Annotated in this window: 104 protein-coding genes, 1 tRNA gene and 1 riboswitch; of the genes, 41 read left to right on the forward strand and 64 right to left on the reverse strand. The window is 63.8% G+C overall.

What is annotated here, in order from left to right; genetic code table 11:
- The first annotated feature begins 317 nt into the window (after positions 1-317).
- The 4 genes from NCS28_RS01655 (at position 318) to NCS28_RS01670 (ending at position 4,014) form a co-directional block, all read left to right on the forward strand.
- On the forward strand, positions 318-800 hold the full coding sequence (locus NCS28_RS01655) for an NUDIX hydrolase (protein ID WP_250512156.1): 483 nt from the start codon (positions 318-320) through the stop codon (positions 798-800).
- 7 nt (positions 801-807) lie between these two features.
- Positions 808-1,938 carry a tRNA 2-thiouridine(34) synthase MnmA gene (gene mnmA, locus NCS28_RS01660; RefSeq protein WP_250512157.1) on the forward strand — a complete coding sequence of 377 codons (1,131 nt, stop codon included), beginning with the start codon at positions 808-810 and terminating at the stop codon, positions 1,936-1,938.
- Positions 1,939-2,069: 131 nt separating this feature from the next.
- Positions 2,070-2,627 (forward strand): TetR/AcrR family transcriptional regulator, encoded by a 558-nt coding sequence (locus tag NCS28_RS01665; protein ID WP_250512158.1) that lies wholly within the window; start codon positions 2,070-2,072, stop codon positions 2,625-2,627.
- A gap of 316 nt (positions 2,628-2,943) precedes the next feature.
- Positions 2,944-4,014, forward strand: a complete 1,071-nt coding sequence (locus NCS28_RS01670; RefSeq protein ID WP_250512159.1) for an alpha/beta hydrolase — start codon at positions 2,944-2,946, stop codon at positions 4,012-4,014.
- Between the two features lie 44 nt (positions 4,015-4,058).
- Here NCS28_RS01670 and NCS28_RS01675 read toward each other — a convergent pair whose 3' ends face one another.
- The 6 genes from NCS28_RS01675 to NCS28_RS01700 all read right to left on the reverse strand — a co-directional run bounded on the left by NCS28_RS01675 (position 4,059) and on the right by NCS28_RS01700 (position 8,889).
- A complete protein-coding gene (locus tag NCS28_RS01675; RefSeq protein WP_250512160.1) occupies positions 4,059-4,670 on the reverse strand; it encodes a glutathione S-transferase family protein in 612 nt (203 codons plus the stop codon).
- A 147-nt stretch (positions 4,671-4,817) separates the two neighbouring features.
- Complete coding sequence (locus tag NCS28_RS01680; protein WP_250512161.1) at positions 4,818-5,519, reverse strand: PqiC family protein; 702 nt, start codon at positions 5,517-5,519, stop codon at positions 4,818-4,820.
- Positions 5,516-7,189, reverse strand: coding sequence for a PqiB family protein (locus tag NCS28_RS01685; protein ID WP_250512162.1), 1,674 nt, complete (start codon positions 7,187-7,189; stop codon positions 5,516-5,518). The genes NCS28_RS01680 and NCS28_RS01685 overlap by 4 nt, the downstream gene beginning before the upstream one ends.
- The gene (locus NCS28_RS01690; RefSeq protein WP_250512163.1) at positions 7,182-7,862 is read right to left on the reverse strand and encodes a paraquat-inducible protein A; all 681 of its coding nucleotides are present in this window, start codon (positions 7,860-7,862) and stop codon (positions 7,182-7,184) included. The genes NCS28_RS01685 and NCS28_RS01690 overlap by 8 nt, the downstream gene beginning before the upstream one ends.
- The gene (locus NCS28_RS01695; RefSeq protein WP_250512164.1) at positions 7,859-8,539 is read right to left on the reverse strand and encodes a paraquat-inducible protein A; all 681 of its coding nucleotides are present in this window, start codon (positions 8,537-8,539) and stop codon (positions 7,859-7,861) included. The genes NCS28_RS01690 and NCS28_RS01695 overlap by 4 nt, the downstream gene beginning before the upstream one ends.
- 176 nt (positions 8,540-8,715) lie before the next feature.
- The gene (locus NCS28_RS01700; RefSeq protein WP_250512165.1) at positions 8,716-8,889 is read right to left on the reverse strand and encodes a hypothetical protein; all 174 of its coding nucleotides are present in this window, start codon (positions 8,887-8,889) and stop codon (positions 8,716-8,718) included.
- Positions 8,890-8,999: 110 nt separating this feature from the next.
- On the opposite strand from NCS28_RS01700, the gene NCS28_RS01705 reads away from it, so the two are divergent.
- From NCS28_RS01705 to NCS28_RS01715, 3 genes are all read left to right on the forward strand, one after another.
- Positions 9,000-9,569 (forward strand): cytochrome b, encoded by a 570-nt coding sequence (locus tag NCS28_RS01705; RefSeq protein WP_250512166.1) that lies wholly within the window; start codon positions 9,000-9,002, stop codon positions 9,567-9,569.
- A 116-nt stretch (positions 9,570-9,685) separates the two neighbouring features.
- Positions 9,686-10,243, forward strand: coding sequence for a YceI family protein (locus NCS28_RS01710; protein WP_250512167.1), 558 nt, complete (start codon positions 9,686-9,688; stop codon positions 10,241-10,243).
- 56 nt (positions 10,244-10,299) lie between these two features.
- Positions 10,300-10,878 carry a YceI family protein gene (locus NCS28_RS01715; protein ID WP_187607512.1) on the forward strand — a complete coding sequence of 193 codons (579 nt, stop codon included), beginning with the start codon at positions 10,300-10,302 and terminating at the stop codon, positions 10,876-10,878.
- Positions 10,879-10,956: 78 nt separating this feature from the next.
- Here the strand turns inward: NCS28_RS01715 and secF are convergent, their stop codons facing one another.
- From secF to queA, 5 genes are all read right to left on the reverse strand, one after another.
- A complete protein-coding gene (gene secF, locus NCS28_RS01720) occupies positions 10,957-11,907 on the reverse strand; it encodes a protein translocase subunit SecF (protein WP_250512168.1) in 951 nt (316 codons plus the stop codon).
- Positions 11,908-11,933: 26 nt separating this feature from the next.
- Positions 11,934-14,000: a protein translocase subunit SecD gene (gene secD, locus NCS28_RS01725; RefSeq protein ID WP_250512169.1), complete on the reverse strand. Its 2,067-nt coding sequence runs from the start codon at positions 13,998-14,000 to the stop codon at positions 11,934-11,936.
- 140 nt (positions 14,001-14,140) lie between these two features.
- Positions 14,141-14,470, reverse strand: a complete 330-nt coding sequence (gene yajC, locus NCS28_RS01730) for a preprotein translocase subunit YajC (protein ID WP_061117791.1) — start codon at positions 14,468-14,470, stop codon at positions 14,141-14,143.
- Positions 14,471-14,679: 209 nt separating this feature from the next.
- Positions 14,680-15,840, reverse strand: coding sequence for a tRNA guanosine(34) transglycosylase Tgt (gene tgt / locus NCS28_RS01735; protein WP_250512170.1), 1,161 nt, complete (start codon positions 15,838-15,840; stop codon positions 14,680-14,682).
- Positions 15,841-15,886: 46 nt separating this feature from the next.
- Positions 15,887-16,933, reverse strand: a complete 1,047-nt coding sequence (gene queA, locus NCS28_RS01740) for a tRNA preQ1(34) S-adenosylmethionine ribosyltransferase-isomerase QueA (RefSeq protein ID WP_250512171.1) — start codon at positions 16,931-16,933, stop codon at positions 15,887-15,889.
- 85 nt (positions 16,934-17,018) lie between these two features.
- Here queA and recG point away from each other — a divergent pair, with 85 nt between their 5' ends.
- The 7 genes from recG (at position 17,019) to NCS28_RS01775 (ending at position 25,450) form a co-directional block, all read left to right on the forward strand.
- On the forward strand, positions 17,019-19,208 hold the full coding sequence (gene recG, locus NCS28_RS01745) for an ATP-dependent DNA helicase RecG (protein ID WP_250512172.1): 2,190 nt from the start codon (positions 17,019-17,021) through the stop codon (positions 19,206-19,208).
- Between the two features lie 130 nt (positions 19,209-19,338).
- Positions 19,339-20,298: a hydrogen peroxide-inducible genes activator gene (locus NCS28_RS01750; protein WP_187607518.1), complete on the forward strand. Its 960-nt coding sequence runs from the start codon at positions 19,339-19,341 to the stop codon at positions 20,296-20,298.
- A gap of 319 nt (positions 20,299-20,617) precedes the next feature.
- Positions 20,618-22,090, forward strand: a complete 1,473-nt coding sequence (locus tag NCS28_RS01755; RefSeq protein WP_250512173.1) for a catalase — start codon at positions 20,618-20,620, stop codon at positions 22,088-22,090.
- Between the two features lie 32 nt (positions 22,091-22,122).
- On the forward strand, positions 22,123-22,275 hold the full coding sequence (locus tag NCS28_RS01760) for a hypothetical protein (RefSeq protein WP_250512174.1): 153 nt from the start codon (positions 22,123-22,125) through the stop codon (positions 22,273-22,275).
- Between the two features lie 144 nt (positions 22,276-22,419).
- A complete protein-coding gene (locus NCS28_RS01765) occupies positions 22,420-22,908 on the forward strand; it encodes a Dps family protein (protein WP_106854747.1) in 489 nt (162 codons plus the stop codon).
- A 118-nt stretch (positions 22,909-23,026) separates the two neighbouring features.
- Positions 23,027-23,887 (forward strand): 4-hydroxybenzoate octaprenyltransferase, encoded by an 861-nt coding sequence (gene ubiA, locus NCS28_RS01770; RefSeq protein ID WP_250512175.1) that lies wholly within the window; start codon positions 23,027-23,029, stop codon positions 23,885-23,887.
- A gap of 318 nt (positions 23,888-24,205) precedes the next feature.
- Positions 24,206-25,450 carry a class I SAM-dependent methyltransferase gene (locus tag NCS28_RS01775; RefSeq protein WP_250512176.1) on the forward strand — a complete coding sequence of 415 codons (1,245 nt, stop codon included), beginning with the start codon at positions 24,206-24,208 and terminating at the stop codon, positions 25,448-25,450.
- A gap of 53 nt (positions 25,451-25,503) precedes the next feature.
- On the opposite strand, the gene proC is transcribed toward NCS28_RS01775, so the two are convergent.
- The 6 genes from proC to NCS28_RS01805 form a co-directional block, all read right to left on the reverse strand.
- Positions 25,504-26,316, reverse strand: a complete 813-nt coding sequence (gene proC, locus NCS28_RS01780) for a pyrroline-5-carboxylate reductase (protein WP_250512177.1) — start codon at positions 26,314-26,316, stop codon at positions 25,504-25,506.
- 14 nt (positions 26,317-26,330) lie between these two features.
- Complete coding sequence (locus NCS28_RS01785) at positions 26,331-27,026, reverse strand: YggS family pyridoxal phosphate-dependent enzyme (RefSeq protein ID WP_250512178.1); 696 nt, start codon at positions 27,024-27,026, stop codon at positions 26,331-26,333.
- 44 nt (positions 27,027-27,070) lie between these two features.
- Complete coding sequence (gene glcF, locus NCS28_RS01790; RefSeq protein ID WP_250512179.1) at positions 27,071-28,297, reverse strand: glycolate oxidase subunit GlcF; 1,227 nt, start codon at positions 28,295-28,297, stop codon at positions 27,071-27,073.
- Between the two features lie 8 nt (positions 28,298-28,305).
- On the reverse strand, positions 28,306-29,394 hold the full coding sequence (glcE, locus tag NCS28_RS01795; protein WP_250512180.1) for a glycolate oxidase subunit GlcE: 1,089 nt from the start codon (positions 29,392-29,394) through the stop codon (positions 28,306-28,308).
- 143 nt (positions 29,395-29,537) lie between these two features.
- Positions 29,538-31,082, reverse strand: coding sequence for an FAD-linked oxidase C-terminal domain-containing protein (locus NCS28_RS01800; RefSeq protein ID WP_502801135.1), 1,545 nt, complete (start codon positions 31,080-31,082; stop codon positions 29,538-29,540).
- Positions 31,083-31,146: 64 nt separating this feature from the next.
- Positions 31,147-32,565, reverse strand: coding sequence for an FAD-binding oxidoreductase (locus tag NCS28_RS01805; protein WP_250512181.1), 1,419 nt, complete (start codon positions 32,563-32,565; stop codon positions 31,147-31,149).
- 249 nt (positions 32,566-32,814) lie between these two features.
- Here NCS28_RS01805 and NCS28_RS01810 point away from each other — a divergent pair, with 249 nt between their 5' ends.
- Positions 32,815-33,372 carry a cob(I)yrinic acid a,c-diamide adenosyltransferase gene (locus NCS28_RS01810; protein WP_250512182.1) on the forward strand — a complete coding sequence of 186 codons (558 nt, stop codon included), beginning with the start codon at positions 32,815-32,817 and terminating at the stop codon, positions 33,370-33,372.
- A 473-nt stretch (positions 33,373-33,845) separates the two neighbouring features.
- Here NCS28_RS01810 and aroG read toward each other — a convergent pair whose 3' ends face one another.
- The 4 genes from aroG to NCS28_RS01830 form a co-directional block, all read right to left on the reverse strand.
- Complete coding sequence (gene aroG, locus NCS28_RS01815) at positions 33,846-34,919, reverse strand: 3-deoxy-7-phosphoheptulonate synthase AroG (RefSeq protein WP_250512183.1); 1,074 nt, start codon at positions 34,917-34,919, stop codon at positions 33,846-33,848.
- Between the two features lie 328 nt (positions 34,920-35,247).
- Entirely contained in the window at positions 35,248-36,714 is a 1,467-nt protein-coding gene (gene tldD, locus NCS28_RS01820; protein ID WP_250512184.1) for a metalloprotease TldD, read from the reverse strand.
- Between the two features lie 148 nt (positions 36,715-36,862).
- Positions 36,863-37,693: a carbon-nitrogen hydrolase family protein gene (locus NCS28_RS01825; protein ID WP_250512185.1), complete on the reverse strand. Its 831-nt coding sequence runs from the start codon at positions 37,691-37,693 to the stop codon at positions 36,863-36,865.
- Between the two features lie 75 nt (positions 37,694-37,768).
- The gene (locus tag NCS28_RS01830; RefSeq protein ID WP_250512186.1) at positions 37,769-42,058 is read right to left on the reverse strand and encodes a YhdP family protein; all 4,290 of its coding nucleotides are present in this window, start codon (positions 42,056-42,058) and stop codon (positions 37,769-37,771) included.
- A gap of 183 nt (positions 42,059-42,241) precedes the next feature.
- On the opposite strand from NCS28_RS01830, the gene glnE reads away from it, so the two are divergent.
- Positions 42,242-45,034 carry a bifunctional [glutamate--ammonia ligase]-adenylyl-L-tyrosine phosphorylase/[glutamate--ammonia-ligase] adenylyltransferase gene (gene glnE / locus NCS28_RS01835; RefSeq protein ID WP_250512187.1) on the forward strand — a complete coding sequence of 931 codons (2,793 nt, stop codon included), beginning with the start codon at positions 42,242-42,244 and terminating at the stop codon, positions 45,032-45,034.
- Between the two features lie 7 nt (positions 45,035-45,041).
- On the opposite strand, the gene recN is transcribed toward glnE, so the two are convergent.
- Both recN and NCS28_RS01845 read right to left on the reverse strand, forming a co-directional pair.
- A complete protein-coding gene (recN, locus tag NCS28_RS01840; protein WP_250512188.1) occupies positions 45,042-46,694 on the reverse strand; it encodes a DNA repair protein RecN in 1,653 nt (550 codons plus the stop codon).
- A gap of 34 nt (positions 46,695-46,728) precedes the next feature.
- Positions 46,729-47,625 carry an NAD kinase gene (locus NCS28_RS01845; RefSeq protein ID WP_250512189.1) on the reverse strand — a complete coding sequence of 299 codons (897 nt, stop codon included), beginning with the start codon at positions 47,623-47,625 and terminating at the stop codon, positions 46,729-46,731.
- Positions 47,626-47,810: 185 nt separating this feature from the next.
- Between NCS28_RS01845 and hrcA the strand changes: the two genes are divergently transcribed.
- The 3 genes from hrcA (at position 47,811) to NCS28_RS01860 (ending at position 50,448) form a co-directional block, all read left to right on the forward strand.
- Entirely contained in the window at positions 47,811-48,827 is a 1,017-nt protein-coding gene (gene hrcA / locus NCS28_RS01850; protein ID WP_250512190.1) for a heat-inducible transcriptional repressor HrcA, read from the forward strand.
- A gap of 120 nt (positions 48,828-48,947) precedes the next feature.
- Positions 48,948-50,015, forward strand: coding sequence for a ferrochelatase (gene hemH / locus NCS28_RS01855; RefSeq protein ID WP_250512191.1), 1,068 nt, complete (start codon positions 48,948-48,950; stop codon positions 50,013-50,015).
- Between the two features lie 25 nt (positions 50,016-50,040).
- Positions 50,041-50,448, forward strand: a complete 408-nt coding sequence (locus NCS28_RS01860; protein ID WP_250512192.1) for an RNA-binding S4 domain-containing protein — start codon at positions 50,041-50,043, stop codon at positions 50,446-50,448.
- Here the strand turns inward: NCS28_RS01860 and NCS28_RS01865 are convergent.
- Positions 50,420-50,581: a hypothetical protein gene (locus NCS28_RS01865; protein WP_181291003.1), complete on the reverse strand. Its 162-nt coding sequence runs from the start codon at positions 50,579-50,581 to the stop codon at positions 50,420-50,422. The genes NCS28_RS01860 and NCS28_RS01865 overlap by 29 nt on opposite strands.
- A 360-nt stretch (positions 50,582-50,941) precedes the next feature.
- Here NCS28_RS01865 and grpE point away from each other — a divergent pair, with 360 nt between their 5' ends.
- The 4 genes from grpE (at position 50,942) to pabB (ending at position 56,944) form a co-directional block, all read left to right on the forward strand.
- Positions 50,942-51,535: a nucleotide exchange factor GrpE gene (gene grpE, locus NCS28_RS01870; RefSeq protein ID WP_250512193.1), complete on the forward strand. Its 594-nt coding sequence runs from the start codon at positions 50,942-50,944 to the stop codon at positions 51,533-51,535.
- A 262-nt stretch (positions 51,536-51,797) separates the two neighbouring features.
- On the forward strand, positions 51,798-53,747 hold the full coding sequence (dnaK, locus tag NCS28_RS01875; protein ID WP_250512194.1) for a molecular chaperone DnaK: 1,950 nt from the start codon (positions 51,798-51,800) through the stop codon (positions 53,745-53,747).
- A gap of 235 nt (positions 53,748-53,982) precedes the next feature.
- On the forward strand, positions 53,983-55,119 hold the full coding sequence (gene dnaJ / locus NCS28_RS01880; RefSeq protein WP_035497750.1) for a molecular chaperone DnaJ: 1,137 nt from the start codon (positions 53,983-53,985) through the stop codon (positions 55,117-55,119).
- 37 nt (positions 55,120-55,156) lie between these two features.
- Positions 55,157-56,944 (forward strand): aminodeoxychorismate synthase component I, encoded by a 1,788-nt coding sequence (gene pabB / locus NCS28_RS01885; RefSeq protein ID WP_250512195.1) that lies wholly within the window; start codon positions 55,157-55,159, stop codon positions 56,942-56,944.
- 10 nt (positions 56,945-56,954) lie between these two features.
- Here the strand turns inward: pabB and dgoD are convergent, their stop codons facing one another.
- Positions 56,955-58,103 (reverse strand): galactonate dehydratase, encoded by a 1,149-nt coding sequence (gene dgoD / locus NCS28_RS01890; RefSeq protein WP_250512196.1) that lies wholly within the window; start codon positions 58,101-58,103, stop codon positions 56,955-56,957.
- A 181-nt stretch (positions 58,104-58,284) separates the two neighbouring features.
- Between dgoD and NCS28_RS01895 the strand changes: the two genes are divergently transcribed.
- A complete protein-coding gene (locus tag NCS28_RS01895) occupies positions 58,285-58,920 on the forward strand; it encodes a FadR/GntR family transcriptional regulator (protein ID WP_250512197.1) in 636 nt (211 codons plus the stop codon).
- Here the strand turns inward: NCS28_RS01895 and NCS28_RS01900 are convergent.
- Positions 58,917-59,777, reverse strand: a complete 861-nt coding sequence (locus tag NCS28_RS01900; RefSeq protein WP_250512198.1) for an MBL fold metallo-hydrolase — start codon at positions 59,775-59,777, stop codon at positions 58,917-58,919. The two genes, NCS28_RS01895 and NCS28_RS01900, sit on opposite strands and share 4 nt — an antisense overlap.
- 161 nt (positions 59,778-59,938) lie before the next feature.
- Between NCS28_RS01900 and NCS28_RS01905 the strand changes: the two genes are divergently transcribed.
- Positions 59,939-60,952, forward strand: a complete 1,014-nt coding sequence (locus tag NCS28_RS01905; protein ID WP_250512199.1) for a DedA family protein/thiosulfate sulfurtransferase GlpE — start codon at positions 59,939-59,941, stop codon at positions 60,950-60,952.
- A gap of 1 nt (position 60,953) precedes the next feature.
- On the opposite strand, the gene NCS28_RS01910 is transcribed toward NCS28_RS01905, so the two are convergent.
- From NCS28_RS01910 to NCS28_RS01975, 14 genes are all read right to left on the reverse strand, one after another.
- Entirely contained in the window at positions 60,954-61,883 is a 930-nt protein-coding gene (locus NCS28_RS01910) for a DMT family transporter (RefSeq protein WP_250512200.1), read from the reverse strand.
- 148 nt (positions 61,884-62,031) lie between these two features.
- On the reverse strand, positions 62,032-62,418 hold the full coding sequence (gene gloA / locus NCS28_RS01915; RefSeq protein WP_238209787.1) for a lactoylglutathione lyase: 387 nt from the start codon (positions 62,416-62,418) through the stop codon (positions 62,032-62,034).
- An 82-nt stretch (positions 62,419-62,500) separates the two neighbouring features.
- A complete protein-coding gene (locus NCS28_RS01920; protein ID WP_250513030.1) occupies positions 62,501-63,421 on the reverse strand; it encodes a M48 family metallopeptidase in 921 nt (306 codons plus the stop codon).
- Positions 63,422-63,503: 82 nt separating this feature from the next.
- Positions 63,504-64,277 (reverse strand): lysophospholipid acyltransferase family protein, encoded by a 774-nt coding sequence (locus NCS28_RS01925; protein ID WP_250512201.1) that lies wholly within the window; start codon positions 64,275-64,277, stop codon positions 63,504-63,506.
- Between the two features lie 12 nt (positions 64,278-64,289).
- Entirely contained in the window at positions 64,290-64,859 is a 570-nt protein-coding gene (gmhB, locus tag NCS28_RS01930; protein ID WP_250512202.1) for a D-glycero-beta-D-manno-heptose 1,7-bisphosphate 7-phosphatase, read from the reverse strand.
- Between the two features lie 9 nt (positions 64,860-64,868).
- On the reverse strand, positions 64,869-66,968 hold the full coding sequence (gene glyS / locus NCS28_RS01935; RefSeq protein ID WP_250512203.1) for a glycine--tRNA ligase subunit beta: 2,100 nt from the start codon (positions 66,966-66,968) through the stop codon (positions 64,869-64,871).
- A 17-nt stretch (positions 66,969-66,985) separates the two neighbouring features.
- Entirely contained in the window at positions 66,986-68,014 is a 1,029-nt protein-coding gene (glyQ, locus tag NCS28_RS01940; RefSeq protein ID WP_250512204.1) for a glycine--tRNA ligase subunit alpha, read from the reverse strand.
- 195 nt (positions 68,015-68,209) lie between these two features.
- The gene (gene lnt, locus NCS28_RS01945) at positions 68,210-69,877 is read right to left on the reverse strand and encodes an apolipoprotein N-acyltransferase (protein ID WP_250512205.1); all 1,668 of its coding nucleotides are present in this window, start codon (positions 69,875-69,877) and stop codon (positions 68,210-68,212) included.
- A gap of 78 nt (positions 69,878-69,955) precedes the next feature.
- Positions 69,956-70,861: a CorC family transporter gene (locus NCS28_RS01950; RefSeq protein WP_250512206.1), complete on the reverse strand. Its 906-nt coding sequence runs from the start codon at positions 70,859-70,861 to the stop codon at positions 69,956-69,958.
- A 201-nt stretch (positions 70,862-71,062) separates the two neighbouring features.
- Positions 71,063-71,755 carry a gamma-glutamylcyclotransferase gene (locus NCS28_RS01955; RefSeq protein ID WP_250512207.1) on the reverse strand — a complete coding sequence of 231 codons (693 nt, stop codon included), beginning with the start codon at positions 71,753-71,755 and terminating at the stop codon, positions 71,063-71,065.
- A gap of 35 nt (positions 71,756-71,790) precedes the next feature.
- Positions 71,791-72,255: an rRNA maturation RNase YbeY gene (gene ybeY / locus NCS28_RS01960; RefSeq protein WP_250512208.1), complete on the reverse strand. Its 465-nt coding sequence runs from the start codon at positions 72,253-72,255 to the stop codon at positions 71,791-71,793.
- Positions 72,252-73,370: a PhoH family protein gene (locus tag NCS28_RS01965; RefSeq protein WP_250512209.1), complete on the reverse strand. Its 1,119-nt coding sequence runs from the start codon at positions 73,368-73,370 to the stop codon at positions 72,252-72,254. Before NCS28_RS01965 ends, ybeY begins: the two co-directional genes overlap by 4 nt.
- Positions 73,371-73,391: 21 nt before the next feature.
- On the reverse strand, positions 73,392-74,753 hold the full coding sequence (miaB, locus tag NCS28_RS01970; protein WP_250512210.1) for a tRNA (N6-isopentenyl adenosine(37)-C2)-methylthiotransferase MiaB: 1,362 nt from the start codon (positions 74,751-74,753) through the stop codon (positions 73,392-73,394).
- 113 nt (positions 74,754-74,866) lie between these two features.
- Entirely contained in the window at positions 74,867-75,838 is a 972-nt protein-coding gene (locus NCS28_RS01975; RefSeq protein WP_250513031.1) for a LysR family transcriptional regulator, read from the reverse strand.
- Between the two features lie 111 nt (positions 75,839-75,949).
- On the opposite strand from NCS28_RS01975, the gene NCS28_RS01980 reads away from it, so the two are divergent.
- The 3 genes from NCS28_RS01980 to NCS28_RS01990 are packed head-to-tail and all read left to right on the forward strand — an operon-like array spanning position 75,950 to position 78,248.
- On the forward strand, positions 75,950-76,333 hold the full coding sequence (locus NCS28_RS01980) for a VOC family protein (RefSeq protein ID WP_250512211.1): 384 nt from the start codon (positions 75,950-75,952) through the stop codon (positions 76,331-76,333).
- A gap of 12 nt (positions 76,334-76,345) precedes the next feature.
- On the forward strand, positions 76,346-77,524 hold the full coding sequence (locus NCS28_RS01985; protein WP_250512212.1) for an MFS transporter: 1,179 nt from the start codon (positions 76,346-76,348) through the stop codon (positions 77,522-77,524).
- A 37-nt stretch (positions 77,525-77,561) separates the two neighbouring features.
- Positions 77,562-78,248, forward strand: coding sequence for an HAD family hydrolase (locus NCS28_RS01990; RefSeq protein ID WP_250512213.1), 687 nt, complete (start codon positions 77,562-77,564; stop codon positions 78,246-78,248).
- 12 nt (positions 78,249-78,260) lie between these two features.
- On the opposite strand, the gene ribB is transcribed toward NCS28_RS01990, so the two are convergent.
- Positions 78,261-78,995: a 3,4-dihydroxy-2-butanone-4-phosphate synthase gene (gene ribB, locus NCS28_RS01995; RefSeq protein WP_250512214.1), complete on the reverse strand. Its 735-nt coding sequence runs from the start codon at positions 78,993-78,995 to the stop codon at positions 78,261-78,263.
- Positions 78,996-79,147: 152 nt separating this feature from the next.
- Positions 79,148-79,311: riboswitch (FMN riboswitch) on the reverse strand.
- A 112-nt stretch (positions 79,312-79,423) separates the two neighbouring features.
- Positions 79,424-80,920 carry a glycerol kinase GlpK gene (glpK, locus tag NCS28_RS02000; RefSeq protein WP_250512215.1) on the reverse strand — a complete coding sequence of 499 codons (1,497 nt, stop codon included), beginning with the start codon at positions 80,918-80,920 and terminating at the stop codon, positions 79,424-79,426.
- 223 nt (positions 80,921-81,143) lie between these two features.
- Here glpK and NCS28_RS02005 point away from each other — a divergent pair, with 223 nt between their 5' ends.
- On the forward strand, positions 81,144-81,527 hold the full coding sequence (locus tag NCS28_RS02005; protein WP_250513032.1) for a hypothetical protein: 384 nt from the start codon (positions 81,144-81,146) through the stop codon (positions 81,525-81,527).
- A gap of 80 nt (positions 81,528-81,607) precedes the next feature.
- Here the strand turns inward: NCS28_RS02005 and NCS28_RS02010 are convergent, their stop codons facing one another.
- Positions 81,608-81,805 (reverse strand): hypothetical protein, encoded by a 198-nt coding sequence (locus tag NCS28_RS02010; RefSeq protein ID WP_250513033.1) that lies wholly within the window; start codon positions 81,803-81,805, stop codon positions 81,608-81,610.
- A 441-nt stretch (positions 81,806-82,246) separates the two neighbouring features.
- Between NCS28_RS02010 and ggt the strand changes: the two genes are divergently transcribed.
- The 4 genes from ggt to NCS28_RS02030 all read left to right on the forward strand — a co-directional run bounded on the left by ggt (position 82,247) and on the right by NCS28_RS02030 (position 87,070).
- Positions 82,247-83,884 (forward strand): gamma-glutamyltransferase, encoded by a 1,638-nt coding sequence (ggt, locus tag NCS28_RS02015; RefSeq protein WP_250512216.1) that lies wholly within the window; start codon positions 82,247-82,249, stop codon positions 83,882-83,884.
- A 135-nt stretch (positions 83,885-84,019) separates the two neighbouring features.
- A complete protein-coding gene (locus NCS28_RS02020; protein ID WP_250512217.1) occupies positions 84,020-85,372 on the forward strand; it encodes an MFS transporter in 1,353 nt (450 codons plus the stop codon).
- A 322-nt stretch (positions 85,373-85,694) separates the two neighbouring features.
- Positions 85,695-86,519, forward strand: coding sequence for a ferritin-like domain-containing protein (locus NCS28_RS02025; protein WP_250512218.1), 825 nt, complete (start codon positions 85,695-85,697; stop codon positions 86,517-86,519).
- Positions 86,520-86,557: 38 nt separating this feature from the next.
- Positions 86,558-87,070, forward strand: a complete 513-nt coding sequence (locus tag NCS28_RS02030) for a hypothetical protein (protein ID WP_250512219.1) — start codon at positions 86,558-86,560, stop codon at positions 87,068-87,070.
- Positions 87,071-87,148: 78 nt separating this feature from the next.
- On the opposite strand, the gene NCS28_RS02035 is transcribed toward NCS28_RS02030, so the two are convergent.
- The 4 genes from NCS28_RS02035 to NCS28_RS02050 all read right to left on the reverse strand — a co-directional run bounded on the left by NCS28_RS02035 (position 87,149) and on the right by NCS28_RS02050 (position 91,717).
- Positions 87,149-88,693, reverse strand: a complete 1,545-nt coding sequence (locus NCS28_RS02035; RefSeq protein ID WP_250512220.1) for a DEAD/DEAH box helicase — start codon at positions 88,691-88,693, stop codon at positions 87,149-87,151.
- A gap of 238 nt (positions 88,694-88,931) precedes the next feature.
- Positions 88,932-89,552 carry a PAQR family membrane homeostasis protein TrhA gene (trhA, locus tag NCS28_RS02040; protein ID WP_250512221.1) on the reverse strand — a complete coding sequence of 207 codons (621 nt, stop codon included), beginning with the start codon at positions 89,550-89,552 and terminating at the stop codon, positions 88,932-88,934.
- Positions 89,553-89,650: 98 nt separating this feature from the next.
- Positions 89,651-90,949 carry a c-type cytochrome gene (locus tag NCS28_RS02045; protein ID WP_250512222.1) on the reverse strand — a complete coding sequence of 433 codons (1,299 nt, stop codon included), beginning with the start codon at positions 90,947-90,949 and terminating at the stop codon, positions 89,651-89,653.
- Between the two features lie 21 nt (positions 90,950-90,970).
- On the reverse strand, positions 90,971-91,717 hold the full coding sequence (locus tag NCS28_RS02050) for a c-type cytochrome (protein ID WP_250512223.1): 747 nt from the start codon (positions 91,715-91,717) through the stop codon (positions 90,971-90,973).
- A 442-nt stretch (positions 91,718-92,159) separates the two neighbouring features.
- Between NCS28_RS02050 and NCS28_RS02055 the strand changes: the two genes are divergently transcribed.
- Positions 92,160-93,098, forward strand: coding sequence for a CopD family protein (locus tag NCS28_RS02055; RefSeq protein WP_250512224.1), 939 nt, complete (start codon positions 92,160-92,162; stop codon positions 93,096-93,098).
- A gap of 10 nt (positions 93,099-93,108) precedes the next feature.
- Here NCS28_RS02055 and NCS28_RS02060 read toward each other — a convergent pair whose 3' ends face one another.
- The 7 genes from NCS28_RS02060 to hda form a co-directional block, all read right to left on the reverse strand.
- Entirely contained in the window at positions 93,109-93,408 is a 300-nt protein-coding gene (locus NCS28_RS02060) for a hypothetical protein (RefSeq protein WP_250512225.1), read from the reverse strand.
- Between the two features lie 98 nt (positions 93,409-93,506).
- Positions 93,507-94,322, reverse strand: a complete 816-nt coding sequence (gene panB, locus NCS28_RS02065; protein ID WP_250512226.1) for a 3-methyl-2-oxobutanoate hydroxymethyltransferase — start codon at positions 94,320-94,322, stop codon at positions 93,507-93,509.
- 49 nt (positions 94,323-94,371) lie between these two features.
- A complete protein-coding gene (locus tag NCS28_RS02070; RefSeq protein ID WP_250512227.1) occupies positions 94,372-95,052 on the reverse strand; it encodes a deoxynucleoside kinase in 681 nt (226 codons plus the stop codon).
- A complete protein-coding gene (gene folK, locus NCS28_RS02075) occupies positions 95,049-95,606 on the reverse strand; it encodes a 2-amino-4-hydroxy-6-hydroxymethyldihydropteridine diphosphokinase (protein WP_250512228.1) in 558 nt (185 codons plus the stop codon). Before folK ends, NCS28_RS02070 begins: the two co-directional genes overlap by 4 nt.
- A 78-nt stretch (positions 95,607-95,684) precedes the next feature.
- Complete coding sequence (gene pcnB, locus NCS28_RS02080) at positions 95,685-97,262, reverse strand: polynucleotide adenylyltransferase PcnB (protein WP_250512229.1); 1,578 nt, start codon at positions 97,260-97,262, stop codon at positions 95,685-95,687.
- A complete protein-coding gene (locus NCS28_RS02085) occupies positions 97,255-97,941 on the reverse strand; it encodes a histidinol-phosphatase (RefSeq protein ID WP_250512230.1) in 687 nt (228 codons plus the stop codon). Before NCS28_RS02085 ends, pcnB begins: the two co-directional genes overlap by 8 nt.
- Before the next feature lie 11 nt (positions 97,942-97,952).
- Positions 97,953-98,756: a DnaA regulatory inactivator Hda gene (gene hda / locus NCS28_RS02090; protein ID WP_250512231.1), complete on the reverse strand. Its 804-nt coding sequence runs from the start codon at positions 98,754-98,756 to the stop codon at positions 97,953-97,955.
- Between the two features lie 250 nt (positions 98,757-99,006).
- On the opposite strand from hda, the gene purM reads away from it, so the two are divergent.
- Positions 99,007-100,062: a phosphoribosylformylglycinamidine cyclo-ligase gene (purM, locus tag NCS28_RS02095; RefSeq protein ID WP_250512232.1), complete on the forward strand. Its 1,056-nt coding sequence runs from the start codon at positions 99,007-99,009 to the stop codon at positions 100,060-100,062.
- Positions 100,063-100,123: 61 nt separating this feature from the next.
- Here purM and miaA read toward each other — a convergent pair whose 3' ends face one another.
- Together miaA and mutL are read right to left on the reverse strand one after the other, a co-directional pair.
- Positions 100,124-101,071: a tRNA (adenosine(37)-N6)-dimethylallyltransferase MiaA gene (gene miaA / locus NCS28_RS02100; protein ID WP_250512233.1), complete on the reverse strand. Its 948-nt coding sequence runs from the start codon at positions 101,069-101,071 to the stop codon at positions 100,124-100,126.
- Entirely contained in the window at positions 101,068-103,020 is a 1,953-nt protein-coding gene (gene mutL, locus NCS28_RS02105) for a DNA mismatch repair endonuclease MutL (RefSeq protein WP_250512234.1), read from the reverse strand. Before mutL ends, miaA begins: the two co-directional genes overlap by 4 nt.
- Before the next feature lie 202 nt (positions 103,021-103,222).
- On the opposite strand from mutL, the gene NCS28_RS02110 reads away from it, so the two are divergent.
- Complete coding sequence (locus NCS28_RS02110; protein ID WP_250512235.1) at positions 103,223-103,882, forward strand: DedA family protein; 660 nt, start codon at positions 103,223-103,225, stop codon at positions 103,880-103,882.
- Between the two features lie 60 nt (positions 103,883-103,942).
- Here the strand turns inward: NCS28_RS02110 and NCS28_RS02115 are convergent, their stop codons facing one another.
- A complete protein-coding gene (locus tag NCS28_RS02115) occupies positions 103,943-104,194 on the reverse strand; it encodes a GlsB/YeaQ/YmgE family stress response membrane protein (RefSeq protein ID WP_250513034.1) in 252 nt (83 codons plus the stop codon).
- A gap of 505 nt (positions 104,195-104,699) precedes the next feature.
- On the opposite strand from NCS28_RS02115, the gene NCS28_RS02120 reads away from it, so the two are divergent.
- The 3 genes from NCS28_RS02120 to NCS28_RS02130 are packed head-to-tail and all read left to right on the forward strand — an operon-like array spanning position 104,700 to position 106,611.
- Positions 104,700-105,617 carry a peptidoglycan DD-metalloendopeptidase family protein gene (locus NCS28_RS02120; protein WP_250512236.1) on the forward strand — a complete coding sequence of 306 codons (918 nt, stop codon included), beginning with the start codon at positions 104,700-104,702 and terminating at the stop codon, positions 105,615-105,617.
- Positions 105,618-105,642: 25 nt separating this feature from the next.
- Positions 105,643-106,206: an outer membrane protein assembly factor BamE domain-containing protein gene (gene bamE, locus NCS28_RS02125; RefSeq protein ID WP_250512237.1), complete on the forward strand. Its 564-nt coding sequence runs from the start codon at positions 105,643-105,645 to the stop codon at positions 106,204-106,206.
- 18 nt (positions 106,207-106,224) lie between these two features.
- Positions 106,225-106,611 (forward strand): hypothetical protein, encoded by a 387-nt coding sequence (locus tag NCS28_RS02130; protein ID WP_250512238.1) that lies wholly within the window; start codon positions 106,225-106,227, stop codon positions 106,609-106,611.
- A 368-nt stretch (positions 106,612-106,979) separates the two neighbouring features.
- Here the strand turns inward: NCS28_RS02130 and NCS28_RS02135 are convergent, their stop codons facing one another.
- Positions 106,980-107,471 (reverse strand): hypothetical protein, encoded by a 492-nt coding sequence (locus NCS28_RS02135; protein WP_502801136.1) that lies wholly within the window; start codon positions 107,469-107,471, stop codon positions 106,980-106,982.
- On the opposite strand from NCS28_RS02135, the gene NCS28_RS33160 reads away from it, so the two are divergent.
- Positions 107,449-107,583, forward strand: coding sequence for a hypothetical protein (locus tag NCS28_RS33160; RefSeq protein WP_284504733.1), 135 nt, complete (start codon positions 107,449-107,451; stop codon positions 107,581-107,583). The genes NCS28_RS02135 and NCS28_RS33160 overlap by 23 nt on opposite strands.
- A gap of 28 nt (positions 107,584-107,611) precedes the next feature.
- Here the strand turns inward: NCS28_RS33160 and NCS28_RS02140 are convergent, their stop codons facing one another.
- Positions 107,612-108,280 (reverse strand): glycine zipper 2TM domain-containing protein, encoded by a 669-nt coding sequence (locus NCS28_RS02140; protein ID WP_250512240.1) that lies wholly within the window; start codon positions 108,278-108,280, stop codon positions 107,612-107,614.
- A 188-nt stretch (positions 108,281-108,468) separates the two neighbouring features.
- On the opposite strand from NCS28_RS02140, the gene NCS28_RS33165 reads away from it, so the two are divergent.
- Positions 108,469-108,987, forward strand: coding sequence for a transporter substrate-binding domain-containing protein (locus NCS28_RS33165; protein ID WP_502801137.1), 519 nt, complete (start codon positions 108,469-108,471; stop codon positions 108,985-108,987).
- Here the strand turns inward: NCS28_RS33165 and NCS28_RS02150 are convergent.
- The 5 genes from NCS28_RS02150 to NCS28_RS02170 form a co-directional block, all read right to left on the reverse strand.
- A complete protein-coding gene (locus tag NCS28_RS02150) occupies positions 108,909-109,463 on the reverse strand; it encodes a carboxymuconolactone decarboxylase family protein (protein WP_250512241.1) in 555 nt (184 codons plus the stop codon). The two genes, NCS28_RS33165 and NCS28_RS02150, sit on opposite strands and share 79 nt — an antisense overlap.
- Positions 109,464-109,482: 19 nt before the next feature.
- Entirely contained in the window at positions 109,483-110,814 is a 1,332-nt protein-coding gene (locus tag NCS28_RS02155; RefSeq protein WP_250512242.1) for an aspartate aminotransferase family protein, read from the reverse strand.
- Positions 110,815-110,920: 106 nt separating this feature from the next.
- Positions 110,921-111,781, reverse strand: coding sequence for a MurR/RpiR family transcriptional regulator (locus NCS28_RS02160; protein ID WP_250512243.1), 861 nt, complete (start codon positions 111,779-111,781; stop codon positions 110,921-110,923).
- 117 nt (positions 111,782-111,898) lie between these two features.
- Positions 111,899-111,975 (reverse strand) — tRNA-Met (locus tag NCS28_RS02165).
- Between the two features lie 103 nt (positions 111,976-112,078).
- Complete coding sequence (locus tag NCS28_RS02170) at positions 112,079-113,737, reverse strand: MFS transporter (protein ID WP_250512244.1); 1,659 nt, start codon at positions 113,735-113,737, stop codon at positions 112,079-112,081.
- Positions 113,738-113,861: the final 124 nt, after the last annotated feature.

Raw genomic sequence — 113,861 nt, forward strand, 5'->3', positions numbered from 1 at the left:
TGTCCTTGCGTGACGAGCTTCTTGACCGTCTCGGGCGTGGCGGCGACGCGCGCCTCGTTCGCCCGCGTTTCAGCAGGCACTCCGATGTGCATCTTCAAATCCTCCTGTCTGGGTTGCCATCGTCGCCCGGGGAAGGGTTAGGAAGGCTTAAGGCTCAGTTGTTATTTCAAATGCTGGAACCGACCGCTATCGCAACTGTAACCGAAGAATACGCGCGCAAGAATCCGATCCGGCACTCGTTTAGCCCGGCCAGCGTCAGCGCTTACCCTTAGGACGGGGCGCGCGGGATCGTCGCCGGGACGGTAAAATATCTCACCATGAAATCAGATACTTGGGCCCCCCACGTTACGGTGGCGGCGATCGTCGAGCGAGACGGTCGCTTTCTCGTCATCGAAGAACACACGTCGGCAGGGCTGCGAATCAACCAACCGGCCGGTCACCTCGAAGCGGGCGAAACGCTCGTCGAAGCGGTGATCCGCGAGACGCTCGAAGAAACGGCGCATCGATTCGAGCCCGAGGCGCTCGTCGGCGCGTACATGACGCACTTCGCGCGGCCGGGGCGCGACGTCACGTATCTGCGGTTCACGTTCTGCGGCAAGTCGTTGGGCGAAGAGGCCGAGCGTTCTCTCGATGACGGCATCGTGCGCGCGATGTGGCTCACCGCCGACGAGTTGCGAGCGTCTATCGAGCGGCACCGGACGCCGCTCGTGATGAAGTGTGTCGACGATTACTTAACCGGGCGGCGCGTGCCGCTCGATTTCATTCATACGCATTCGGTCGCGCCGGTGGTGCGGGCGTGATATCCCTATGAGCAAGCGAAGAGTGGTAGTGGGCATGTCGGGCGGCGTGGATTCGTCCGTGACGGCATGGCTTCTGAAAGAACAAGGCTACGATGTCGTCGGCCTCTTCATGAAGAACTGGGAAGACGATGACGACGGCGAATACTGCTCGACCCGGCAGGACTGGATCGACGTGGTATCGGTCGCGGATCTGATCGGCATCGATGTCGAGGCGGTCAACTTCGCCGCCGAATACAAGGACCGCGTGTTCGCGGAGTTTCTGCGCGAGTATTCGGCGGGCCGCACGCCCAACCCGGACGTGCTCTGCAACGCCGAAATCAAGTTCAAGGCGTTTCTCGATCACGCCATGTCGCTCGGCGCGGAAACCATCGCAACGGGCCATTACGCGCGCGTGCGCGAGCAAAACGGTCTGTTCCAGTTGCTCAAGGCCACGGATTCGACCAAGGATCAGTCGTATTTCCTGCATCGGCTGAATCAGGCGCAATTGTCGAAGACGCTGTTCCCGCTCGGCGAAATGCCGAAGACGAAAGTGCGCGAGATCGCCGCGCAGATCGGCCTGCCGAACGCGAAGAAAAAGGATTCGACAGGCATCTGCTTCATCGGCGAAAGGCCGTTCCGCGAATTCCTCAACCGCTATTTGCCGACGAAGCCCGGGCCGATGAAGACGGCCGAAGGCAAGGTCGTCGGCGAGCATATCGGGCTCGCGTTCTATACGTTCGGGCAGCGCAAGGGCATCGGCATCGGCGGCGCGAAGGACGGCAGCGGCGAGCCGTGGTTCGTCGCCGGCAAGGACATGGCGACGAATACGCTCTACGTGGTGCAGGGCCACGACCATCCGTGGCTTTTGTCGCCGACGCTCGTTGCGGGCAACACGAGCTGGGTCGCGGGCTTTGCGCCTGAAGAGGGCGTGGCGTGCGGCGCCAAGACGCGCTATCGGCAGCACGACGCGGCGTGCCGCTTCGCGAACGCGGACGACGGCCGCTTCGCGCTTCATTTCGACGACGCGCAGTGGGCCGTCACGCCGGGCCAATCCGCCGTGCTGTATCAGGACGACGTGTGTCTGGGCGGCGGCATCATCGAGCACGCGGTGACGGAGCAGGGGACGACGCAAACGGCGGTGCTTTCGGTCGCGCGTTAGCAACGAGCCCTGGCTTCGGTCAGGGCTTCGTGCGCTTCTATCGGTCCGATAAAAACTATTTTGATACAAGCGCTTGACGGTCTATCTAGTGATAGATAAATTACGCACATCGAACGCAGGGGCAATGACACATGGACAAAAACACGGTACGCGAAGCGCTGCTCGATCACGCTCAGACCTTGTTGATGACGCGCGGCTACAACGGATTCAGCTATCGCGACTTGTCCGGACTGGTCGGCGTGAAGACCTCGAGCATCCACTATTACTTTCCGACGAAGGAAGATCTCGCGCTCGAAGCCGTGAACGCATACAGCGCGGACGTGATGTCGTCGATCTACGCCATCGACAGTTCCGCCCCCGCCGACAAGAAACTCGATCGATATACGAAGCTCTTTGGGCGGATCATCGGCGGCGGCAATCAGATTTGCCTATGCGGCATGCTCGCGTCGGATATCGAATCGCTGCCGGAGCAGGTTCGTCACGCGGTGCAGTCGTTCTACAAGGCGAACGAGAACTGGCTGGCCAAAGTGCTCGCCGAGGGCGAAGCGCAGGACACGCTCGATGCCGGTGGAAAACCCGAGGCTGCGGCGCGCACCTTGTACGCCGCATTCCAGGGAAGCCTGCTCGCATGCCGCCTGTTCCAGACACGAACGCGGCTCGAAGAAGTCGCGGACGCATTCCGGCGGTAGATAAGCCTGTGGATAACCTTGTGAAGAACTTATGAATTAACGAATAGTTATCTATCGTCGAGTAGATAGATTTTGGTGGATTAAGGGAGTTTTCTGAGCGCCGCACCGTTTTCGTCCATTGGCATGGCGAGAGGGTGAGCGTTTCGGGAAGAAAGCGCCTGCATCGGACGTCCAATGTGCCTGCTGCAAATCAATATCTATCTAGTAGTAGATGTAATCACGCAGTCAGAGTTGCTTTTGTTTCACCACTCGCTCCTCTGTTGCCGCGACCACCGGCGCAGCGGCTCAACCGAATCGAAGAAGAAGGAAGTGCATCATGAAGAAGCTCAAAGCCGCCCTCATCGCCACCGCCGTTGCAACCGCCGTGTTGGCGCAATCCGCCGCGCATGCGCAATCCGCCGCGCATGCGCAATCCGCCGCGCATGCGCAATCCGCCGCGCCTGTCCTCGAACCGGCGACCCAGCACTTCATCGAAGCCCTCGCCGCGAGCAACGCGCCGCCGATCTACACGCTGTCGCCCGCCGACGCGCGCAACGTGCTCGCCGCCGCGCAAGCCCAGCCGGTGAAGAAACAGGCGGCGAAGATCGAGGATCGCGTGATCGGAGCCGGACCGACGGGCAAAATCGCGCTGCGCATCGTGCGGCCCGAGCACGCGAGCGGCCCGCTGCCGGTGATCATGTATTTCCACGGCGGCGGCTGGGTGCTCGGCGACAAGAACACGCACGACCGGCTCGTGCGGGAAATCGCGAACGGCGCGCAGGCCGAAGTCGTGTTCGTCGACTACGACCGCTCGCCGGAAACGAAGTACCCGGTGCCGATAGAAGAGGCTTATGCGGCGACGCGTTACGTGGCAGAGCACGCTCGCGAATTCAACGTCGATGCATCGCGCATGGCCGTCGCGGGCGATAGCGTCGGCGGAAACATGGCCGCGGCCGTCACGCTGCTTGCGAAGGAACGCGGCGGCCCGAAGCTGCGCGCGCAGGTTCTGTTTTATCCGGTGACCGACGCGAATTTCGACGACGGCTCGTACACGCAGTTCGCGAACGGCCCGTGGCTCACCCGCGACGCGATGAAATGGTTCTGGGACGCTTACGCGCCGAACGTCGCGGACCGCGAGAAGATCACGGCATCGCCGTTGCGCGCGAGCATCGATCAATTGAAGGGATTGCCGCGCGCGCTCGTCATCACCGACGAAAACGATGTGCTGCGGGACGAAGGCGAAGCCTATGCGCGCAAGCTGACGCAGGCGGGCGTGCCGGTGACGTCGGCGCGCTACAACGGCACCATCCACGACTTCGTGATGCTCAACGCGCTGGCGGATACGCCCGCGACGCGCGCCGCGATCGCCCAGGCAAACGCGACACTGAAAGCCGCGCTGAAGAAGTAAAGCGGGAACGCTCCCGCCGCGCGCGGGAGCGTTCGTCGCGAGGATCAGACCGGCGCGGTATCCACGAACGACGGGCGCTGCGAGATGCGCGCGTAGTACTTGTCGAGATTCGGATGCGCGTCGCGCCAGTTCACATCGGGCATGCGGAAGTCGAGATAACCGAGCGCGCAGCCGCACGCGATATCCGCGAGCGTGAAGCGGTTCGCCGAGCACCATTGCTTCGAGCCGATACCGCGCGCCATCGCGCGCAGGCCGTCCTCGATCTTGTGACGCTGGCGCGTCGTCCACTTTTCGCTGCGATGCGCTTCTTCGCGCAGCACGCCTTCGAGGCGAATCAGCACGGCGGCATCGAGCATGCCGTCGGCGAGCGCTTCCCAGCAACGCACTTCGGTGCGCTCGCGGCGCTCCTGCGGCAGCAGCTTGCCGACAGGCGTGAGCGTGTCCACGTACTCGCAGATGACGCGCGAATCGAACACCGCTTCGCCGTCGTCCAGAATGAGACACGGCACCTTGCCGAGCGGGTTGAAATCGTGGATCTTCGAATCGGATGCCCAGACGTCTTCGAGCACCAGTTCGCAGTCGATCTTCTTCTCCGCCATGACGATCCGCACTTTGCGGACGAACGGGCTGGGATGCGAACCGATCAGTTTCATCATCTAATTTTCAGGGTTGATTCGGAATGCGGGCGACGACGATCTTAACCGGGCGCGCACGAACCATCGGCAAATTAGAGATAGCTTCCATCGTCAATGTCGTCTGCCGGCAACATGAAGTGCGCCAGCCCGACGCCGGCGCGGCGTGGTTCACTGCGCGCTGGCAGTCGTCGCGGTGCTCGTCGTCGGACACGGCAGAACCGGCGCGGGCGCGGGCTTCGCGTTCGCAGCGCTCCTGCCCTTCGCGGATGTGGCCGGCGCGCTCGTCGTCGTGGGAAGCGCGCTCAGGCTGCGCACGCCCGCGGAGATCGCGGAGGCAAGCGCATCGACCGCCTTGCGATGACCGTCGACGAGCGCGTCGTAACCCGTGTCCACGCGTTCCTGCGCGACGGTCCGGCACGTCAGCACCGTATCCGATCCGGCGGCGCGCACGCTCCACACGGCGTCGATCACGGCCTGCGAGCCCGGCCACGATTCGAAGCGCCGCACGTTCACCTTCACGCGATACACCGGCACCGACTCCGGATGCGGCGTGCCGTAGACATCGATCGCGCCGAGCTGCTGCGTGAGATCGGCGGACAGCGCGCGCCGCACTTCGTCGCCGGGCAGCGACGCCCAGCGTTCCTCTTCGAGCACGCGCACCTGCGCGGGACTCGTCTGCACCACCAACTGATTCTTCGCGACCTGCTGCGGCACGTCGACCGGCGCAAGCTCGAAATAGAACGACGCCTGCGCGGTCGGCACCGGACGCGCGTCGCCGCCGCCGAGCGTGTAGAAACGGCTCGTCGGCGAAGCGCAGGCGGCGAGCATCGCCGACGCGCTCAGGGTCAACATCAACGAGCCGAACTTCATGGTTTGTCTCCCGATTTCCCGCGCACGAGCGATTCCGGATGGCGCTCCAGATAATCCGCGAGCGAGTTGAGCGATTGCAGCGTGCGCGTGAGTTCCTGCAGCGCCTGATGCACGTCCGACTGAAGCGGCGAGTCCGATTGCAGCGTCGACTGAGCCTGGCCGAACGTCTTCTTCGCCTCCGAGAGCGTGTCGCGCATTTCCGGCAGGACTTCCTTGTCCATCCGGTCGAAGAGCGCGTTCGCGTTCTTGAGCGACCCGTTCAGATTGGTGCCGATTTCATCGAACGGAATCTTGTCGATCTTGCGCGCAATGTCCGCGATCTGCAGTTGCAGTTCGTCGAGCGTGTTCGGCACGGTCGGCAGTTCGAGCGGATCGTTGCTGGCGTTGACCTTCGCGGGCGCGGCCTTCGGGAAGAAGTCGAGCGCGACGTACAACTGGCTCGTCAGCAGGTTGCCGGTGCGCAACTGTCCGCGCAGGCCGCGATTCACGAGCAGTTGCAGCATGTCCTGACTCGCCGTCGAACCTTGCTCCGGGAGCGCCTGCTTCGCGCGCCGGCCGAGACGATCGGGATAGAGATCGATCGTGACCGGCATCATGAACGAATGCGACTTCGGATCGTATCGCACGCCGATGCCCGTGACTTGCCCGAGCACGATGCCGCGGAAATCGACCGGCGCGCCGACCGACAGCCCGCGCAACGATTGATTGAAGTTCATCACGACATGCACGGCCTGGCCATCGGGATCGCGCATCGCGTCGGCCTGATCGCCGGCGAGGCGGAAGGTCGCGTTGTTTTGCGCCTGCGGCCCGGACTGCTGGTTCACCGGCGTCTGGAACGCGATGCCGCCCAGCACGACCGTTGCGAGCGATTGCGTGTTGAGCGTGAAGCCGCTCGAATCGAGCCGCAGATCGACGCCGCTCGCATGCCACCAGCGCGAGTTGGTACCGACGTACTGATCGTAGGGCGCGGTGACGAACACTTGCAGCGTGACGCCGGTGCCGTCCTTGTCGAGCGAGAACGCGACGACCTGCCCGACCTGCACGCGCCGGTAGTAGACCGGCGAGCCGATATCGAGCGAGCCGAGCGACTCGCCGTGCAGCGTGAACGTGTGGCCCTTCTGGTCGCCCGTGACGGCGGGCGGCGTCTCCAGACCGACGAAGTACGTCTGGTCCTCGGTCGACTTGCCCGCATCGACGCCTATATACGCGCCCGACAGAAGCGTCGACAGCCCCGTCACGCCGCTTGCCGCGACGCGCGGGCGCACGACCCAGAAGCGCGTGTCCTTTACCGCGAAATCGGTGGCTTCCTTGGTGAGTTGCACATCGACGAGCACGCGCGAATGATCCTTCGACAGCGTGATGGTCTTGACCGTGCCGATATCGACGTCCTTGAACTTGACCTTCGTCTTGCCCGGCTCGAGGCCTTCCGCACTCACGAAGCTGATGGTCACCGTCGGTCCGCGGCTCGACACCGTCTTCACGACGAGAATCACGCCGATCAGCGCCGCCACGAGCGGAATGACCCACACGAGCGACGGCAGCCAGCGGCTGCGCGGCTCGATCACCGGCTCGGGCAGATTCGGCGGCAGGCCGCCGCCTTTGCCTTTTTCGCCGTTGCCGGCGGGCGGCGCGGGCTGCTTCGGGTCGTTCGGACCTTGGGCACTAGTCATATTTCTTTCCTGACGGTTCGATGTTGTCCCACATGAGGCGCGGGTCGAATTGCATGGACGCGATCATCGTCAGCACGACGACCGACGCGAACGCGAGCGCGCCCGGACCCGGCGTGATGACCGCGAGCGACTTGAAGCGCACGAGCGCGATGGTGAGCGTAATCACGAAGACATCGAGCATCGACCAGCGGCCGATACCTTCGACGATGCGAAAGAGCGTCGTGCGCTGACGCGGCCGCCAGGTCGAGCGCCGCTGCACGCTGATGGTGAGAAAGGCGAGCGTGAAAAGCTTGAGCATCGGCACGAGAATGCTGGCGACGAAAATCACCGCGGCGAGCGGATAGTCGCCGTCGTTCCAGAAGAGCGCGACGCCGCTCATGATGGTGTCGTCCTCGGAGCCGAGAATCGACGACGTGTGCATGATCGGAAAGAGATTCGCCGGGATATAGAGGATCGCCGCGCTGATGAGCAGCGCCCACGTGCGCGCGATGCTGTCCGGATGGCGCCGGTGCACGACCGCGTCGCAGCGCGTGCAGCGTTGCTTCTCGACGGTGTACGCGAGCGGCTGGACAAGCCCGCATGCATGACACGCCACGACGTTCGCGCGCGACGCGGTGGTGTAGTACGTCTCGCTCGCTTGCTCGCCCGTGCCGGGATCGATCGGATCGTTCACGATTTCTGCCTCGCTTCGGAGGGAATGCGCTTGCGGCCGTACATCGGCTTCGTCTCGCCGCGCGGGCCGAGCGTGCTCGCGATATCCCACAGCGCGCGCGGATCGAAGCTCACGACGACCGCGAACATGAGCGTCAGCGCGCCGAACGCGAAGAGCGCCGCTTCGGGAATCACGCGCGCGATGCTGACCATCTTCACGAGCGTGACGAGCACGCCGAGCATGAACACTTCGATCATTCCCCACGGACGCACGAACTGAATACCGCGCAAGAACGCGTTGAAGCCCGGCGGAATATAGCCCGAGCGCAGCGGGAGCAGCACGTAGAGCAGCGCGAGCAACTCGCACAGCGGAAACAGGATGGTCGAGCAGAAGACGAGCACCGCCATGATCTCCATCTGCTCGTTCCACAGCGCGACGATCGCGCCGATGAGCGTGGTCTGAGATGTGAGACCGTTCGCATCCAGCTCGACGATGGGAAAGCCCTGCGCGATCACGAACGTGACGAGCGCGGCAAGCGTCATCGCGCAGATCTTGTCGAGGTTCGACGAGATGCTCCGATAGAGCAGCGAGCCGCAGCGCGGACATTTCGCCGAAGTGCGCCGAGGGAGCGCACGTTTATGGAAGAGCGCGTCGCATTCGTGACACGCAATCAGGTCATGCGGTTCGTTCGCGTTCATGGTCGAGGCCCGAGACTTGTCGAGCGAATTTGTCGGGCGCCGCGAGGACCGGCACCGTCCGAGCTTAGCAAGCAATAGGCCAGCACAAAAAGTAACAGCATGGTATCAAATGGCGAGTCGCTGGCGGATCGGGCAGGATGCTTCGCGCGGGCGGAATGAAACCGTGAGCCTGTTCGTTAATACATCGATGCCGGAATCAGTCGCTTGCCGCGCCGCTTCTTCGCGACTTCGTCGACCGTTGCACGCGTGGAATAGTTCGTTGCATGGGCGGCACGCAACGGCACGGCCACATGGTTCGAACGCTCGCAAACCCGCGCCGCCACTGGCGCTGCGGTTTCGGCGCGGGCCATTTTGCGCGCGCTGGCAATTCGTTATCGTTGAGGTAGCATGGCGGCCTTGAAGACTTGTCGTCGGCCGACGACAAGGCCGCGCTACATCGAACACATGAGGTGAAAGCAAAATGGAAAGCACCGCTCGCATCGCGGCGACGCCGCCGGCGCAACGCTACAGCGCCACGGCGATCGGCCTGCATTGGCTGATCGCGTTGTTGATCGTGTGCGGCTTCTGGCTCGGCTGGATCATGACCGACATTCCGGGCATCACGCCGACGAAGCTCAAATACTTCTCGTGGCACAAGTGGATCGGCGTGACGGTGTTCGCGCTCGCGCTGTTGCGCCTCGTCTGGCGCGCGACGCATCAGGCGCCGGCAATGCCCGACGGCATGCCGCGCTGGCAGCAGGGCGCGGCGCATCTCACGCATGTCCTGCTCTATCTGCTGATGATCGTGATTCCCGCGTCGGGATATCTCTACAGCTCGGCGGCGGGCATTCAGGTGGTCTATCTCGGCGTGCTGCCGCTGCCCACGATCATCGGCCCGGACAAGGCGCTGAAGGCGACGCTGCGCATCGTGCATATCGCGTTGAACTACACGTTGCTGTTCTTCGTCGCGATGCACGTTCTCGCTGCGCTCAAGCACCATTTCGTCGATCGCGACGGCTTGCTCGGGCGCATGCTGCCATTCCTTCGATAAGCGCATCGGATTATTTCCTCGCCGTTGGCAGGGCGTTTCCCGGCGGCTGATTGTTATCGCGTTCTTATGATTTCCAATACCGGTTTGTTCGATCGAACCGTTTGAATAGGGCACACATGAAAGTGAAACTCAATCGTTGGATGCTGGCTACGGCGGCGTCGCTCGCGCTGGTCGCGGGTGCAGAGGCGCAGGTGGACGTGAGCAAGAGCACGGTGATCGCCACCTCGAAGCAGATGAACGTCCCCACCGACGGCAAGTTCAACAAGTTCAGCGCGCAGATCGCATTCGATCCGGCGAAGCCGACCGCGGGCACGGCGAACATCACGATCGACACCGGCAGCTACGACCTCGGCGACGACGACTACAACAAGCAGGTCCGCGGCGCGGAATGGTTCGATGCCGCCAAGTTTCCGACCGCGACCTTCGTCTCCAGCGCGATCGCGCCGGCCGGCGGCAACAAGTACAACGTGACCGGCAAGATCACGATCAAGGGCAAGTCGCAGACGGTCACGGTTCCTGTGACGGTCACGCAGCAGGGCGCGACGGAAACCTTCGACGGCGCGCTGCCGATCAAGCGCACCCAGTTCGATGTCGGGACGGGGGAATGGAAAGACACGTCGATCGTCGCGGATGACGTCGTCATCAAGTTTCACATCGTTGCCGCGAAGAAGTGAGCGGCGGTTTTGTCACACACGCATATTCAGCGTACTTGTTTAGTCAGGAGAAGAACTTGAAAAAGCTTTCGATCATCGCCGCGGGCGCGGTTGCACTGGGTCTGTCGTTCGGCGCGATGGCTGCCGACACGTACAAGCTCGACCCGAATCACACGTATCCGAGCTTCGAAGCCGATCACTTCGGCGGCGTGTCGACGTGGCGCGGCAAGTTCAACAAGAGCAGCGGCGAAGTCACGCTGGATCGCGCGGCGAAGACCGGCACGGTGAACGTGACGATCGACCTGTCGTCGGTCAACACGGGCAATCCGAAGCTGGACGAGCATCTGCAGAAGGCCGAGTTCTTCGATGTCGCGAAGTATCCGACGGCCGAGTACAAGGGTACGTCGATCAAGTTCGACGGCGACCAGCCCTCGGAAGTGATCGGCACGCTGACGATGCACGGCGTGACGAAGCCGATCAACCTGAAGGTCGAGAGCTTCAAGTGCTTCGTGAACCCGATGATGAAGAAGGAAGTGTGCGGCGTGGAAGCGACGACGACCTTCGATCGCGGCGACTTCGGAATGGATTACGGCAAGTCGTATGGATTCAGCCTGAAGACGGTGCTGCATATTCAGGCCGAAGGCGTGAAGCAGTAAGTTCGACGCCTCGATGCAAAAGCGGCCGGTCTGCGAAGACCGGCCGCTTTTTTTACGCCCCTGCGGAGTGCGCGAGCCTCAAACCTGCGCCCCGGCGTTCGGATCGTTCGGATCGAACTTGTCCTTCTTGTCCTTCACGAGATCTTCGCGCTTCACGCCGAACCACATCGCGAGCGCCGCCGCGACGAACACCGACGAATAGATACCGAACAGAATACCTACGGTGAGCGCCAGCGCGAAATAATGCAGCGTCGGGCCGCCGAAGAAGAACATCGACAGCACCATCATTTCCGTACAGCCGTGGGTGATGATGGTTCGCGACATCGTGCTCGTGATCGCGTGATCGATCACTTCCTTCACCGTCATTTTGCGCTGCTTGCGGAAGGTTTCGCGAATCCGGTCGAAGATAACGACCGACTCGTTCACCGAGTAGCCGAGCACCGCGAGAATCGCCGCCAGCACCGACAGCGAGAACTCCCACTGGAAGTAAGCGAAGAAGCCGAGAATGATCACCACGTCGTGCAAGTTCGCGATGATGCCCGCCACCGCGTACTTCCATTCGAAGCGGAACGACAGATAAATCACGATGCCGATGACCACGCACGCGAGCGCGAGCAGGCCGTTCGTCACCAGTTCCTTGCCGACCTGCGGACCGACGAACTCGACGCGTTGCAGCTTCACTTCGGCGTTGTCGGCCTTGAGCGCGGTCATCACCTGATCGCTCTGCTGCGCGGACGTCAGGCCCTGCTTGAGCGGCAGACGAATCAGCACGTCCTGCGACGTACCGAAGTTCTGCACCTGCGCGTCGGGGTAGCCGAGCCTTGCCATCGAACCGCGCACCGGTTCGAGCTGCGCGGCTTGCGGATACTGCACCTCGACGACCGTGCCGCCGGTGAACTCCACCGACAGATGCAAGCCGCGATGCACGAGAAAAAATACGGCCACGAGAAACGTCACGAACGAAATCACGTTGAAGATCAACGCGCGTTCCATGAACGGCAAGTCGCGGCGGATGCGGAAGAATTCCATTGTCTATCTCTCCGGACTCAGCGGAATCAGCGGGACTCGCCCGGTTTCTGTTGATCGATGCCGGGGCCCGAACGACGGCGCACCGTCGGCTTGCCCGCGCGCGCTTGCGCCTGAGGCGCCGGGCGCGGCGCGGCCACCGCCGCTTTCGTCTTGCCCTTCGCGGTCTTCACGATTTCGTCGACAGGCGATTCGTCGCCGCGCTGCGCCGCGAGATACGCCGCCGCGGCCGCCTCGGCGTTCGCGCCTTGCGGACGCCACACCTGACCGATCGCGAGCGACTTCAGCTTCTTCTTGCCGCCGTACCACAGGTTCACGAGGCCGCGCGAGAAGAACACCGCCGAGAACATCGACGTGAGAATGCCGATACAGTGCACGACCGCAAAGCCGCGCACCGGGCCCGAACCGAACGCGAGCAGCGCGAGACCGGCGATCAGCGTGGTGACGTTCGAATCGAGAATCGTCGCCCAGGCGTGCTTGAAGCCTTCCTGAATCGCGGTCTGCGGCGGTGCGCCGTTACGCAGTTCCTCGCGGATACGTTCGTTGATCAGCACGTTCGCATCGATCGCCATACCTAGCGCGAGCGCGATAGCCGCAATACCCGGCAAGGTCAGCGTCGCCTGCAGGAGCGAGAGCACGGCGACCAGCAACAGCAGGTTGACCGAGAGCGCCAGCATCGAAAACACGCCGAACAGCAGGTAGTACGCGACCATGAAGACGGCGATGGCGGCAAAACCGTAGGTCACCGAATCGAAGCCCTTCTTGATGTTGTCCGCGCCGAGGCTCGGGCCGACCGTGCGTTCCTCGATGATATCCATCGGCGCCGCGAGCGAACCGGCGCGCAAGAGCAGCGCGAGGTCGGTGGCGGCTTGCGGCGTCGGCTGGCCGGTGATCGAGAAGCGGTCGCCGAGTTCCGACTGGATCGTCGCGACCGTCAGCACTTCGCCTTTGCCCTTTTCGAACAGGACCATGGCCATCGGCTTGCCGATGTTGTCGCGCGACACCGCCGACACCGCGCGGCCGCCGGCCGAGTCCAGACGGATGTTGACCGACGGGCGCTGATGTTCGTCGAAGCCCGCCGATGCGTCGATGATGCGGTCGCCGGTGAAGATCACCTGCTTGCGCAAGAGCACGATGCGGTCGCCCTGCTTGAACGCTTCGTCGCCGGGCGGCACTGCGTCGTTCGGGCCGATGTAGGTGTTGACCGGATCTGCCAGGCGTGCTTCGAGCGTCGCCGTGCGGCCGATGATGTCCTTTGCCTTCGCGGTGTCCTGCACGCCCGGCAGCTCGACCACGATGCGGTCCGAGCCCTGCTGCTGGATCACCGGCTCCGCGACGCCGAGTTCGTTCACGCGGTTATGCAGCGTCGTGATGTTCTGCTTGAGCGCGCTGTCCTCGACGGTCTTCTGCGCGGCCGGCGAGAACGTGCCGACCACCTGGAAGCCGTCGCCGCCCTGGCGCGTCACCCATTGCAGTTCGGACACGCCCGTCTGGAGCTGCGTGCGCGCGCTGTCGGCGCTCGCCTGATCCGAGAAGTTCACGACGACCGATTGCCCGATGCGGTTCACGCCGCCATCGCGGATATTGCGATCGCGCAGATAGGTGCGCGCGTCGGCGGCGTCGGAATCGAGCTTCTTGTTGAGCGCGCCGGCCATGTCGACCTGCAGCAGGAAGTGCACGCCGCCGCGCAGATCCAGACCGAGGTACATCGGCAGCGCATGCAGGGCCGTCAGCCAGCGCGGCGAGGCGCTCTGCAGGTTCAGCGCGACGATGTACTGCGGATCGGTCGGATCGGAATTCAGCGTCTTCGAGAGCAGATCCTTCGCGTGCAACTGCGTGTCGGTGTCCTTCAGGCGCACACGGATGTTCGCATTAAGCTGCGAGTTGTCGAAGGTGACTTCGTCGGCCTTGATGTTGCTCGCGGCGAGCGCGGCTTCGACGTTCGCAAGCGTCGAGGAATCGAGCTTGACCGTCGCCTTGCCGCTCGACACCTGAACTGCGGGCGCCTCGCCGAAGAAGTTGGGGAGCGTGTACACGAGACCGATGACGAGCGCCACCAGCATCACGACATACTTCCAGAGGGGATAACGATTCATGGGAGTGGCCGACCGGAAAGTTGGCTTCGGAGGAGAGGGCGTCCGGCGTTATGCGCGATGAGCCGGGTGTGAGACTCGGACTCTGAGACTCGGACGGCTCGGTGAGCGAGGCCGCGCCGGACGCGGTGGAACGAGTGGCCTTACAGCGACTTGATCGTGCCTTTCGGGAGAATGGTAGTCACAGCAGCTTTCTGGATGGTGATTTCCGTGCCTTCGGCGATTTCCACGCCCACGTACGCATCCGTGACCTTCGTGATCTTGCCGACGATACCGCCGTTGGTCACCACTTCGTCGCCCTTGGCCATGGCGGCGAGCATGTTGCGATGCTCCTTCTGACGCTTCATCTGCGGACGGATCATGATGAAGTACAGCACCGCGAACATCAGGATCAGCGGCAGGAAGCTCATCAGGCTCGATTCCGCGCCACCCGCGGTCACGCCTTGTGCAAAGGCATTGGAAATGAACGACACGTTGGTCTCTCCGTTTAAAACGTCACAAATACGTTCGAAAAACTCGAATGGAAATTAGCCCGCTATTCTACCACTCGCCCATGCCGCGAGACTCCGGGAATGCGCTTTGTCATCAAGCCGTTACGACTCGGATTCCCGGACTTTCAGAGCATTTGCGCAAGTGGCGGAAAGGCGATTGTAATACTGGCCGCGCCATTTTGAGACACGGGTCAATCGACGCCGCGCGCGCGATTCTCCGCAAAAGTCCGGCGGAACGCATCGAACGTGTGATTTTCGATCGATTCGCGCACTTCGCCGATCAGTTGCAGGTAGTAGTGCAGGTTGTGAATCGTGTTCAGCTGCGCGCCGAGAATTTCGCCGACGCGGTGCAGATGGTGCAGATAGCCGCGCGTGAAGTTCTGGCACGTATAGCAGGCGCAGCTTGCGTCGAGCGGCTTCATGGAATTCTTGTGCGTCGCGTTCTTGATCTTGAGATCGCCGAAACGCGTGAAGAGCCAGCCGTTGCGCGCGTTGCGGGTGGGCATCACGCAGTCGAACATGTCGACGCCCGCGGCCACGCCCGCGACAAGATCTTCCGGCGTGCCGACGCCCATCAGGTAATGCGGCTTGTCGGCGGGCAGCTTCGGGCCGATGTGATTCAGCACGCGCATCATGTCTTCCTTCGGTTCGCCGACCGAAAGACCGCCGATCGCGAGGCCGTGAAAGCCGATGTCGGAAAGACCCGCGAGCGATTCATCGCGCAGATCCTCGAACATGCCGCCCTGCACGATGCCGAAGAGCGCGTTCGGGTTGCCGAGCCGGCTGAATTCGTCGACGGAGCGCTTCGCCCAGCGCATCGACATGCGCATGGAATCCGCGGCGTCCTTGTGCGAGGTCGGAATGCCGTTGGTCGAGTAGGGCGTGCATTCGTCGAACTGCATGACGATGTCGGAGTTCAGCACCTTTTGAATCTGCATCGACACTTCCGGTGAGAGGAAGAGCCGGTCGCCGTTGATCGGCGACGCGAACGTGACGCCTTCTTCGGTGATCTTGCGCAGTTCGCCGAGCGAAAACACTTGGAAGCCGCCCGAATCGGTCAGGATCGGCCGGTTCCAGCCCATGAATTTGTGCAAGCCGCCGTGCGCGCCGATGACTTCCAGCCCCGGACGAAGCCAAAGATGGAAGGTGTTGCCGAGGATGATCTGCGCGCGAATCTCCTCGAGTTCGCGCGGCTGGATCGCCTTGACGGTGCCGTAGGTGCCGACCGGCATGAAGATCGGCGTCTCGACGACGCCGTGATTGAGCGTGAGGCGGCCGCGGCGCGCCTGGCCGTCGGTCGTCAGCAGTTCGAACTTGAGCCCGTTCTCGGGCGGGGTGTGGGTTGCGGTCATTTGGGTTCCTGCCACTGGAAAACAGTCCAGCGCATTGGTTGAAAAACTAGTCGCGGCGCGTCAGCAGCATGGCGTCGCCGTAACTGAAGAAACGGTACTTCTGCTCGATCGCGTGCTTGTACGCATCGCGGATCGTGTCCATGCCGGCGAACGCCGACACGAGCATCAGCAGCGTCGACTTCGGCAGATGGAAGTTCGTCACCAACCGGTCGACGACGCGAAATTCGTAGCCCGGCGTGATGAAGATATCGGTTTCGGCCTGCGTCGCGGCGAGCTGCCGGCCGGCGTTGGCCGCATCGCGCGCGGCGGCTTCGAGGGCGCGCATCGACGTCGTGCCCACCGCGATCACCCTGTTGCCGCGCGATTTCACCGCCGCGATGCGATCGACGAGCGATTGGGGCAGGTCGTACCACTCGCTGTGCATCTTGTGCTCGGCGATGTTCTCCACGCGCACCGGCTGGAACGTGCCCGCGCCGACGTGCAGTGTCAGCGTCGCGCGCTCGACGCCGCGTGCATCGATCTCGGCGAACAGCGCGTCGTCGAAATGCAGCCCTGCGGTCGGCGCGGCGACCGCCCCCGGATTCGCCGCATAAACGGTCTGATAGCGCGTTTCGTCGTAGGCGTCGGCGTCGTGCTCGATATAAGGCGGCAGCGGCAAGCGCCCGTATTGCTCGATGAGCGTCAGGCATTCGGCCGGAAAGTGCAGCGTATAGAACGGTTCGACGCGCTCGCCGACGGTCACGTCGAATGCATCGGCGAGCCGGATCGTGCTGCCTTCGGCCGGGCTCTTGCTCGCGCGGATCTGCGCGAGCGCCGTGGTCGCGCCGGTCAGCCGCTCGACCAGCGCCTCGACGCGCCCGCCGCTGGCCTTTTGGCCGAAGAAGCGCGCCTTCAGGACTTTGGTATCGTTGAACACCAGCAGGTCGCCCGGCGCGATCAGATCGGGCAGTTCGGAGAAACGCCGGTCGACGAGCGTGGCAGGCGTGGTGCGGTTGTCCACCTCGAGCAGGCGGCTCGCGCTGCGCTCGGCGAGCGCACTCTGCGCGATCAGCTCGGGCGGCAGATTAAAATCGAAATCGGAAAGCGTGAACATGGCGTGACTGAGTGACGCAACTTGGGCGCGAACGACACGAGAAACGCGCCGAACAAACCCCATATTGTACTTGCGAAGAGAGTCAATGCCCTTGTCCGACCGCCGCCTGGCTTCCCCGACCGATGCACTCCCCACTGCGGACGAAGCCGACGCGCCTGTCGCGCGCAAGCGGGCGAAGACTATGGAAAGCTCGGAGAAGAAAGCCAAACCCGTCGTCAGGACGGCGGACAAGCTCGCGAAGCTCGGCCTGAAATCCGACATCGATCTCGTGCTGCATCTGCCGATGCGCTACGAGGACGAGACCGCGCTCACGCCCATCGGCGAGCTGATTCCCGGCGATATCGCGCAGACCGAAGGCGTCGTGTTCGACAACGAGATCGCGTACCGGCCGCGTCGCCAGTTGCTCGTGAAGATCCACGACGACGCCGGCGACGAGCTCACGCTGCGCTTTCTCAACTTCTACGGCTCGCAGGTCAAGCAGATGGCGATCGGCGTGCGGCTGCGCGTGCGCGGCGACGTGCGCGGCGGCTTCTTTGGAATGGAGATGGTGCATCCGGCGGTGCGTCCCGTCGACGACGACACGCCGCTGCCGCAAGCGCTCACGCCGGTTTATCCGTCGACGGCGGGCATTTCACAGGCTTATCTGCGCAAGGCGATCGATTCCGCCATTTCGCGCGTGTCGCTGCCGGAATTGCTGCCCGAGCCGATCGCGCGCGCGCATCTCGCGCCGCTGAACGTGCCCGGCCTGCTCGATGCCGTGAAGACGCTGCATCATCCGCGCGCGGATTCGGATGAGACCGCGCTCATCGACGGCACGCATCCGGCGTGGACGCGCATCAAGTTCGAGGAATTGCTCGCGCAGCAACTGTCGCTCAAGCGCGCGCACGAGGAACGGCGCACGCGCGCCGCGCCCGCGATGCCGCGCCGCCTGCCCGACGATGACGCGTCGCTCGTCGTCAGGCTGTTGCGCGCCTTGCCGTTCGCTTTGACCGGGGCGCAGCAGCGCGTGGTCGGGGAAATCGCGGGCGAACTGACGCTCGCGCATCCGATGCAGCGCCTGCTTCAGGGCGATGTCGGCAGCGGCAAGACGATCGTCGCGGCGCTGGCGGCGGCGCAGGCCATCGACGCGGGATACCAGGCCGCGCTCATGGCGCCGACCGAAATTCTCGCGGAGCAGCACGCGCGCAAGCTGCGCGGCTGGCTGGAGCCGCTCGGCGTCACGGTCGCGTGGCTCGCGGGCAGCCTGAAGGCGAAGGAGAAGCGCGCGGCGATCGAGGCGGCGGCGCTCGGCACGGCGAACCTCGTCATCGGCACGCACGCGATCATTCAGGATGCGGTGGAGTTCGCGCGTCTCGGACTCGTGATCGTAGACGAACAGCATCGCTTCGGCGTCGCGCAGCGGCTTGCGTTGCGCGCGAAGGCGCTCAATGCGGCGGACGGCGCGCGCGACTTCCAGCCGCATCAACTGATGATGTCCGCGACGCCGATCCCGCGCACGCTCGCGATGACCTACTACGCCGATCTCGACGTCTCGACCATCGACGAACTGCCGCCCGGCCGCACACCGATTCTCACCAAGGTGGTGTCGGACGGCAGGCGCGACGAAATCATCGGCCGCGTGCGCGAAGCGGCGCTGACCGGACGGCAGGTGTACTGGGTCTGTCCGCTGATCGAGGAAAGCGAGACGCTGCAATTGCAGACGGCCGTCGAGACCTACGAGACGCTGGTCGTCGCGCTGCCCGAACTGCGCGTCGGGCTGGTTCACGGACGGCTCGCGCCCGCCGAAAAGGCCGCGGTGATGGACGCGTTCTCGCGCAACGAAGTGCAACTGCTCGTCGCGACGACGGTGATCGAAGTCGGCGTGGACGTGCCGAACGCGTCGCTGATGGTGATCGAACATGCGGAGCGTTTCGGCCTCGCGCAGTTGCACCAGTTGCGCGGGCGCGTGGGACGGGGCAGCGCGGCGTCCGTGTGCGTGCTGATGTATTCGAATCCGCTGTCGCACACCGCGCGTTCGCGCCTCAAGACCATGCGCGAGACGACCGATGGCTTCGAAATCGCCCGTCGCGATCTCGAGATTCGCGGCCCTGGCGAATTTCTCGGCGCGCGGCAATCGGGCGAAGCGATGCTGCGTTTCGCCAGTCTCGAAAACGATGGCTGGCTGATCGAGCCGGCCCGCGCCGCCGCCGATCAGATGCTTGCGCAGTTCCCCGAAGCCGTCACGCAGCACCTCGCGCGCTGGCTCGGCGCGCGGGAGCACTATTTGAAGGCGTGACTGAACTCGCGCGGGTCCTGCCGGTCCCTATTTAGCCGGTGCGGACCGGCGAATCGGCAGAAGTTGTCGAACGACGGTTGGCAGGTGTATAACTCAAACCTATTGAATCAATGTATTTCATTGGCCGCCAATGACCCTCACTGAACTGAAGTACATCGTCGCGGTCGCGCGGGAGCGGCATTTCGGTCGCGCGGCCGAGGCGTGCTTCGTCAGCCAGCCGACGTTGTCGGTGGCAATCAAGAAGCTCGAAGACGAACTCAACGTGCAGATCTTCGAGCGCGGCACGAGCGAAGTCAGCGTGACGCCGATCGGCGAGCAGATCGTGACGCAGGCGCAGCGCGTGCTCGAACAGACGCTCGCCATCAAGGAAATCGCGAAGCAGGGCAAGGATCCGCTCGTCGGGCCGTTGCGCCTCGGCGTGATCTACACCATCGGACCTTATCTGCTGCCGACGCTCGTCAAGCAGATGATCAAGTCGGTCCCGCAGATGCCGCTGATGCTCCAGGAGAACTACACGCTCAAGCTGATCGAGCTCCTGAAGCAGGGCGAAATCGACGTCGCGATCATGGCGCTGCCGTTTCCCGAAACCGGCCTGATGGTGCGCGCGCTTTATGACGAGCCTTTCGTCGTCGCCATGCCTTCCGGCCACGCGTGGGAAAACCGCGCGAAAATCGATCCGGACGATCTCAAGCAGGAAACCATGCTGCTGCTCGGCAGCGGTCATTGCTTCCGCGACCACGTGCTCGGCGTCTGTCCCGAGCTGATGCGCTTTTCGCAGAATGCGGACGGCATTCAGAAAACGTTCGAAGGCTCTTCGCTGGAGACGATTCGTCATATGGTCGCGAGCGGCGTCGGCATTACTGTGCTGCCGCGCATGTCGGTGAGCGAGGTGCGGCCGCACGCGGGCGGCATCGATTCGGGGCTGCTCAGCTATGTGCCGTTCGATGAGCCGGTGCCGGACCGGCGCGTCGTGCTCGCGTGGCGCAAGAGCTTTACGCGGATGCCTGCTATCGACGCGATCTCGGAAGCGATCGCGAATTGTGATTTGCCGGGTGTCAGAAAGCTCGACATGCCTGTCGCGGTGAACTGACCGACTTTTTTTTCGTGCGAACGCCGCGCTCTGGCAACAGAGCGCGGCGTTTTCTTTTGCGCATCCCGCCGGAGCGAAGCCAGCGCGACGTTCGCCTATCAAATAGATAAATTTAATCGAATTAAAATAAACGATAGCCTGAGTTAGAATCCTCTCACCGACATCGCAACAGAAAGAGAATTCGATGACCGCCGCAACCATCTTCGACTGCTGGGATAGCCTCCGCGAAATCACGGTCTCGATCCTCGCCGATTTCGCTCGCGTCGCGTGAAGCGCACGCCACCTCATCCAACGCAACCAAAAAAACCGGAGCACCACGATGACGACCCAACGACTCACGACCGCAGCAGGCGCACCCGTCGGCGACAACCAGAACTCCCAGACCGCCGGCTCGCGCGGCCCGGTCACCTTGCAGGATTTTTGGCTCATCGAGAAACTCGCGCACTTCGACCGCGAAGTGATTCCCGAGCGCCGCGTGCACGCGAAGGGCTCGGGGGCGTTCGGCACGTTTCGCGTGACGCACGATATCTCGCGTTATACGAAGGCGAAGTTGTTCGCGGACATCGGCCAAGAAACGCCGATCTTCATGCGTTTTTCGACGGACGCGGGCGAGCGCGGCGCGGCCGATGCCGAGCGCGACGTGCGCGGCTTCTCGATCAAGTTCTACACGGAAGAAGGCAACTGGGACGTCGTCGGCAACAACACGCCGGTGTTCTTCATCCTCGATCCGCTCAAGTTCCCCGACTTCATCCACACGCAAAAACGCGATCCGTACACGAACATGCGCAGCAACGTCGCGGCGTGGGACTTCTGGTCGCGTCATCCGGAATCGCTGCATCAGGTGACGATTCTCATGAGCGACCGCGGCATCCCGAAGAACTATCGGCAGATGCACGGCTTCGGCTCGCACACGTTCTCGTTCATCAACAAGGACGGCGAGCGCTTCTACGTGAAGTTCCACTTCAAGTCGCAGCAACCGCTCGATAATTTGACCGATGCAGAAGCCGCCGCCGTGATCGCGAACGATCGCGAGAGCGCGCAGCGCGATCTCGTGGAGAACATCGACAGCGGCGACTTCCCGCGCTGGAATTTCCGCATCCAGGTGATGACCGAGGAAGAGGCGGCGAAGTCGAAGATGAATCCGTTCGACATCACCAAAGTATGGCCGCACAAGGACTTTCCGCTGATCGACGTCGGCGTGATCGAACTGAATCGCAATGCGCAGAATTACTTCGCCGATGTCGAGCAGGCCGCGTTCTCGCCGGCAAACGTGGTGCCGGGCATCGGCTTCTCGCCGGATCGCCTGTTGCAGGGCCGCCTGTTCTCGTATGGCGACACGCAGCGTTATCGTCTTGGCATCAACCATCACCAGATTCCGGTGAATGCGCCGCGTGCGTCGATCGCCAATGCGTTTCATCGCGACGGCGCGATGCGCACCGACGGCAATCTCGGCGGCCGCGTGAACTACGAGCCGAACCGCTACGGCGAATTCGCGCAGGACGCCGGCGTGAACGAGCCGCCGCTCGCGGGCGGCACGGTGTATCGCTACGACCATCGCGAGGACGACGACTACTACAGCCAGCCGGCGGCGCTTTTCAGGCTCTTCGACGACGCGCAACGCGAGCGCTTCTTCGGCAACATCGCGCGGCATATTCACGGCGTGCCGGACGATATTGTCGCGCGACAGATCGGGCATTTCCGTCGCATCGATGCGGCGTACGCGCAGGGCGTGATCGACGCGCTCGCGAAGCTCGGCCAGCACGTCGACGAGCAACATACCGCCGCTGTCTGATCGCGGCGTCGAGAACTATCGGAGAAAACGTCATGTCTCAAGCGTTGAATCACATCGCACAGGCGGTCGACCACATCGAAGCATCCAGCCGTCAGGCGTCGCGCGGCGTGCGCATCGCGATTGCATTCGGCATCGTCGCGGCGGGCTATGGACTCGTCGTGGCGAGCGGTGTGATCGGCGGGTGAGCGTCGTCGGAGCGTCCGAAAGTCTTGTCACGCAATAAGGCGCTGGCCGTTTCTCTACGATAAACTGTCGAGCGCTCGAAACGCCGCGCGGCAAGGCGATGCGCGCGGCGTTCGCACCGTTCGAATCACTCTCACGGAGTCATCATGGCGAAGAAAGGCACTGCACCTGCCGTCAATATCGGCATCAGCGACAAAGACCGCAAGAAGATCGCCGACGGGCTGTCCCGGCTGCTGGCCGACACGTACACGCTCTATCTGAAGACCCACAACTTTCACTGGAACGTCACGGGTCCGATGTTCAACACGCTTCATCTGATGTTCGAGACGCAGTACAACGAACTCGCGCTCGCCGTCGATTCGATCGCGGAACGCATCCGCGCGCTGGGCGTGCACGCGCCGGGCAGCTACAAGGAATTCGCGAAGTTGTCGTCGATTCCGGAAGCGGACGGCGTGCCGGCAGCCGAAGAGATGATCCGCCAATTGGTGGAAGGACAGGAAGCGGTGGTGCGCACGGCGCGCGAGATCTTCCCGGCGACCGAGGCCGCGAACGACGAGCCGACCGCCGACCTGCTCACGCAGCGCATGCAGACGCACGAGAAGACCGCGTGGATGCTGCGCGCGATGCTGGCCTGATACGTCTTCCGTTGCGAAGCGATGAAACCCCGCTCTCACGCGGGGTTTTTGCTTTTGAGGATGTCCCAACATGCTGATCTAAAATAGCCGGATCGCGTTTCCTGCAACGACCTCCGCCATGCTCGCCCGCCTTCCGCTCTACATGCGCCTCGTGCGCCTCGACAAGCCCATCGGCAGCCTGTTGCTGCTATGGCCGACGCTCAACGCATTGTGGATCGCATCCGATGGCCGTCCGTCGCCGATGCTGCTCGTCATTTTCACGATCGGCACGATCCTCATGCGCTCGGCGGGCTGCGCGATCAACGACTACGCCGACCGCGATTTCGACCGCCATGTGAAGCGCACCGCCGAGCGGCCGATCACGTCGGGCAAGATCAAGGCGTGGGAAGCGGTGGCGCTCGCGGCGGCGCTCGCGCTCGTCGCGTTCCTGCTGATCCTGCCGCTCAACACGCTCACCAAGGAGTTGTCGGTGTTCGCGCTGTTCGTCGCGGGCACGTATCCGTTCACCAAGCGCTTCTTCGCGATTCCGCAGGCATATCTCGGCATCGCGTTCGGCTTCGGCATCCCGATGGCCTTCGCCGCCGTGCAGAATCACGTGCCGATGCTCGCTTGGATCATGCTCGCGGCGAACGTGTTCTGGTCGGTCGCGTACGACACCGAATACGCGATGGTCGATCGCGACGACGACATCGAGATCGGCATCCGCACGTCCGCGCTCACCTTCGGCCGATACGACGTGCTGGCCGTCATGCTGTGCTACGCGGTGACGCTCGGGATCTACGTGGGCATCGGCATCGCGCTGGTATACGGCTGGCTTTACTGGCTCGGCTGGCTCGCGGCAGCGGGTTGCGCCGTGTATCACTACGGGCTGATCCGCAATCGCGAACGCATGGCGTGCTTCGCCGCGTTCAAGCACAACAACTGGCTCGGCGGGATGCTGTTCGCGGGCATTGCCCTGCATTACGCGTTCTCGAATTAATCCCTTTCGTGTTGATCGAGTGCGTAACGTGTGCAATACACGTTGCGCGAAACCGCGCTTCGCCGCTTTATGCCGGTCTGCGAAACAGACTGAGAACGACAAATTTGTTCACATCGCGGCTTTGCGGCTTTATGTTTTGATAACGTCGTAAGTTAGTCAAACATTTAATTCCCTGGGAACGCTGAAAGAGAAGCGTCCCATGGCGCGCGGTGCTTCATAACGAACGCACCGTTCCTTCCTCTGACAAGCCGATCAAACATCGCGGGATTTTTCGCGCGGCGACGATCGTTCGCTTGCTTCATTTTCAGTGTGTCGATCATGGGTATTCTTGCTCGCTTCGATCTGGCCGGACTCGTTTCCCGCAATCAGGTCACGCATCTAATCGAAACCGGTTATGGACGAGGCGGCTCATGCCGGGCCGCATTGTCCGCCGGTTTCACGAAAGCGCTGTCCTGCGAAATCTTCGAGTCGCTATTCGCCGAGGCCGAACAGAGCGAATGTCTCCATGTCGCGAATAGCGACAGTCTCGCTTTCTTGCGCTCGGCGGCGGTGAGCGACACGCTGGCCAAACATCGCTGCCTCGTTTTTCTGGACGCGCATTATCCCGGCGCGGACCACGGCGGCAACAGCTACAAAAGCCAGGAGCACGATGCGACCGAGCGCCTGCCGCTCCTCGCCGAACTCGAACTCCTGCGCGGCCGGGCGGATAACACGCTGATCGTGCTGGACGATGTGCGCATCTATCGGCGCGACTTCAAGACGATGGCTGGGACGCTCCCGGATTGGGCCGAGAACGGTTTCGATCAGGAAGCAACGTTCCTCGAATTGCTCGCGTCGTTCGATTCCACGCACACGCTCCACTGGCATGCGGAGGAAACGGGCTACGCGGTGCTATGGCCGCGCGCGTGGGGCCAGTACGGACTGAAGAAATGGGTGATGCCCGGCGACGAAACGCAGCCGTTCGTGCTGACGCTGGGCGTTCCGGGCACGACGTGCGTATCGATCAATCGTCGTCTGCTCGACGCGCGCTTCAGCAATCGCTGGCTCGTGGGCAAGGGGCTCGATATCGGCGGCGGCAACGACAGCATCGCGCTGTATCGCTCGTTGTTTCCGCGTATCGAGAGCGTGACGGTCTACGAGTGGGCGCAGGGCGATGCGCAATACCTCGAGAACGTGAAGGACGACAGCTTCGACTTCGTCTATTCAGGGCATTGCCTCGAACACATGATGGACCCGCGTATCGCGCTGCGTCACTGGTTGCGCGTGCTCAAGCCGGGCGGGCATCTCGTCATCACCGTGCCGGACGAGGACATGTACGAGCAGGGTGCATGGCCATCGACGTTCAACGGCGACCACAAACACACGTTCACCCTCTTCAAGCGCGAGAGCTGGTCGCCTGTTTCCGTCAACGTGCTGGATTTGCTACGCAATTTCGAGCGCGAAGTCAGCGTGAAGAAGGCCGAGCTTCTGGATCACAGCTTTCTGCCCGGCATGGAGCGTTACGACCAGACGCGGACCGCGTTTGCGGAATGCGGCATCGAGTTCGTCGTGCAGAAGCTTTGAGCGAGCGCGGCGCGTGCGCTTGCGCGCCGTTTGTCCGGCGCGGGATCGCTCGATCAAGCCCCGCCCAGTTCATCCCCCATCTCTTTCGCCCGCGCTTGCGCCGCCAGCGCGCCACGCACAATCGCGTCCTTTACGCCCTGAGCATCGAACGATGCGAGCGCAGCCGCCGTCGTGCCGCCCTTCGACGTCACGCGCTCGCGCAGCACGCTCGCCGGTTCGCCCGATTGCGCCGCCAGTTGCGCCGCGCCCGTGAACGTGGCGACCGCGAGCGCGCGGCCTTGCTCCTCGTCCATGCCGAGCTGGCGGGCCGCCTCCTGCATCGCTTCGATGAAATAAAACACGTAGGCCGGGCCGCTGCCGGAGATCGCGGTGACCGCGTCCAGCTTCGCTTCGTCGTCGAACCAGACGGCCGTGCCGACCGCTTCCAGCACCTGTGATGCGAGCGCCTTCGCCGCGTCGCTCACGCCGGGCAGCGCAGCCAGACCCGTCACGCCCATGCCGATCAGCGCGGGCGTGTTCGGCATCGTGCGCACGATCTGCGTGTAGCCGTTGAGCCAGCGCGACAGATCCGTCGCACGGATGCCCGCCGCGATGCTGATGATCGTCTGCTTCGACAAATGCGGCGCGAGCGCTTCTGCCACGCTCTTGAGCACCTGCGGCTTCACGGCGAGCACGATCGCGTCGTAATCGGCGAGCGTCGCGTCGACGGCCGCGCCGGTCGCGATGCCGAACTGCTTCGCGGTGCGCTCGCGCGCTTCGTCGTTGATGTCGACGGCGTAGATGCCGGACGGCTGCACGCCGCGCTTGACGAGACCGCCGATGAGCGCCGCGGCCATGTTGCCGCCGCCGATGAATGCAATTTTCATGGTTGAAGGTGAGGTCAGGTGGTGTAGGTGCGCGCGCCAAAAATCGCGGTGCCGATGCGTACCATCGTCGCGCCTTCGAGCACGGCGGCTTCGAGATCGGCGGACATGCCCATCGAGAGCGTGTCGAGAGCGAGGCCATCGGCGCGCAGCGTGTTCATCAGATCGCGCAAGCGGGCGTGCGGCAGGCGTTGCGCGTCGAGGGTGCCGGCGGGCTCGGGTATCGCCATTAGACCGCGAAGACGCAGACCGGGCAGGGCGGCGACCGCATGCGCGAGCGCGGCGGCGTCACTCGGCTCCACGCCGCTCTTCGACGCCTCGCCGCTCACGTTCACCTGGATGCAGACGTTGAGCGCGGGCGTGCCTTCGGGACGTTGCGCGGAAAGCCGCTCGGCGACCTTCAGCCGGTCGATGGAATGCACCCAGTCGAATTGCTCGGCGACGAGCTTCGTCTTGTTCGATTGCAACGGCCCGATGAAATGCCATTCGATATCGCCGCGCAGATCGGCCAACGCCGCGATCTTCGCGATGCCTTCCTGCACGTAGTTCTCGCCGAATGCGCGCTGGCCGGCGTGGAAGGCGGCGCGCACGTCGTCGGCGGGAAAGGTTTTGGACACGGCGAGCAGCGTGACGGAAGCCGCATCGCGCGACGCGCTTTGCGCGGCCTTCGCGATGCGTTGACGGACTTCTTCGAGGTGTTGAGCGATGGACATACCTGAGCCAGCCTAAAGAACCATCCGGCCATTATACGAATCGCTCAACCGTACAGCAGATGCTCCAGCAGTTGAATCCAATGCGTGACGGGCGTCGACGTGCCGCTTTGCAGATGCGCGATGCAGCCGACATTCGCCGATACGATCAGCTGCGGCTCCAGCTTCTCCAGCCGATCGAGCTTCTGATTGCGCAGCGTGTACGAGAGCTTCGGCTGCAGGACCGAATACGTCCCCGCCGATCCGCAGCACAGGTGGCTATCGGCGGGCAGGCGCACTTCGAGCCCGAGCGCGGTCAGCAGATGCTCGACGCGTCCGCGAATCTGCTGTCCATGCTGCAACGTGCACGGCGGATGGAACGCCACGGTATGCACGCTGCGCCGGCGCGAGAGCGCGACCAGCTCCTCTTCGTACATCGGCAGGATTTCGGCGAGATCGCGCGTCAGATCGACGATCTTCTGCGCTTTCTCCGCGTACGCCGGATCGTTGCGCAACAGATACGCGTATTCCTTCACCGTCGCGCCGCAGCCCGACGCGTTCATTACGATCGCCTCGACGCCGCTTTCCACGTACGGCCACCATGCGTCGATGTTGTTGCGCACGTCGTCGAGCGCGTCGTCGTTGTAGCCGAGATGCAGGCGGATCGCGCCGCAGCAGCCCGCGGACGGCGCGGTGACGATCTCGATGCCGAGCGCATCGAACACGCGCGCCGTCGCCGTGTTGACGTTGGGCATCATCGCAGGCTGAACGCATCCGGCGAGCATCAGCATCTTGCGTTCGTGCTTGTTCGTGGGCGCGGCGAGCGGCCGCTCGGGCACGGGAATCTTCGCGCGCAGCTTGCGAGGCAGGATGCCGCGGAACTGCTGGCCGAGCTTCATCGCGGGCGTGAAGAGCGTGCTGTTCGGCAGGAAGCTCGCGAGGAGGCGCCGTTGCAGGCGCTGACGCACCGGCCGCTCGACTTTCTCTTCGACGATCTTGCGCCCGATCTCGACGAGCCGTCCGTACTGCACGCCCGATGGACACGTGCTTTCGCAATTGCGGCATGTGAGACAGCGGTCCAGATGCAGTTGCGTGCTGCGCGAGACCGGCGCGCCTTCGAGCATCTGCTTCATCAGATAGATGCGCCCGCGCGGCCCGTCGAGCTCGTCGCCGAGCAACTGGTACGTTGGGCAGGTCGCCGTGCAGAAGCCGCAGTGCACGCACTTGCGCAGGATGGCGTCGGCTTCGTCGCCATCGGCGGTGCCGCGGATGAAATCGGCGAGATTGGTTTGCATCGAAGCGCCTAGAAGTCAGGATACAACCGAGCGCGATTGAAGATGCGCGCCGGATCGAATGCGGCTTTCAATCCACGATGAATCTTCATCAGCGGAGCGGGCAGCGGCGTGAACACGCCTGCATTGCGATCGTAGGCGGAGCCCGCGCGGAAGATCGTCGCGTGTCCGCCCGCCTGCTTCGCGCTGATGCGCACGGTCTGCGGATCGGTGTCGGTGATCCACCAGCGCTGCGCGCCGCCCCATTCCATCAACTGCGCGCCCGGCAGATGCAGCGGCTCCGCGATCGATGGCAACGCGAGCCGCCACAGCGCCGAGCGCGGCTCGATCACCGCGAAGAACGGATCGGTCTGCTCGCGCATGCCGATCCAGAAACGATCGGCTTCGACCGCATCGACGACCTCGCCGCCGAGCGTATTGCGCGCCGTCTTCACGGCCGCCTCCGCGCCCGCGAGACGCAGCGCGAGCGTGCCGTCGCGCCACGCGCTGCCGCAGATCGGCAATGGATGGCCGCCCCATTCGTTGAGCTTGCGCACGCCGTCGGTGGCGTGCATGTCGAACTTCAGCGTGGCTTCGGCGACGGGGCGCGGCAGCACCTTGATCGACAGTTCGAGAATCAGCCCGAGCGTGCCGAGCGATCCCGCGAGCAGTCGCGACACGTCATAACCGGCGACGTTCTTCACCACTTGACCGCCGAAATGCAGCACTTGCCCGTGACCGTTCATGACGACCGCGCCCAGCACGAAATCGCGCGGCGCGCCGGTCCATGCGCGGCGCGGGCCCGCGAGTCCCGCGGCGATGCAGCCGCCCAGCGTCGCGTTGCGCCCGAAGTGCGGCGGCTCGAACGGCAGCATCTGATTGTGCTCTCTGAGCGCCGCTTCGATTTCGGCGAGCGGCGTGCCGCTTCGCGCGGTGATGACGAGCTCCGCCGGATCGTAAGCGACGATGCCGCGATACGAACGCGTGTCGAGGATCTCTCCCTGGAGCGTCTGACCGTACCAGTCCTTCGTGCCACCGCCGCGCACGCGCAGCAGCGTGCCGGTTTCGGTGGCCCGGGCGATGCGCTCCGACCAGCCGGCGACGATGTCGTCCTGTTCCATGGGTGTTCCGCTTTTTCGTCGATTTGGGTTCGACTTCTCTGTCCAGCTTTCTGACGGCTGTCCGGTCGATTGTACCGGCCGCTCAACCCCGCCGCACTCGTAGAAACATGGATAGCGGAACGCGCGCCGCGCGTCGTGAGATGTCAGAAGCGCGGCAATTCGGGATGCGGCAACAGCCCGCCCCGGACATGCATCTTGCCGTACTCCGCACAGCGCGCGCGCGTCGGAATGCCCTTGTCGGGATTGAGCAGACCCGGCGGATCGAACGCGCGCTTGACCGCGAAAAACGCGTCGCGCTCTTCCGGCGAGAACTGCACGCACATCGAATTGATCTTCTCGATGCCGACGCCATGCTCGCCCGTCACCGTGCCGCCCAGCTCGACGCAACACTCGAGGATGTCGCAGCCGAACGCTTCGGCGCGATGCCATTCATCGAGATCGTTGCCGTTGAAGAGAATCAGCGGGTGCATGTTGCCGTCGCCGGCATGGAACACGTTGATGCAGCGCAGCGCGTACTTCCGCTCCATCTCTTCGATGCGCTTGAGCAGCGGCCCGATCGCGCGGCGTGGCACGGTGCCGTCCATGCAGTAATAGTCCGGCGAGATGCGGCCCGCCGCCGGAAACGCGTTCTTGCGGCCCGACCAGAATTTCAGCCGCTCGGCTTCGGAACGCGAGATCTGGATGCGCGATGCGCCGTGCTCGCGCAAGACCGCCGTCATGCGGACGATTTCCTCGGCGACTTCGTCATGCGTGCCGTCGGATTCGCACAGCAGGATCGCGGCGGCATCGACGTCGTAGCCTGCGTTGACGAACTCTTCGACGGCGCGCGTCGCGGGTTTGTCCATCATTTCGAGGCCCGCCGGGATGATGCCCGCGGCGATGATGGCAGCGACGGCGTCGCCGCCTTTCACGACATCGTCGAAGCTCGCCATGATGACCTGCGCCGTTTGCGGCTTCGGGATCAGCTTGACGGTGATCTCGGTGACGATCGCGAACATGCCTTCGCTGCCGATCAGCACCGCGAGCAGATCGAGACCCGGCGCATCGGGGCCGAGCGAGCCGAACTCGACGACATCGCCGTCCATCGTCACCGCGCGCACGCGCAGGACGTTGTGCACGGTGAGGCCGTATTTCAGGCAATGCACGCCGCCGGAATTCTCGGAAACATTGCCGCCGATCGTGCACGCGATCTGCGACGACGGATCGGGCGCGTAATACAGACCGTAGGGCGCGGCCGCTTCCGAAATGGCGAGATTGCGCACGCCCGGTTGCACGGTCGCGGTGCGCGCGTACGGATCGACTTCGACGATTTTGCGAAAGCGCGCCAGCGACAGCACGATGCCGTGGCGAATCGGCATCGCGCCACCGGAGAGGCCGGTGCCCGCGCCGCGCGGGACGATCGGAATGGAAAGCCGCGCGCAGATCTGCACGACGCGCTGCACCTGCGCCTCGGTTTCCGGCAGCGCCACCGCGAGCGGCAGACGCCGGTACGCGGCGAGGCCATCGCATTCATACGGGGCGGTGTCTTCGTCGCGAAAGAGCAGACAGTGCGTCGGCAGCACGGCCATCAGCGCCTGCACGACTTCACGCTGGCGCGCGGCGAGCTGATCTTCGGTCAGTTCGGGCGCGTCCTCGTGCGGCAGGTTGGGCGACATCTGCTCGGCCTTGAGCTCGTCGGGTGCGTTCATGTCTCCTCCTTTTGATGCTTGCGCTGTCGATGGCGCTTATTTCATGCGTGCATCTTGCGCTTCTTCAGCCTTCGAAAGTGAAGATTTTCCCGGGGTTCATCAGGTTTCTCGGATCGAGCGCCTGTTTGATGGCGCGCATCGTCGCGATGGCGTCCTCGCCGTGCTCCTCGATCATGAAGCTCATCTTGTGCAGCCCGACGCCGTGTTCGCCGGTGCACGTGCCGCCCATCTCGAGCGCCCGTCCGACGATGCGCCGGTTGATACGCTCGGCTTCTTCCATCTCCTGGGGCTTGTCGGGATCGAGCAGCATCGCGACGTGAAAATTGCCGTCGCCGACATGACCGACGATCGGGCTCGGCAAGTACGAGCCTTGCAGATCCTTCTCCGTTTCCTCGACACATTCGGCGAGACGCGAGATCGGCACGCAGACGTCAGTGGTGACGGCGCGGCAGCCGGGCTTCAGTTGCAGCATCGCGAAATACGCCGAATGGCGCGCGTTCCAGAGACGGCTGCGGTCTTCGGGGCGCGTCGCCCATTCGAAGTCCTCGCCCTTGTTCTCCGCGGCGATGTCCTGCACGGTCTGCGCCTGTTCCTTGACGCCGGATTCGGTGCCGTGGAACTCGAAGAACAGCATCGGCGATTCGCGCAGCGTCAGATTCGAGTGACGGTTGATGGCGCGCACGGCGAGCTTGTCGACGAATTCGACGCGCGCGATCGGCACGCCCATTTGAATGGTTTCGATGACGGCGCGCACGGCGTCTCCCATCGACGGAAATGCGCACACGGCCGCCGAAATCGCCTCGGGCTGCGGATAGAGCCGCACCGTGATTTCGGTGATGACGCCGAGCGTGCCTTCCGAGCCGACGAAAAGACGCGTGAGGTCATACCCCGCGGACGATTTGCGCGCGCGCGTGCCGGTTTTGATGACGCGGCCATCGGCGAGCACGACGGTGAGGCCGAGGACGTTTTCGCGCATCGTGCCGTAGCGTACGGCGTTGGTGCCCGACGCGCGTGTCGCGGACATCCCGCCGATGCTCGCGTCCGCGCCGGGATCGATCGGGAAGAAGAGGCCGGTGTCCTTGAGCGCTTCGTTCAGCTGCTTGCGGGAGATGCCGGGTTGTACCGTCACCGTGAGATCTTCGGCGTTGATCGCGATGATCTGGTTCATCTCGGACAGGTCGATGGAGACGCCGCCCTGGACCGCGAGCAAGTGGCCTTCGAGCGAGGAGCCGTTGCCGTAGGGGATGATCGGGACGTTGTGTTCGGCGCAGAATTTCACGATCGTCTGCACTTCCTCGGTGCTGCGCGCATAGACGACGGCGTCGGGGAGTTGCGGATCGAACGGCGATTCGTCGCGGCCGTGGTGTTCGCGCACTGCCTGGGCGGTCGAGACGCGGTCGGCGAATGCTTGCTTCAGGGCTTCGAGCAACGCGGCGGGAAAGGGGCGTTTTTCGAGCGCCTGGTGTTCGGCGGGATGGTTCACAAGGTGTCTCCGGGGCGGTGCGGATTTGCGTTCTTGCTTGCGCGCTTGGTATGAGCGTTGCGGTTTCGCGTGATGCCTTGCGAGTGGCTCGCTTTATCTCGTTCTGCGATCGGTGCGAAAGACGTATAGCGTTTATCTCATTTTACGCCGTCGGTGGGAAGGCCTGCTGGGCGGGGTTTTTCGGGCGTTTTGGATTGTGGGCCTGCCTATAATGGATCGGATTTTTGTCTGCTTACCAGGGAGTCAGCGATGGGTAACCGCTTGAGCAAGATCACTACGCGTACCGGCGACGATGGAACGACAGGGTTGGGCGATGGGAGCCGCGTTTCTAAAGACGATGCGCGGATTGCTGCCATTGGGGATGTCGATGAATTGAATTCCAGTATTGGCGTGCTTTTGTGCGAGCCGATGCCTACGGACGTGCGGGACGCGTTGACGCAGATTCAAAATGATTTGTTTGATCTTGGTGGGGAGCTGTCAATTCCTGGGCATTCGATGATTCAGATTTCTCATCTTGCTCAACTGGATGCGTGGCTGGAAGAGTACAACGCGACGTTGCCGCCACTCAAAGAATTCATTTTGCCGGGCGGGTCGAGGGCGGCGTCGTTGGCGCATGTGGCACGGACGGTTTGTCGGAGGGCGGAGAGGGGGATTGTGGCGTTGGGGCGTGGAGAAGTCGCGGGAGTTAATGAGGCGCCGCGGAGGTATGTGAATAGGTTGTCGGATTTGCTTTTTGTGTTGGCGAGAGTCCTGAATAGATCTGACGGCGGTACTGAACCTCTATGGAATCATGAGCGAACGCAATAGTAACCTTCGTCTTTAAATCAACGTTTTGCAGCGACTAACTCTTAGGCGGCCGATCGCCTTATCAAGAATGCATGATCGCATTGATTCAGGCGAATATTATTTTGCCGTCGCCTTTGATTTACTGAGCGCAATGTACTAAACAAATCTTACTTTGACGACGTCTGGTTTTATGTCTAGCGAAACGTTTGTCCAACTTGCCTTGAAAAGATTTCTGGTTAGCGACTATGAGCGTTGGATAAGGATTGTTTAATATCATGCATTTCGCGCTGGATTTCCGCTTCGGGCAGAGCTAATGGAGATTGTGTACGAAGATCACGACCCGCTTGGACATAAGGCAGAAGCGGAGAGTCTCGGAGTCAATGCGTCGGCCTTGCAAGATTCCCCGGAGCTTAGGCTCCGATAGCAAATCCTTTCCTGGACGAAGTCGACACTGAATCAGCATCGTGTCGACCGTCCATCGGCCACGGCAAATCTTAGTTCCCTCCCCCTCTGGCAACTCTGCGCTGCTTGACCGCCTCCGCCAACCCTTCCAGCACCTTCACACTCTCTTCCCACCCAATACAAGCATCAGTAACGCTCTGCCCATACGTAAGCTCGCACCCTTCCTTCAAATCCTGCCGCCCAGCAACAAGATGCGACTCCACCATCACCCCCACGATCCGCTCATCCCCAGCAGCCAGTTGCTTGCCAATATCCTCACAAACCGGAATCTGATTCTCATGCCTCTTCGAGCTATTGGCATGACTCGCGTCGATCATCAGCCGCGCAGCTAATCCAGCCTTCCCGATATCGCTACAAGCAGCATCCACACTCGCCGCATCGTAATTAGGCGCTTTTCCCCCGCGCAAAATGATATGGCAATCCTCATTCCCCGCGGTAGAAACAATCGCTGAATGCCCGCCTTTAGTAACGGACAGGAAATGATGCGATTGCGATGCTGCCTTGATCGCATCCACAGCAATCTTCACATTCCCGTCAGTACCATTTTTGAACCCGACCGGGCAAGACAGACCGGACGCAAGCTCACGATGCACTTGCGACTCCGTAGTCCGCGCCCCAATCGCCCCCCAAGAAATTAGATCGGCGATGTACTGGGGACTAATCATGTCGAGATACTCCGTCCCCGCAGGCAATCCAAGCTCATTGATATGCATGAGTAACTCGCGCGCGGCCCTCAACCCATCATTGATCTTGAAACTGTTATCCATATACGGATCGTTGATCAGCCCCTTCCATCCAACGGTCGTCCGCGGCTTCTCGAAATACACCCGCATCACGATCTCCAGTTCCCCCGCGAACCGCTTACGCTGCTCGATCAACCTCCCCGCATACTCCATCGCTGCCTTCGGATCATGAATCGAGCAAGGCCCGATGATGACGATCAACCGGTCATCCATCCCATGAAGAATGCGATGCATCGATTGCCGCGCGGTGTAGATCAGCTCCGACACCGGCTCGGCGCAAGGGAATTCGCGGATCAGATGCGCGGGCGGGGTCAGCTCTTTCAATTCGCGGATGCGGACATCATCGGTATTGTGCGGGGGCATGTCGGTTCTCCAACGGCAGCGTTCTAATCAAACTATGAGACGAAAAAAAACCGCCAGACTCGCTGGCGGTTTTTTCGGGAATTCGGTCTGTTCAACCTGTGTACGACTCACCCTCTCGATCCGCCAGCGGCTTGAGATGCCAAAAGAAATAAAAGTAAAACTTGGCGGACATGGTGGACGAAGGCGTGTCGAAAAAAGTTGTGACTGCTTTTATAACCTCAAACGTACAGTGCTGACAACCCTGCTACGGCAAAAACGCGGACAATCCGCATCGGACGACGCGGCCGCGCCGCAAACAAACCCGTCCGATGCGGAAAAACCGCATAAATCACACCGTGCCGCCGACCGTCATCTTCTCGATGCGCAACGTCGGCTGACCGACGCCCACCGGCACGCTCTGGCCTTCCTTGCCGCACACGCCGACGCCGCTATCGAGCGACATGTCGTTGCCGATCATCGTCACGTACTTGAGCGATTCCGGCCCGCTGCCGATCAGCGTCGCACCCTTCACCGGATACGTGATCTTGCCGTTCTCGATCATGTACGCCTCGGACGCCGAGAACACGAACTTGCCGTTGGTTATATCGACCTGACCACCGCCGAAATTCACCGCGTACAAGCCGTTCTTCACCGAGGCGAGAATCTCCTGCGGGTCCTTGTCGCCGTTGAGCATGTACGTGTTCGTCATGCGCGGCATCGGCAGCGCGGCGTACGATTCGCGGCGGGCATTGCCCGTCACCGGCATTTTCATCAGGCGCGCGTTGAGCGAATCCTGGATGTAGCCCTTCAGAATGCCGTCCTCAATTAGCGTCGTGCACTGCGTCGGATTGCCTTCATCGTCGATGTTGAGCGAGCCGCGCCGATTCGGCAGCGTGCCGTCATCGACCACGGTAACGCCCTTCGCCGCCACCTGTTCGCCGATCATCCCCGCGAAGGCCGACGATCCCTTGCGGTTGAAATCGCCCTCGAGTCCGTGTCCGACCGCCTCGTGCAGCAGCACGCCCGGCCAGCCCGGTCCGAGCACGACGGTCATCGCGCCAGCGGGAGCCGGGCGCGCTTCGAGATTGACGAGCGCGGCGTGCACGGCATCGTCGACGTATTTGTTCAGGATGTCGTCGGTGAAATAGCCGTAATCGAAGCGACCGCCGCCGCCGCCCGTGCCGATTTCGCGCCGCCCGTTCTGCTCGGCGATGACCGTCACCGATACGCGCACGAGCGGACGCACGTCCGCCGCGAGCGCGCCGTCGCTGCGCGCGACGAGCACGACGTCGTACTCGCCGGCGAGACCCGCCATCACCTGCGTGATGCGCGGATCCTTGACGCGCGCCATCTGCTCGACGCGCTCCAGCAATTTGACCTTGGCGTTCGCATCGAGCGAATGCAGCGGATCGGCGGGCAGATAGAGATCGCGCCCCGACACGCCGGTGAGCGTGCTCGCCGGCTTGATCTTGTGCTTGCCGCCGCCCGCTTTGGCGATGGCGCGCGTCGCGATCGCGGCCTGGCGGATCGATTCGGGCGACAGATCGTCCGAATAGGCGAACGCCGTGCGCTCGCCGGACACGGCGCGCACGCCGACGCCCTGATCGATGCTGAAGCTGCCCGATTTGACGATGCCTTCTTCGAGACTCCAGGCCTCGCTGCGCGTGGACTGGAAATAAAGGTCCGCGTAATCGACACGATGCGTGAAGATTTCCGCGAGCGTGCGCGTGATCAGCCCTTCGTCAAGGCCGTAGGGCGTGAGCAAGACGTCCTTCGCCGTGACCAGATTCCGAATGCCGGGTTCGATGATGTTCATGCGGTGCCTATTGCGTGTTCTGTGACGAGTTCAATGATATTTCAGACGAATTGCAGACTATTCTACGGTCTGATCCAGTCGGTTCATGTGCGGGGAGAAACCCGCGTCTTCAAGTCATCAGTTGGGTTGAGCCGAGTAAGCTGCGCGATCACCCGATCACGCGATGTCGATAAGCCGGCAAGCTCTGCCGCACGGCCGCGATGCGTTGCAGATCGATGCCGCCCGCGACCACGCCCATGCCTTCATCCCTGACGGCGACGATCTCGCCCCACGGATCGATCAGCATGCTGTGGCCCCATGTCCTGCGGCCGTTCTCGTGCCTGCCGCCCTGCGCCGCGGCGAGCACATAGCATTGATTTTCGACGGCGCGCGCCTTGAGGAGCGTCTCCCAATGCGCAGCGCCGGTCGTGTACGTGAACGCGGAAGGCACGACCATCAGCGCGCAATCGCCGAGCTTGCGGTACAGCTCGGGAAAGCGCAGGTCGTAGCACACCGACAATCCCACGCGCCCGAACGGCGCCTCGAACGTCCGCACTTCGCTGCCGGGACAAATGGTGCGCGCTTCGTCGAACGATTCCTCGCCCTTTTCGAAATTGAACAGATGAATCTTGTCGTAGCGCGCGACCTGTTTGCCCGCCGGGTCGAACACGAGCGTCGTGTTCAGCACGCGGTTCGGTTCGGGCGATTGCAGCGGCAGCGTCCCGCCGATGATCCACACGCGATGCTCGCGCGAGGCATCGGACAGAAACTGCTGGATCGGGCCGGGGCCGGGCGTTTCGCGGATAGCGAGCTTGTCGGTGTCCTTGAAGCCCATGTAGCAGAAATATTCGGGCAGCAGTACCAGTTGAGCCCCCGCGCGCGCGGCTTCGGCGATGAGGCGGCCGGCGTCGGCCAGATTGCGGTCGCGGTCGGGCGTGCTGACCATTTGCAGCGCGGCGACCTGAAACGGGGCCGCGCTTTCGCTCGATCTTTCGCTCATGTCTCTATGCGCTGATAAGGGGGACGGTAAAGGGGACGAAAACGGCGTCGCCTGAAATCGTGCGAACGCCCGTTTTCAGCGGGCAGCGGACGGAACCACGGCGGCGGCGGGTGTTTCGATCTTACCCTGATCGCCGCTGAGCCGCTTAACGACGGGTTTGCTCCACGAGCCGGTGATCGAATAGTCGAGCGCAAAGGCTTTCTGAATCGATGCCGATAGCGCGATGTCCGCCGCGAGCACGCCGAGGCCGAGCAGCGGATTGATCACGGCCGCGCCGATCGCCGCCGCGCCCGCGCCGACCGTCGGCACGACCTTCACGTGCAGATCCTGCGTCTGCTTCGGCATATCGACGAGGCCTTGCATCTGCACGCGCGCGGGCGACGTGACCATGAGGAAGTCGTCCGTGCGGCTGATGCCATCGACGATCTTCGCATTGCCCGTGATCTTCTCGAACGGCAGCCCCTTGCCGACGACATCCTCGAAATGCAGCGTCAGCAGGTTGGCGAGGCTGCGAAGGCTGAAGATGCCGAGCCACTTCGCCGCGCCCGGCGCACGCAGAATCTGGCCGTGACGCAGATCGACGGCGACGTTGCCATCGAGCGTGTTCACATCGACGGCAGTCGGACCGCCGTTCCAGCCCGCGTGGCCCGAGACCGTGCCGCTGCCCGAATTGACGACGCGCGGCGCGCCGAAGCGGTCGATCAACTGTCCGCCGTTCTTCACGTCGAGCCTGAAATCGAGCGACGTGCGGCGCGGGATGCCGTCTTGCGTGTCAACCTTCACGACGCCGCCCGGCAGCGTGCGCCACGTCCCGTTCGCGGTAAGCGTCGCGTCGGGGTTGGCGAGTTCGAGCTTGTCGAGCGTCCAGATGGGTTCGTCGGCGATCACGTCGTTGTGCGCGTCGACTTCGAGCCGCCCGAGGCTATGACCGCGAAACACGAGCTCGTTCACGATGAGATCGATCGTCGGCACATTGCGCGGCGGTTTTCTCATGACCTCGCCGACGGTATCGCTCGCCGTCTTGTCCGGAATCACGACCTTCGCGAAGCGTCCCTGCAACGTGCCGGGGCTGTCGCGAGTCGCGCCCGGCGTCCACGCGACATCGCCCGCGATCTGATCCGACGCGATGTTTCCCTGCCATTTGCGATCCGCCTCGCTCGCCTCGATCGCGATGTTGTCCCAGCGACGGTCGAGCAGCTTGAGCGTCGTGAAGTGGATGGCGGCACGCGTCGGGATGAACTGTCTGACGTTCTCGCTCATCGGCGGGCGGGGCGCGTTCGCGTCGGCGGCCGCTTCCGGCGTTGCGTTGCTGGCGGCGGTGATATCGGCGAAGGTCTTGCGCCATGCGTCGGCGTCGAGCTCGTTCAGATCCGCGTTTGCGCTCACGCCTTCGGCCGGCAGTTCGGCGGGCTTGTTCACGCCGATCGCGCCGCGCACGACTTTCAGACGCGCGCGCATGTTCATCGGCTCGGCGGCGTTTTGCGGATCGATCTTGACCTGCACGCGGCCGATCTGCTGCAACACGTAATGCGCGGCGACCGGCCCGAAGCTCAGTTGCGCGTCGTGCAGATCCGACGCGCCGCCCGGCGCGGGCTGGAAGGTGAACGAGAGGGGCATTGGCGTGCCTTGCGGCTTGCCGAACGGCGCGGGCAGATCGATGCCGAGGCCCGTCAGATCCGAACGAGCCTGCACGTTGGGCAATGCGTTCTTCACGCCGCGCACGTGCAGCTCGTAAGGCGCGGTGCCGTTGATGCGCTTCATGAACTCCGCGACCTGCGGCGTGATCCGTCGATTGAGCCGCGTGGCGGCATCCGCGCCGATGCGCCCGTTCACGTCGATCGCATAGCTGCCGTCGGGTTTCACGCCGCCTTTCGCGCGCACGTCGCCGCCGAGCAGTTGCGCGGTCAGGCCGTCGAGCGTCACGGTCTTCGCGGCGAAGTCGGCGCGGCCGCGCAGATGCGTGAGCGGCGGCAGACTGCCGTACGTGATTTCGTTGTCGGCGAAGGTGAGCGAGCCTTTGTACTCGGGCTTGAGCGGCGGTTGCGGCGCGGGCGGACGATAGCGTGGAATGCCCAGCGTGAGCGCGAGCGCGGCGTCGCCCTTGGCGTCGATCTTGCGCGTAGCGTGCTTCGCCATCAGCCCGAGCGAGCTGTCGTCGACGTATTGCAGCATGTCCGCGAGCGGGCCGCGTGCCTTGCCGTCGATCCACAGCTTCGTCTCGCGGTTGCCCGTATCGTCGATGCGTCCGGTGACCTTCGAGACCTTCACGCCGCGGTAATGCCCCTTGTCGATATCGAAGCCGAGCTTGTTTTGCGCGAGCGTGAACGTGCCGTCGATGCCCTCGAACGCCGGCCAGAAGTTCGGCAGACCGTTGGCCATCTTGCGCGGCGGAAACGGCGTCGGGTCGAACTTGCCGCCGCTGAACGGCGCCTCGATGCGGAAGATGCCCGCGTCAGGAAACTTCGCGTAGGGGAAGCGCGTGAGATCGCCGTGCACTTCGATCGTCCCGTTCCTCGCGACGCCCGCCTGCAACGCATGACCGAGATAGACGCGCACGCGTTCGTTCAGGCTCGTCGGCAGATAGCGCACGAGACTCGTCACCTTCAGATGCGCGACCTTCGCCTTCAGATCGAGATTGCCGCGCCCGTGGCCCTGGTTCCAGTATTCCGCGGTGGCTTCGCCTTCGGCGTCGGCGTTTTTGACATGCAGCCTTTCGAGATGGATCGTGAAGGCGCGACGCAGTTCGCCCGGCGCGATGGCATCCGCGACGGTCCAGCGCGCGTTGCCCTGGAGCGAGTCGAAAGTGAGGCGCGGATCGTCGAACGCACCCGGAATGATGACGGCCACGTTCTTCGTGTCGATCGTGATCTTGCCTTCCTTCTCGTTTGCGTCGACGCTGCCCCAGATGTTCTCGACGCCCGGAATACCCGCGCGGGGATGATTGTTGATCGTGAGTCCGGGCGGCGGCTCCTGCGCCTGAACGCTGAGACCCTGGAGATCGCCCTTGAACGCGTAGCTCACGAGCGGCGCGTCGCCCTTCTTGCGCTGCTCCTGCGCTTGCGCTTCGGTCTTCGGCGCGGCGCGCTCGGTGAAGATCGTGTAGTTCGCCATCTGACCGCGCGGATTGAGGCGCACGAGTTCGTTGAGCACCTTGGCCGGCACCGGCAGCGCGCGCGCGAATTCCGCGAGGATGCCGATATCGACGGAATCGCCGGTCAGCCGAACGAGCTGTCCCTTGCCGACGCCCGGCGGCCGATACGTGCCCGTTAGCGAGCGCGACACGAGCAGGCGCGCGACCGGCGTGCCGTCGTCGAGCGGCGGCTGGCCGAGCTCCGCATGCAGGTCGCGCAGGTTTAGCGTGTACTCGGTGTCGTTCTTGTCGACGCTCCAGCCGAAGCGTGCGACCGGCAGATCGAGACGCGGCTGCGTCGCGCGCACGCGCAGCGCGACGTTCGCGCCGGTCAGTTCGCCGCTCGCGTTCTGCAACTGGCCGCCCGCGAAGTTCAGCCAGATTTCGTTGTTGATGCGCCCGCCGTACATCTGGAACGGCAGCTTCACATAGCGCGCGAGCATCGGCAGATCGACCGGGCCGGTCGACATGTAGAGACGGCCGGTCCAGTTCGCGGGCGCGCCGATCGCGGAGAAGGGCTGATGACGGAAATCCGCGCGGAAGTCGAGCGGGCCGTGCAGCACGTCGCCGTCGGCGGGCGCCTTGAGCGCGAGCCGGTGCCGCGTGCCGTCGTTGATGATCGCGAGATGCAGCCGCTTGAACGCGATCTCGGGCGCGGCGCGTTGCGCGTCGCGCCAGCGCAGCGTGCCGTCGCGCAGAAGGATGTGGTCCTGGCCGAGCAGCCAGGTCGTGAACGCGTTCGAGCCGGTGCGATGCGTGGGAATCGGCACGCCCGCGACGGACAGTGCGCCGTCCGCGTTGCGCGCGATGATCACGTCGGGACCGTCGACGGTCAGGTCCGCGAGCTTCGGCCGCAGATGCAGCAGCGACGCCCACGCGATGCTCGCGCTCGCGTGCGGCACGGCGAGACCCGGCGAGCCATCGGCGGCGTCGATGCTCAGATTGTCGATATCGAGCGTCGGCGAAAGCCCGGACCATCGCGCGGAAATCCTGCCGATATGCAACTGCGCGTGAATCTTCGACGAGACGAATTGCTCGATGCGCGGCCGGAACGAATCGACCTGCGGCATGACGATGTAGCGCAAGCCGACATACACGCCCGCGACCGCGAAATACGCGATGGCCGCGATGACGAGAACGATCTTGAAGACGCGTGAAAGCACGCGCTCGGCGTTGCCGCTGGGCTGCGCTTGTCCAACTTCGGTCGGGTCGACGGATCGTCTGCTGTCGGACATGCTGCTGCTGTCGGGCGATATGGTAGTTTTGCGTGTTTGACGCTGAAATGTAACACGGGCATCGCGCGGAAGGCCGCTGCCCGTGCACTCGAAGATGCTCGCAAAGCCGCGCCCGGCAAGACTCACGGCGCACCGCGTGAAGCGTTATGTATTACCGGAAGCAATGAGCGAACCCAACCTCTGATGACCGACGCCACTCTTCTCAGTTCCGACTATTCCAACTATGCGGCGCGCGCGTATGCGGCGCGGCCCGAACTGGCGTCGAACGTCGCGCAGTGGCCGCGCTCGCGCATCACGCGCGAATGGATCGAAGAACGTCTCGATGCGCACTGCGCGTCGTGCGCCGAAAACGGCGCGCTCGACGAAGCCGCGCTCAAGACCGCGCTGCGGCGTCTGCGAACGGAAGTGTTCTGCACGGCGATGGAGCGCGATCTCGCGGGCGTGGCGGACGTCGCCGAAGTCACAGGCGCAATGACCGACCTCGCCGAAGTCACCGTGCAGCGCGCGCTCGCGGTGCTGTCGGCGGATCTCGAAGCGCTCTTCGGCGAGCCGCGCGGACCGGACGGCGAGCGGCTGACGCTCGGCGTCGTCGGCATGGGCAAGCTAGGCGGGCGGGAGCTGAACGCATCGTCGGATATCGATCTGATCTTCGTTTATGAAGAGGATGGCGAAACCTCGGGCGGCACGCGCTCCGCGCTCGCGACGCAGGAATTCTTCACACGGCTCGGCAAACGTCTGATCGGCGCGCTCGCGGAGATCACGCAGGACGGCTATGTGTTTCGCGTCGACATGCGGCTGCGGCCCAACGGCGATTCCGGTCCGCTCGTGTGCAGCCTAGGCATGCTCGAAGAGTATTTCTACGTGCAGGGCCGCGAGTGGGAGCGCTATGCATGGATCAAGGGGCGGCTCGTTTCGGAGACGCAGAGCGACTCCGCGAAGCGCCTCATGAAGCAGCTCGACGCGATCACGACGCCGTTCATCTACCGGCGCTATCTCGACTACGGGGTGATCGCGGCGATCCGCTCGCTGCATCAGCAGATTCGGCAGGAAGCGCGGCGGCGCGCGTCCATGCGTCCCGACAAAGCCGACGACATCAAGCTCGGACGCGGCGGCATTCGCGAGATCGAGTTCAGCGCACAAGTGTTTCAGTTGATTCGCGGCGGTCAGGCAGCGGATTTTCGCATTCGTCCGACGCTCGCGGTGCTCGAACGCGCCGCCGCGCACGGCCTGCTCGCCCCCAACGTGTGCGAGGCGCTGTCCGACGCGTATCTGTTCCTGCGCACGGTCGAGCATCGGCTGCAATATCGCAACGACGCGCAGACGCACGCGATGCCCGTCGCCGACGACGAGCGCGCGCGGCTCGCGAAGTCGCTCGGCTTTGCGAACTATGCCGCGCTGATGGACAAGCTCGACGCGCATCGCGAGCTCGTCGAGCAGCAATTCGATGCGATCTTCGCCGACAAGATGAGCGGGCAGGGCGGCTGCGGCGTCGCGGAGGATTCGGCGGCGTCGTGGATCTGGAGCAGCGCGCTCGCCGACGACTCCGCGCAGGACGAACTCGCCGCGCGCCTCGCGGAACTCGGCTTCGCGGACCCCGCGCCGGTGCTGTCGCGTCTGACGGGCGTGTGGAATTCGGCGCGTTATGCGGGCTTGCCGTCGCAGAGCCGGGAGCGCTTCGACATCGTCGCGCAACGGGCGCTCGAAGCCGTGCAGTCGAGCGATGCAGCCAAGCGCGGCGACATCATCGTGCGCCTTTTCGATCTGCTCGAGGCCATCGGCAAACGCGGCGCGTATCTCGCGCTGCTGACGGAATATCCGGCGGCGCTGGAGCGCGTGCTGTCGGTGCTGTCGGGTTCGCGCTGGGCGGCGGGCTATCTGATCCGCCATCCGCAATTGCTCGACGAGTTGCTCGACGACGAAGCCATCGCCAGCCCCTTCGACTGGTCCGAGTTCAAGCGCTCGCTGATCGCGCGGCTCGACGCCGCCGAGGACGTCGAACATCAGATGGATCTGCTGCGTCACGCGCATCAGGCCGAAGTGTTCCGCATTCTGCTGATCGATCTCGCGGGCCATCTGAGCGTCGAGCATGTGAGCGACCGTCTCTCCGATCTCGCCGACGCCGTGCTCGACGTGACCGTGCAAACGGTATGGAAGCAGTTCCCGAAACGGCATCGCGAGACGCCGCGTTTCTCGGTCATCGCGTACGGGAAGCTCGGCGGCAAGGAGCTGGGCTATGCATCGGACCTCGATCTCATCTTCCTTTACGACGATGACGACGACGCGGCCTCCGACATCTATGCGATGTTCACGCGCCGCCTCATCACGTGGCTCACGGCGGCGACCGGCGCGGGCACGCTGTTCGATGTCGACTTGCGGCTGCGGCCGAACGGCGAATCCGGCCTGCTCGTGACCGACCTCGCATCGTTTCGCCGCTATCAGATTCGCGAGGGCGACGCGGCGAACACGGCGTGGGTCTGGGAGCATCAGGCGCTTTCGCGCGCACGCTACAGCGCGGGCGATGCCGAAATCGGCGAGGAGTTCGAGAAGATTCGCGCCGACGTGCTCATCATGGAACGCGACGCCGCCGCGCTCGCGCGCGAGATCGTGTCGATGCGCCAGCGCGTCGCCGACGGGCATCCGAATCGCAGCGAACTGTTCGACCTGAAGCACGATCGCGGCGGCATGGTCGATATCGAGTTCATCGTGCAGTACTGGGTGCTGCTGCATACGCGCGAGCATCGCGCGTTTTTGCGCAACGCGGGCAATATCACGCTGCTCAAGATCGCCGCGCAAAGCGGATTGATCGCCGAAGAAGAAGCCGATGCGATCGGCGCGGCTTATCGCCATTACCGCAAGCTGCAGCACACGCTGCGGCTCGACGGCATGGAAAAGGCGCGCGTCGATCCGGCCGAAGTGCAGGCCGAACGCGACGCGGTGACGGCGTTGTGGGAGCGGGTGTTCGGCGTGGCGGACTGAGCCGGCTTCAGGCGGCCAGCATCTCCTTCGCGTGTTTGCGCGTGGTCGCCGTGATTTCCAGGCCACCGAGCATGCGCGCCACTTCCTCGATGCGCTTGCCCTTGTCGAGCGGCGTCACCGTGCTGACGGTGCCGCCGGCATCGTCGGGAGACTTCGCGACCTGGAAATGGTGATCGCCGCGCGCGGCCACTTGCGGCAGATGCGTAACGCACAGCACCTGACGGTCGCGCCCGAGTTGATGCAGCAGACGCCCGACGACTTCCGCGACACCGCCGCCGATGCCCGTGTCCACTTCGTCGAAGATGAGCGTGGGCGTCGGGCTCGCGGTGCTCGCGATCACGGCGAGCGCGAGACTGATACGCGCCAGTTCGCCGCCTGACGCGACTTTCGCGAGCGGCCTCAGCGCGACGCCCGCGTGACCGGCCACGCGGAACTCGATCTGCTCCAGACCGTTCGCACCGCCTTCGGCGAGCGGCACGAGCGCGACTTCGAAGCTGCCGCCGGCCATCGACAATTCCTGCATGCCGGCAGTTACCGCTTTGGATAGATGCTTCGCGGCCTTGGCGCGCGCCTTCGACAGCACTTTGGCCTGCGCGAGATAGTCGTCTTTTGCTTTGTCCGCCGCAGCGTTGAGCGCGTCGAGATCGGCGGCGGCGTCGAGTTCGGCGAGCTGGCGGCGGCGCGCGTCGTGTTCGTCGGGCAGCGTTTCGGGCTGAAGGCGGAACTTGCGCGCCGTCGAGTGAAGCTGATCCATGCGCCTTTCGACTTGCGCGAGCCGGTCCGGATCGAGTTCGAGCCGCTGCGCGTAGTGCGACAGCGAATACGACGCCTCCTGCAACTGGATCTCCGCCGGTTCGAGCGACGCGAGCACGTCGTTCAATGCGGGATCGATATCGGCGAGGCCGCGCACCTTCGAGATGATCGTGCCGAGCTGCGAGATCATCGCTTCGTCGGATTCGGAGAGCGCGCCGAGCGCGCCCTGCACACCGTCGATGAGACTTGCCGAATGCGACAGCCGATGATGCTCCGCGCTCACTTCTTCCCATTCGCCCGGTTGCGGCGCGAGTTTGTCGAATTCGCTCAGTTGCCACGCGAGGCGCTCGCGTTCCAGTTGCAGCTCGCGGTCGCGGCTTTGCGCGGTCTCGACGGCCTGCTGCGCTTCGCGCATGACGCGCCACGCGCGATTCACGGCGGCGGCGGTGTCGAGCAATTGCGCGTGCGTGTCGAAGAGTTCGCGTTGCGCGTCGGGACGCATCAGCAACTGATGCGCATGCTGCCCGTGGATGTCGACGAGCATTTCACCCACTTCGCGCAACTGCGCGAGCGTCGCGGGGGTGCCATTGATGAACGCGCGGGAGCGGCCGCCCGAATCGATCACGCGGCGCAGCATGACCGAGTCGCTGTCTTGCGACAACGCGTGCTCGTCCAGCCAGCGCGCGACTTGAGGATGAGTGCCGAACTCCGCGGTGATATCCGCGCGCGCCTGGCCCGTGCGCACGACGCTCGCATCGCCGCGTGCGCCGAGCGTGAGCGCGAGGGCATCGATCAGGATCGACTTGCCCGCGCCGGTTTCTCCCGAAAAGACCGTGAAACCTGGATCGAAATCGATATCCAGCGTGGCGACGATGACGAAATCTCGAATGGAAAGATGACGGAGCATGGACGCTTCGGGGAATGGAATACGAGAAGTTGGTTCAGAGCGAAGAGGCGTCCTGCGACGGATGCTCGTTCCAGTGCAGCTTCTTGCGCAACGTCGCGTAAGTGCTGTAGCCCACCGGATGCAGCACCGGCACCATGTGCTTCGAGCGCCGCACTTCGATCGCGTCGTTCAGTTCGACGGCGGTGAACGACTGCATGTCGAAGTTCACGTTGACGTCGCGCCCGCCGATGATCTGGATGGTGACCTTCGAATCGTCGGGCAGCACGATCGGACGGTTCGACAGCGAATGCGGCGCGATCGGCACGAGCACGAAGCCTTGCAACTGCGGATGAAGGATCGGCCCCGCCGACGACAGCGCGTAAGCGGTCGAGCCGGTAGGCGTCGCGACGATCAGACCGTCCGAGCGCTGGTTATACATGAAGTGGCCGTCAACCGACACGCGCAGCTCCGCCATGCCGGAAAAGCCGCTGCGATTCACCACCACGTCGTTGAACGCGAGCGCGTGATAGATCGGCTTGTCGTCGCGCATGATGCGCGCTTCGAGCAGACTGCGCTCCTCGCGCTCGAACTGGCCGGCGAGCATCTGCGGAACGATCTCCTGCATCGCCTTGAGCGGAATGTCCGTGATGAAGCCGAGCCGCCCGTGATTCACGCCGATGAGCGGCGTCTTGTACGGCGCGAGTTGCCGGCCGATGCCGAGCATGGTGCCGTCGCCGCCGAGCACGATCGCGACGTCCGCGCGCGCGCCCATCTCCGCAATGGACAGCGCCGGAAACTCCGTCACGCCGACGTCCCTCGCGGTGCCCGCCTCGAACACGACCTCGAAGCCTTGCTGCGCCAGGAGACCGGCGAGCGATCTCAACGGCGCCTCGATGCCCGGCGTGTTGGTGCGCCCCACGAGGGCGACGGTCTTGAATTGGCCAATTTCCATGCCGGCATTACACCATAGTCAGAGAGCGAAAAGAACCGTGGGCGATGCCGGACGGACGTGCTTCGACAGGACCGCGCGACGTTGCGCGGCACGCCCGTCGTTTCTCGCTAGAATGGAGCGGACGTTGAACGTAGCGCACGCGGCGCGGCTCGCCGCCCCCCGACTCGTTGAGCTAAAATTTCCCCATGCTAGACCCACGTGCACAAACCCTCCTCAAAACGCTGATCGAGCGCTACATCGCCGAAGGTCAGCCGGTCGGTTCGCGCACGTTATCACGCCATTCCGGCCTCGAACTCAGCCCCGCGACGATCCGCAACGTGATGTCGGATCTCGAGGAGCTCGGCCTCGTCGCGAGTCCGCATACGTCGGCGGGACGCATCCCCACGCCGCGCGGCTACCGGCTCTTCGTCGACACGATGCTGACTGTAGAAGCGCCGGAAGACGAAGCCATGACCACCGCGGTCAAGACTCGCCTGCAAGGCGAGGAGCCGCAGAAGATCGTCGCGGCGGCGGCGAGCGTGCTGTCCAATCTGTCCTCGTTCGCGGGCGTCGTGCTCACGCCGCGCCGCAGCCACATGTTCAAGCAGATCGAGTTCATGCGGCTGTCGGACAAACGCATCCTGCTTATCATCGTGACGCCCGAAGGCGACGTCCAGAACCGCATGATGGCGACGCAGCGCGACTACTCGCCCTCGCAGCTCGTCGAAGCCTCGAATTACATCAACGCGCATTTCGCGGGCCTGTCCTTCGACGAGGTGCGCCGGCGGCTGCGCGAGGAAATCGACCAGTTGCGCGGCGACATGACCGCGCTCATGCAAGCGGCCGTGGTCGCGAGCACCGCCGAGACGGACCCCACGGACACCGTGCTCATTTCCGGCGAGCGCAACCTGCTCGAAGTGGCGGACCTTTCGTCCGACATGGCGCGGCTGCGCAAGCTTTTCGATTTGTTCGACCAAAAGACGAGCCTCCTGCAATTGCTGGATGTTTCGAGTCACGCGCAAGGCGTGCAGATATTCATCGGCGGCGAGTCGAATCTCGTGCCGATCGAGGAAATGAGCGTCGTGACGGCGCCGTACGAGGTCAACGGGAAGATCGTCGGTACGCTCGGCGTGATCGGCCCGACGCGCATGGCCTACAACCGCGTGATTCCGATCGTGGACATCACCGCGCGCCTGCTCTCGATGTCGCTCAGTCATCAGTGACGCCATCTTGGCGCGGCACGCAAGGCTGCGCCACTCGGCCATTCGGCCAATGATGCGCTCGCGAGGCCGCCGCTATAATGGTCTTCACCTTTTCGACGACCCTTCCGGCCCGCTAGCCTTATGCGTTTCGACCTCGAGTTGCCCTCGCAGCCCAGCGCTTCGCATCGCGTCGCTGTGCTGCTGATCAATCTCGGCACGCCTGACGCGCCGACGCCGCGGGCGGTGCGCAAGTATCTGGCGCAATTCCTGTCCGATCCGCGCGTCGTCGAAATACCGTCGTTTCTGTGGCAGATCATCCTGCGCGGGCTGATCCTGCCGTTTCGCGGACGCGCATCGGCGAAGAAGTATGCGCAAGTGTGGATGCCCGAGGGCTCGCCGCTGCGCGTGCATACGGAAAAGCAGGTCGAGGGCCTGCGGCGGCTCTTCGCGGCGAACGACTATCACGTGATCGTCGACTATGCGATGCGCTACGGCTCGCCCGGCATCGGCGCAATGCTCAATCAACTGAAGCTCGAAGGCGCCGACCGCATCCTTCTCTTGCCGATGTATCCGCAGTACTCGTCGTCCACGACAGCCACCGCCTTCGACGATGCCTTCACCGCGCTCAAGCGCGTGCGCAATCAGCCGGAAATCCGCACGATCCGCCATTACGCGGACCATCCGGCGTATATCGGCGCGCTTGCGGAGCAGGTGCGCGACTACTGGCGTCATCACGGCCAGCCGGATTTCGCCGCGGGCGACAAGCTCGTCCTGAGCTTTCACGGCGTGCCGAAGCGCACGATGGATCTCGGCGACCCCTATCACGACCAGTGCCAGTTAACCGGCGCGCTGCTCGCGTCCGCGCTCGGGCTCACGCCGGTGGAATGCCGCGTCACGTTCCAGTCGCGCTTCGGCCGCGCGGAGTGGCTTCAGCCGTACACCGCGCCGACAATCACGGAACTCGGCGCGGGCGGCGTCGCGCGCGTGGACGTGTTCTGTCCCGGCTTCACGGCGGATTGCCTCGAAACGATCGAGGAAATCGGCATCGAGGTGCGCGAGGAGTTTCTGAAGGCCGGCGGCAGGCATTTCCACCGGATTCCCTGTCTGAACTCGGCGTCCGTGTGGATCAAGGCGCTCGGCGAAATCGCCGCGCAGCATTTGCAGGGCTGGCCCGTGCAGTCCGTGCAGCCGCTGACCGCGGCGGCCTGAGCGCGGCCTTTTCAAGCACTCACCGATGAACTACAAGATTTCGACGGAACCTGGGGCGCGTCTGCGCATCGATAAATGGCTTTGGGCGGCGCGTTTCTTCAAGACGCGATCGCTTGCGAGCGATGCGGTGGAGAAGGGCCGCGTGAAGATCTCCGGGGCGAGCGTGAAGCCGTCGAAGGACGTGCGTGTCGGCGATATCGTCGAGATCGATATCGAGCGGCTCGTCTGGCAGGTCGAAGTGCGTGGCCTGTGCGACGTGCGCGGCCCCGCGACGGTCGCGCAGACGCTCTATGCCGAAACCGACGAAGGCCGGACGAAGCGCCTGGCCGAAGCCGAGCGCCGCAAGACGTTTCGCGAACCCGCCGCCGGCATGCAAGGCAGGCCGACGAAGCGGGACCGGCGCATCATCGACAAATTTTCTCGTTCGGATTGAAGTAGCTTTCGATGGTCGCGTGAACGCCGCCGTACTCGGTGTTACGGTCTGTCACGACGCCGGACATGCAGATGGTGGTCGTTCCTGCGACGAGTACCAGGGCGACCACCGCGATAGCAAAGGTCAGTTTCATGGTACCCCCGGAAATCGGGTTGCCCGGTCAGAAAGCGGCCGGTTCAGGAAACGGGCAAGGGCTGAAAGCGGATTGAAGCATTTCGTAGGATTAGGGTAAACGTGCGTCCTGCGGTGCTTGATTGAAGTGTAGGTCAGTCAGGGCTTTCCCTCAATCTCAAAATTGCGCGGTGCGGCGAAGTGGGGTTTGCCGGCCATTTCCGCGCCATCGCGGCGCTGAATTTAGTCGGAAAAATTCGCCTCCGAGGCTTGAAAACACTGTCGACGTCCCAATTTTCGCCGCTAGTGCGAAAACGCGACCGAATGTGCATCCGTCGGTTTCGCAGCCGATTCAACTCAACAGCAATATATTTTGAGCGACATGGAAAACACGCAAGAGAATTCAGCGAGCCAGAACCCGACGCCCGCCGACGATAACGCGCGCCAGGCCGCAGACACGACCAGCACGGCGCAGGCCGCGCCGGCAGCAGACGCGGCCGCAGCGCCGCAAACGGCGCCGAACGAAGCCGAGGCCGCGCTGGCCGAAGCGCAGGCCACCATCGCGGCGCTCAAGGAAGATTTCCTGCGCGCCAAGGCCGAGACGGAAAACGTGCGCCGCCGCAGCCAGGACGATGTCGCGAAGGCGCATAAATTCGCCATCGAAAATTTCGCGGAAAACCTGTTGCCCGTGCTCGACAGCCTCGAAGCCGCGCTTGCCGACCAGTCGTCGGATCTCGCGAAGGTTCGCGAGGGCGTCGAGTTGACGCTGCGGCAATTGACCGGCGCGCTGGAGAAGGGCCGCGTCGTCGCGTTGAATCCGGTCGGCGAAAAGTTCGATCCGCATCGCCATCAGGCCATTTCCATGGTCCCGGCCGAGCAGGATCCGAATACCGTCGTCACGGTGCTTCAGAAGGGCTATGTGATTGCCGATCGCGTGTTGCGTCCGGCGCTCGTGACCGTCGCCGCGCCGAAGTAACGCGCTCAAGCGACCACGGCCGGCGTGCGGTCGTCCCGGCCGCTTTCGCGGTCCGCGACGGCGCGCGAAGAGATCTGCATCGCAAGAAAAAAGTTATAGACCGCATCGCGTTCAGGGTCTTGAAATCGAAACCGACGCTCTTATCTTGCGTACAGGTATGAATTTTGGGCGTTCGGCCCGGTAAATCGGCAAAAGCCGGCGTCAGGCACGACACATCGCCGGCCGCAACGCCACTGCGATCAAAGCTAGGAGAGTATAAAAAATGGGCAAAATCATCGGCATCGACCTCGGCACCACGAACTCGTGCGTGGCGCTGATGGAAGGCAACCAGGTCAAGGTCATCGAGAACTCGGAAGGCGCGCGCACCACGCCGTCGATCATCGCGTACATGGATGACAACGAGATTCTCGTCGGCGCGCCCGCCAAGCGCCAGTCGGTCACGAATCCGAAGAACACGCTGTACGCGGTCAAGCGCCTGATCGGTCGCCGCTTCGACGAGAAGGAAGTGCAGAAGGACATCAACTTGATGCCATACAAGATCGTCAAGCACGACAACGGCGACGCATGGGTCGAGGCGCACGGCAAGAACCTCGCGCCGTCGCAAGTTTCCGCCGAAGTGCTGCGCAAGATGAAGAAGACCGCTGAGGACTACCTCGGCGAGCCGGTCACGGAAGCCGTGATCACGGTGCCGGCGTACTTCAACGACAGCCAGCGTCAGGCCACGAAGGATGCGGGCCGCATCGCCGGTCTGGAAGTGAAGCGCATCATCAACGAGCCGACCGCAGCCGCGCTCGCGTTCGGTCTCGACAAGGCGGAAAAGGGCGACCGCAAGATCGCCGTGTTCGACCTGGGCGGCGGCACGTTCGATATCTCGATCATCGAAATCGCGGACGTGGACGGTGAAATGCAGTTCGAAGTGCTGTCGACGAACGGCGACACGTTCCTCGGCGGTGAAGACTTCGACCAGCGCATCATCGATTACATCATCGGCGAGTTCAAGAAGGAACAGGGCGTCGATCTGTCGAAGGACGTGCTCGCGCTGCAACGCCTGAAGGAAGCCGCTGAGAAGGCGAAGATCGAACTGTCGTCGACGGCGCAGACCGACATCAACCTGCCGTACATCACGGCGGACGCGTCGGGTCCGAAGCACTTGAACCTCAAGTTCACGCGCGCGAAGCTCGAAGCGCTCGTCGAAGAACTGATTGAGCGCACGATCGAACCTTGCCGCATCGCGATCAAGGATGCGGGCGTGAAGGTCAGCGACATCGACGACGTGATCCTCGTCGGCGGCATGACGCGCATGCCGAAGGTGCAGGAAAAGGTGAAGGAGTTCTTCGGCAAGGAGCCGCGCCGTGACGTGAACCCGGACGAAGCCGTGGCCGTGGGTGCCGCGATTCAAGGTCAGGTTCTGTCGGGCGACCGCAAGGACGTTCTGCTGCTCGACGTGACGCCTTTGTCGCTCGGCATCGAGACGCTCGGCGGCGTGATGACGAAGATGATCAACAAGAACACGACGATCCCGACGAAGCACTCGCAAGTGTATTCGACGGCCGACGACAACCAGGGCGCCGTGACGATCAAGGTGTTCCAGGGCGAGCGCGAAATGGCCGTGGGCAACAAGCTGCTCGGCGAGTTCAACCTCGAAGGCATTCCGCCCGCACCGCGCGGCACGCCGCAGATCGAAGTGACCTTCGACATCGACGCGAACGGCATTCTGCACGTGGGCGCGAAGGACAAGGCGACGGGCAAGGAAAACAAGATCACCATTAAGGCGAACTCGGGTCTGACGGACGCGGAAATCGACAAGATGGTGAAGGATGCCGAAGCCAACGCCGAGGAAGATCACAAGCTGCGTGAGTTGGCCGATGCCCGCAACCAGGGCGACGCGCTGGTCCACAGCACGAAGAAGGCGGTTGCCGAATACGGCGACAAGGTCGATGCTTCGGAGAAGGAAAAGATCGAAGCGGCGCTGAAGGACCTCGAAGACGCGCTGAAGAGCAGCTCGAGCGACAAGGCCACGATCGAAGCGAAGGTCGAGGCGCTGGCGCAGGCTTCGCAGAAGCTCGGCGAAAAGATGTACGCCGACATGCAGGCGCAGCAAGGCGCGGCGAGCGCGGCTGCGGGTGCAGCGGGCGCTTCGGCGGATGCGGGTGCGAGCCAGCAGCACGACGATGTCGTCGATGCCGACTTCAAGGAAGTGAAGAAGGACTAAGCCGAAAGGGCGCGGGGGCGGCAACGCTCACGCGCTTTTCGGTGGCATGACCGGGACGCGTCACGCGTCTTACGTGTAACGCGCCTGGCGAGCCTCACGGCTCTCCGGGCACGTTGTTTTTCAGAGGCGCCTCGATTTGGGCGAGGCGCGCGGAGTTTTACGCGCGAGTCGAAGCAACGGACTCGCAGCATCTGACAGGAACCGTCGCGTCCACGCGCGGCGGCATCGAACCGACATGGCGAAACGGGATTACTACGACGTTCTGGGCGTCGCGAAGAACGCGAGCGACGACGAGATCAAGAAGGCGTATCGCAAGCTCGCGATGAAGTATCACCCTGACCGCAATCCGGACAACAAGAAGGCGGAAGAGAATTTCAAGGAGGCGAAGGAAGCCTATGAAATGCTCTCCGACCAGCAGAAGCGGGCCGCGTACGATCAGTACGGTCACGCGGGCGTCGATCCGAACATGGCGGGCGCGGGCGCGCAGGGTTTCGGCGGTTTCGCCGATGCCTTCGGCGATATCTTCGGCGACATCTTCGGACAGGCGGCGGGCGGCGCAGCGCGCGGTGGCCGCGGCGGTCCGCAGGTGTATCGCGGCGCGGACTTGCGCTACAGCATGGAGATCACGCTGGAGCAGGCGGCGCATGGCTACGACACGCAGATCCGCGTGCCGAGCTGGGTGAACTGCAACGTGTGTCACGGCTCGGGCGCGAAGCCGGGCACCAAGCCGGAAACCTGCCCGACCTGTCACGGCCAGGGCCAGGTGCGCATGTCGCAGGGCTTTTTCAGCATCCAGCAGACGTGCCCGAAGTGTCACGGCAGCGGCAGCTACATTCCCGATCCGTGCGCGAACTGCCACGGCGCGGGCAAGGTGAAGGAAACGAAGACGCTGGAAGTGAAAATTCCGGCGGGCATCGACGACGGCATGCGCATCCGCTCGGCGGGCAACGGCGAGCCTGGCATCAACGGCGGGCCGAACGGCGACTTGTACGTGGAAATCCACATCAAGCAGCACACTGTGTTCGAGCGCGACGGCGACGACTTGCACTGCCAGATGCCGATCCAGTTCACGACGGCGGCATTGGGCGGCGAGATCGAAGTGCCCACGCTGGCTGGCCGCGCGAGCTTCACGGTGCCGGAAGGCACGCAGTCGGGCAAGACGTTCCGTCTGCGCGGCAAGGGCATCAAGGGCTTGCGTTCGAGCATCGCGGGCGACCTTTACGTGCATGTGCAGGTGGAAACGCCGGTCAAGCTCACGGAGCAGCAGCGCGATCTGCTCAAGCAGTTCGAAAAGTCGCTGGAGCAGGGCGGCGCGCGGCATAGTCCGCAAAGCAAGAGTTGGTTCGACCGCGTGAAGAGCTTCTTCGACTGATGCGGTCGAGTGGGATGTACGTCGTGCGAGCATGACGATGAAAACCGAAGAGCGCAGCGCGGTGTTCGCGCTGCTCGACGATTGCGATGCGACCGCCGAGAGGCGGTCGAGTCGTTTGTACACGGGCTTCGCGCACGAACGCGCGTGCGTGGATGCGCACGCGCTCGACGCGGTTTGCGGCGACATCGAACGCGATCTGCAAAGCGGTCTGCACGCGGTCGTCGTCGCGGATTTCGAGTTCGGGCGCAATCTCCAGTTCGGCGGCGTCGGACGCGGGGGCGATCACGCGCTGCGCGTGCTCATGTTCCGCGAGTGCGCGCATCTTTCGCGCGATGAAGTCGACGCGTGGCTCGGCTCTCAAAGCGATGACCTGACGGCAGGCATCGCGGGCATCGAATCGAGCGTCACGCGCGACGAGTTCGATGCATCGATCGCCGCTGTGCAAGACGCGTTGCGCGACGGCGAGTCGTATCAGATCAACTACACGTTCCGCCTGAACTTCGATGTGTTCGGCACGCCGCTCGCGCTGTACCGGCGTTTGCGCGAGCGGCAGGCCGTGCATTACGGCGCGTTGATCGCACTGCCGGATGGCAGGTCGGTGGTGTCGTGCTCGCCGGAATTGTTCGTCGAAAAGCATGGCGATCTGCTGCGCGCCCGGCCGATGAAGGGCACCGCGCCGCGCGACGCCGATCCCGAAGCGCTGCGCCACGATCCGAAGAATCGCGCCGAGAACGTGATGATCGTCGATCTGCTGCGCAACGACATGTCGCGCGTGGCGGTCACGGGTTCGGTGCATGTGCCCGCGCTGTTTTCGGTCGAGCCTTACGCGTCGGTGTGGCAAATGACGTCGACGATCGAAGCGCGCGTGATGCCCGGCACGTCGTTCGCCGGCATCGTGCGCGCGCTCTTTCCGTGCGGCTCGATCACTGGCGCGCCGAAGTATCGGACGATGCAACTGATCGACGAAATCGAGAGCTCGCCGCGCGGCCTCTATACCGGCGCGATCGGCTGGCTGGACGCGAGCGGCGACTTTTGCATGTCGGTGGCGATTCGGACGATCGTCGTCGATGCAACCGCGAAGCGCGGCGTGCTCGGCATCGGCGCGGGCATCGTGCTCGATAGCGACGCCGCCGACGAATACGAGGAGTGTCTGTTGAAAGCACGCTTTCTGACCGGCGCGGACCCCGGTTTCGAGCTGTTCGAAACGGCCTATGCGACGCGCGAGGAAGGCGTTCGCCACTACGCGCGCCACGTCGCGCGGTTGGAGGCCAGCGCCGCGTATCTCGGCTTTGCCTTCGACGAACGGGCGCTCTCGGCTCAGGTCGAGAAGCAGCGCGCGGAATTCGACGCGGGCAAACCGTATCGCATGCGCATCGCGCTGGACAAGAACGGACGCATCGCGATCACGAGCGCGTTGCTCGCGCCGTTGTCATCAGATACCGTCGATGTGTTGCTCGCGTCCGATCGCGGCTTCGCAGCGCAGTCATCAAGCGATCCGCTGCTACGTCACAAGACCACACGCCGCGCCGACTACGATCGCGCATGGAAAGCCGCCGAAGCCGAAGGCGCGTTCGACATGCTCTTCGTCAACGAACGCGGCGAGCTGACCGAAGGCGGCCGTTCGAGCGTCTTTATGCAGCTCGACGGCAAGTGGTTCACGCCGCCCATCGACGCCGGCGTGTTGCCGGGCGTGATGCGCGCGGTGCTGATCGAAGAACTCGGCGCCGCCGAACGCACGCTGACGATGGACGAGTTGCGGAACGCCGAAGACCTGCTCATCAGCAACGCATTGCGCGGCGGCGTGAAGGCGAGGCTTCGGCGCTGAAGCTAAGGCATCACCACTCGGCGACGCTGCCGTCCGCATGACGCCACACGGGATTGCGCCAGCGATGCCCCACCTTCGCCATCTCGCGCACCTTCTCCTCGTTCACCTCGATGCCTAGCCCCGGTCCCTGCGGGATCGACACCATGCCATCTTCGTACTTGAACACTTCCGGATTCTTGATGTAATCGAGCAGGTCGTTGCCCCTGTTGTAGTGGATGCCGAGACTCTGTTCCTGAATGAACGCGTTGTAGCTCACGGCGTCGATCTGCAGGCAGGTCGCGAGCGCGATCGGTCCGAGCGGGCAATGCAGCGCGAGCGCGACGTCGTAGGCTTCGGCCATCGTCGCGATCTTGCGGCATTCGGTCAGGCCGCCCGCATGCGAAGCATCCGGCTGAATGATGTCGACGTAACCGCTCGCCAGAATGTGCTTGAAGTCCCAGCGCGAGTAGAGCCGCTCGCCGAGCGCGATCGGCGTGCTCGTCTGGTTGACGATATCGCGCAACGCCTCGACGTTCTCCGACAGCACCGGCTCTTCGATGAACATCAGCTTGAACGGATCGAGTTCCTTCGCGAGCACCTTCGCCATCGGCTTGTGGACGCGTCCGTGGAAGTCCACGCCGATGCCCACGTTCGGACCGACCGCCTCGCGCACCGCGCGCACGTTGTCGATCACGCCCTGCACCTTGTCGAAGGTATCGATGATCTGCAACTCTTCCGAGCCGTTCATCTTCACGGCCTTGAAGCCGCGTTCGACCACCGCGCGCGCGTTATTCGCGACATCGCTCGGACGGTCGCCGCCGATCCACGAATAGACCTTGATCTTGTCGCGCACCTGGCCGCCGAGCAGCGCGTGCACCGGCACGCCGTGATGCTTGCCGAGAATGTCCCACAGCGCCTGATCGACGCCCGCGATCGCGCTCATGCCGATGGGACCGCCGCGATAAAAACCCGCGCGATACATCACCTGCCACAGGTCTTCGATATGGCGCGGGTCTTTGCCGACGAGATAATCGGCGAGTTCATCGACGGCGGCGGCGACCGTATGCGCGCGGCCTTCGACGACCGGCTCACCCCAGCCCGTGATGCCTTCGTCCGTCTCGATCTTGAGGAAGCACCAGCGCGGAGGAACGATAAAAGTTTCGAGCTTCGTGATTTTCATTGAGCGTCTCCTGAAGGGTTTTACATGTTAGCAAAAAGCCGCGTTTAGGCATATTAATAGTATTATTCAAATTTGTTCTATATCTACGAAACATCAGTCGAATACCCCATAATCGTGCCGACTTCTATAGGAGACCATCATTCACCGGGATCTACATGGCCGTGTGGCGCATGAACTGGGCATGGCGATTCTGCGCGGCGACGTCGCGCCCGGATCGCCGCTGCCGCGCGAGGCGGAATTGATGGAGCGCTTCGACGTGAGCCGCACGGTGCTGCGCGAGGCGTTGCGCACGCTCACGTCGAAAGGGCTGATCGAGTCGCGGCCGAAAGTCGGCACGCGCGTGCGCGCGAAAGACGCCTGGAATCTGCTCGACAGCGACATGCTCGACTGGTATTCGCGCGTCGCGCCGCCGCTGCAATTCGCGCTCAAGCTCCAGGAAATGCGCGAGATGATCGAGCCGTACGCCGCCGCGCTCGCCGCCGAAAACCACCAGGACGGCACGCGCGAGCGTCTCACACGCTCGCATCAGGCAATGGTCGGCGCGCAGAATGTCGAAGAATGGGTGCGCGCGGATCTCAATTTCCATCTGTGCGTGCTCGCCGCGTGCAGCAACGAATTGCTGATACCGCTCGGTGCGCTGATCGAGCGCACGCTGGAAGGCCAATTGCGCCTGAACGCCAAACGCGCCGATGTCTTCAACGCGTCGCTCGCGGAACATACGGCAGTGTTCGAGGCGATCATCGCGCGTGATTCGAGCGGTGCGCGCCGCGCGATGGCCGATCTGCTCGGCATGACGCGCCGCCGAATCGAAGGCTAGAACGCGTTCAGCGGAATCTTCAGATACGTCGTGCCGTTGCCGGCCGCGTCGGGAAAGTGGCCGGCGCGGATGTTCACCTGAATCGCGGGCAGAATGAGCGTCGGCATGCCGAGAGTCGCGTCGCGTGCCTCGCGCATCTCGACGAATTCGTCCTCGGTCTTGCCGCCGCCGACGTGAATGTTCTGCTCGCGCTGCTCGCGCACCGTGCTTTGCCATCGCGGGCCGCGCGTGTCGGGCGGATAGTCGTGGCAGACGAAGAGCCGAGTCTCCGGATCGAGCGTGAGCAGACGCTGAATCGATCGAAAGAGCCTGCGCGCGCTGCCGCCGGGAAAATCGCAGCGCGCGGTGCCGACGTCCGGCATGAAGAGCGTGTCGCCGACAAACACCGCATCGCCGATCCGGTACGCCATGTCGGCGGGCGTGTGGCCCGGCACGAACAGCGCGGTCGCCTTGATGTCGCCGATCATGAAGCGCTCGCCGTCCGCGAAGAGATGATCGAATTGCGAGCCGTCGAGCCGAAACTCCGGTTCGAGATCGAAGATTTTCTTGAACACGCCCTGCACGGCGCGTATCGATTCTCCGATGCCGATCTTCCCGCCGAGCGTGCGCTTCAGATACGGCGCGGCCGAAAGATGGTCGGCATGGGCATGCGTCTCCAGAATCCATTCGACGGCAAGCCGCTCTTCGCGCACGAACGCGATCACCGCATCGGCTGATTGCGTCGACGTGCGCGCGGCTTTCGGATCGTAGTCGAGCACGGGATCGACGATCGCCGCCGCGGAGCCGGCCTCCTTGTAGACGACATACGTCATCGTGCCGGTGTTGATATCGAAGAAAGGCTGAATGATGGGTTGCACGCTGGTTCCCCCGGCTGCCTCGCGGCGCGTTGCCTCGCGTCGTGCTCTCGTCGCCCGGATCGATTGGGCGTGTTTGTCAGGATCGCGATACAGTGTAACCCTTTGCGCCGGACCCCAACGCGCCGGCGATCACCACACGCAAGCTCGATCAAGAGGTTCGAATGCCGCACGTCCCGACTTCGCTCGCGTCGTCGTGGGGCGCGTGGGCCGTCTTCGTCAGCGTCCTCGCGACGCAACTCGGCGTGCCCGTCCCCGCCGCGCCGATGCTGATTCTCGCCGGCACGCTCGTCGCCGCCGGCAACGCGCCGTTCTGGCAGATGCTCGTGGCCGCGGTGCTCGCGGTGCTCATCGCCGATTCTCTGTGGTTCGCCGCGGGCCGCCTCTACGGCCGGCGCTTTCTCAATTCGCTCGTGCGCTTCTCGCTGTCGATCGATACGACGCTGCGCACCGCGCGCCGCTGGTTCGAGCGCTTCGGCGTGCCGCTGCTCGCACTGTCGAAGTTCGTGCCGGGGCTCGGGCTCGTGTCTGCGCCGCTGCTCGGCACGACGCAGATCGAAGTGCGCGTGTTCCTGTTGTGGGATCTGATCGGCGCGACGGCGTGGGCGAGCTTCTGGATGCTCGGCGGCGCGGCGCTGCAGGAGCAGATCGGGCGGCTTGTCGTGCTGGTGCGGGCCAACGGCACGACGGTGATCGACATTCTCGTGATGGTCGCGCTCGGCTTCGTGCTGTATCGATGGATCCGGCGCGAGCAGTTTCGCCAGTGGCTCGCGAAGTATCACATCACGCCGGACCAGCTCGACGCGATGATGCGCTCCGACACGCCGCCCGTAATCTACGACGCGCGCCCGGCGGAGATTCGCCGCCGCGAGCCGTATCGCATCGCGGGCGCGATCGCGCTGGATCTCGATTCGCCGGATCGCGTCGATCAGTTGTATTCGGAGCACGAGGTGGTCGTGTATTGCGTGTGCCCGAACGAGGCGACCGCGAAGACCATCGCGCGGCAGTTGCGCGCGAAGGGCTTCACGCATGTGCGGCCGCTGAAGGGCGGGCTGGATGCCTGGGAGAAGCACGGCTATCCGGTCGAGCCGATGCCGGCAGCGCACCTTCACGCCCCCGCGGATCACGACGATATCGATCACGACATGGTCACGATCCGCGCGACCGCGCCGGAATGATCTACGTCCGGCGCGCCGGACGGTTCACGAGCGCGATGCCCGCGAGCACCATCGCCGCGGCCACCATGAAACGCGCGGTGAAATGCTCGCCGAGCAGGAGCACGCCGAAGGTGACGCCGAAGATCGGCGTGAGAAACGAGAACACCGAAAGCCGCGACGCCATATAGCGCGTGAGCAGCCAGAACCACGTCAGATAGCTGATGAACGCGACGACGATCGCCTGATACGCGAGGCTCGCGATCGCGAGCGGCGAGACCGCTTCGACGTGCGTCTGTCCGATACCCGCCGCGAGCACGAGCAACAGCACCGCCGACACCGCCAGCTGATAGAAGAGCGTCTTGCTCGCACTCGCGCGCGCCAGCGACGACGCGCGCACGACCACGGTCGTCGCGGCCCAGAAGAGGCCGGCCATGACGCCGAGCGTATCGCCCGCGATGCCCTGCAACGTCGATGCGCTGTTCGGATTGCCGTGCAGAAAGCCGTCGGCGAATGCGAGCGCCATGCCGCAGAACGCGAGCGCGATGCCGCACCACTGCACGCGCGAAAGCCGCTCGCCCGCGACGAACCAGTGCAGGCCGAGCGCGGTGAAGCAGGGCGCGGTGTAGAGAAACACGGCCATGCGCGTAGCGGTGGTGAGACTCAGCCCGAAGAAAATGCAGACGAACTCGCCGCCGAACAGCAGGCCCGCGAGCAGTCCGGCGGGCAAGGTATCGTCGCGCTGGAAGAGCGGCACGCCGCGCGTGCGCGTCCAGATCCACACGAGCAACGTTGCGATCAGCGAACGAATGCCGGCTTGCAGCATCGGCGGAATCGACGCGTTCGCCTCCTTGATCGCGACTTGCTGGAATCCCCACGCGCCGCACAGCGCGATCATCACGATGATGGCGGTGGCATCGGGGGCGCGGCGCAGGGCGAGGGAAGGCGTGCTCATCGGCGGGCTCTTGAACGTGGCCGGGAGGCCATGCACTGATTTGGAGCGTCGATTGTGCCAGCGAACCGGCTTCGATGAGCGAAAGGTCGCGATGAGCTCGTGGAGATTGCGCGCCGCGGAGAATGCGCGGCGCGAGGTGATGCGTGAGTCAGGAATGCTTTTCGATCAGCTCGACCTTGTAGCCGTCCGGATCTTCGACGAACGCGATCACCGTCGTGCCGCCTTTCACGGGACCGGCTTCGCGCGTGACCTTGCCGCCCGCCTGGCGAATGCGCTCGCACGCGCCGGCGGCGTCGTCGACTTCGAGCGCGATATGGCCGTAGGCCGTGCCGAGATCGTACTTGTCGGTGCCCCAGTTGTAGGTCAGTTCAAGCACGCTGTTCTCGCTTTCCGGGCCGTAGCCGACGAACGCGAGCGTGTACTTGTACTCGGTGTTCTCGCTTTGACGCAGCACTTTCATGCCGAGAATGCGCGTATAGAAATCGATGGAACGCTGCAGGTCGCCGACGCGTAGCATCGTATGGAGGAGTCGCATGGTGGGATTCCTGTTGTGTGTGGATTGCGGGGAGACAGGAAGGAAATTGTACCGTCGGCGCCCGCCGCACGCTGACGATGCGTCAGAGCGCCGGAAGCAGATCTGGCGGATGATGTTTGAGCGTATGCCGCGCCTCGCGGAACTCGGGGAAGATCGATTCGACCGTCTGCCAGAAGCGCGGGCTGTGGTTCATCTCACGCAGATGCGCGAGCTCGTGCGCGACGACGTAATCGATGATCGACATCGGGAAATGAATGAGCCGCCAGTTCAGGCGGATCTTGCCGTCGCTGGAACAACTGCCCCAGCGCGTCGCCGCCGATGACAGCGCATACGCGCGATACTCGACGCCGAGCTTCGCCGCATACACCGTGAGCCGCTCGCCGAAAATGCGCTTCGCTTCCGATTGCAGCCAGCCTTGCACGCGATCCTTTATCTGCTGCGCGTCGGCGAGCGCGGGCATTGCGAGCGAGAGCACGCTCGTGGCGTCGTCGAAAGAGAGCGCGCTCGCCGTCGAACCGAGCGACACGCTGATCGTCTTGCCGAGATACGGAAACTGCGCGCCGTCCTTCCAGTCGATGCGCGGCAGCGCGCGCTGCTCGACGCGCGTCTGCCATTCGGTGAGCTTCTTGACGATCCAGTTCTGCTTGTCGAGGATCGCGCTTTCGATATCGGCGATCGTCACCCAGCGCGGCGCGGTGATCGCGAGACCGGTCCCGTCGATGCAAAAGCCGATCGTGCGCCGCGACGAACGCCGCAACCGATACTCCAGCGCGCCCGCCTTGAGCGCGATGCGGCGCAGACGCACGCCATCGGGCAATGGTGTCGCCTGCGTTGCGGGCGTGAGAACGGGGAGGGGATCGGCGGCGGGGACGTCGCCAAGCAGCGGAGCGGGTCCGCTCGCGGGCGGCGCGCCGGAGTATGTCGGCGCATGCTCGAACGGCAGATCGAGCTGCAGGGTATCGAGCGCGACGGCGGGGCGCTGTCGCGATGGGGCTTTCTGCATCGGCTCGGCTTTGCGCTCGCGGCGCAGGAATGACGAGAAGAATGAATAAGGCACGCCGCGGCTCGATCCGAACGCCGCCGCTTCAGCGGCCCGCGCCCGCGGCGCCGGCTTCACCCGGCTGCGCGTTCGGCGCGGTGTAAGCGTGCGGATCGATGCGGCGCATTTCCGCCTCGATCCAGCTTTCGACGCGCGTGTTCACTTCCTCGGGTGTCAGGCCGGCGGTGTCGATCGGCTTGCCGATCGACACCGTGACTATACCCGGATATTTGATGAAGGAATTGCGTGGCCAGACGTGCCCGGCGTTGTGCGCGATGGGCACGACCGGCGCGCCGGTCACGACGGCGAAGCGCGCGCCGCCGGTCTTGTACTTGCCCTGGCTGCCGACTCGCGTGCGCGTGCCTTCGGGAAACATGATGACCCACGCGCCTTCGTCCATGCGCGCGCGGCCCTGGCGCGTAACGGATGCGAACGCATCGCGGCCCTGCTTGCGATCGATGTGCACCATCTTGAGCAGCCCGAGCGCCCAGCCGAAGAACGGCACGAAGAGCAGCTCTCGCTTGAACACATAGCAGAGCGGCCGCGGCATCAGCGCGGGAAAAGCGAGTGTCTCCCATGCGGACTGATGCTTCGACAGCAGCACGGCGGGCCCATTCGGCAGGTTTTCCATGCCTTCGATCGTGTAGCGGATGCCGATCAGATGCCGCAGCACGACGATGGTCGATTTGCACCAGCCGGCCGCCATCCAGTAGCGCTTGTCGGCGCGCATGAACGGAAACGCAATGAAGCAGGCGATCGCGTACGGCGTCGTGTACACGATGAAGTAAAGCATCAACAGCAAAGAACGGATGAAGCGCATGGGGTGTCGGTGTTACTGGGCGGAGCGATCCTGATGCCGCGCGAGGAACTCGAGCGCGAACGCGCGCAAGTCCTTGTGAACGACGGTGCCTTCGGGCAACAGGCCTTCCTTGAGCGTTTTCTCGCCCTTGCCGGTGAGCACGAGATGCACGGGGAAGCCGAGCGCCGCGCCCGCTTGCAGATCGCGCAGGGAATCGCCGACGACGGGCGTGTCTTCAGGATCGATCTCGAAGCGGTCGATGATCTGCTGCAACATGCCGGGTCTCGGCTTTCTGCAATCGCATTGATCTTCCGCCGTGTGCGGGCAGAAGAACACGGCGTCGATGCGCCCGCCGACGGCCGCGACCGCGCGGTTCATCTTCTGATGCATCGCGTTCAGCGCGGCCATGTCGAAGAGACCGCGCCCGATGCCCGACTGATTCGACGCGATCGCCACGCGATAACCCGACTGATTCAGGCGCGCGATGGCTTCGAGGCTCCCGGGAATGGCGACCCATTCGTCCGGTGACTTGATGAACGCATCGGAATCGACGTTGATCACGCCGTCGCGATCGAGGATGACCAGTTTTCGGTTCATGACCATGGCGGCGCGTCAGGCAGCGAGCTTGGAAATATCGGCGACGCAGTTCATCTGCTGATGCAATGCGTTGAGCAAGGCGAGGCGATTGTTGCGCAGGGCAGGATCTTCCGCGTTCACCATCACGTCGTTGAAGAACGTGTCGACGCTCTCGCGCAACGCGGCGAGCGCGCTCAGCGCTTCCGTATAGTTGCGCGCGGCGAGCTGGCTTTGCACGCGCGGCGTCACCTGTTCGATCTGCGCGTAGAGATTCTTCTCCGCCGCTTCGACGAGCAGTTCCTTGTTCACCGACGAAGGCGCGCCTTGCTCCGACTTCTTCAGGATGTTCGAGATGCGCTTGTTGGCAGCCGCGAGTGCCGCCGCTTCCGGCAGCGCGGCGAACTCGCGCACGGCATCGAGGCGCGCGACGATGTCGTCGAGACGCGTCGGGTTCAGGCTCAGCACGGCTTCGATATCGTTCGCCTCGAAGCCGCGTTCGCGCAACAGACCGCGCAGACGATCGAGGAAGAATGCGTAGATGGCGTCGGTCGAATCGGCGACTTGCGGCATGCCCGCGAACTGGCGTTGCGCCACGCCGACGAGAACGCGCAGGTCGATCGGCAGCTTCTTTTCCAGCAGGATGCGCAGCACGCCGAGCGCGTGACGGCGCAGCGCGAACGGATCTTTCTCGCCGGTCGGCGCGAGACCGATGCCCCAGATGCCGACGATCGTTTCCAGCTTGTCCGCGAGCGCGACCGTGGCGCCCACGCCCGTCGACGGCGTGTCATCGCCCGAGAAGCGCGGCTGATAGTGCTCCGAGCACGCGAGCGCGACTTCTTCCGGCTCGCCGTCGTGACGCGCGTAGTACGTGCCCATCGTGCCTTGCAGCTCGGGAAATTCGCCGACCATGTCAGTGAGCAAATCGGCCTTCGCGAGACGCGCGGCGCGGCGGGTGAGCGCGGCATCGACGCCGACCATCGGCGCAATTTCGCCTGCGAGCGCCTCGAGACGCTCGACGCGTTGCAAGGTCGAGCCGAGCTTGTTGTGATAGACGACGTTCGCGAGCAGCGGCACGCGATCTTCGAGACGCTTCTTCTTGTCCTGCGTGAAGAAGAACTTCGCGTCGGCCAGGCGCGGGCGCACGACGCGCTCGTTGCCTTCGACGATTTCGCCGGGCGTCTTCGTATCGATGTTCGACACGATCAAAAAGCGCGAGCGCAGCTTGCCGTGCTGGTCGGTGAGCGCGAAGTACTTCTGATTGGTCTGCATCGTGAGGATGAGACATTCCTGCGGCACCTGCAGGAACTCCTCGTCGAAACGGCATTCGTAGACGACCGGCCATTCGACGAGCGCGTTCACTTCGTCGAGCAGCGCCTCGGGCATCACGACGCGGTCAACTCCTGCGAACGCCTGAAGCTGCGTGCGGATCGATTCGCGGCGATCCTCGAAGTTGGCGACCACATGCCCCTTGCTGCGCAGCGTGTCGGCGTAATCGTCTGCGTGCGGAATCGCGACGAAGCCTTCCGACATGAATCGATGGCCGATGGTCGTATCGCCCGAATCGACGCCGAGCGCGCTGACCGGCACGACGTCGCGCCCGTGCATGGCGATGAGGCGCTGCACCGGACGCACGAACTGCACGCTGGAGCCGTCCGGACGCTGGTAGGTCATGACCTTCGGTATCGGCAGCTTGCCGAGGGTTTCATCGAGCGCGGCTTGCAGGCCTTCGGCGAGCGTCGCGCCGGGCGCGGCGTAGCGCAAGAAGAACGCTTCCGCCTTTCCGTCCTGCGCGCGTTCGAGTTCGGCGAGCGGGAAGTCGGGGAAGCCGAGCGCCGCGAGCTTCTTCGCGAGCGGCGGCGTGGGATTGCCTTCCTTGTCGAGCGCGACCGTCACCGGCAGAACTTTCTCGCGCACCTGCTTTTCAGGCGCGACATCGCGCACGTTCTTGATGAGCACGGCGAGGCGGCGCGGCGTCGCGTACTTTTCGAACGAGGGCGCGCCGTCGATCAGATCGCGTGCGGCGAGACGCTCGACGATGCCTTCGGCGAAAGCGGTGCCGAGACGCGCGAGCGCTTTCGGCGGCAGTTCCTCGGTGAGCAGTTCGACGAGCAGAGAAGCGTGTTTGGATTGCGTCATTGTTCTGTCGAGCCTCGTCAAACCTGTTCGTTGTTGCTGCGTTCGCCCGGCGGCGTGCTTTCGGCTTTAAGCGGCGGCGCCCATGCGGGACGCTGCGCTTCCTGCTCGTCGGTGACGAGATCGCGATCGCCTTTCACCGGGTTGCCGAGCATCGGGAAGCCGAGCGCTTCGCGCGAGTCGTAGTAGGCCTGCGCGACGAGGCGCGACAGCGCACGGATGCGGCCGATATACGCTGCGCGCTCCGTCACTGAAATGGCGCCGCGTGCATCGAGCAGATTGAACGTGTGGCCCGCCTTCAGCACGAGTTCATACGCGGGCAGGGCGAGCTTCGCATCGATCATCTTCTTCGCTTCTTCTTCGTAGCTCTTGAAGAAGGTGAAGAGCAGATCGACGTTCGCGTGCTCGAAGTTATACGTGGACTGTTCGACTTCGTTCTGGTGATACACGTCGCCGTAGGTCAGTTGACGCAGCACACGGCCGTTCGGGCCGTCTTCTTCCCATTCGGTCCAGATGAGGTCGTATACGTTCTCGACCTTCTGCAGATACATCGCGAGACGTTCGAGACCGTAGGTGATTTCGCCGAGCACCGGCTTGCAATCGATGCCGCCCGCCTGCTGGAAGTACGTGAACTGCGTCACTTCCATGCCGTTGAGCCACACTTCCCAGCCGAGGCCCCACGCGCCGAGCGTCGGGTTCTCCCAGTCGTCCTCGACGAAGCGCACGTCGTTCTGCTTCAGATCGAAGCCGAGCGCTTCGAGCGAGCCGAGGTACAGATCAAGGATGTCTTCAGGCGCGGGCTTCAGCACGACCTGATACTGATAGTAGTGCTGCAGGCGGTTCGGGTTCTCACCGTAGCGGCCGTCCTTCGGGCGGCGCGACGGTTGAACGTAGGCGGCGCGCCATGGCTCGGGGCCGATCGCGCGCAGGAACGTGTGAACGTGCGAGGTGCCCGCGCCGACTTCCATGTCGATCGGCTGGAGGAGCGCGCAGCCCTTCTCGTTCCAGTAGGACTGCAGCGTCAGAATGATTTGCTGGAATGTGAGCATGATTGCCTTTTGCGGGGCGGACGCGGCGCGGCCAACGTCGTGACGACGCGACTCGGAGGCTCGGTCAAAGTGCTGAAACGTGGAATTTTAGCCGAACGGGAGGGCGGGTGCGGCTTTTTGGGAATCGATGCGCCCGCGGGAACGGACACGCGGGCCGCATCGCGTGGCGCGATGCGGCTTCGTTTCAGTCGGCGTTCAGCGCGTGCCCGACCGTTTCCGGTTCGGCGCGAACGCAAACGCGAATGCCAGCAGAATCAGCGACACCGCGATCACCGTCATGTTCCCGCTCGTCACATACGGCGTGGTGCCCGACGTTCCCTGCACGCGCGCTTCGAGCACGCCGGTCGTGAAGGTCGGCAGCTTCGACACGACATCGCCGTTCGCCGCGATCGCCGCCGTCATGCCGGTGTTGGTGGCGCGTAGCATCGGCCGGCCGGTTTCGATCGATCGCATGCGCGCGATCTGAAGATGCTGATCGAGCGCGATGGTATTGCCGAACCACGCGAGATTCGTCGAGTTGACGAGAATGCCCGCGGGCGTTTCCTGCTCGCGGATCGTGTGCGCGATCTCTTCGCCGAAGATGTCCTCGTAGCAGATATCGACGGCGACCGGCTGGTTGTGCACGATGAACGCCTTCTGCGCGATCGGCCCGCGCGCGAGATCGCCGAGCGGAATGCCCATCATGCGCACGAACCAGTGAAAGCCGAGCGGCACGAATTCGCCGAAGGGCACGAGATGATGCTTGTCGTAGCGATACACGCCGTTCACGTGCGGCGTAACGCCGAAGAGACTGTTGGTGTAATCGGTCGCGCGGCCGTCGGGGAGAATCGTGACGCCGATCGCGCCGAAGAGAATCGACGAGTTCGTGTCGTCCGCGAAGTTTCGGATCGCGACGGCGAAGTCTTGAGGAATCTGCACGGACAGAACGGGCAGCGCGGTTTCCGGTGTGACGATCAGATCGGCCGGCTTTTCGGTGATGAGCCGCCGGTAGAGCGCAAGCGATTCGTCGACGCCGGCCTGCTCGAACTTCATCTCCTGCTTCACGTTGCCTTGCAGGAGACGCACGTCGAGCGGCGCGTTGGCGGGCGTCGTCCATTCGACGAGCGACAGCAGCATGCCCGCGACGATCAGCGCGATGGCCGCGATGCCCGGTGCGAACGCGAGCCGCCGCGTCTTTCGAAATTGATAGGCGGCCTGCACGATCAGCGCGGAGACGAGCGCGAGCACCCAGCCGACGCCGTACACGCCGACGATCGCGCCGAAGCCCTTGAACGGTCCGTCGACTTGCGCATAGCCGCTCGCGAGCCAGGGAAAGCCCGTGAACACGAGTCCGCGCAGCCATTCGCCGAGCGCCCACGCGCTCGCGAACGCAAACGCGCCGTGCCACGTCGGGGCAAAGCGCGGCGAGGCGTCGATGTCGCGTGCGGTCGCGCTGTCTTCATCGCCGAAGCGCGCGCGGCCCGCGACCAGCGACCAGACCACGCTCGACAGCGCCGGATAAATCGCGAGGTACAGTGAAAACAGTGCGACGGCCGCCGCGGCGAGCGGCGCGGCCATGCCACCGTAGACGTGCATGCTCACGTAGAGCCACCACACGCCCGTCACGAAGTTGCCGAAGCCGAACGCCCAGCCGGTCGCGGCGGCGCTGCGCCAGTTGCCGGTGCCCGTGAGCCACGCGAAAAACAGCCCGAAGATGACGAGCTCGATCCAGCCGCCGTGCGGCGTCGGCGCGAAGGAAAGCGTATTGACGGCGCCGAGCACCGCGGCGACGAGGTAATGCCAGAACGGCAATGCGCGCGGCGACTCGGAGACGGCCGACGCGTCGCGTTGACGGGAGAGGAAGCGAAACGATGAATCGGCCATTGATGACGGTCGAGATGAAACGGAGGCGGGCGAAGGGTTGATGGCGGGCGCGGATTCGCTCCGGCGCCCGCGTTGCGCTTAGTCGCGCAAGTCGTCTTCGTCGTCGCCCGCGTGATGATGTTGCTGCGCGAGATTCGGCACGCGCCGCACGAGGAGAACGTGAATCTGCCGGGCGTCGCCGCGCAGAATCTCGAACGCGAAATCGTCGATGCGCACTTTCTCGCCGCGATGCGGCACGCGCCCGAAGCGATGCGTGACGAGGCCGCCGATGGTATCGACTTCGTCGTCGGAGTAATCGGTGCCGAATTCCTCGTTGAACTGTTCGATGCCGGTCAGCGCGCGCACGCGATACTTGCCGTCCGGCGTCGCGATGATATTGCCGGCTTCTTCGTCGAAATCGTATTCGTCCTCGATGTCGCCGACGATCTGCTCGAGCACGTCTTCGATCGTGATGAGGCCCGCCACGCCGCCGTATTCGTCGACGACGATCGCGATGTGATTGCGGTTCACGCGAAAGTCGTGCAGCAGCACGTTCAGGCGCTTCGATTCGGGGATGAACACGGCGGGGCGCAGCATGCCGCGCACGTCGAATTCCTCTTCGGCGTAGTAACGCAGCAGATCTTTCGCGAGCAGCACGCCGATGATGTTGTCGCGATTGCCTTCGTACACGGGATAGCGCGAGTGCGCCTTGTCGAGCACGAAGGGGATGAATTCGGCGGGCGTTTCCGCGATGTTGATGGCGTCCATCTGGGCGCGCGGAACCATGATGTCGCGCGCGCAGAGATCGGACACCTGAAAGACGCCTTCGATCATCGAGAGCGAATCGGCGTCGAGCAGGTTGCGCTCGTGCGCGTCCTGCAGCACTTCGAGAAGTTCGTCGCGCGATTCGGGCTCGTGCGAGATGAAATCGGTCAGGCGTTCGAGAAGAGAGCGCTTTTCCGGCGGTTTGTCGGTGTGGCGTCGACTGGGATAAGGTTCGTTCATAGCGGAGCGCCCGGGAGTTCCCGGGCGCAGGTTAGCGGAAGTTCAAGCATACACCAAGGTAAAACGGGGGCTGCGTGGTGCTGCGGGCATGTCAGGAGCCATGCTAGCCGATAAATATGCGAGAAGTATGTCCAGCCGCGAGCGTTAGCCGAACGGACGATGCGCATCAAGAAAATCATACGGATGCGAAAAGCACGCGCGTCATTTATTCCCCTGCGCCTGACAGCGCTTCAACAGCGCTTCGAGCGCGCGATCCGGCATACCGCTTTCGCGCAGCGCCTCGACGGTCCGGGCGACGTAATCCAGCGTCGTGCCATAGCGGCCGCTCGCGCAGCCGAGCACGGTGCGCACGACCGGATCGGCGAGTTTGCCGGTATAGGAAGTCGCATCCCGGCGCATCACGAACGCAAGCGCCTCCACGCGCCGTCCGTCCGCGAGCGTGCAGGGCAGCCACGCCGGCCGGTACGACGCCATCGCCATTTCGCGTCGCCATAAAACCTGAAGATGCTCGGTCGCATCGGCGCCCGCGAGCCTGAACGCCATGCCGGTGCACGAGCCGCCGCGATCGAGCGCCAGTACGAGGCCAGGCTGTTCCGGCGTGCCGCGATTCACGCGCGACCACAGATAAAGCCCGCGATGATAGCCATGCACCTTGCCGCGCACGGCTTCGAGCGTCGGCAAGCCGGGATTCCAGATCAGCGAGCCGTAACCGAACAGCCACAAATCCGACTTCCGGTCCCAATGAACGAGCGCCGCGTCGCGCGACGCGGCCAGCTCTTCGTCCGTCAGCAGCGCGGATTCACCGAGCGCGGGCGGATAGTCCGGGCAGGGCGCGGGCGTCGGTTCGGCTTCGGAAGGTGCGGGTTGCGCGGGTTCGGGCGTCTTGTCGTTCACGGCGCTTTCAACACATCGGGGACATCGGACCGGCTTCAGGTCAAAGGCACGTAGGGATCGGAAAATCCCAGAGACTGCATGATATCCGTCTCGATGGATTCCATCTCTTGCGCCTCGCTCTCGACCTCGTGGTCGTAGCCCTGCGCATGGAGCGTGCCGTGGACGATCAGATGCGCATAATGCGCGGCAAGCGGCTTGCCCTGTTCGTCCGCCTCGCGCTCGACGACCGGGCAGCACAGAATCAGATCGCCCGCGACGGGATCGTCCTCCGACTCCGCGTACGCGAACGTGAGCACGTTCGTCGCGTAATCCTTCTGCCGATACGTGCGATTGAGCATCCGGCCTTCGTCCTCGTCGACGAAGCGCACGGTCAGCTCGGCATCGGCGAAAAGCGCTGCCTTGGTCCAGCGCGCGACCGTCGCGCGCGGCAGGATCGCCTTGTGCGACGGGTACGCTTTCGCGGCGGGGAACTGCATGGTCAAGGTGAGGCGCGGCTTCATTCGGGCTTTTGCTGCGACTGCTGAGCGACGCGCGCGGCCTCGGCGATTGCCGCATCTTTCTGCGATTGCGCGTCGTAAGCCTCGACGATACGCGCGACGAGCGGATGCCGCACCACATCCGCCGACGTGAAGTGCGTGATCGCGATGCCGCGCACTTCCGACAGCACATGCTGCGCCTCGATCAGCCCGCTCTTGTGGCCGCGCGGCAAATCGACCTGCGTCGTGTCGCCGGTGACGACCGCCTTCGAGCCGAAGCCGATACGCGTGAGGAACATCTTCATCTGCTCGGGCGTGGTGTTCTGTGCCTCGTCCAGAATGATGAACGCGTGATTCAGCGTGCGCCCGCGCATGTACGCGAGCGGCGCGATCTCGATCATCTGGCGCTCGAACATCTTCGCCGTCTTGTCGAAGCCGAGCAGATCGTATAGCGCGTCATAAAGCGGACGCAAATACGGATCGACCTTCTGCGCGAGATCGCCCGGCAGGAAACCGAGCCGCTCGCCCGCTTCGACGGCCGGCCGCGTCAGCACGATGCGCTTCACCTGATCGCGTTCGAGCGCATCGACCGCGCACGCGACCGCGAGATACGTCTTGCCCGTGCCCGCCGGCCCGATGCCGAACGTCACGTCGTGCGCGATGATCTGCTTCAGATACTCGCGCTGCGCCGGCGTGCGGCCGCGCAAATCGGCCCGGCGCGTGTAGAGCTTCGGGCCGTGGTCCTCGTCTTCGCCGAGATCGATCGTCGCGCTCGGTTCATCGAACGGATGATCGGGATCGCCACGAAAACGTGGATCGACTTCGCCTTCTTCGCCGTTGGCCTCGCGCGCATCCTTCGCGCGGCGCGTCGCATGGCGCGCCTCGACGAGCGCGAGCTGAATGTCGTCGACGGAAATCGGGTCGCGCGCGCGGTTATAGAAGTTTTCGAGCGCCGCGAGCGCGACTTTCGCGCCACGGCCGCGAATCGCGATCTTGTGGCCGCGCCGCGAAAGCGTCACGTCGAGCGCCTGCTCGATCTGCCGCAGATTTTCGTCGAGCGGGCCGCAGAGGTTGGCGAGCCGCGCGTTGTCGTCGCGCGGTGCGGTGAATTCCAGATGCTGCGTAGGAGCGTTCTTCAAGGTGAACTTGAGTTCCTTTCTTTAGTGCGTCAGCTCGGGCGCCATGATGAGTTCGCCGCGCAGCGAATGCGGATACGCGTGCACGATCTTCACGTCGATCATCTGACCGATCAGTCGCGCGTGCGATTCGGCCGGCGCGGGGAAGTTGACGACGCGGTTGTTCTGCGTGCGTCCGGCGAGCTCGTTCGGATCCTTGCGCGCGGGCCGCTCGACGAGAATACGCTCGACCCGGCCGACCATCGACGCGCTGATGCGCTGCACGTTTTCCTCGATGGTCGCCTGCAGATGTTGCAGACGCTTCAACTTCACTTCGCGCGGTGTGTCGTCATGCAGGTTCGCGGCCGGCGTGCCGGGGCGCGGGCTGTAAATGAACGAAAAGCTCGTGTCGTAGCTCATCTCGTCGACGAGCGCCATCATCTTGTTGAAATCGTCTTCGGTCTCGCCAGGGAAGCCGACGATGAAGTCCGTCGACAGCGACAGATCCGGACGAATCGCGCGAAGTTTGCGGATGACCGACTTGTATTCGAGCACGGTGTAGCCGCGCTTCATCGCCATCAGAATGCGATCCGAGCCGTGCTGCACAGGCAAATGCAGATGCGAGACGAGCTTCGGCACCTTCGCGTAAGTGTCGATGAGGCGCTGCGTGAATTCCTTCGGATGTGAAGTCGTATAGCGAATGCGTTCGATGCCCGGCACCTCCGCGACGTACTCGATGAGCGTCGCGAAATCCGCGATGTCGTGCGAGCCGAGCGTCAGCGCGCCACGATATGCGTTCACGTTCTGGCCGAGCAGCGTGACTTCGCGCACGCCCTGATCGGCGAGGCCGGCGATCTCGGTGAGCACGTCGTCGAGCGGGCGCGAGACTTCCTCGCCGCGCGTGTAGGGCACGACGCAATAGCTGCAATACTTCGAGCAGCCTTCCATGATCGACACGAACGCGCTCGGACCATCGACGCGCGCGGGCGGCAGATGATCGAACTTCTCGATTTCCGGGAACGTGATGTCGACTTGCGCGCGGCCGGTGGCGCGACGCTGATCGATCATCGCGGGCAGGCGATGCAGCGTCTGCGGGCCGAACACGAGATCGACATACGGCGCGCGCGCGACGATCGACGCGCCTTCCTGGCTCGCGACGCAACCGCCGACGCCGATCAGCAGATTCGGGTTCGCTTCCTTCAGCTCGCGCACGCGGCCGAGATCGGAGAAGACTTTCTCCTGGGCCTTTTCGCGCACCGAGCACGTGTTGAACAGGATGACGTCCGCGTCTTCGGGCGTGTCCGTCTTGATGAGTCCTTCAGCGGCGCCGAGTACGTCGACCATTTTGTCGGAGTCGTACTCGTTCATCTGGCAGCCAAAGGTCTTTACATAAACTTTCTTGGTCATGAATCGTCGCCGGTCGCAGTGGTTGATCTGGGGGCGCTGGTCAAAGTAATTGAGGGAGTTTTCGCGGACTTCTACAGCGATCTGCCCGCTTCTTGCTGTAATTTAGCCCGATATTATAGCGCCGACGGCCATTCCTGACGTGACAGGCGCGGCTCGGGCGGATACGCCAGATCGCCGAGCAGTTCATGCGTCGTTTTCTCGAAGCGCTCGACCAAAAAATCCAGCAGCACGCGCACGCGCGGCGCCATGTAGCGGTTCGCGTGGAAGAGGGCGTGGACGGCGGCCTCGTGCGTGCACCAGTCGGGCAGCACCATCTTCAGCGTGCCGGCGCGAACGTCGGCGGCGATATCCCAGATCGATTTATGCGCGATGCCGTGGCCCGCGAGCGCCCACGCGCGGGTCATCGCGCCGTCGTTGGTTTCCCAGGCGTCGGGGAGCGGAATCGTGTACGCGTAGCGCTCGTCGCCGCGCACGAACGCGAGCTCGTTGAGCGGCCCGCTTGCCGTCACCACGACGACGAAATCGTGACCCACCAACTCGGCGGGCGTTTTCGGCTCGCCCTTGCGCGTGAGATAGTCGGGCGACGCGCATAGCACGCGCCGATTCGGCGCGAGCGCACGAGCGGCCAGTCCGCTGTCCGGCGGCGCGCCGAAACGAATCGCGAGATCGATCTCTTCCTGAAGCAGATTCGACACGGAGTCCGACAGCGTCAGCGCGAACCGTACGTCCGGATGCAGCGCGCTGAATTCGTCGATCCAGCCGCGCAGCATCGAGCGTCCGAAATTCGACGTCGCCGAGATGCGCACCTTGCCGCGCACGACGTTCTGACCGGCTTGCAGCGCGGCTTCGGCGTCGTCGATCGCCTGTAGCGCGATCCGGCAGTGCTGCAGATACAGGCGGCCTTCGTCGGTGACGCGCAATTGCCGCGTCGTGCGCTCGAAGAGCCGCGTGTGCAGCGCTTTTTCCAGCTTGATGAGCCGCGCGCTCGCCGCGGCCGGCGACAGTCCGAGCTTACGCCCCGCCGCCGAGAGGCTGCCCGCAGCCGCCGCTTCCACGAAAAGGCGCATGTCGCCGAGCCGATCCATAGTCATTTTCAAATCTCGTTTGACAATGATTCAAAGCGTAGACCAATTATCAAAGCAGCGCATTGCTCGCAAAATGCGGCCCAGCGTTAACCCTTAAGGAGCGTTCGCGTCATGCAACTCGACCACGCCACTCTCGTCGCGCCCGATTGCGATGCGTTCATGCGCTTTTTCGTCGATATCGCCGGGATGCGAGTCGGGCAGCGGCCGCCGTTCGGCGCCAGCGGTTACTGGCTTTATCTCGATGCGCGGCCGGCGGTGCATCTGATCGCCTCGGGTGTCGCGGATTTGCGTCCCGCCGAGCGGCCAAGCGCGACACGAATCGACCATCTGGCGCTGCGCATCGACAACGAAGTCGAGTGGCGCGCCTTGCTCGAACGTCTCGATTGCCACGGCTATGCCTACCAATTCGCCGAAGTGCCGCTCGCCCGCGAGCTTCAGCTCTTCGTGCGGCTGGCGCGAGGCGTGGTCGTCGAATTCGTGACCGCTCAATTCTGAACTGGAGTCACCATGCCTCTTCCCCTCCTTGCGCTGGCGATCAGCGCTTTCGCCATCGGCACGACGGAGTTCGTCATCATGGGCTTGCTGCCCAACGTCGCGCACGATCTTTCCGTGTCGATTCCGTCGGCGGGCCTGCTCGTCACCGGTTACGCGCTCGGCGTCGCGGTCGGCGCGCCGCTGCTCGCCGTGCTGACGAGCAAGCTGCCGCGCAAGCTCGCGCTGCAACTGCTCATGCTCGTGTTTATCGTCGGCAACGTGCTGTGCGCGGTCGCGCCGGGCTATGGACTGTTGATGCTCGCGCGCGTCGTGACGTCGTTCGCGCACGGCTCGTTCTTCGGCATCGGCGCGGTCGTGGCCGCGTCGCTCGTGCCGGCGGACAAGCGCGCAAGCGCCATCGCGCTAATGTTCACCGGGCTCACGCTCGCAAACGTGCTGGGCGTGCCGTTCGGGACGTTCATCGGCCAGGAGCTGGGCTGGCGCGCGACATTTTGGATCGTCGCCGGGCTGGGCGTGCTTTCCGCGCTCGGCGTGACCGCGCTCGTGCCGAATCGCCACGATTCCGCGCCGAGCGGACTCGGGCGCGAAGTGCGCGTGCTGCGCGACGGCCAGGTCTGGCTCGCGCTCATGATGACCGTGCTCGGCTTCGGCAGCGTGTTCGTCGTGTTCACCTATATCGCGCCGATTCTGGAACAGGTCGGCGGTTTCTCGCCGCGCGCCGTCACGCTGATTCTGGTGTTGTTCGGCGCTGGGCTCACGATCGGCAATACGATCGGCGGCAAGCTCGCCGACCGCGCGCTGATGCCCTCGCTGATGGGCATTCTGTTCGCCCTCGCGATCGTCATGGCCGTGTTCGCGAAGACGAGCCACAGTCAGATCGGCGCGATCGTCACGATTTTCGTGTGGGGCATCGCGGCGTTCGCGACGGTGCCGCCGTTGCAGGCGCGCGTCGTCGAGAAGGCGAAGGACGCGCCGAATCTGGCATCGACGCTCAATATCGGCGCGTTCAACGTCGGCAATGCGGGCGGTGCGTGGCTCGGCGGCGCGGTGCTGACGCACGGTCACGGTCTCGATGCGCTTCCGTGGGCGGCCGCGGCGGTCGCCCTCGCTGCCCTCGCGGTGACGTGGCTCGCCGCGCGGCTGGATTCGCCCCGCATTACATCCGAAGTAAAAGCAGCCGATGCTTGCTGAACGCTTATCATGTTGGCTCAACGTAATTCGAGCCAACATGATCGATCATCTCATCTGCGATTGCGACGGCGTGCTCGTCGATAGCGAAGTCATCGCGGATCGCGTGATGCTGGACGTCCTGACCGAGACGTTTCCCGGCATCGACTTCAAACCGGCCGTCAAGACGGCTTTCGGACAGCAGACCTCGCGCTTCCTGACTCATCTGGAGACGAAGTTCGGCATCGTGATGCCGCCGGATTTCGTCAACACGATCGAGGCGCGCGTCGCGGTGGAACTCGCGCGCTCGGTCGGACCGATCGCCGGCGTGCGCGCCGCGCTGCAAGCGTGCGGCTTGCCGGTCGCGGTGGTGTCGAACAGCCGTCTGGAGCGCGTGCGCGCGTCGGTGCGGCGCGCGGGTCTGGACGAACTTGTCGGCGCTCGCGTGTTCAGTGCGCAGCAGGTCGAGCGGCCGAAGCCCTATCCCGATGTCTACCTGCTCGCGGCGCGCACGCTAGATGTCGCGCCCGAGCGCTGCCTCGTCGTGGAAGACAGCGTCGCCGGACTGACGGCGGCGCGCGCGGCGGGCATGAAGACCATCGCGTTCGTCGGCGCGAGCCATATTCCGTCCGGCTACGCGCAGGTGCTGCGCGAAACCGGCATCACGCGGATCATGGAGCACATGGACGAACTTCCCGCGCTCGTCGCGGCTGGCGTACGCGGGGATTTCGGCGACGTGCTGTCCTGAGCGCCTGGCGACTCAGGCCGTTTCTTCGACGGTCTCGCGAGTTGCTGCAAGCGTCGTGCGGAATTCGACGAGCTCCGCGATGGTCAGCATCGGCAGGCGATGTTCCCGTGCGAAGCGCTCGACTTGCTCGCCGCGCGTCATCGTGCCGTCGGGATTCATCAATTCGCACAGCACGCCGGCGGGCTTGAGGCCCGCGAGAATCGCCAGATCGATGGTGCCTTCCGTGTGCCCGCGCCGCGCGAGCACGCCGCCCGGCATTGCGCGCAACGGGAAGACGTGGCCGGGCCGGACGATATCGCCCGGCTTCGCATGATCGGCGATGGCCGCGCGGATCGTCGTCACGCGATCCGCCGCCGATACCCCCGTAGTCACGCCTTCGCGCGCTTCAATCGACACCGTGAACGCGGTGCCGTAGCGGCTGCCGTTGGCGGCGGCCATCGGCGGAAGTTCGAGCGCGCGCACTTTGTCGTCGGGCAAGCACAGGCACACGATGCCGCTGCATTCGCGGATCAGAAGGGCCATGGTGGCGTCGGTGAGCTTTTCGGCGGCGACGATCAGATCGGCTTCGTTCTCGCGATCGTCATCGTCCTGAAGTACGACGGGGCGGCCTTCGCGCATGGCGTCGAGCGCAGCGGCGATGCGCGGCGGAACGTCGAACGAGGCGAGTTGAGGAAGGTCGGCAAAGGCGTCGTCGGCGATGACGGCGGGTGCGGCAAACGACAGGCTGGTAGCTTGGGTCTGGGACATGTGAAACGCTCTCGCGGAGAAATTAGGCGAAAAACGTTTCAGGGCATTGCAAACAGACAGAACGACACCCCGCGGCGACACGCCCGAAGGCGCGGCGTCGTCCGGTTCGGCGCGATGCGAGAATCGCCTTGGGGGAACGGACGTGACTATCTGCACATCTTCTCTCATCCGGACTGTGACCGTCGGCTCTGGCTTTTCACCAGATCTGCTGACCCCACGCATGTTGCCGGCGCGGGCGCTCGCGGGCTCGTGGTCTGGCCGCGAAGCCTCGCCACATACCGCCGGTGGGGAATTGCACCCCGCCCTGAAGACGTACTGAGTGCCGCCGGTCGGAAGCTCGACGGTTTTTTCAGGATACCGCACGCCGCGGATTTTTGCACCGCCGCATGGCGGGACGTTCCGTAAAACGACATCGGCGGTGCGGCTCATTAGTTGTCTGCCCATGTTTTCGCTGCGCTCACCGCGCGTTGCCATCCGGCGAGACAGGACTCGATCTCCGGTTGCGGCTTCGACGGGCTGAACCGGCGCTCCAGTTGCCATTGCGCCTTGAGTTCGTCGACATCCTTCCAATAGCCGACCGCGAGCCCCGCGAGATATGCCGCGCCGAGCGCCGTCGTTTCCGCGATGCGCGGCCGCGCGACGTCGACGCCGAGGATGTCCGCCTGAAATTGCATCAGCAGATTGTTCGCGCAGGCGCCGCCATCCACGCGCAATTCGCCGATGCGCATGCCCGAGTCCGCTTGCATCGCCTTGAGCACGTCGAGCGACTGATACGCGATCGAATCGAGCGCCGCGCGCGCGATATGACTCGATGTCGTGCCGCGCGTGACGCCGAAGAGCGTGCCGCGTGCGCGCGCGTTCCAGTGCGGCGCGCCGAGCCCGGCGAACGCGGGCACGAGATAGACGCCGTCGCTATGCGGGACGCCACGCGCGAGCGCCTCGACTTCGCTTGCGTGGCGAATGAGGCCGAGGCCATCGCGCAGCCATTGCACGACCGCGCCCGCGATGAAGATGCTGCCTTCGAGCGCATAAGTGACCTGATCGCCGATCTGCCAGGCGATCGTCGTGACGAGGTTATTGCGCGACTCGATCGGCTTGTCGCCCGTATTCATGACGAGAAAGCAGCCGGTGCCATAGGTGTTCTTCACCATGCCGGAATCCGTGCACATCTGTCCGAAGAGGGCCGCGTGCTGATCGCCGGCAAGCGACGCGAGCGGCACGTCCGCGGCGAACACCGTGCCTTGCGTCGTGCCATATACCTCGGACGATATACGCACTTCCGGCAGCATGCTGCGCGGTATGTCGAGCGCGTCGAGCAGTTCGTCGTCCCAGCGCCGCTCATGGATGTTGAAGAGCATGGTGCGCGATGCGTTCGTGACGTCCGTGATATGCAGGCTTTGCCGCGTGAAATTCCACACGAGCCAGCTATCGACGGTGCCGAACGCGAGCCGTCCTTGCTTCGCCTTGTCGCGGGCGCCTTCGATGTTGTCGAGAATCCAGCGGATCTTCGTCGCGGAGAAATACGCGTCGATGGGCAGGCCGGTCTTCGCCCGCACCATGGCTTCGAGGCCGCGCGACTTGAGTTCGTCGCAGAAGCCGGCCGTGCGACGGTCCTGCCAGACGATCGCGTTGTAGATCGGCTTGCCCGTCTGGCGGTCCCAGACGATGGTGGTTTCCCGCTGATTCGTGATGCCTACCGCCGCGATCGATGAAGCGCGCGCGCCGGCGCGCGTGACGGCTTCGGCGGCGACGCCTGCCTGCGTCGACCAGATTTCCTGCGGATCGTGTTCGACCCAGCCCGCTTGCGGATAAAGCTGCTGAAACTCCTTCTGCGCCACGGACACGACGTTGCCGTTTCTATCGAACAACATGGCGCGTGAACTGGTCGTGCCCTGGTCGAGCGCGAGAACGTACTGATCCTGCATGGTCTTCTCCGATTTGAGCCGGCATCGACGCGCCGTGCACTGCCAGCCGATGTCCGTTTGCGCAATCTATCGGAGCGAGGCCACGCGGACAACCTGGCCGAATGGCATAAGCCGCGCGACATGCCTCGCTCGAACGTCGATTGGCCTATGCCGTTCGGCCGAGTGGCGCGACGGTTCCGTTCGTCCGATACTGGCGTCACGAAATCGATCGAAGGTGAGTGCGATGCGGATGCTGTGGGTTTCAGGCGTGCTGAGTGCGGCGTTGTTGGCGGGCTGCGTGGGAACACCCAATTTGGACGGAACGATGGGCGCGCCCTCGTTCGATGCGCTGCAGGGCATGTGCGGGACGTCGTCCCCGGTCGATTACGGCGCGGACGCGCAATCGGTCTACTCGACCTTCTACGACGCCTATGTGGCCGAGCGGCGCGGCGGGTTATCGAGGGAGCGTTTCTGCGCTTTCCAGACGGCGATCGCGGAGCGTTATAGCAGCTATCGGGCGAATCCCGGCCCCGATGCGCAGAGCGCATGGGCGAGCTTCTTTCTGGATCAGCGCGCACAGGCGCTGAGCTGGCGTGCCGCAGTCGATCCGACGCTGCGTGCCGGCTGAATTAACTTGATGAGAGGTGCGGGAGGAGGTGAAACGGACGCGGCCGTGGGCCGCGCCGCGAGTCCTGCTACGCGTGCTAGCTACGAAAAACGCTTGAAAGCTTTGACGGTGGAATCGCCGGTGGCCGTGAGGCGCCATTGTTGACGTCCAGATGCGAGATTTTCGAGTTGAACGAGCTGACGTTCGAGCAGAGCGTCGAGTTCCTCGCGTTCCATGTCGACCTGATTGGGCGCTTCTTGAACCAGTAGCAGCGTGGCAAATTCGTGCGGACTCAGCATTGTGTTCTCCATGACGACCGAACGGCATAAGCAGCCGGCTTTGTAAGCCGGATCTTTTTGCTTCGAAACGTTGTACGGGGAAACTGAAAAACCGCCGGGCAAACGCGCGGATTTTGTACTGCGGATGCCGGGAATTGGGATTGTAGGCAAGCGTCTGACAAGTGCCAAACTCACGTTGAAAATTTTGGCTTTGACTTTTTGTGGTGGTGGAAGCGGTCCATCGCTGGCGCGAATTCGGAGAATCGACTTGAACTTCGTGCGGCAGCGCACACAAGCGCGGGCGCAAAGCGAGCGCAATGGATTCATGCACGTTGCTCATTAATTTATACGATAAATGAATTTGTTTTGGATTAAGCGGACAATGCAATATTCCTCCTTTGCACGGCCGGCCAAAAGAATCGCCCGGCACGTTCTGCCCGCTCGAATTTCGGACTTCATTCAATGACTCGCTTCAACTGGCAAAACCCATATCCCACGCCGCGCCTGCCGGTGTTCGCCCGTAACATCGTTTCGACGTCTCATCCTCTAGCCGCGCAAGCCGGGCTGCGCATGCTCTGGAAGGGCGGCAATGCCGTCGACGCAGCGATTGCAGCGGCGGCCGCCATCACAGTCGTCGAACCCGTGTCATGCGGGCTGGGTGGCGATGCCTTCGCGCTCGTCTGGGACGGCCAGAAGCTGCACGGTCTGAACGCATCGGGCGTGTCGCCGGCGGCGTGGAATGTCGACTATTTCCGGCGCAAGTACGGCGAGGAGAACGGTCTCGCGCGCCAGCCCAAGCGCGGCTGGGATGCGGTGACGGTGCCGGGCGTCATCGCCGGCTGGGAGGCGCTGCACACGAAGTTCGGCTCGCTGCCCTTCGCGGATCTGATGGAACCGGCCATCGAAATCGCAGAGCGCGGGCATGCGGTGGCAAGCATCGTCGCGTACAAGTGGGCGGCAGCGGTGCCGGAGTTGAAGGATCAGCCCGGCTTCGCGGATGTGTTCATGCCGCGCGGCCGCGCGCCTGAAGTGAGCGAACTCGTGCGCTTGCCCGGTCACGCGAAAACGCTGCGCCTGCTGGCGCAACACGGTCCGCGCGCGTTCTACGAGGGCGAGATCGCCGAACGCGTTGCCACGTTCGCACGCGAGGGCGGCGCGGCGCTGACAATGAACGACCTGCGCAACTATCGCGCGGACTGGGTCGAGCCGATCAGCAAGGACTACCGCGGCTACACGGTGCACGAGATTCCGCCGAACGGTCAGGGCATCGCGGCGCTGATCGCGCTCGGTATTCTCGACAAGTTCGATGTGAATGCGCTGACCGTCGATCGAATCGAGTCGCAGCATCTGCAGATCGAGGCGATGAAGCTCGCCTTCGCCGACGTCTATCGCTATGTCGCGGATCCGCGCTCGATGGACGTTACGCCCGAGCAGATGCTCGACGACGCTTATCTCGCGGAACGCGCGAAGCTGATCGATCCGTCGAAGGCGACGCAGTTCGACTTCGGCATGCCGAAGGCGGGCGGAACCATCTACATGTCGGTCGCCGACGAGCGCGGCATGATGGTGAGCTTCATCCAGTCGAATTACATGGGCTTCGGCTCGGGCGTGGTCGTGCCCGACACGGGCATCGCGCTGCAGAACCGCGGCTGCGGATTTTCGATGGATCCGAAGTCCGCGAACGTCGTCGAGGGCGGCAAGCGTCCGTTCCACACGATCATTCCGGCATTCCTCACGCAGGAAGTCGATGGCACCCGCGAAGCCGTCATGAGCTTCGGCGTGATGGGCGGCGACATGCAGCCGCAAGGCCATCTGCAATCCATCGTACGCATGCTCGACTACGGCCAGCAGCCGCAGGCCGCGTGCGACGCCCCGCGCTGGAAGGTGAATCGCGATTTCACGATCGACATCGAGGCCACGCTCGATCTCGAAACCGCGCGTGCGCTCGAAGGCCTCGGCCACACGATCAAGTCCGTCGACGATCCGTACATGGACTTCGGCTCGGGCCAATACATCTGGAAGCTCGACCGCAACGATCCCGAGCGTGGATATGTCGCGGCGAGCGACAGCCGTCGCGACGGACTCGCAGCAGGGTTCTGACGTCGCCCGGGAGGCAGGCCGCCAAGGCGGTCTCCCGTTCATAAAAAACGCATCGTTCGCTGCATTTTCGCAGGCGACAGGGACGCGCACGCCCGTGTCCGGCGAAACCACATCAGATAAGCAGGGGGAGCAATCATGAACGAACGAGTGTATGGAGCGCCTGATACTCAAGGCGTCGCGGCCGCGAATGCCGAAACGCCCGCGCCCAAAGCAGCGCCATCGAAGGCGATGATCCGCCGCATCGTGTTCTCGTCGTCGATCGGCAACGCGCTCGAGTGGTTCGACTTCCTTGTCTACGGCTACTTCGCGACAGTCATCGCGAAGGCGTTCTTTCCGTCGAACGATGAATGGCTTTCGACCATGCTGGCCATCGGCACGTTCGGCATTTCGTTCCTGATGCGACCGCTAGGCGCGATCGTGCTCGGCGTCTACGGTGACCGCAAAGGGCGCAAGGCCGCGCTGACACTCGCCATTTTGCTGATGATGGTCGGCACGCTCACAATGGCCGTGATGCCTTCGTATCAGCACATCGGTGTCGCGGCACCGCTGCTGATTTTGCTCGCACGGCTGGTTCAAGGCTTTGCGGTCGGCGGCGAGTTCGGCAGCGCGACCGCCTTCATGGTCGAGCACAGCGAAGCGCGGCGTGGCTATTACGCGAGCTGGCAGTTTGCAAGTCAGGGGCTCGCCGCGATCATGGCCGCCGCGTTCGGCTCGGTTTTGAGCGCCTGGCTGCCGCAGCCGCAACTCGAAAGCTGGGGCTGGCGCATTCCGTTCGTTTTCGGTCTGCTTGTCGGTCCGGTCGGCTACTACATCCGCTCGCATCTGGACGAAACGCCGGAGTTTCTCGCGACGCGTGCCGCCGACAGGAACGCAAGCGCCCCCGGCATCTCGTTCTCGAATCAATGGCTGAATCTGCTGCTCGCCGTGGGCATCGTGGCGCAATCGACGGTCGGCGTGTACGTCTTGCAACTCTATATGCCGATGTACGCAGTCAAGCAGTTGCATCTTCCTGCGACGGCGTCGTTCGCCGTTGTGGTGCTCAACGGCGGACTTCAGTTCATTTTCTCGCCGCTGATGGGCGCGCTCTCGGATCGGCTCGGGCGCATCCGCATCATGCTCGCCACGTCTATCTTCATGGGCGTGACGATTTATCCGATGTTTGCGTGGCTGCAGGCGCATCCGACAGTTGCGTCGCTCGTCGTGCTGCAATCCGTCGCGGGCATTCTGAAGGCCGCGTATTCCGGCCCGATGCCCGCGCTCATGTCGGAGATTTTTCCGACGCGCGTGCGCTCGACCGGCTTGTCGATCGGTTATGCGCTCGGTGTCACGCTGTTCGGCGGCTTCGCGCCGACGATCGTCGAGGCGTTCATCCACGTCACCGGCGACAAGCTCGCGCCGAGTTACTACGTGTTGCTGGCCGCCGTGCTGTCGGGGATTTCGCTGGCGATCGTCGCCTGGCGCATGCACGTGGCCCGACGCGCGGTGTAACCACGCGCGCGTGAAAAATCGGCGCGTCTGCATTCAGCAGCCCGCCATCAATTCCACACAGGTTCGGCACGTTTCATGCTCTGCGGCATATCCGCTGCCGTTCGCCCAAAAGGTTGTAAGAATTCAGCACGCACGGAACCGGCGCGCCGCGCGCGAGTCTGTCCCCATGTCTGCAAACTCGATGCAGGGCGGCTAAGATGGAAAACAGCCGCTATCACTTTTAAGTTGAGGACGCCAGGACCGAACCGTTCACGGCGTCGCCTGAACCTCGGCCGTTCTTGTCGGCCGATGGCGCGTTCAGTCCAGCCTGGGAGCGCGATATATGCATACAGACAGTACACACGTGATGCCTTGGCGCATCGAAGACATCGACCTCACGCGGATCGATCGTCAGAAGGCGGCATCCAACGAGCATCTTCTCTTGTTGTTGTGCGCCTGCTCGTTCATCGAAAGCGGCACCGATCTTTATACGAGCAATCTCAGCAAGTATTTTCACGACGATCCCGAGATTTCGGCGTGGCTGAACAACGAGTGGGAACCCGAGGAGATGCAGCACGGACGGGCGCTCAAGACATACATTCATCACGTCTGGCCGGAGTTCGACTGGGACACCGCGTTCAAGAATTTCTTTGCCGAATATTCGCTCACGTGCTCCTACGAGGAGTTCGAGAAGAAGCGCGCGCTCGAAATGGTGGCGCGCTGCGTCGTCGAGACGGGAACCGCGACGCTTTATCGGGCGATCAACGATTGTTCGGATGAGCCGGTGCTGAAGGAGATCACCGACAACATCCGCACGGACGAAGTGCGGCACTATAAGCACTTTTTTCATTTCTTCAAGAAGTGGAACAAGATCGAAGGCAATGGCCGCATGGCCGTGCTTGGCGCCCTCGTGCGGCGCGTGATGGAGTTGAAGAGCGAGGATTCCGAGATTGCGTTGCGGCATGTGTTCGCTGTTCGTTATCCCGAGCGTGCCCAGGATGCCGAGTACAACCGCGAACTTTCCGCGCGCGTGAATGCGCTCGTGCGGCGCAATCTGTCCGCGGATCAGGCCATCAAGATGCTGCTCAAGCCGCTCGACTTGCCCGCGCGCATTCAACCCGGCGTGCACTATCCGCTCTCGAAGATGACACAGTTGTTCTTCCGCTAACCTGCTCGACGATGCCGGTTCAAAGCCGGCATCTTTCTATGTCCGATCACAACGCGCCGCAGCCGTCGCTCTCTTCGCATACCGTTTTCGACGAGTGGCCGCCTCAGTTGCGCGCACTTTTCGACGGTACGCTCACTGGCGCCGATGCCGGTTTCACCGCGTCGCTGTGCGCTGCCGATGGCGCGCATCGCGTGCGAACGGCGCTGCTCGGCGCGGGCGAACTGCTCGCGCCCGATGCGCGCACGCTGGCGTTCGCGCTTTGGCCGTCGTCGCGGACTGCGCAGGCCGTTATCGCGGCCGGACGCGCGACACTCGTGTTCGTATGCGACGAGGCGTTCTATCAGGTGCATCTGGATGCGCGCCGCGTGCCGCTCGACGATGTGCCGCTGGCGTGCTTCGTCGGCACGATCGAGAGCGGTGAAATTCAGCGGGTGGGATATGCGCGACTCACAAACGGAATCGGCTTCGAACTGACCGATGCGCAATCGGCGCTCGCGCGCTGGCGCGAGCAACTCGAATGGCTGAAGCGGGCGGCAAGCGCCGCCGCCTGAAATGTCGACGCGACGCATGGAGCGTCGCGTTAAGTTACATCGAGGTTTTAGCGACTGCGATCGCCCGATCGCAACGCATCACGCCGGCCGCCGAGCAGCGCGCCGGCCGCCGAGCAGCGCGCCAGGATTGCCCGACGGTTTGCGCGCATTCGCGGCGTGACCTGTCTGTGCCTGCTCCTGATGTCGCGGCGCCGGGGCCGCATTTACGTTCGGTTTGTTGTGATTGCGCGCTTCGCGCGAAGGCTGAGCGCCGCCGTTGTTCGCTTTCGCCGGCCGCGCGCCACGCGCCTCGCCGCCCGGACGCCCGCCTTCGCGGCGCGCCTCGCCATTGCGCCGCGCTTCGCCGTTCGGACGCGCATCGCTCTTCGGACGCGATTCGCCGTTCGCACGTGCTTCGCCGTTGCGCGGATTCTGGCGCGGCTGACCTTGTCCCTGACCGCGTCCCTGACTGCGGCGCTGGATCGGCTCCGGCTTCGCGTTCGGATCCGGTTCGAAGCCGGGAATCACTTCGCTCGGAATCGGCCGCTTGATGAGGCGCTCAATGTCCTTCAGCAGTTGATGCTCGTCCACGCACACCAGCGACACCGCTTCGCCTTCCGCGCCCGCGCGCCCCGTGCGGCCGATGCGATGCACGTAATCTTCCGGCACGTTGGGCAGATCGAAGTTGACGACGTGCGGCAATTGATCGATGTCGATGCCGCGCGCCGCGATATCGGTCGCGACCAGCACTTGCAGCGTCTGGTCCTTGAATTCGGCGAGCGCGCGCGTGCGTGCCGACTGGCTCTTGTTGCCGTGAATCGCGAGTGCGCTGATGCCGTCGCGCGTCAATTGCTCGGCGAGACGATTCGCGCCGTGCTTCGTGCGCGTGAAGACGAGCACCTGGAACCAGTTGTTGCCGCGGATTAGATGCGTGAGCAGTTCGCGCTTGCGATCGCGATCGACCGGATAGATCTTCTGCTCGACCTTCTCGGCCGTCGTATTGCGCCGCGCGACTTCGATCAGCGCGGGCGAATCGAGCAGGCTATCCGCGAGCGCCTTGATCTCGTCGGAGAACGTGGCCGAGAACAGCAGGTTCTGGCGCTTCGCCGGCAGGCGCGCGAGCACGCGCTTGATGTCGTGGATGAAGCCCATGTCGAGCATGCGATCGGCTTCGTCGAGCACGAGAATTTCGAGTTGCGAAACGTCGATCGTCTTTTGCTGCATGTGATCGAGCAGACGTCCCGGCGTCGCGACGACGATATCGACGCCACGGCGCAGCGCGTCGATCTGCGGATTGATGCCGACGCCGCCGAACATCACCGTCGACTTGAGCTTGAGGTACTTGCCGTACGCGCGGACGCTTTCCTCCACCTGCGCGGCGAGTTCGCGCGTCGGCGTGAGGATCAGCGCGCGCACCGGACGTTTCGCGCCGCCGGTGGCGGGCGCGAGTTGCGACAGGCGTTGGAGGATCGGCAGCGTGAAGCCGGCGGTCTTTCCCGTGCCGGTTTGCGCACCCGCGAGCAGGTCGCCGCCTTTCAGAACGGCGGGAATCGCCTGAAGCTGGATGGGAGTGGGACTGGAATAGCCGAGTTCGTTGACGGCGCGAAGCAGAGGTTCCGACAGACCGAGTGAATCAAAAGACATAAATTGGATACTTATTCGTTGTGTCGAACGGCGCGCATGCAAATCAGGCTGCGGCGAATCATGGTTCGGCCGGCAGAGCGCATATGCGTCGCTCGAAGAAAAATCGGGCGGCGGGCCATTCGGCGATCAGCGATCGCCGGACGTTGCCGCGAGGGTCCACGTGTATCAAGACACGTCATCTGGCGCCAAGTTGCATCGATGGACACTTCGACGCGACGGCATCCGTTTCAGCCGATGCTCACGCGACGTAGCGCGCGACGCTCACGAACTGACACAGGCTGCCTGCGAGCACGAACAGATGCCAGATTCCGTGTCCGTGTCGAATGCGCTCGTCGTTGATGAAAAACCAGATGCCTGCGGTGTACACGACGCCGCCCGCCACCAGCCACGCGGTTCCCGCGGGCGGCAGCGCCGTCACGAGCGGATGAATGGCTACGAGCGCGAGCCATCCCATCAGCACGTACAGCACCATCGATACGCTGCGGGTTCGGCGCCCGAGCGTCAGTTCCTGCGTGATGCCGAGCACCGCAAGCCCCCAGCTCACGCCGAAGAGGGACCAGCCCCAGGGACCACGCAAGGTCACTAGTGTATACGGCGTGTAGCTGCCGGCTATCAACAAGTAGATGGCCGAGTGATCGCACTTTTGCAGTATCGCCTTCATGCGCGGCGTGCGCACGCAGTGATACACCGTCGAGATGATGTAGAGCGCGCAGAGCATCGCGCCGTACACCGCGAAACTGACGACCTTGTACGCGTCACCGTCGAGTGCGCCCATCGTGACGAGCGTCGCCAGTCCCGCCACCGACAGCAATGCGCCGACCAAGTGGCTGATGCTGTTGAAACGCTCGCCTGCGTGCATGATCGATCCGCCAAAAGACAAGGGGCGCGGCCCCAACTACGAAGGCTGCGCCCCAAATGCGTATTGTACGCTCTATTGGCGGATGGCCGCCGCGGACCTTAGTCGAGCGGCGCCGAACGCAGATTGCTCACCTGCTGCGGCGACACCGGCGTGCCGTGGTTGCCCCACGACATACGGATGTACGTCACGACCGCGGCAACTTCCGTATCCGACAGCGACTGCGCGAAGGGCGGCATGCCGTGCGGCATGGGGTTGCCTTCCGTGCTCGGCGGATAGCCGCCGTTCAAGGTCATGCGGATCGGGTTGACGGCCGAAGGCATCTGGATCGACTGGTTGTTGGCGAGCGGAGGGTAAGCCGGCGGCTTGCCGAGACCGTTTTCCTGATGGCACTTCGCACAGTTCTCGGTGTAGACCTTCTTGCCGAGCGTCTGCAGTTCGCCGCCAAATTTCTCCGACGTCTCGAGTTGCATGACTTCCGGCGCTTCCTTCTTCTGCGGGATCGACTTGAGATACGTCGAGATCGCGTTGACGTCCGCGTCGGTCATGTACTGCAGGCTGTTGTGGACCACTTCGGCCATCGGGCCGAACACGGCGCCGCGCTGCGACACGCCGGTCTTTAACAGATCGTTGATGTCCTTCAGATCCCAGTCGCCGAGGCCCGCTTCCTTGTTCGACGTGAGCGACGGCGCATACCAGTTCTGCAGCGGGATCAGGCCGCCGGCGAAGGCCGCCGAGCTGACCGGGCCGCCCATCGCGTTGATCGACGTGTGGCACATGGCGCAATGGCCGAGGCCTTCGACGAGATACGCGCCGCGGTTCCATTCGACCGACTTGGTCGGATCCGGCTTGTACTCGCCTTCGCTGAAAAAGAGGGTGCGCCAGCCGATCAGCAGGTTGCGGTTGTTGAACGGAAAGCGCAGTTCATGCGGACGGCTCGGCTCGGAAACAGGCGGCACGGAACGCAGGTATGCGTAGATCGCGTCCGAGTCGGCGCGCGTGACCTTCGTGTAGCTCGTGAACGGGAAGCCGGGATAGAGCAGGCTGCCGTCCTTCGAACGGCCGGTGTGCATCGCGCGATAGAAGTCGTCCGAGGTCCACTTGCCGATGCCGTATTGATCGTCGGGGGTGATGTTCGGCGTGAACATCGTGCCGAACGGCGTGGCCATCGGCAGGCCGCCCGCGAATTGCTTGCCGCCGCGTACCGTGTGGCACGCGATACAGTCGCCGGCGCGCGCGAGGTATTCGCCTTGCTTGATGAGCGCGGCCTTGTCGGCCGGCGTCGCCGCGATGGCGCCGCCCGAATGCAGATTGTCGCCGCCCGACCAGAGGACGGCGCCGGCTGCGACGGCTGCCACCACGACAGCCGAGGAAAGTGCGAACAGGGACTTGCGTTTCATTATGTTGTCGCTCCAGACGCCTTATTGCGGTTCGCTGCCGCACGTGAGCGGCATCTTCAACGAGCCAGCGGGCGCGGGCACCGGGTTGGCGGGTGCTTGTTGCGTGGACAGCCAGGCGGCGACGGCGGTCACGTCGTCATCCGTCAGGCGCGAGGCGATCTGCTGCATGCAATCGGGCGCCTTCGCGTGACGCGTGCCCGACTTCCATGCGCCGACTTGCGCGCTGATGTAGTCCGAATGCAGGCCGACGAGGCCCGGAATGGCCGGCTGCATGCCGGTCAGGCCTTTGCCGTGGCAAGCCGCGCACGCGGGAATGTTCTTCGATGCATCGCCGTTCAGCACGATCTGCTGGCCGCGCGCGAGCGTCGATGCAGAGACGTTCGACTTGGCGGGCGGCGGATACGGCGGACGCTGATTCGAGAAGTACGTCGCGATCTGATGAAGGTAATCGTCCGAGAGATACGTGACGAGGTAGTTCATCGGCGGGTACTTGCGCCGGCCTTCGCGGAAATTCTGGAGCTGGTTGTACAGATAGTCGGCAGGCTTGCCGGCAAGACGCGGGAAGTAGTCGTTGTCCGTGCCTTCACCATGAACGCCGTGGCACGCCGTGCAGCCTTGCACGCGCGCGGCCATCGTGTCCGGTGCGATCGGCTGGTTTTGCGCCTGCGCGGCGGAGCTGAACACGCCAGCGCTGCCTACCAGAGCCGAGGCAAAAGCCATAGCGAGCAGCGGACGAAAAATGCGTCTTGAAAACACGCGACACTCCATGAAATTCGGGGACCTGCCGAGCTTCGTGCGGCTCGGTGCGAAGGTGGCGAACCACGGCCACGCAGGGGGCGGTGGGTGGCGGACCACGGCCACAGCGGCTCGACGAGCCTCTGATGCGACGCGGAATTCTATCATCGATGCATGATGATGACTATTTGACACAATCTCGCTCTAAGTCCCGCTGCGGCGCATTCGCGACAATATGCCGCGCGGCTATTGACCGCCCGCGACGAACTTAATAGGCACGAGTCGACCATTGCGTTTCGACAAATAATCGACTCGACATGAGAGCCTGACCGATGCGCTTCATGCAGTTTCGGAAGCGCCCGGGGAAAATTCAAGGCGTTTCGTCGACGTTCGATGCTGTGCTGCAACCTAGACGTTCGTTTAGACTCCGCAGATTTCCTTCGATGCACGTTCGCGCCGCGACCGCTTCCGCATGATGAACGACGATCCTCTCTGGCTTGCGCAGACGGCTTTAGCGGCGCTCGCCGATCTCGCCTTTGCCTGCGCGCTCGGCGCGTTGCTTTTGAACGGCTGGCTATCGCGCGAACAGGCGTTCGCGCCCGCGTCGTCCGTTTTTCCCGCGCGGGAAGGCTGGCGGCGTGCCGCGCGCGGCGGTGTGCTCGCTGCAATCGCGCTGGTCTTGTGCAACTTCGCTTCTCTGTGGCTCCAGTCGGCGGCGATGAGCGGCGCGCCGATCCTGGAAGCGGGCGCGTCGTTGTGGCTCGTCGCGACGGACACGCACGCGGGCATCGGCTGGTCGGTCGCACTGGCGGGCAGCCTGCTTTTATTGCTCGCGACGAGCGTTGCTCCACTGTCGATGTCGCGGATCGGATCGGCGATGCTGGCCGCGCTGATCGTCGCGGCGGGCAAGTCGGCGATCGGCCACGCGGCCGACGCGGGCGCGTTCTCCTTCGCGGAAGGCGTGCAAACGCTGCATCTTCTCGCGACCGCGGTGTGGGGCGGCATCGTCATCGCGGGCGCGTTCGTGTTGCCGGCGCTCGATACATCGGTGGCGCGTGCGGTCCTGATCCGCACGGTCGCGCGCATGTCGCGGGCGGCATCGATGGCGGTCGCGCTCGTATTGCTGACGGGCGTGTTCAATGCGTGGCGCGGCGTCGGCGGCTCGCTCGCGGCGCTCACCGCGAGCACCTGGGGTCATGCGTTGATCGTGAAAATCGCGCTGGTCGCGGCGGCGCTCGGGTTCGGCGCGCTGAATCGATGGTCTGCGTTGCCGCGTCTGCAACGCTCGGCATCGACGATGGACGCTCACACGGTCATCAACGTGATGCGCATCGAAGCAGTGATGATGGCGCTCGTATTCGTGGCGGCGGCCGTGCTGTCGCACAGCGTGCCGGGATCGGCGCTCGCGGGCTGAAAGCGCGCGCTTATTCGTAGCCGAGTTTGTGAGAGACGATCGGCGCGCAGAAGAGCGCCACCGCGCAGCCGATGATCTTGCCTTGCAGCTCGACGAACGCCGTATGCGAATCGGCGACGAAGATCACTTCGAGCAACTGCGGCAGGCAGAACACGAACGCCGCGCCGATGAACCAGCGCGTCACCGCCGCAATGCGCCAGCCATGCTGCGCGCCGATTCCCGCCGCCACCACGCGCGCCACGCCCAGCGCGACGAGCGAGCCCACGGCCAGTTGGGCTCGGACGTATTCATCGGGAAGGACGTGCCACATGATCGTTCTCGCTTTTTTTAGTGACTATCGGCAAGGGTACGCGCAGGAAGCTCGGCAGTATGTGCGAAAAAACGCAGTCGTGGGCGAGCCGCAATCGCTCAGAACGTGTGCTCGGGGCCCGGAAAGCTGCCGTCCTTCACGGCGCGCACATACGCTTCGACGGCCGCGAAAATGCTCGGCTGGCCTTGCATGAAGTCCTTGACGAAGCGCGGCCGCTTGCCGTGAAAGATGCCGAGCATGTCATGCAGCACGAGCACTTGTCCCGAACAGTCGATGCCCGCGCCGATGCCGATGGTCGGAATCGCGAGCGCCTGCGTGACGTCGCGCGCGAGCAGCGTAGGCACCGCTTCGATCACGAGCAGTTGGGCGCCCGCGTCCTGCAACGCGATGGCGTCGCGCTTCATCTGTTCGGCCGCCGCTTCGGACTTGCCCTGCACCTTGAAGCCGCCGAACGCATGCACCGATTGCGGCGTGAGCCCGACGTGTCCGCACACCGGAATCGACCGCTCGACCAGAAAGCGCACGGTATCCGCGAGCCATTCGCCGCCTTCGATCTTCACCATCTGCGCGCCCGCGCGCATCAGTTGCACGGCGTTCGCGTAGGCCTCTTCCTTCGAGCCGATCGTGCCGAACGGCATGTCCGCGACGATGAGCGCGCTGCGGTTGCCGCGTGCCACCGATGCCGTGTGATAAGCGATGTCGGCGAGCGTGACGGGCAGCGTCGTGCTGTGCCCTTGCAGCACATTGCCGAGCGAATCGCCGATCAACATGACATCGACGCCCGCGCGTTCGAGCAGCGCGCCGAAGCTCGCGTCGTAGCACGTGAGCATCGCGATGCGTTCGCCGGCTTCGCGCATGGTTTGAAGCTTGGGTACGGTGATCGTCGAGCGATTCGTTTCCTGCAGATACGTCATGATCGTTTCACTAAAGAGTCGCTAAAGAAGGCGTGGCCGCGCGATGCGCTCAGACCGATACGCCTTTGACAAAGAATTCCTTGCGCCCGCGCATCGATTCGATGCGCTCGACGAGGAGCGCTAGATCGTCATCCGATTCGAGCGGGTTCAGGTGCTCCGCATTCACGGTGAGCAACGGCGTCGCGTCATAGTGATAGAAGAAGTCGTTATAAGCATCGCAGAGCGCGCGCAGATACGAATCGGAGATTTGCAGCTCCATCGGCAGCGCGCGTTTCTGGATGCGCGAGAAGAGCACTTCGGGGCTCGCCTGCAGATAGACGACGAGATCGGGCGCGGGCGCGCTCGCACGTATGCGCGAGGCGACCTCCTTGTAGAGCTGAAACTCGTCGTCGGGCAGCGTGAGACGCGCGAAGAGCTCGCTCTTTTGCGTGAGGAAGTCGGTCATAAACGCGGCGCCGCTCGTCACGATATCGGCGGCTTCCTGTGTCTGCGACGCGCGCTGCAACGCGAAGCTCAACTGCGTGGAAAGCGCGTGACGCGTGGTGTCGCGATAGAAGCGTTCGAGAAACGGATTGTCTTGCGGACGCTCGAAGAGCGTGCGCATCGACCAGCGTTCGGCGAGCAGCGTAGCGAGCGTCGTCTTGCCGACGCCGATCGGTCCTTCGATCGCGATATAACGATGCGGCGGCCGCAGTTGCGGCGCGGTCACGGTGAGTGGCGGAACGCTCATCGGCAGTCTGTCTTGTCGTTGGAAGGGGCGGTGGTCGCGGCGGCGTCGCGCGGATTCGTTGCGACCATGCACTGGCACGTCGCGACCTTTTCGATGCGCTGATCGGCGACGCCCGCGATGAACGCATCCGCGCGGCCGCGTTGGGGAAGAATGAGATCCGGTTCGAGTTCGACTAGCGGCACGAGCACGAAGGCACGCTCGGTCATGCGCGGATGCGGTACGACGAGATCCGCTTCATCGATGCTCGATGCGCCGTACAGCAGGATGTCCAGATCGAGCGTGCGCGGCGCATTGCGATACGGCCGCTCGCGCCCGAACTGCTCCTCGATGTGATGACACAAACGCAGAAGCGATCGCGCCGGCAGGCTCGTTTCGAGCTTCACGACGCAATTGAAGTAGTCGTCGCCCGATGCATCTATCGGCGCGGTGCGATAGACGCTCGATTTCGCGAGCACGGTGATCGTGTGCTGCTGGGCGAGACACACGACTGCGTCTTTCAAGGTCTGGCGCGCATCGCCGAGATTCGCCCCCAGGCCCAGATAAGCAATCGTCATGGCAGAAGTCCTACGCGTGGGTCACAGCGAAAAGCGGGAAAGCAAGATCGCTCTTCGCTACTGTAACCAAAACCGGCGTTACTCGTTGTCGGCGTCTTCGTGCTTGTTCGCCGCGCTCGGGATCGCGTCGCCATCATTGCCTGATTCGGCCTGATCGATCGGCGCGCCCGGCTCGCCCGAACGGCGTTTCGCGTTGCTGCGGCGCCTGCGCTTCTTCGGGCCGTTGCGTTCCTTGCCGCCTTGCGACAGCAGCGCTTCACGTTCGGCATGATCGCCGTCGATGAAGTCGCTCCACCACTGGCCGATGGCCGCATCGAGTTCGCCCGATTCGCAACGCAGTAGCAGGAAATCATACCCCGCTCTGAATCTTTGGTGTTCCAGCAGCTTCAGCGCGCTGCGGCCGCGCTTTTCCAGCCGATGTTGAAGACTCCAGATCTCGCGCATGTCCGACGAGAAGCGTTTGTGGATCGCGAGTTTTTCGGTCTGCATGTCGAGGACATCGTCCATCGCGCGATGCAATGCAGGCACCGGATATTCGCCGTTCGCGGTGTATTGCTGCCAGCGCGTCTGCACGTCGTGCCACAAGAGCGTGGCGAAGAGAAAGCCCGGCGAAACCGGCTTGCCCGCGCGCACGCGCTCGTCGGTGCTCGTGAGCGCGAGCGTGACGAACTTCTCGCCGTGCGGCTGTTCGAGCACGACGTCGAGCAGCGGCAGCACGCCATGATGCAAGCCTTCCTGACGCAGACGGGTAAGACAGGCGAGCGCATGACCGGATAGCAGCAGCTTCAGCATTTCGTCGAAGAGACGCGCGGCCGGCACGTTGTTCATCAGATCCGCGAGATCCTTGATCGGCGCGCGCGTGGCTTCGTCGATCTCGAAGCCTAGCTTCGCCGCGAAACGCACGACGCGCAGCATGCGCACCGGATCTTCGCGATAACGCGTGGCCGGATCGCCGATCATGCGCAACAGGCGCGCGCGGATGTCGGCCATGCCGTCGTGATAATCCAGCACGGTTTGCGTGGCCGGATCGTAGTACATCGCGTTGATGGTGAAGTCGCGGCGCGTGGCGTCTTCGTGCTGCTCACCCCAGACGTTGTCGCGCAACACGCGGCCGCTCGCATCGACGGCGTGCGTGCGGCCATCGAGCTCGCCGCGCCTGAGCCGCCGCGGCGGTTCCGAGGCCGGTTCGGGCGGGGCGTCCATCAACGCGCGAAACGTCGATGTCTCGATGATCTCCTGGCCGAACTGCACGTGCACGATTTGAAAGCGCCGCCCGATGATGCGCGCGCGGCGAAAGAGCTTTTGCACCTGATCGGGCGTGGCGTCGGTGGCGACGTCGAAGTCTTTCGGCGCGACGCCGAGCAGCAGATCGCGCACCGCGCCGCCGACGATGAACGCGCGATGCCCCGCGTGCTGCAGACCGTCGGTCACGCGGACCGCGTTCTTCGAGATCAGCGACGGATCGATGCCGTGTATCTCCGACGACAGGATCACCGGCACGTTCGGGTCGCGCTTCGCGGGCGCGGCGGCTTTCTTGCGCGTGCTCTTGCGAGCGGGCTTGGTGTCGGGCGAAGCAGCCGGCGTATCGTTCGCTGTGCTTTCGTTGGAGTCGGCGCTATCTTGCCCGAACAGCTTGCGGATAAGTTTTTTAATCACGTGTGTCGAACAGGTTCAGGATGCGCCAGCCTTTGGCTTGCGCATGCGCGCGCAGGGTGTCGTCGGGGTTGGTCGCGACCGGATCGGTGACGCGCTCAAGCAGCGGGATGTCGTTGTGCGAGTCGCTGTAGAAATAGCTGTGTTTGAAGTCGGACAGCTTCTTGCCGATCGACGCGAGCCATTGCTCGACCCGCACGATCTTTCCTTCGCGATAACTCGGCGTGCCGGTCGGCCGGCCGGTGAGCGCTCCATGCGGATGGTCGTCCACCGTTTCCACTTCACATGCGATCAACGTTTCGATGCCGAAGGCTTCCGCGATCGGCGCGGTGATGAACGCGTTGGTCGCCGTGACGAGGCAGCACAGATCGCCGTTGTCCTGATGCTCGCGCACCAGCGTGACGGCGGCCGGCACGATGCGCGGATTGATCACCTCGCGCATGAACTGTGTGTGCCAGTCGGTGAGTTGCTCGCGCGAGTACTTCGCGAGCGGCGCGAGCATCGCGTGCAGATACGCGTTGATGTCGAGGACGCCCGCCTTGTAATCGGCGTAGAAAGCATCGTTCTGACGCGCGAAGGATTTCGCGTCGACGATGCCGAGCTTGACCATGAAGCGGCCCCATTCGTGGTCGCTGTCGGTGGGAATGAGCGTGTGGTCGAGATCAAAGAGGGCGAGGTTCATGGGTGCGCATTTTACTTGAAGCGGGTCGGGGCGTTGTCCGGCGCGGCCGGGCCGGAATCGGGGCCGGCCGGATCGCCGAGAAGATCGGACGACCGCTCTTGCGCCGACACCGGGACGAGCGGCGCGGCGCGGCCGCTTTGCTGGAGCATCGTGCGCAGGAGTGCGCGCGTCACCGCGCGCTTTTGCTCGAGCGAGAAGCGGTCGAGCTCGTCGAGCAGGGCCATGAGGCTCGGCATGTCGCGCCGGAAGTGCGTGAGCAGATAGCCGGGCACGTCCTCGGCGAGGACGATGCCGCGTTCGCGCGCCGCGTGCTTCAGCACCGACGCCTTCGCTTCGTCGGAAAGCGGCTGCAGATGGAACACGAGGCCCCAGCCGAGCCGCGTGCGCAGGTCTTCGCGCACGGTGAGCGCGAGCGGCGCGTCGTTGCCGGTCGCGACGAGGGCGCTCGTCGGATGCGCGCGCACTTCGTTGAAGAGATTGAAGAGGGCGATTTGCTGCGCGGCCGACAGGCGGTCGCAATCGTCGACGGCGTAGAGCGTCACGCGCGGATCGAAACCGAATGCGTTGAGCGCGCTTTGCGGGCTGAGATAGCGCGCATGGCCATTCGCCTCGTGCGTGAGCGCCTGAAGCAGATGGCTGCGGCCGCTGCCCGGCTCGCCCCACACGTAGAACGAGCGGTCGGCGACCGGCCCGGCCGCGAGTGCGCCTTCGAGCGCGCGCAACCGCGCGATCAGTTCGTGATTGCCGGCGGCGAAAAAATTGTCGAAGGTGGCGGGCGGCGGCGTGCCCAGATCGAGCGTCAGTTGGCGTTGCACGGGAGATCGGTGTCGTCGGGCCTTGAGTCGGGCATATCTTGAAAACTGCCGGATGAGCCGCGGGTATACGCGCAAAGCCGCGGCCGAACGCCCTGTGCGCCCATCGCTCGGGGCGCTTTCGAAATCGCCTTCGATCTCGAAAAGAGCGCCTTCGCGGTTTCTGGCGAACGCGGGAAAATCCAGCCGGCCGACCGTCGTCGGGTCATCATCGGGTAAAATCGCATTTTACCGACCTTCTCGCTTCCTCCCCATGAATCAACCGAAATCCGCTCCGGACGCCCAGGGTTTGTCGTATCGCGACGCGGGCGTGGACATCGACGCAGGCGACGCGCTCGTCGACCGGATCAAGCCCTTTGCCAAGAAAACGTTGCGTGACGGCGTGCTGGGCGGCATCGGCGGATTCGGTGCGCTCTTCGAAGTGCCGAAGAAGTACAAGGAGCCGGTGCTCGTATCGGGCACGGACGGCGTCGGCACGAAGCTGCGCCTCGCGTTCACGCTGAACCGGCATGACACCGTCGGCCAGGATCTCGTCGCGATGAGCGTGAACGACATCCTCGTCCAGGGCGCCGAGCCGCTCTTTTTCCTCGATTACTTCGCGTGCGGCAAGCTCGACGTGGACACCGCCGCCGATGTCGTGAAGGGCATCGCGACGGGTTGCGAGCTCGCGGGCTGCGCGCTGATCGGCGGCGAGACGGCGGAAATGCCGGGCATGTATCCCGATGGCGAGTATGACCTCGCGGGCTTCGCGGTCGGTGCGGTGGAAAAGAGCAAGATTATCGACGGCAGCACGATCAAGCCGGGCGACGTGGTGCTCGGGCTGGCTTCGAGCGGGATTCATTCGAACGGATATTCGCTGGTGCGCAAGATCATCGAGCGCGCGAATCCCGATCTGAACGCCGACTTCGACGGCCGCTCGCTCGCCGACGCGCTGATGGCGCCGACGCGCATCTACGTGAAGCCGCTGCTTTCGACGATGCAAAGCGTGACCGTGAAGGGCATGGCGCATATCACGGGCGGCGGGCTGGTCGAGAACATTCCGCGCGTGCTGCGTGACGGACTGACGGCGGAGCTGGATCATCGCGCATGGCCGCTGCCGCCGCTGTTCGCGTGGCTGCAGAAGCACGGCGGCGTCGCGGATGCGGAGATGCATCGCGTTTTCAACTGCGGTATCGGTATGGCGGTGATCGTCGCGGCGGAAGATGCCGATGCGGCTACCGGTCTGCTGTCGGCTGCGGGCGAGCAGGTGTGGAAGATAGGCGTCGTGCGCGAGAGCAAGGAAGGGGAGGCGCAGACGGTGGTGGTGTGATATCGCCGGGTTGCGCTGACAAGAACCCTCGCCGTGTGCGAGGGTTTTTTGTTTTTGAAGCCTACATTCGCGATATCCGCTGCACTGCCTCCATCGCCCGCCCGGTCGCATCCCCCGCGCAGCAATCCACCACGATGCGCTCCGGCATCGCCCTTAGCCACGTCAACTGCCGCTTGCACAACTGCCGCGTTGCAAAGATGCCCTTGTCGCGCATCTCGTCGTAGCTTGTTGCGCCATCGAGGTATTCCCACGCTTGCCGATAACCGACGCAGCGCATCGACGGCATCGACAGATCGAGATCGCCGCGCGCGCGCAGCCGCTTCACTTCGTCGATGAAACCCTGCGCGAGCATCGCATCGAAGCGCGCGGCGATGCGCGCATGCAGCACCGCGCGATCGGACGGCTCCAGCGCGATCGGCACGAAGCGATACGGCGCATCCACGTGCTGTGTGCGTGGCGCGGCGAGGAGCGTGGACATCGGCTGTCCGGTCAGCATGAAGATTTCGAGCGCGCGCTGGATGCGCTGCGAGTCGTTCGGGGCGAGCCGCGCGGCCGTTTGCGGATCGACCGTTGCGAGCCGTGCGTGGAGCGCCGGCCAGCCGTCGCGTGCGGCATCGGCGTCGAGCGCGGCGCGAACGTCGGCATCGGCAGTGGGAAGATCGTTCAGGCCTTGCGTCAGCGCCTTGTAGTACAGCATCGTGCCGCCGACCAGCAACGGCACATTCCCCCGCGCGACGATCTCTCCGACGAGCCGCAGCGCATCCGCGCGAAACTGCGCGGCGGAGTAGCTTTCGGCGGGATCGATGATGTCGATCAGATGATGCGGCGCCGCCGCGCGCTCCGCATCGCTCGGCTTGGCCGTGCCGATATCCATCTCGCGATAGACGAGCGCCGAATCCACACTGACGATCTCGACCGGATGCCGCGCCGCGAACGCGAGCGCCGCCGCCGTTTTGCCCGACGCCGTCGGCCCGAGCAGACAGGCCACACGAAAAGCGGTATTGCTCATTGCCCGCGCATGAAAAGGCGGTCGAGATCGGCGAGTGTGAGTTGAAACCACGTCGGCCGGCCGTGATTGCACTGGTCGGCGCGCTCGGTCGCTTCCATCTGGCGCAGCAGCGCGTTCATTTCGTCGAGCGTAAGCCGGCGATTCGCGCGCACCGCGTTGTGACACGCGAGCGTGCCCAGCAATTCATGTTGACGTTCGGTGAGCACGCGCGATCCGCCATACGCGTGCAGGTCGGCGAGCACGGCGCGCGCGAGCGATTGCAGATCGGCATCCTTCAGCAACGCGGGCACCGCGCGGATCGCGATCGACGTCGGCGACAGCACCGCGAGATCGAAACCGAGCGCATCGAGCGTGTCGCGCTCTTCCTCGACGATGCCGATCTCGACCGGTTCGGCCGTCATCGACACGGGAATCAGGAGCGGCTGCACCGCGATCGCGCGATCGGCGAGCGCGTGTTTGAACTGCTCGTAGAGAATGCGCTCGTGCGCGGCGTGCATGTCGACGATCACGAGACCGCGCGCGTTTTGCGCCAGCACGTAGATGCCGTGAATCTGACCGACGGCGAAACCGAGCGGCTGTTCGTCGGCGTGGTCGAGTGCGCTGTCGCTCGCCATGACGGGCGCCGATGGCCGCTCGTCCACGCTCGGGTAAGGCGTGTCGATGGATGTCGTCGCGTTCGGCGTGCCCGCGCCGGTGTCCTTGCGCCCGAAGAGGGCGTCATACAGAGCGAGCGGTTGCGCGACCGGCAGCGTGCCCTGCGTCATGCGCGACTGGCGCATCCAGTTCGTGCCGTTCTCGCTTTTCAGATGCAGCGCGTCCGGCGTGCCGGCGAAAGGCTTCGCGCTGAACGACGCGGGGCCGGTCGGCTGCAACTGCGCCGCGTGTCCGCCCGATGTCGTTTCCGGTGAAGCACCCGCGTGGCGGGCGAGCGCGCGCTGCACGGCGTGAAAGACGTACTGATGTATCGAACGCGTATCGCGAAAGCGCACTTCGATCTTCGACGGATGCACGTTCACATCGACGGATTCGGGCGGCAGATCGAGAAACAGCACGTACGCCGGATAGCGATTGCCGTGCAGCACGTCTTCGTACGCGGCGCGCACCGCGTGCGTGAGCAGCTTGTCGCGCACGAAGCGGCCGTTCACGAAGAAATACTGCTGGTCGGCGCGGCCGCGGCTCGCGGTCGGCAGACCCGCGCAACCGTAGACGGCGAGCGGCCCGGCGCGCTCGTCGAGCGGCAAATGCGCGGTTTCGAACACCTCGCCGAGAATCTTTGCGACGCGCGTGTGCGGATCGCTCGCGTTCCAGTGCTCGACGGCCTTGCCGTTATGCATCACCGAAATCGCGACGTCGGGCCGTGCGAGCGCCGTGCGGCGGATCACGTCGAGGCAATGCCCGAGCTCGGTCTGTTCGCTCTTCAGAAACTTGCGGCGCGCGGGCGTGTTGAAGTACAGCTCGCGCACTTCCATCGTCGTGCCGACGGTCCCTGCCGCCGGCGAGATCGCGCCGGTCTGCGCGTCGATGCGCGTGGCGTGCGCGCAGCTTTCGGTGCGGCTCGTGATGAACAGTTCCGCAACCGATGCGATCGACGCGATCGCTTCCCCGCGAAACCCGAGCGTAGCGACGGCTTCCAGCTCGGCGAGCGAGCGGATCTTGCTCGTCGCGTGGCGCAACAGCGCGAGGGGAAGTTCGTTCGGCGGAATGCCGCAGCCGTCGTCGGCGACCACGATGCGTTTCACGCCGCCTTCGTCGAGCGTGATGCGCAACGTCGTCGCTCCCGCGTCGAGCGCGTTTTCCAGCAATTCCTTGACGACGGACGCCGGCCGTTCCACTACCTCGCCCGCGGCGATCTGGCTGATGAGCTGGTCGGGCAGCGGGGCGATGGCGCGCGAACGGCGCACGGCATCGGCGGTCAAATCGGCTGCGGAAGTTTCGTTGAGGTCGGCCATGCCGAAATTATAACGATTCGCAACGTTTCGCCCCCGGCTCGCCGGACGCGTCCGTCCATGCCCGCCAACGCGTCGCACGATGACGCCCGGATAGCGTTTTTTAACCGACTCGACGTACCACTTCGGTATCATGGCGCGACTCCCGCCTTCGATGCCGATGCGCCGCTTTTCCGGCGCGGCTCCACTTTTTGAGGACAGATTTTTGGACACGTTGCTGCAATTCCTGGGACTCATCCTTCACATCGACAAGTCGCTCGGTGTCTTCATCCAGAATTACGGCGCCTGGGTCTACGCGGTGTTGTTCCTGATCGTGTTCTGCGAAACCGGGCTCGTCGTGTTCCCGTTCCTGCCGGGCGATTCGCTGCTGTTCATCGGCGGAGCGTTCGCCGCGTCGCACGAAATGGATCTGTTCGCGCTGATCGTGCTGCTGCTCGTCGCGGCGGTGACCGGCAACACGGTGAATTACTGGATCGGCCGCGCGATCGGGCCCAAAGTCTTCGACACGAACATTCCGGTGCTAGAGCGCTTTCTCGACCGGGCCGCGCTGCAGAAGACGCATAACTTCTACGAGAAGCACGGCGGCAAGACGATCGTGATCGCGCGTTTCGTGCCGGTGGTGCGGACCTTCGCGCCGTTCGTCGCGGGAGTATCGTCGATGAGTCACGCGCGCTTTCAGTTGTTCAATATTCTGGGCGCGCTCATCTGGGTGCTTTTGCTGGTGCTGCTCGGCTATTTCTTCGGCAACATTCCATTCATCAAGCAGTATCTGAACGTGATCGTGCTGGTGGGAATCGGCGCGGCCATCGTGCCGGTCGCCATCGGCGCGCTCTGGAAGATGAGCCGCCGCAATTCCAAGGCTTGAGGTTGGAACGAGTCCCGCGAGGCCGATGACCGCCTGCCTCGCGGGCGCCGCGCAGCCGCTTTACGCGCGACGGAACAGGCGGATGATGAAAAGCAGCACCACCGCGCCGATGACGGCCGTGATCAGCGTGCCGAGAATGCCGCCGCCAAAAGAGAGGCCGAGCGTGCCGAAGATCCATCCGCCGATCACGCCGCCGACGATGCCGACGAGAATATCCACGAGCACGCCGAAGCCGCTGCCGTTCATGATGAGACCGGCGAGCCAGCCGGCCACGCCGCCGATGATCAGACTGAGGATGATTCCGTGTTGCATGATTTGCATGGGCTGAGACTCCTGTCGAATTGAGGGTTGCGGGATGCAGCGGAAACTGCGTCCGGGCGCGGGCAATGTAGCGGAAATGGCCGTGGCAAGGGCCGGTCAAATGTCAAGGATTGTCAATGTGGCCGAACGCCGATGCGCTACACGACGAGCGAGCACGGGCGCGGCCGTTTACGTCAAAAATTTAGAATGCCAAAGAGTTTGGTCGGCGGTTTATCGAAGTGTGTCGTTTAGGTCACTGAGGCAAATTTGTTTCTGTAATGTTTTATGCTGGCGGGATCGTGTTATTTCAAAGTTTGAGATTCGTATGTAGCGAGCGGGTGCGCGCGGTGTGGGCAGTGTTGATCGCGCTGGCATTTGTCGCATTGGCGTCGGGCTGTGGCATTCTCCGATGCGGGGGAACGGCGGTGTACGGTGTGGCGATAAGCGTCTGCGCCTGATGAAAACGCCGCGCATACGGGCGCGGCCGGCGAGTTGAAAAAAGTTCAAGACGACAAGCATGAGAAAGCTGCTGGTGATGCATAAGGAAGGATTCGGATCCGGCTCGCGCGGGGCGATCGCGGGCACGGCGCTCGCGATGGCGATGACGGCGGGTTTGACAGGCTGTACGTCGACGCCGCGCACGCCCGCGCCGATCGTCGAAAATTCGGCGTTGAGCGCGCCGCCCGTGGTGCAAAGCACGTCGCCGGGCGTGACGCCGGCGCCGGTCGTGCCGCTCGGACCCACCGTTGCGGCGCCGGTCGAGCCGGGCTTCTATCGCGTGAAGCCGGGCGACACGCTCTACGGCATTTCACGCACCTTCAAGCAGAAGCCCGCCGATCTGGCCAAGTGGAACACGCTGCCGGAAAGCAGGCAGGTGAATGTCGGGCAGGTGCTGCGTGTCGCGCCGCCGGGGGCATCGGTGCCGGCTTCGACGAAGGCTTCGACAGCGGCGCAGCCTCCGCTTCTGCCGACGCCGGAGAAATCGGCGGCGCAGAAGTCCGCGGCCGACAAGCCCGTCGCGGCGAACGAAGAGCGTCCGTCCACGGTCAGCGCGACCGCGTCCAAGGGCACGTTCGTCTGGCCCGTCCACGGCGAAGTCGTGCGCAAGTTCGGCGCGAGCGGCAACAAGGGCATCGATATCGAAGGCAAGGTCGGGCAGCCGGTGAAGGCGGCGGCGTCGGGCAAGGTGGTGTATGCGGGCAGCGGCTTGCGTTCCTACGGGCGCATGATCATCGTCAAGCACGGCAACGACTATCTGACCGCGTACGCCTACAACGAGAAGCTGCTCGTGAAGGAGGGCGACACCGTCAAGCAGGGCGCAACCATCGCGGACATGGGCACCGGGCCGAGCGGCACGCCGTCCTTGCATTTCGAAGTGAGAAAGTCGGGTGCCGCAGTCGACCCGATGCCGCTGCTCGGCGCGGCGGGCGGCTGATCCGGTGCGTGCAGGAAGGGGATGGATGGTGAAGAAGATCGTGATCGCCGCGCTGGCCGCGGCTTCGTTGACATCGCTGCTTTCGGGATGCGATCAGCAGCAGAGCGAGGAAGGGTTGAACAAGCTGAAGGCATTCTTCAACGCAGTGAAGCCGGATAACCTGTTGCTCAAGAACCTGCAGCCCGGCGTCACGACCGAGGCGCAGATCCGTGAACAGATGGGCGAGCCGGAGACCGAGCGCACCTTCACCGACGGCAGCAAGCGCCTCGAGTATCCGCGCGGGCCGGCGGGCACCAACACCTATATGGTCGATCTCGATCCGAACGGCCTCTTCGTCTCCGTGACGCAGGTGCTGACCGCGGAAAATTTCGCGAAGGTGCGGCCCGGCATGACGATGGACGAAGTGCGCAGACTCCTCGGCAAGCCGACCGAGATCGCGGAGTACCGGCTGAAGAAGGAGCGCGTCTGGAGCTGGCACTGGCTGGAAGACGGCGTGAATCAGGACGCGATGTTCAACGCGCACTTCGGTCCCGACGGCATCGTCGTGACGACGTCGCGCTCGGAAGCGATCCGCGGCGGTCAGCGCTGACATCGGGATGTGCGAACGATGAGCGATTCCGTCACCTTCGATACGCGTCTTCGTTTGATGGACGAGGCATCGCGTTATCGCGATCAGACGCCGCACGATTCCGACGACAACGCGACCGCTCGCTGGGAGTGCAACAACGGTCATCGCTGGGACAACTCGCTGGGCGTCGCGCAAAACGTGCGCTGCATGAATTGCGCGGCCGAGCGGCTCGAACTCGAAACGAAGCGCCTGCGCGAAGTAGCGCGGGTGCGCGGCGGCGCGTTGCTCTCGCGACGCTATGTGGACGCCGCGACGCCGCTGCGCTGGCAATGCGCACACGGCCACGTATGGGAGGCGCGTGCCGACAAGGTGTCGCGTCGATGGTGCGCCGAATGCGCGCGGACGTTGCTGGCCGCTTTTCCCTGATTCTTTCTCGAATGCGGTCGAGTGCCTTCACAGCACGCGACGCTCTGCGACGTCCCGGACGCAGCAAAAGAAAAAGCCGGCGGCTGCCGGCTTTTGAGCTTCTTTGTCGGGGCGCTGGCCTTCTTCGCCTGCTACTCGCCACGTCGTTGATAAAAACTCGCGCTTTGGTTTTTGTTCTCGCGCTCTGCTTTTACCCGCTACGCGGTCGCGTGCCGCCCATCCTGTTCGTCGGTCTCTCAGCGCGTTTTACTACTTCCCCCCGTGCGCTGGAACAAGTATTGCCAAAGGCCATTCCTAAGAATGTACGTTCGCAAACACATGGGCGTTTGATAAGCCCATTGAGGGAAAGCCCTGAGTCGACGCGATGTTCAGCCCGTCGCCGACACCGCCTCCGCGCGTCCGACACCCGAGCGCATGTTCGCCGCGACGAGCGATTGCGTGACCATCCGCGCTTCCGCCTGAGCGATGTGTTCGAGCGTCGCGTCTTCCAGTTGCGCCGAGAACACGGCGAGCGCCGTGCAAAGACGCGCGTATTCTTCGGCGTCGAGCGTCCAGGCGGCGTCGGCGGAATGACGCGCATCCAGTTCGACCAGCGCCTCGTGCGCGAGCGTGATGTCGTTCTCGAATTCCGGCGCGTGGCCGAGTTGGCACAGCTCTTCGGCAACCAGCATATGACGGCACAGCGTCATGAAGAGCGGCTGCGAGCCGTGCCCGCGATGAAACGCGTCGAGCGCCGCGTAGCAACGCAGCAGCATCGCGTCGATCATCGGTTCGCGCGCCGCGCGGCTGTATGTCAGCGCGCGCAGCAGCGGCGACATCGCGGGACGGGCGGATTTCATGTTCGTCGATTTCTTCTTCACGGCAATACTCCCGAAAGAGGTGTTCGCGCAGGCCGGACGGTTTCTGTGCGCCGGGACGCTGCATTCGCTTGATGCGTTTGGCGTGGGAAGCATCATCGCACCGGAGAATTAGCTGTGTCTTAAGGCGCGCGGCCGCTTGCTCAGGCGGCCGTCAGCGTTTCGCCGGACACGCGCACCCTCTGGCCGACCGCCACGCCCGGCGCGGCTTCGTAGTTGAAGCTGCGCACGCTGCCGTCGTTCATGCGGACCTGCACCTGATAGGTCGTCGCCTTGTGAACGACGTGTTCGATCTGGTTCCCCGCAAGCCCGCCGCCGATCGCGCCGATGATCGTCGCCGCCGTGCGTCCGCGCCCATTGCCGATCTGCGTGCCCGCGAGCCCGCCGACCACCGCGCCGCCGATCGCGCCGATGCCGGTCGTCGGCTGCGCGGTCTGCACGGCGTTGACGGCCGTCACTTCGCCGGCGTACGGATCGTAGGCGGGCGCAGGGTTCGGCGTGTAGGACGTGCTGTCCTGAGCCGGCGCGGGCCTGTGCAGCGGCGTCGGATGATGTCCGCGCACGGCGCGCGGCAGCGATGCGGGTTGCTGAGCCGCCGCCGGCGACGCCTGCGCGACGGTCGCGGGCCTGGCCGTCTGGGCATCGACGAGCGGCGAAGCGGTGACCGTCGTGGCGGTCGCTTTCGACGACGGCAGAAGGCCCGTCATCGCCGCGACGCCGGTGCCGCACGCGACGATGATCGACACAGCGGCTGCCGCGACGAGCGGATGAATGCGGGACGGCTTCGTTTGAATCTCGGGAACGGCGTTCATGGCAGCGACTCCTGTGGGTGCCTGCCAGCTATAACGCCGCCTGGCTCAGGCGGTGCACGCGATTGCTGTGACATTTGTAAGCAAACGTCGCATCGCAAAGGGTTTTGATCCGGCCAAAGTGAATGCATATGTTGCTGATGTGTTGAAAAAAGCAACAGACGTATCAACTCACATCGAATGAGGTCGTCATGAAATCCGCGTCGCTGCTTGCATCGTCTCTCGCGTTGTCACTCTTAATGGGAGCGAGCTACGGCCAGGACGGACCAGCCGACGCTCGCGAAGATCCAGAGCGTCATCTGATCGCGATCGGTCATCGCGAAACGTCCGTGCCGTTCCGTATTTCGATGCAAACAACGATGTGGTCGGCTTTCGCGGGACCTTTGCACAAGGTGATCGATGCGGTCAAGGCGAAGACGAAGCACCCGGATCTACGCGTGCGCGTCATTCCGGTGACGTCGCAGAACCGCATCTCGCTCGTGCAGAACGGCACCGTCGATCTCGAATGCGGCGTGACGACCAATCTCGTGTCGCGGCAGAAACAGGTCGCGTTTTCCGAATCTTTCTTCGTCACGACGCGATGCAGAAGCTCTGCGCCGAGCCGAACGACAAGGCGTTCGAGTGACGATGCTTACTCGGCAAAGGGCAGCTCAGTCTGCCCTTCGGCGCGCATGCCGAAGGTGTTGAGCGTCATCGCGACGAGCGCGTAATAGCCCAGCAAGCCGACGAGGTTGACCACGACCGTATGACCGAAGCGCGCGACGGCGGCGTCGTACGTCGGATCGCTCACGCGCTTCGTTTCGTAGAGTTCGGTGGCGAAATCGAAGATGAGCTTGTCGTCCGCATCGGCGAAAGCCGGCGTCTGGCCGATGCGAAGGGCTTCGGCGATATCGGCGGGCAGGCCGGCATCGAGCGCGATCGGATGATGGATGTGCCATTCCGCCTGCGAGCGCCAGCGCGCCGCCGTCACCAGAATCGCGAGCTCGGAAAGACGCAGTGGCAGGCCCGTCTTGTAGCGGCAGAATGCGCCGAGTTTTTGCGCATTCTGCGCGAGTTCCGGGCTGAAAATCCAGCCGAGAAACGGGCCGTTGAGATTGCCGCGCGGGCCGCTCAGGATGTCGTGCAACACGGCTTTTTGTTCGTCGGATGCGGTCGCGGGCTGGAAGTCGGGAAGGCGTTTGCTCATGTTCGTCTCATGTTCGTTCTCATGCGATAGCGGAAAGCGCGCCGTCGATTGCGTCGGAAAGCCGCTCCACGATCGTTTCGATCTGCTCGTTCGTCGTGATGAACGGCGGCGCGATGAGCACATGATCGCCGATCCGGCCATCGACGGTGCCGCCCATCGGATAGACCATGAGGCCGCGCTTCATCGCCTCGCTCTTGATGACGGCGTGCAGCTTGAGCTTTGGATCGAACGGCGTCTTGCTTTCGCGGTCCCGAACCAGCTCGACGCCGGTGAAAAGACCGCGGCCGCGCACGTCGCCGATAAACGGATGATTCGCATGACGCTCGCGCAATGCCGCGCGCAATTGCTCGCCGCGCGCTTTCACGTTGTCGAGCAGCTTGTCTTCGGCGATGACCCTTTGCACTTCGAGTGCAGCAGCGCAAGCCGTCGCGTGACCGATATACGTGTGACCGTGCTGAAAGAAGCCGGAACCGCCGACGATCGCGTCGAAGATCTCGTTGCTGACGAGCGTCGCGCCGATCGGCTGATAGCCCGCGCCGAGACCCTTCGCGATCGCGAGAATATCGGGCGACACGCCGTCTTCCTCGCACGCGAACAGAAAGCCGGTGCGGCCCATACCGGACATGACTTCGTCCAAGATCAGCAGCACGCCGTACTTGTCGCAGACCGCGCGGATTTTGCGGAAGTATTGGCGCACCGGCGGCACCGCGCCCGCCGTCGCGCCCACGACCGTTTCCGCGACGAACGCCGCCACCGATTCCTCGCCGAGTTCGAGAATCTTCGCTTCGAGCTCGTCGGCGAGGCGTTGCGCGAAGGCTTCGTCGCTTTCGCCCGTCAACTGCTCGCGGTAGGCGAAGCAGGGCGTGACGTGATGCGCTTCGATGAGCATCGGCAAGAACGGCTCGCGCCGCCATGCATTGCCGCCGATGGCCAGCGCGCCGAGCGTGTTGCCGTGATAGCTCTGCCGCCGCGCGATGAAATGCCGCCGTTGCGGCTGCCCTTTCTCGACGAAATACTGGCGCGCGAGTTTGAGCGCGGCTTCCATGGCTTCCGAACCGCCGGAGACGAAGTAAACGTGACCGAGATTTTTCGGCGCGGCTTCGACGAGCAAGTTCGCGAGCGCTTCGGCCGGCTGCGTCGTGAAGAACGATGTGTGCGCGTAGGGCAGTTGCTGCACCTGGCGCTGAATGGCGTCGATCACGCGCGGATGGCTGTGACCGAGACACGAGACGGCCGCGCCGCCGCATGCGTCGATATAGCGCTTGCCGGTCGAATCGACGATCTCGATGCCATTGCCGCGCACGGCGACGGGAAGTTTCGCGCGCGGCGCGCGGTGGAATACCGTGGACATGGTTTGTGCCTGATGAGTGCGCTCGCAACACGCGATGCTCGATTCTAACGCTTCAACAACATTTGTTGTCAGGTATGCGCGTGCCGACAACGCATTGCGCGTTCGGCTAACTTGCCGCGTACGCGCCTTGCGAGTGCAGCGCGGCTTCGGCCCGCTCCAGATTCGCGACCGCGTCCTTGCCTTCGAGCGCAAGCAGATGCGCGACGAGCATCTCCGCCAGTGCCGACGCCGCGACGAGCGACGGAAAGAACGACGGCGATTCGTGCGAGAAGATCAGCGTGTGATCCGCATTCAACGCGATGGGCGACACGGCGCTGTCCGTGAGAGCGATGAGTTTCGCGCCGCGCTCGATCGCCGCCTGCGCGACACGCACCGCTTCGACGGAATACGGCGCGAAGCTGACGACGACCGCGGCTTGCCGCTTCTCGATGCCGCGCAACTGCATCTCCAGCGTGCCGGCTTCGCCGTTAACGAGGCTCACGGATGGACGGAACAGGCGGTATCCGTATAGCAGGCTGAACGCGACGGGATAGCACGACCGAAAGCCCGCGACATGGACATGCGACGCTTTCTTCAAGGTCTTGGCCGCATCGACGACGCTCTGGGCGTTTTGCGCGAGCGTGAGATCGAGATTGTGCGATTGCGCTTGCGCGAGATCGCGGGTCAGGTGATTGCCGGCGCCGCTTTTGACGAGCGAACGGGCGCGCGTCGTCAGCGGTTCGGGGCACGTGCGCACACGGCTCACGAAGATTTCGCGCAGCTCGTTCCAGCCGGGAAAGCCGAGTTGTTGCGAGAGACGGACCATCGCAGCGGGCTGCACCTTCGCGCGTTCGGCGACCTTGCGCATCGAGAGGACGGCGACTTCGTCGGGATAGTCGAGGAGGAACGCGGCGCCGGCCTGAAATTGCGGGCTCAGGTCGGGGAAACGATCGCGGATGGTCGTGGCGAGCTGGTCGAAGGTGGGCACGTTCGGGATGCTTGAGAAGCGGATGCGCTATTTAAGCATGAGGGCGGCGAGGAACAAGCGCGTAGGGAGAAAAGCAAAAAGCCGCTGTCCTTGTGGGACAGCGGCTTTTCTTGAAGCTGGTGGCGAATCAGGGACTCGAACCCCGGACCTGCGGATTATGATTCCGTCGCTCTAACCGACTGAGCTAATTCGCCGAAAGAAGACGAGATTATGGCGAGGGTCATACAGCCTGTCAAGCCCTTCCACGCAATTTCTTAAGAACCGCGTGGAAGGACAGAAGGGCCCGCGAAGCTGCGATCAATCCTCGTTATACACATTCGACTTGCGCGTGTCCTTCACGAACAGCATGCCGATCACGAACGTCGCGAGCGCGATCACGATCGGATACCACAGGCCCGAGTAGATATCGCCCCGGGCCGCGACGATCGCGAAGGCGGTGGCCGGCAGGAAGCCGCCGAACCAGCCATTGCCGATGTGATACGGCAGCGACATCGACGTATAGCGGATCCGCGCCGGGAACATCTCGACCAGCATCGCCGCGATCGGACCGTAGACCATCGTCACGAAGATCACGAGGATCGTCAGAACCACGATCGCCATCGGCCAGTTGATCAGCGCCGGATCGGCCTTCGCCGGATAGCCCGCGCTCTTCAGCGTGCCCGCGAGCGTCTTGTCGAACGCAGCGCCCTGGACCTTGGCGTCGGCGGCCTTGCCGTCGTACGTGTTCACCACCGTCTCGCCGACCTTGATCTGCGCGAGCGTGCCCGCCGGCGCCGCCACATTCTCGTAGTTCAAACCCGCCTTCGACAGCGCGCTCTTCGCGATATCGCACGACGTTGTGAACTTCGACGTGCCCACCGGATTGAACTGGAACGAGCACTCGTCCGGATTGGCGATCACGACGATCGGCGACTTCTGCGTCGCGGCTTCGAGCGTCGGGTTCGTGTAGTGCGCGAGCGCCTTGAAGAGCGGGAAGAAGCTCAACGCGGCGATCAGGCAGCCGGCCATGATGATCGGCTTGCGCCCGATACGGTCCGACAGCGAACCGAAGAACACGAAGAACGGCGTGCCGATCAAGAGCGCTACCGCGACCATGATGTTCGCGCTGGTGCCGTCGACCTTCAGCGTCTGCGTCAGGAAGAAGAGCGAATAGAACTGGCCCGTGTACCACACGACCGCTTGGCCCGCCGTCAGACCGAAGAGCGCGAGGAGCACGATCTTCAGGTTCTTCCACTCGCCGAACGCCTCCGTGAGCGGCGCCTTCGAAGTCTTGCCTTCCGCCTTGATGCGCTCGAACACGGGCGACTCGTGCAGCTTCATGCGAATCCACACGGACACCGCAAGCAGCAGGATCGACACAAGGAACGGAATGCGCCAGCCCCACGCGCCGAACTGCTCTTCGCCCATGATCGTGCGTACCGCGAGAATCACGATCAGCGAGATGAAGAGGCCGAGCGTCGCCGTCGTCTGGATCCACGCCGTCCATGCGCCGCGCTTGTTCGAGGGCGCGTGCTCCGCAACATACGTCGCCGCGCCGCCGTACTCGCCGCCGAGCGCGAGACCTTGCAACAGCCGCATCGCGATGAAGATGACCGGCGCCGCGATGCCGATCGTCGCGTATCCCGGCAGGAAGCCGATCAGAAACGTCGACAGACCCATGATGACGATGGTCACGAGGAACGTGTACTTGCGCCCGACCATGTCGCCGAGCCGCCCGAACACGATCGCGCCGAACGGACGTACCGCGAAGCCCGCGGCGAAGCCCAGCAAAGTGAAGATGAAGCCGGCCGTCGGATTGACGCCTGAAAAGAAAGTCTTGCTGATATAGACGGCGAGCGAACCCGCCAGATAGAAGTCATACCATTCGAACACCGTGCCGAGCGACGAGGCGAAGATGACTTTCTTCTCCTCCGCCGTCATCGGTGCGTGTGACACGCGCCCCTCAACCGTAGCCATGTATCGTCTCCTGATTTGATTTTCGAATACATCGGTCCGCGATTAGGCGGCTCCGGTGCAAGGATTATTGGAACGAAAACTTACGGCGTTCTGACGCGGTGGATGACAGGCAACAAAGACGCTA

The sequence above is a fragment of the Caballeronia sp. INDeC2 genome (assembly GCF_023631325.1).
Lineage (GTDB): Bacteria > Pseudomonadota > Gammaproteobacteria > Burkholderiales > Burkholderiaceae > Caballeronia.

What these genes read in the sequence shown, in the direction of transcription:
- NCS28_RS01655 (WP_250512156.1), top strand. Translation starts at nt 318, where the DNA reads ATGAAATCAGATACTTGGGCCCCCCACGTTACGGTGGCGGCGATCGTC.
- mnmA (WP_250512157.1), top strand. Translation starts at nt 808, where the DNA reads ATGAGCAAGCGAAGAGTGGTAGTGGGCATGTCGGGCGGCGTGGATTCG.
- NCS28_RS01665 (WP_250512158.1), top strand. Translation starts at nt 2,070, where the DNA reads ATGGACAAAAACACGGTACGCGAAGCGCTGCTCGATCACGCTCAGACC.
- NCS28_RS01670 (WP_250512159.1), top strand. Translation starts at nt 2,944, where the DNA reads ATGAAGAAGCTCAAAGCCGCCCTCATCGCCACCGCCGTTGCAACCGCC.
- NCS28_RS01675 (WP_250512160.1), bottom strand. Translation starts at nt 4,670, where the DNA reads ATGATGAAACTGATCGGTTCGCATCCCAGCCCGTTCGTCCGCAAAGTG.
- NCS28_RS01680 (WP_250512161.1), bottom strand. Translation starts at nt 5,519, where the DNA reads ATGAAGTTCGGCTCGTTGATGTTGACCCTGAGCGCGTCGGCGATGCTC.
- NCS28_RS01685 (WP_250512162.1), bottom strand. Translation starts at nt 7,189, where the DNA reads ATGACTAGTGCCCAAGGTCCGAACGACCCGAAGCAGCCCGCGCCGCCC.
- NCS28_RS01695 (WP_250512164.1), bottom strand. Translation starts at nt 8,539, where the DNA reads ATGAACGCGAACGAACCGCATGACCTGATTGCGTGTCACGAATGCGAC.
- NCS28_RS01700 (WP_250512165.1), bottom strand. Translation starts at nt 8,889, where the DNA reads ATGGCCCGCGCCGAAACCGCAGCGCCAGTGGCGGCGCGGGTTTGCGAG.
- NCS28_RS01705 (WP_250512166.1), top strand. Translation starts at nt 9,000, where the DNA reads ATGGAAAGCACCGCTCGCATCGCGGCGACGCCGCCGGCGCAACGCTAC.
- NCS28_RS01710 (WP_250512167.1), top strand. Translation starts at nt 9,686, where the DNA reads ATGAAAGTGAAACTCAATCGTTGGATGCTGGCTACGGCGGCGTCGCTC.
- secF (WP_250512168.1), bottom strand. Translation starts at nt 11,907, where the DNA reads ATGGAATTCTTCCGCATCCGCCGCGACTTGCCGTTCATGGAACGCGCG.
- secD (WP_250512169.1), bottom strand. Translation starts at nt 14,000, where the DNA reads ATGAATCGTTATCCCCTCTGGAAGTATGTCGTGATGCTGGTGGCGCTC.
- tgt (WP_250512170.1), bottom strand. Translation starts at nt 15,840, where the DNA reads ATGACCGCAACCCACACCCCGCCCGAGAACGGGCTCAAGTTCGAACTG.
- queA (WP_250512171.1), bottom strand. Translation starts at nt 16,933, where the DNA reads ATGTTCACGCTTTCCGATTTCGATTTTAATCTGCCGCCCGAGCTGATC.
- recG (WP_250512172.1), top strand. Translation starts at nt 17,019, where the DNA reads ATGCCCTTGTCCGACCGCCGCCTGGCTTCCCCGACCGATGCACTCCCC.
- NCS28_RS01750 (WP_187607518.1), top strand. Translation starts at nt 19,339, where the DNA reads ATGACCCTCACTGAACTGAAGTACATCGTCGCGGTCGCGCGGGAGCGG.
- NCS28_RS01755 (WP_250512173.1), top strand. Translation starts at nt 20,618, where the DNA reads ATGACGACCCAACGACTCACGACCGCAGCAGGCGCACCCGTCGGCGAC.
- NCS28_RS01760 (WP_250512174.1), top strand. Translation starts at nt 22,123, where the DNA reads ATGTCTCAAGCGTTGAATCACATCGCACAGGCGGTCGACCACATCGAA.
- NCS28_RS01765 (WP_106854747.1), top strand. Translation starts at nt 22,420, where the DNA reads ATGGCGAAGAAAGGCACTGCACCTGCCGTCAATATCGGCATCAGCGAC.
- ubiA (WP_250512175.1), top strand. Translation starts at nt 23,027, where the DNA reads ATGCTCGCCCGCCTTCCGCTCTACATGCGCCTCGTGCGCCTCGACAAG.
- NCS28_RS01775 (WP_250512176.1), top strand. Translation starts at nt 24,206, where the DNA reads ATGGGTATTCTTGCTCGCTTCGATCTGGCCGGACTCGTTTCCCGCAAT.
- proC (WP_250512177.1), bottom strand. Translation starts at nt 26,316, where the DNA reads ATGAAAATTGCATTCATCGGCGGCGGCAACATGGCCGCGGCGCTCATC.
- NCS28_RS01785 (WP_250512178.1), bottom strand. Translation starts at nt 27,026, where the DNA reads ATGTCCATCGCTCAACACCTCGAAGAAGTCCGTCAACGCATCGCGAAG.
- glcF (WP_250512179.1), bottom strand. Translation starts at nt 28,297, where the DNA reads ATGCAAACCAATCTCGCCGATTTCATCCGCGGCACCGCCGATGGCGAC.
- glcE (WP_250512180.1), bottom strand. Translation starts at nt 29,394, where the DNA reads ATGGAACAGGACGACATCGTCGCCGGCTGGTCGGAGCGCATCGCCCGG.
- NCS28_RS01800 (WP_502801135.1), bottom strand. Translation starts at nt 31,082, where the DNA reads ATGAACGCACCCGACGAGCTCAAGGCCGAGCAGATGTCGCCCAACCTG.
- NCS28_RS01810 (WP_250512182.1), top strand. Translation starts at nt 32,815, where the DNA reads ATGGGTAACCGCTTGAGCAAGATCACTACGCGTACCGGCGACGATGGA.
- aroG (WP_250512183.1), bottom strand. Translation starts at nt 34,919, where the DNA reads ATGCCCCCGCACAATACCGATGATGTCCGCATCCGCGAATTGAAAGAG.
- tldD (WP_250512184.1), bottom strand. Translation starts at nt 36,714, where the DNA reads ATGAACATCATCGAACCCGGCATTCGGAATCTGGTCACGGCGAAGGAC.
- NCS28_RS01825 (WP_250512185.1), bottom strand. Translation starts at nt 37,693, where the DNA reads ATGAGCGAAAGATCGAGCGAAAGCGCGGCCCCGTTTCAGGTCGCCGCG.
- NCS28_RS01830 (WP_250512186.1), bottom strand. Translation starts at nt 42,058, where the DNA reads ATGTCCGACAGCAGACGATCCGTCGACCCGACCGAAGTTGGACAAGCG.
- glnE (WP_250512187.1), top strand. Translation starts at nt 42,242, where the DNA reads ATGACCGACGCCACTCTTCTCAGTTCCGACTATTCCAACTATGCGGCG.
- recN (WP_250512188.1), bottom strand. Translation starts at nt 46,694, where the DNA reads ATGCTCCGTCATCTTTCCATTCGAGATTTCGTCATCGTCGCCACGCTG.
- NCS28_RS01845 (WP_250512189.1), bottom strand. Translation starts at nt 47,625, where the DNA reads ATGGAAATTGGCCAATTCAAGACCGTCGCCCTCGTGGGGCGCACCAAC.
- hrcA (WP_250512190.1), top strand. Translation starts at nt 47,811, where the DNA reads ATGCTAGACCCACGTGCACAAACCCTCCTCAAAACGCTGATCGAGCGC.
- hemH (WP_250512191.1), top strand. Translation starts at nt 48,948, where the DNA reads ATGCGTTTCGACCTCGAGTTGCCCTCGCAGCCCAGCGCTTCGCATCGC.
- NCS28_RS01860 (WP_250512192.1), top strand. Translation starts at nt 50,041, where the DNA reads ATGAACTACAAGATTTCGACGGAACCTGGGGCGCGTCTGCGCATCGAT.
- NCS28_RS01865 (WP_181291003.1), bottom strand. Translation starts at nt 50,581, where the DNA reads ATGAAACTGACCTTTGCTATCGCGGTGGTCGCCCTGGTACTCGTCGCA.
- grpE (WP_250512193.1), top strand. Translation starts at nt 50,942, where the DNA reads ATGGAAAACACGCAAGAGAATTCAGCGAGCCAGAACCCGACGCCCGCC.
- dnaK (WP_250512194.1), top strand. Translation starts at nt 51,798, where the DNA reads ATGGGCAAAATCATCGGCATCGACCTCGGCACCACGAACTCGTGCGTG.
- dnaJ (WP_035497750.1), top strand. Translation starts at nt 53,983, where the DNA reads ATGGCGAAACGGGATTACTACGACGTTCTGGGCGTCGCGAAGAACGCG.
- pabB (WP_250512195.1), top strand. Translation starts at nt 55,157, where the DNA reads ATGAAAACCGAAGAGCGCAGCGCGGTGTTCGCGCTGCTCGACGATTGC.
- dgoD (WP_250512196.1), bottom strand. Translation starts at nt 58,103, where the DNA reads ATGAAAATCACGAAGCTCGAAACTTTTATCGTTCCTCCGCGCTGGTGC.
- NCS28_RS01895 (WP_250512197.1), top strand. Translation starts at nt 58,285, where the DNA reads ATGGCGATTCTGCGCGGCGACGTCGCGCCCGGATCGCCGCTGCCGCGC.
- NCS28_RS01905 (WP_250512199.1), top strand. Translation starts at nt 59,939, where the DNA reads ATGCCGCACGTCCCGACTTCGCTCGCGTCGTCGTGGGGCGCGTGGGCC.
- NCS28_RS01910 (WP_250512200.1), bottom strand. Translation starts at nt 61,883, where the DNA reads ATGAGCACGCCTTCCCTCGCCCTGCGCCGCGCCCCCGATGCCACCGCC.
- gloA (WP_238209787.1), bottom strand. Translation starts at nt 62,418, where the DNA reads ATGCGACTCCTCCATACGATGCTACGCGTCGGCGACCTGCAGCGTTCC.
- NCS28_RS01920 (WP_250513030.1), bottom strand. Translation starts at nt 63,421, where the DNA reads ATGCAGAAAGCCCCATCGCGACAGCGCCCCGCCGTCGCGCTCGATACC.
- NCS28_RS01925 (WP_250512201.1), bottom strand. Translation starts at nt 64,277, where the DNA reads ATGCGCTTCATCCGTTCTTTGCTGTTGATGCTTTACTTCATCGTGTAC.
- gmhB (WP_250512202.1), bottom strand. Translation starts at nt 64,859, where the DNA reads ATGGTCATGAACCGAAAACTGGTCATCCTCGATCGCGACGGCGTGATC.
- glyS (WP_250512203.1), bottom strand. Translation starts at nt 66,968, where the DNA reads ATGACGCAATCCAAACACGCTTCTCTGCTCGTCGAACTGCTCACCGAG.
- glyQ (WP_250512204.1), bottom strand. Translation starts at nt 68,014, where the DNA reads ATGCTCACATTCCAGCAAATCATTCTGACGCTGCAGTCCTACTGGAAC.
- lnt (WP_250512205.1), bottom strand. Translation starts at nt 69,877, where the DNA reads ATGGCCGATTCATCGTTTCGCTTCCTCTCCCGTCAACGCGACGCGTCG.
- NCS28_RS01950 (WP_250512206.1), bottom strand. Translation starts at nt 70,861, where the DNA reads ATGAACGAACCTTATCCCAGTCGACGCCACACCGACAAACCGCCGGAA.
- ybeY (WP_250512208.1), bottom strand. Translation starts at nt 72,255, where the DNA reads ATGAAGCCGCGCCTCACCTTGACCATGCAGTTCCCCGCCGCGAAAGCG.
- miaB (WP_250512210.1), bottom strand. Translation starts at nt 74,753, where the DNA reads ATGACCAAGAAAGTTTATGTAAAGACCTTTGGCTGCCAGATGAACGAG.
- NCS28_RS01975 (WP_250513031.1), bottom strand. Translation starts at nt 75,838, where the DNA reads ATGGATCGGCTCGGCGACATGCGCCTTTTCGTGGAAGCGGCGGCTGCG.
- NCS28_RS01980 (WP_250512211.1), top strand. Translation starts at nt 75,950, where the DNA reads ATGCAACTCGACCACGCCACTCTCGTCGCGCCCGATTGCGATGCGTTC.
- NCS28_RS01985 (WP_250512212.1), top strand. Translation starts at nt 76,346, where the DNA reads ATGCCTCTTCCCCTCCTTGCGCTGGCGATCAGCGCTTTCGCCATCGGC.
- NCS28_RS01990 (WP_250512213.1), top strand. Translation starts at nt 77,562, where the DNA reads ATGATCGATCATCTCATCTGCGATTGCGACGGCGTGCTCGTCGATAGC.
- ribB (WP_250512214.1), bottom strand. Translation starts at nt 78,995, where the DNA reads ATGTCCCAGACCCAAGCTACCAGCCTGTCGTTTGCCGCACCCGCCGTC.
- glpK (WP_250512215.1), bottom strand. Translation starts at nt 80,920, where the DNA reads ATGCAGGATCAGTACGTTCTCGCGCTCGACCAGGGCACGACCAGTTCA.
- NCS28_RS02005 (WP_250513032.1), top strand. Translation starts at nt 81,144, where the DNA reads ATGCGGATGCTGTGGGTTTCAGGCGTGCTGAGTGCGGCGTTGTTGGCG.
- NCS28_RS02010 (WP_250513033.1), bottom strand. Translation starts at nt 81,805, where the DNA reads ATGCTGAGTCCGCACGAATTTGCCACGCTGCTACTGGTTCAAGAAGCG.
- ggt (WP_250512216.1), top strand. Translation starts at nt 82,247, where the DNA reads ATGACTCGCTTCAACTGGCAAAACCCATATCCCACGCCGCGCCTGCCG.
- NCS28_RS02020 (WP_250512217.1), top strand. Translation starts at nt 84,020, where the DNA reads ATGAACGAACGAGTGTATGGAGCGCCTGATACTCAAGGCGTCGCGGCC.
- NCS28_RS02025 (WP_250512218.1), top strand. Translation starts at nt 85,695, where the DNA reads ATGCATACAGACAGTACACACGTGATGCCTTGGCGCATCGAAGACATC.
- NCS28_RS02030 (WP_250512219.1), top strand. Translation starts at nt 86,558, where the DNA reads ATGTCCGATCACAACGCGCCGCAGCCGTCGCTCTCTTCGCATACCGTT.
- NCS28_RS02035 (WP_250512220.1), bottom strand. Translation starts at nt 88,693, where the DNA reads ATGTCTTTTGATTCACTCGGTCTGTCGGAACCTCTGCTTCGCGCCGTC.
- trhA (WP_250512221.1), bottom strand. Translation starts at nt 89,552, where the DNA reads ATGCACGCAGGCGAGCGTTTCAACAGCATCAGCCACTTGGTCGGCGCA.
- NCS28_RS02045 (WP_250512222.1), bottom strand. Translation starts at nt 90,949, where the DNA reads ATGAAACGCAAGTCCCTGTTCGCACTTTCCTCGGCTGTCGTGGTGGCA.
- NCS28_RS02050 (WP_250512223.1), bottom strand. Translation starts at nt 91,717, where the DNA reads ATGGAGTGTCGCGTGTTTTCAAGACGCATTTTTCGTCCGCTGCTCGCT.
- NCS28_RS02055 (WP_250512224.1), top strand. Translation starts at nt 92,160, where the DNA reads ATGAACGACGATCCTCTCTGGCTTGCGCAGACGGCTTTAGCGGCGCTC.
- NCS28_RS02060 (WP_250512225.1), bottom strand. Translation starts at nt 93,408, where the DNA reads ATGTGGCACGTCCTTCCCGATGAATACGTCCGAGCCCAACTGGCCGTG.
- panB (WP_250512226.1), bottom strand. Translation starts at nt 94,322, where the DNA reads ATGACGTATCTGCAGGAAACGAATCGCTCGACGATCACCGTACCCAAG.
- NCS28_RS02070 (WP_250512227.1), bottom strand. Translation starts at nt 95,052, where the DNA reads ATGAGCGTTCCGCCACTCACCGTGACCGCGCCGCAACTGCGGCCGCCG.
- folK (WP_250512228.1), bottom strand. Translation starts at nt 95,606, where the DNA reads ATGACGATTGCTTATCTGGGCCTGGGGGCGAATCTCGGCGATGCGCGC.
- NCS28_RS02085 (WP_250512230.1), bottom strand. Translation starts at nt 97,941, where the DNA reads ATGAACCTCGCCCTCTTTGATCTCGACCACACGCTCATTCCCACCGAC.
- purM (WP_250512232.1), top strand. Translation starts at nt 99,007, where the DNA reads ATGAATCAACCGAAATCCGCTCCGGACGCCCAGGGTTTGTCGTATCGC.
- miaA (WP_250512233.1), bottom strand. Translation starts at nt 101,071, where the DNA reads ATGAGCAATACCGCTTTTCGTGTGGCCTGTCTGCTCGGGCCGACGGCG.
- mutL (WP_250512234.1), bottom strand. Translation starts at nt 103,020, where the DNA reads ATGGCCGACCTCAACGAAACTTCCGCAGCCGATTTGACCGCCGATGCC.
- NCS28_RS02115 (WP_250513034.1), bottom strand. Translation starts at nt 104,194, where the DNA reads ATGCAACACGGAATCATCCTCAGTCTGATCATCGGCGGCGTGGCCGGC.
- NCS28_RS02120 (WP_250512236.1), top strand. Translation starts at nt 104,700, where the DNA reads ATGAGAAAGCTGCTGGTGATGCATAAGGAAGGATTCGGATCCGGCTCG.
- bamE (WP_250512237.1), top strand. Translation starts at nt 105,643, where the DNA reads ATGGTGAAGAAGATCGTGATCGCCGCGCTGGCCGCGGCTTCGTTGACA.
- NCS28_RS02130 (WP_250512238.1), top strand. Translation starts at nt 106,225, where the DNA reads ATGAGCGATTCCGTCACCTTCGATACGCGTCTTCGTTTGATGGACGAG.
- NCS28_RS33160 (WP_284504733.1), top strand. Translation starts at nt 107,449, where the DNA reads ATGTTCGTCGATTTCTTCTTCACGGCAATACTCCCGAAAGAGGTGTTC.
- NCS28_RS02140 (WP_250512240.1), bottom strand. Translation starts at nt 108,280, where the DNA reads ATGAACGCCGTTCCCGAGATTCAAACGAAGCCGTCCCGCATTCATCCG.
- NCS28_RS33165 (WP_502801137.1), top strand. Translation starts at nt 108,469, where the DNA reads ATGAAATCCGCGTCGCTGCTTGCATCGTCTCTCGCGTTGTCACTCTTA.
- NCS28_RS02150 (WP_250512241.1), bottom strand. Translation starts at nt 109,463, where the DNA reads ATGAGCAAACGCCTTCCCGACTTCCAGCCCGCGACCGCATCCGACGAA.
- NCS28_RS02155 (WP_250512242.1), bottom strand. Translation starts at nt 110,814, where the DNA reads ATGTCCACGGTATTCCACCGCGCGCCGCGCGCGAAACTTCCCGTCGCC.
- NCS28_RS02170 (WP_250512244.1), bottom strand. Translation starts at nt 113,737, where the DNA reads ATGGCTACGGTTGAGGGGCGCGTGTCACACGCACCGATGACGGCGGAG.